Below are 114,033 nucleotides of genomic sequence, written 5' to 3'. Positions count from 1 at the left end.
CCGTAGCGCGGGTACTGCGCAGACAGCAATTTCATCGCAGCAATGACAGGAGCGTCCTTGACTGGCAGGCGCAGCGTGTAGCTCAGGCTGGAGCGGGCCAGGCCGATGAGCCCGCAGGCCCGCCGCTCTGACAGGCCCCGCTCGCAAGCGAGCTCGACCTGTTCGCGTCGGGCCTGCGGGCTCACCACTTTTTTGCGTTGATCTCCTTGAGGACCTCGATGTCCAGATCACGCTCGGCCAACAGCTTCTTGAGCCTGCCGTTCTCGATCTCCAGGGCCTTCAGTCGTTTGACATCGGCAGCTTCCATCTGACTGAAGTGCTTGCGCCAGGCATAGATGGTGGGTTCGCTGACCTTGTGCTTCTTGGCGGCCTCGGCCACGCTGGTCTTGTCTGCTTCGCGCAGCACGGTGACCATCTGCTCTTCGGTGAATCGGCTCTTTCTCATGGGCTCCTCGCGGGTTGGGAGCCATCTTCCTAGAAATTACTGGTCCGAAGAAACCGGGCAGGTCAGTGCAACGGCTGGCGAAACTCAAGAAGGCGCAGATTGCCAGCGAACCTAGGCGGCTGGCCGCTGGTTGCCGCAGATGCTGACCGAGCCTGTGCAGGCCAGTGAAGCGCTGGACGAACACGAGCTGGAAGATTATCAGGCCGCTTGGAACAGGGACAAATGCTGAAATGCTCCATTTCATTCCGCCTTCGGCCGAGATTTTTTCTGGCGTCTCCGGCGAAGCCGGACCGCGCTCTGGTGCTGCGCATCGAGCCACCAGGCCACAGGTGTCCTGGCGTCTCGACCCTGTCGGGCGCCGATCGCTGACGCCTCCGGCCGTCCCGGCCTCCGCGCTGCGCTTGCCTTCCTCGCGCCTGCAGGTGTGGTGGGGCTGGCTTGCTGTTCCCTTCATCCTTGCACACCGTTCTCGCCGTCAAGGTCTGCGCGCATTGCATGCGCTTGCGGCCTGTCGGCCGTCTTCGAACCTGTGACCGCTGCGCTGCGGCGTGCCGGTTCCGGTCTCGGGCAATCCCGCCCGATCACTGGAGTTGGTCATGCAGCACGATCTGTTTTCTTCCCTCGATTCCTTCCAGGCACTCTCGGTTGCCGCTTCCGCTTTGCTGGTGCGCGATGTCGCGGGCCAGTACCGTCCGGCCCAAGCCGACGAGGTGCTGCTGGCCGCTCAGCGCTTGCTGGCCGCCCAGGTGCGCGGCAGCGACTTGATGGACTCACCCGCTGTGGTGAAGGACTTCCTGCGTGCCCGGCTGGGCAACCTGCCGCATGAGGTGTTTGCGGTGGTGCATCTGGATGCACAGAACCGCGTGCTGGACTACGTCGAGATGTTCCGGGGCACGGTGACCTGTGCCCTGCGCTGGAGAAAGCGGGCGTGGTGGTGGTGTACGTGGACCTCTGGGCCGACGCCTCGCGTGACCCCGGTGTGCTGATTGCCGACGCCATTGGCCGCGCCCTGCAGCCGCACCTGGGCGTGATTGCCCGCACCGCCAAGAAGACCGGGCTGAACAAGGTGAGCCTGGCCGGTTGGCTGGACGTGGACACCAGCCGGATCGGCAAGCTGGACGGGCTGACGCTGGTGGACGCCTTGCGTGCCCTGCACGAAACCGCAGGCAAGCCGGTGGCGCTGGTGATTGACGAAGCCCAGCACGCGCTGACCAGCGAAGCGGGCGAGGCCGCCATGACGGCGCTGAAGTCGGCCCGCGACCAGTTGAACCGGCCCGGCGTGGTGAACCTGATGCTGGTGATGTCGGGCTCGGACCGCGACAAGCTGCTGCGCCTGGTGAACACCAACGGTTCGCCCTTCTATGGCTCGCAGATCAAGACCATGCCCGCGCTGGGGCAGGACTTCATCGCGCACATCGTGCAGCTGATCGAGGCGCAGCGCCCGGAGCTGGCCCCGGTGGACCAGGCCACGCTGCAGGCCGCGTTTGAAGGCTTTGGCAGCCGGCCGCAGTTCTTCATGGAAGCGCTGGGCCAAGTGCTCAGCCCGCTGGCGGCGCTGACGGGTCGCTTTGAGCCCGCCATGCTGCAGGCCGCCGCGCAGCGCCAGCAAGACGACGAGGGCCAGATGGAATCGGACTACCTGGGCCTGAAGCCGCTGGAGCAGGCGGTGCTGTGGCGCATGCTGGAGCAAGGCCCCCGCTTCCGGCCGTACGACGCCGAGGCGCTGCGCTTCTACCGCGAGAAAACCGGGCGCGACAAGGCGGTGACGCCGCAGCAGGCGCAGAACGCGCTGGAGTCGCTGCGCCAGCGCATGCCGGCGCTGGTGTGGAAATCGGCCCGGGGTGAATACGCGGTGGAAGACGCGGCAATGCACCGCTGGTACGAAACCCGGGCAGCGGCCGGCACCTGGCCACCGCTGAGCCGGCAAGGCAACCTGCTGCCAGACACCGAGTAGCCCAACGCCGCACCGCATTGCCCCCCAAACCGACGACACAAAAATCAGGGAGCCCGTCGTGAACGATGTCAGCAAACCGGAGCGCGCCACCCAACACCGGGTGGTGCAGCTGCTGTGCAAGGACCTGGGTTACCGCTACCTGGGTGACTGGACGGAGCGCGCCGGCAACGCCCCGATTGAGGAAGCCCTGCTCACCGCCTTCTGGCAGGCCAAGGGTTACACGCCAGAACACATGAGCCGGGCGCTGACCACGCTGCGCAGCGAGGCCGCCAACCCCACCCGCACGCTGTACGGCAACAACCAGGCGGTGTACAGCCTGCTGCGCTACGGCGTGCCGGTGAAAACCGGCGCGGGCGAGCAGGCCGAGACGGTGCACCTGGTGGACTGGGAGCACCCCGAAGCCAATGACTTTGCGGTGGCCGAAGAAGTGACGCTGAACGGCGGCCTGGAGCGCCGACCCGACGTCGTGCTGTACCTGAACGGGCTGGCCGTGGGCGTGCTAGAGCTGAAGAACAGCCGGGTGAGCATTGGCCACGGCATACGGCAGAACCTGTCGAACCAGTTGCCCGAGTTCAACGAGGGCTTCTTTGCCACGGTGCAGCTGGTGATGGCGGGCAACGACAGCGAGGGCCTGCAGTACGGCACCATTGCCACGCAAGAAAAGTACTTCCTGAAGTGGAAGGAAGACGAGGCCGACAACGCGGGCTACAAGCTCGACAAGTACCTGCGCAAGCTGTGCTGCAAGCCCCGGCTGCTGGAGATCGTGCACGACTTCGTGCTGTTCGACGCCGGCATCAAGAAGCTGCCACGGGTGCACCAGTACTTTGGCATCAAGGCGGCGCAGGCGCATGTGTTGCGCCGCCAGGGCGGCATCATCTGGCACACGCAGGGCGCGGGAAAAAGCATCTTGATGGTGCTGCTGGCGCGCTGGATTCTGGAGAACCTGCCGCAGGCGCGCGTGCTGATCGTGACCGACCGGGACGAGCTGGACCAGCAGATCGAGCGCGTGCTGGGCGACGCGGGTGAATCTGTGTACCGCACCGACAGCGGCAAGGACCTGATGCGCCAGCTGGCCCTGCCCTCGCCCCGGCTGATGTGTTCGCTGGTGCACAAGTTTGGCGGCCAGGCGCGCGGCAAGAGCGAGGCGGAGTTTGAGCAGTTCATCAAGGACGTGCAGGCCGCCCCCAGCGCCACCTACGGCGAGCTGTTTGTGTTTGTGGACGAATGCCACCGCACGCAGAGCGGCCGGTTGAACCGGGTGATGAAGGCGCTGATGCCCAACGCGGTGTTCATCGGCTTCACCGGCACCCCGTTGCTCAAGGAAGACAAGGCCACCAGCCAGGAGGTGTTTGGTGGCTACAACGAAAGAGGGTAGGACCGGAGCTCTTTCAGGTCGACACCTGTTTGACCGGACGATCTTTGAGACAGCTTGTCAATAAAAGCGAAGAGTGAGTCCTGCTTGAGAAACTGATAGGCGTATCGAGCATCCAGTGTTGCATCTGGAATTGCCTTGATCAATGCGACGTTGTATGCACCAGTGAGGCCTCGAAGAATCTGAAAAACCGGAGGGCCATATCGACCAATCATGATGTCGGTCGAATTGCAAAATCGACGAGCCAAGCATCTGGGAATAAATACTTCGAATCTGTCCGACTTGTAGTCTCGTATCTGGATCAACCGCACGTACCCTGGCCTTGGCGATCCAACAAAATGGCTTCTGTCTGGCTGAGAGCCACCCTCAAACCTGAAGAGATCTCCTATGGTCTTTAGCAGCCAATCTGAGGGAACAAGCCCCACATCAGTCTGAGAGCACTCCGCCTTCACAAAGTATTTCGCACTCGGCTCGTTCAGTTCCATGTGAACCCCATCCGTACCAGGTGCTCGTCCACTCGGGCCTGCAGTTCGTCGGCCAGTTTCGCCACGGCGGGCAAGGGTGCGTCGTAGCGGTCGGCCAGCTCTTTCACCCGTTGCGTCAGGCGCTGGGTGATGCGGTCCAGCTCACCATGCGCAGCAGCACCCATTGCGGCGAGCCATTTGTCATCCACCACCAGAGCCTGAATTTCCGTCTCGCTCAGGCGCGGATAGTGGTCGTGGGCCTGTCGGTCCACATGGGCTTCCAGGTCCTTAAGGGCCTTTTTGAGTTGCGACTCTTCGTCGCTCAGGTGTTGCCAGCGTCGGAGCACGGCAGCTTCGTCGGCCATCTCTGGATCGGTCTGAATCTGTTTGAGGTATGCGGCTACGCGCAGGTACTTGCGGATGGTGTTGCGCGAGAGGCCCGTGCGGCGGGCTATCTCCCGGATGGACAGCTGCTCTCGCAGGGCCCAGCGCCTGATGACACTCAGTGTTGCCACGTCTATCACTCCTGGTCTCCTGCTGCTCAGCAAAGCAGCAGGTTAGGGTTAGTACGTGGGTCAGGTTTGGATGGAAATCCCGGGGGTTAGTGGGTCACTTCTGCGTGGAAATCAACAGCCGGGCATCTGAAAACGCGGCCCTGCAGCTGCCTGTCGCCTTTGCTGCGGCCCAGGTAGCAGGCCATGCCCTGGCCGGGGGTGACCTCGGTGTTGTCAACGCGCAGGTTGACCAGTTCGTCGGAGCGGAATCCGCGCCAGAACCCCAGCAGCATCAGACTGCGGTTGCGCGTGTGGCGCAGCAAGGCCGGCTGGTCTCCGGAGCGCTGGGCGTTGCCGATGGCGGCATCGAGCCACTGATCGACCTGCTGGAGCACCGCCAGTTCCAGCGGGCGCGCGCGCTTTTCTGGTACGGCGTGAACGGAGCGAATGCCTTTGAGGACCTGGCGCACCAGGGCCGATTTGGTGGGATCGGGAAAGCCTTGATCGGTGTGCCACCGCGACAGCGCCGCCAGCCGCTGGCGTAGCGTGTTGATGGCAAGGGTGGCCGCATGGTCGGCCAGGTAGCGGGAGATGGCGTCGGCCGTCGAAGGCAGCAAACCTTTCCACTCGATTTCAAAATGGCGTATGGCCGAAGCGTAGCTTCGGCGCGTGTTGTCGCGCTCGGCGGCCTCGATGTATTCGGCAACACGGGTCATGTCATTGTCGTCAGGCGCCCGCCGGTCCACATGCAAGCGACAGCTGACAGGCGAGCGTTTCGAAAATTGGGTTGCGCCTGATGCTGCGGGGCGAGCTCAGGCAAACTGCAACTCGATCTTGCCGGCGCGGCGCCGCACCGGGCCGACCACGATCTTCACATCGTGACCCAGCCTGGCCACCAGTTCCAGCAACTTGGCTTCGCTGACACCGCGGAATTGGCCGCGCGTGATGCGCGAGACCTTGGATTGATCGATGCCCAGCAGCGTCGCCGCATCTTCTTGCGTCAGACGGCGCGCCTTGATCGCGCGGGCGATCTCGCCTGCGAGCTGGGACTTTCGCTGCATTTCCGCAGCGTCGGTATAACCCAGGTCGGCATAGACGTTCGTGCTGCCTTCTTCGATCGTGATGTCGTTGTGTCCATTCATTTGCGTGCTCCTTGCTGTGCTTGCCAAACCTCAAAATCCTGCTTCGCGGCCTTCAGGCGGTTGTTGATCAAGTCCATGTCTGGCTTGGGCGTGGCGATGCCGCTTTTGGACTTCTTCTGGAAACAGTGCAGGACATAAACCCACCCGGCGAACTTGACCGTGTAAACGGCCCGGAAGGTGTCGCCCTGGTGGCCCTCGACCACCTCCAGCACGCCGGCCGAGCCGAAACCCGTCATCGCCTTGGCATCCCGGTGCTTGCCTCCGGCTTGGGCCAGGTCGATGGCATGGCCAAAAACATCTTTGACATCCTCCGGCATGGCATCCAGATCGCGCTTGGCGGAGCTGACCCATTTGATGGGCTTGCGGGCTTGCTTCAACATCGCTTCAATTATGCCCGTTTGGGCATATCTTCGTCAACTCGCAGTCTTTGCCACCGAGGTGTGAGCCTGGTGTTGGCGCCGATTGAATTTTGACCAGGCGAGGATAGTCGGCCCGATGCAAGGCGCCTCCGCAACGACATCCATCGGCGCGCGCTTGCGCAGCCAGTTCATGGTCAATGCGCAGCAGCAACGTTGCGAACTTCGGGTCTTCAATGAGGGCATGGCACACTGGAGCGGTCTCTTCTTCTTGGTCGAAAAAGAGACTCTCCCACAGCGCTCCGTGTGATCACGGTCGCTGAGGGAGATCTTCTACGCAGCATCACGCTGCTCGATCAAATCAGCCGCCAACGACATCAAGATTCGTGGCCGTGCTCACGATGCCACCAGCCGGGATGCCGAACCGTATCAATCTGCACCAAAAGGACGGTGCTCGTGAAAAGGGAATCTTCTTAAGTTATTGATTTAAAACGGAATTACTTCGCCTACCGTATCAATTTGCACGAGAAATACGAATACCCCAGTATCGGCCGCACGATGCGCTTGATGGCCGGTGGTCCTGCTCGACGATGTTGGTCAGACACTTGTTCTGACGCGGATGGGGATGTTCGCTCTGGAGTCTTGGTTGACTCTCAGGATGGCCGCCGTGTTGGCGCCGCTCTTGTTGACAGTGATCTTCTCGGGTATGCCGTTTAATCCGAGGCCAGCTCCAGGAACCGACGAACAGCAGCGCAGTCTCTCGTGTCCCGCAGCAGAAAGTCGATGGTGTCACCGTCGCGGTCGACCGCTCGGTACTGATACTTCCACTGGTCCGCGACCTTGATGTAGGTCTCGTCCATCCGCCAGCTTGCGCTCACCGGGCGTTTGCGTCGTCGGGCTACTGCGGTCTGCACTGGCGGGATCTTCATTGCCCAGCGATGGACCGTCGCGTGGTCGACGCAAACGCCACGCTCGGCCATCATCTCTTCGATCTGCCACAGGCTCAGCGAATAAGCCGCACATAGCAACGGAAGCGTCTCAGTGCATGTGTTGGCCGCCGTTGACCGAGAAGTCGGCCCCGGTGGAATAGCCGCTCTCGTCGCCCGCGAGCCAGGCGATGATCGAGGCGATTTCACTCGGCTCGCCCAGGCGCTTGACCGGAATCGCGCCCACAATCTTGTCGAGCACTTCCTGCCGGATCGCCTTGACCATGTCGGTGCCGACGTAGCCCGGGCTCACGGTGTTCACCGTCACGCCCTTGGGCGCCAGCTCTTGCGCCAGCGCCATCGTGAAGCCGTGCATGCCGGCCTTGGCCGCCGAATAGTTGGTCTGGCCTGCCTGGCCCTTGGCGCCGTTGACCGAGCTGATGTTGATGATGCGGCCCCAGCCCTTCTCGACCATGTCGCCCACCACCTGTTTGGTGACGTTGAACATGCTGTTGAGGTTGGTCTCGATCACCGAGCTCCATTCCTCTGGCGCCATCTTGAGGAACATGCGATCGCGCGTGATGCCGCCGTTGTTGACCAGCACGTCGATGCTGCCGTGCTCCGCCTTGGCCTTGGTGAAGGCTTCGACGGTCGACTCCCAGTCGCCGACGTCTCCCACCGAGGCGTGGAATGAGTAACCCTCGGCTTCCTGCTCGGCCAGCCACTTGGCGTGGTCCCGCGTGGGACCGCAGCCGGCGATCACCGCGAAACCATCCTTGTGCAGGCGCAGGCAAATGGCTGTTCCGATGCCTCCCCTGCCCCCGGTGACGTATGCGACTTTTCTGCTCATGATTGTTCCTTGATGTGTACGAACCTGAACCGGCGCAGTTCACTTTAGCGACGTTTCTCATCACCCCGCTCAGGAAAACACTTAGGGCTACGCTGAACAAGTTGAGAGGTGGCGCGAGGTTTGCATGTATCGAGTCACCAGAGACACGAAGGTGAAGATGAAGCAACAGACCCTGGCGATGGCCGCCGATCAAGGCGATGGCTACGAGCAGTACCGCAAGCGCACCAAGCGGGACACATTCCTGGCGACGATGGAGCAGATCGTGCCGTGGCAGGAGCTGTGCTCGGTCATCGAGCCTCACTACCCCAAGGCCGGCAACGGGCGCCCACCGATCGGGCTGGAACGCATGCTGCGGATGTACTTCGTGCAGCACTGGTTCAACCTGGCTGATGAGGCCTGCGAGGAGGCTCTGCTCGACAGCACGGCGCTGCGCCGCTTTGTAGGCATTGATCTGGGGCGTGAACGTGTGCCTGACGGGACCACGCTGCTGAAGTTTCGCCGCCTGCTGGAGAAGCACAAGCTGGGCGAGGCCTTGTTTGCCAAGGTGGGGGAGGTGCTGCAGGCCCGAGGCATGAAGGTGGGCACCGGCACCATCGTGGATGCCACCATCATCGGCGCGCCCAGCTCGACCAAGAACGCCGACAAACAGCGCGACCCGGAGATGCACCAGACCCGCAAAGGCCAGCAGTGGTACTTCGGCATGAAGATGCACATCGGCGTGGACAGCCGCACTGGGCTGGCGCACAGCGCTGTGGTCACGGCAGCCAACGTGCATGACAAACATCCATTGCCCGAGCTGTTGCACGGGAACGAGCAGCGTGTATACGGCGACAGCGCCTACGCCAGTCAGAGGGCGTTGATCGAATCGAAGGCGCCACGGGCCAAGGACTTCACGAACCAGCGCGTGCGCAGGGGTGGCGAGATCGACGAGGCCGCGCGCTCGAAGAATCACAACAAGTCCAAGGTCCGCGCCCGGGTCGAACACGTCTTTGCCGTGGTCAAGCGGCTCTGGGGCTTTGCCAAGGTGCGCTACCGAGGCCTTGCCAAGAACGCCACACGTTCGTTCGTGGTGCTGGGTCTGGCCAACATCTACCTGGCGCGGCAGCGCCTCGCGGCATGAGTGCGCCCGTTGCGCACTCCAAGTGCGCAAGCACGGCCGGTATGGCCGGGGAACGCGGTCAAATCGCGAGGCTTCCCCGCGTCAGCGACCCATTGGGCAGCGGATCGCTCAAATCGGCTACTTGTTCAGCGTAGCCTTAGCCCGGGTAGCAACGAGGCGGGCTTTAATCTGAGGCTACGCTGAACAAGTTTCCATCGCGTCGATTGCCCGGTAGATTGTGGTGCCATGAAGCAACAGACACTCGCCATGGCCGCTGATGCACAGTCGGGCTTTGAACAACACCGCCAGCCCACTCGACGCGACGAGTTTCTCAAGACCATGGACGCCTTGGTGCCCTGACCAGCGCTGTGCGATGAACTCTCACCGCGTTACCCCAAGTTCGGTAATGGGCACCCGCCCATTGGACTGGAGCGCATGCTGTGCATCCACTTCATCCAGTATTGTTTCAACTTGGCAGACCTCGCCTGCGAGGAGGCCTTGTACGACAGCGCCAGCCTGCGCCGCTTCGTTGGCATTGACCTGGGCTGTGAGCCGGTGCCCGACGCCACGACGATGCTCAAGTTTCGCCGCCTGTGCAATGACAACAAGTTGGGCGAGGCGCTATTCGCCCGCGTCGGCAAGGAGCAGGTGGCGTCCCGCATGCACGAACCATCCGACAGTCACCGTGCCGGCGATCCAGAGCAGACCGAGTCCCAGTTGCTGTTGATCGTCGATTCGATAGGCGTTGCACAGGCGCACCGGCGAATCCTGGTACAGCGTTGCGATGACGATCGTCATCGGGACGACGCTGCCAAGAAAGAACGCCTGCACCATCAGGCCCGCGGCGCGCCACGACGGCCACAGCACGGCGCCAGCAAACAGCAGGGCGGCAACCTTGGCGCCTTCGACGCGCGGGTCGAGCAGCGCGAGGTCGAGCACACGGGGGATCATCAACACCGCGAGGATCAAGGCCGTTGCCGTCAGGCCCGAGATGCCCACCGCGTTCCAGGTGGACAGGCGCAGAGCCAGTGCAGGTGGCAGCGCCATGGTCATGAGTGCGCCGGCCAACATCAGCGCCGGGTACTGCACGAGCATGTGCAGGCTCATGCTCGACTCCAGGGTTTGCCGAAGCGGCGGCAGCATCGACACGGCCAGCAGCGCGACGCCGGCGGCAAACCGAATGACGACCGGCTTGCGTGCCGCGCTCATACCGCTCCCCTGTCGGCGAGGGCACGGGCGAAGGCCAACGCAGTATCGAGGTCCGAATAATCGAACACCCGAACCAGCCGGCCGGTCGGATCGACCACCAGCAGCGCGGCATTGTGTTCGAAGCCGCCGAGGCCGTCCGGAATCACCGTGACTTGATAGTGATCGAGCAGGCGAGGGCCCACCCCGGCCTTCGCGGAATCGACCACCCGGGCGAAGCGCCAGATGCGCGGATCTGCTTGCAGGCGCGTCGCGTACGCGGCGAGCACGCCCGGGTCGTCATGTTCGGGATCGAAGGTGATCGACAGCAGGCGCACCCTGGAAGAGCGGCTCGATGCGCGCTCGTGTGACGCGATGGCCGACTGCATCTGCTGGAAGGCGGTGCCCAACGCCGCGCACACCGTGACGCAGCGCGTGTACATGAAGTCGACGATCGTCACGGCGCCCTCGTCGGAGAGGAGCTGCGCCAGCGTCCTTGCCTCGACGCCTGGGCCTTCCATATCGACCGGCGGAGCCGGCAGCGGTCGCGCCGCGATCTCCATGCGGCGCGCGCCTTCGGCCGTCCAGGTTTTGAAATCGAGTGTCAACCATTGCGCTGCAGCATACGAAAGCAGCGCGAACACGACGCAGGCGAACGCGGTGCGCTTCATCGCGTCATCCGCATGCGCGTCAGCGGTGCGAACCTGATCTTTTTCAGGGCTTGCGGGCCCTTGGTGCCTCGGGGCAGAACGTCGGCCAGCGTGTGGCCGTCCAGCTCCCGCATGAAGCCCAGCAGCGCATCGTGGATGACGTGGGCCAACCCGCAGTGGCCGGTGAGCGTGCAGGTGCTGCCGGTGGCAAAGCATTCGACCAGCGCGAAATCGGGCTCCACGCTGCGCACCACGTCGCCCAGATTGATGTCCTCGGGGCACCCCGCGAGCCGCATGCCGCCGCCCTTGCCGCGCACGGTTTCGATCCAGCCGTTCAGCCCCAACTGGTGGGTGATCTTCACCAGATGCGCCCGCGAAATGCCATGAACCTCGGCAATCTCCGTGATGGTGCACAAGCGTTCCGGGCGCATCGCGACATACATCAGCAGGCGCAGCGAATAGTCGGTCATCGCGGTCAGGCGCATGGGACGTCTCGGCTCATGGCGTCTTGGTGGCGAACGCTTTCAATTCCTGGCCACCAGCGAACGGCGTCGTGCGGGGATTTGCCTTGCGCTCCTGTTCGAACAGTTCGGGCTTGACCGGCTCCGCCTTGTTGGACCAGCTGCCGCGGATGTGCGTTGCCAGCGCTGCGAGCTCCGCGTCACCCAGTTGATTGAAAGGCGGCATGGCGCCCTTGTAGACCGTGCCGGCGACTTCCATTTCCCCCGTGATTCCGTGCAGCAGGATGTTGACCACGGTGCGCGCATCGCCTGTCACCCATTCCGAACCGTCCAGTGGCGGAAAGACCCCGGGCAGTCCCTTGCCGGTGGCCTGATGGCAGGCCACGCAGTTTGCCGTGTAGAGCTGCTTGCCGTCGGGGCCGGCGCCGCCGGAGGAGGGTGAGGGGCCCGACAGCTCGGCCACCGAGCGGCGGTCTCCCAGCCCGGGCGTGCCGAACGGGTCCGACAGCAGGATGTAGCCGACGCCGAACAGCACCATGACGACGGCGACCGCCGCGACCGTCAACGGCATGGGGCGACGGACTTCGTCCGGTTCAGCGTTCTCGCGCTCCTGCGGCGGGCGATGAGGGTCAACGTCGTGTGACATGTGGAGGTCTCGCGTGCGGTCAGGATTTGGGAGCGGGAGCGGCCTTCGATTCACCCTCGGCGTCGCTGGCAGACGGGGGCAGCGGCGGCAAGATCGGGTAAGTGCGATTCAGCGCCTGCAGGTACTTCACCAGATCCAGCGCCTCGGGCCTGGGCACCACCACGCGGCCCTGCGGGGCGTAGCCGGGCGGCAAGCTCAATACCTCTTCACCGGCATCGGCCGCTTCCTTGACGTCGAACAGGAAAGGGTACGACGGCATGTTGGAGCCCGGCGCATAGGCGCGCGGCTGGTAGAGGTGGCCCAGGTGCCAGTCCTTGCTGGGTTGGCGCGCGCCGATATTCAGCAGGTCCGGGCCGGTTCGCATGCTGCCCAGCAGGTGGGGCTTGTCGTAGAAATAGTCGCCGGGCACCGATGCGCGGCCCCACCCGCGTTCGAAGTCAGGGCCAAAGCTGCGCGTGCGCGGCTGCTGGCTGTGGCAATAGACGCATCCATTGGCGATGTACACCTCCCGGCCGCGCAGTTCTGCCGTGGTGTAGGGCTTGAGCGCGGGAGGCTTCGGGATGTCGCGAACCTGCATGTACGGCAGCACGACCAGCGCGGCTGTTGCCACCCCCAGCGCCACCATGGCGCCCGCGGCGAGTTTGATTTCACTTTTCATGCGCGACCTCCTGTTGGCCTTGTTGCCAGAACAGGGCAGCACCCGCGCGCGAAGGGCCGAAGCGCAAGGCCATCGCAAGGAAGTGGCCGACGAACACGACGTGGCTGGCAAGCATCAACGTGCCTCCCACACTGCGCCATTTCAGGTAGGGCATTGTCAGCGTGACCGACTCGATGAACGGCCGTGCCGCGTCGAGCATGGCAACGCCCTGCAGCCAACCGCCGATGGTCAGGCCGACGAAATAGATGGTGATACCGATCACCGCCAGCCAGAACTGCAGGCTGATCAGCCGCGGATAGGGCCACTCCCAGTTGAGCACCCGCGGCATCATGAAGTAGATCGCGCCGAAGAGCACCATCGTGACGAAGGCGTAGGCGCCCAGGTGCGCGTGCGCCACCGTGAAGTGCGTGAAGTGCGTCACCTGGTTGACGCTGCGCAATGCCTCCAGCGACCCCTGCACCGAGGACAGCATGTACATGAGGCCGCCGAACATCATGAAGCGCAGCGTCGGCGAATAGCGCGCCAGATGCATGCGCCCCTGCATCGTGAGACCCATGTTGATGCTGAAGGCGATGACCGGGATGACCATCATCATGCTTTGCACGATGGACAGCGTCACTAGCCACCCCGGGACCGGACCGCCGACCAGATGATGTCCGCCCACCTGTCCGTAGAAGAAGGCCAGCGTCCAGAACCCGAGGATGGACACGTTGTAGGACCGCACGGGCCGCCCGATGATCTTGGGCAGGAAATAGTAGATGGCGCCCACGCTGACCGGCGTGAACCAGAGTCCCAGCACGTTGTGCCCATACCACCAGTTGGTCGTCGCCTGCTGCACACCCGTGTGCACGCCGGGCATCTTGCCCACCAGGTACAGCAGCGCGATCCATAGCAGCGCCGCCACCATGTACCAGACGCTCACATACAGGTGGTCCACCTTGCGGTTCACCAGCGTGAACAGCACCGGCAGGATGACGAGCGCGAAGCCGGCGAAGATGAAGATGCCGATCTGCCACGGAATCTCCAGGTACTCCATGCCATCGGTCCAACCCACCGCGATCGCGCCGATGCCGCCGGCGATGCCGGTGTTGATGAGGGCGCCGCCGAGCATGGCCCAGATGCCGCCGACCAGGCGCGTGCGCAGAAGCCGGGGCAGCAACCACAGGATCATGCCCAGGGCGGCGTTGGTGATCCACCCATAGAGCACGGCGTTCAGGTGCACGCTGCGCATGCGCCCGAAGGTCATCCATGCCTGGCTGACCAGCCAGTCGGGTTCGTGCAGCTTGATGGAAGACACCAGGCCCGCGACAGAGCCGACCAAAAGCCAGACGCACGCGAACGCGATGAACATGAACACCGGAAACGCGGTGGAGGTATCGGCGTCCACGCGGTCGCGGATTTCCTGGGGGTCGGCGTGGTGTGTTTCAGTGCCGGGCGGCGTGGCGGCTGCCTGCATCGAATCGCGCGCTGCGTCGTCGAGCGCCGGGTCGTCCACCTTGCCGATCTCGCCCCGCGCGAAGATGACGGATGCGTCCCTCGGGTTCTCGACCAGCAGTCCACTGCGCATGGACCAGATGAAAACGAACAGGCCGATGATCGAGAGGAGAAATGCGCCCAGCAGGCTCAGGATTGCGCTGTCCATCAGTGTCCTTTCACGCGCGCTCGGTCGCGCTACAACGGGAGAGCGGGCGGTCCCACGCCAGGCGGACAACCAGAAGCCCACCATCTTCGCCAGATGAAGATCCCGGTTGTGAACTTTTGCGCCGAATACCGCCGAAAGAATACCGTCGTCGCGTACCTTCGATTCGCCACCCGGACCTCAGTGCAAACCGCTGTCTGTCAAATGCCCGCATATCGTACTCGCCTGTCTTCTTTGGTCTTCTTTGTAAGTTGACTCTGCCGTGGTTCGAGCGCTGGCTGGCCCTCGGCGAGTCCGCGCAAGGCCATGGCGCGTCCCAGGACTTGATGTGAATCAATCCATGCGCGGGACAGGATGGCATTGCGGCACTTATAAGATATATTTAGACTGAATCTTACAGGAGCTTGCCATCGGCAAGTCCAGGAGCACGAATTGATGGCCACCGAGTTGTGTACCGAGGACGAGGTCTCGAATCTCGTCCAAGCCTTCTACGCGCGGGTGCGGCAGGACGAAGTGCTTGGCCCCATCTTCGACGCCCACGTAGACAACTGGGACCACCATCTGGCGAAGTTGGTGGACTTCTGGTCTTCCATTCTGCGGCGCACCGGACGCTTCACTGGCGCGCCCATGCCCAAGCATGCCGTGCTGCCCGAGCTGACCGCCGAATTGTTCGAGCGCTGGCTGCGTTTGTTTCGCGAGAACGCCGCTGCGCAGCCCAATCGAGCGCTGGCAGAGCACGCGTGCGTCATGGCCGAGCGCATCGCGCAAAGCCTGTGGATGGGCTACCAGATAAACCGCGATCCGGACGCCGTTCCTACGACGCTGTCGCATGGCTGAGTTGCTGCGGATCGACGAGCCGGGGCAGGCGAGGGCGCTTGCGCCGCAGTGGTCTGCCTTTCTCGAACTGGGTTTCCGGCCGCTGTACCTGGCCGGCTGCTTCTGGGCTGCTATATCGGTGGGGCTTTGGATTTTCGCGCCAGGCCTGCTGCGCGGACAACTCGCCGGCGTGATCTGGCATGCGCACGAAATGCTCTGGGGTTTCATCGCCACTATTGCGGTCGGCTTCCTGCTCACGGCGGGCAGCAACTGGACGGGGATGAATCCGCTCAAGGGCCGCGCTCTAGGTGCCTTGGGCCTGCTGTGGGTGCTGGCGCGCGTGGGCTATCTCGTTCCCGGGGCGGCCACCTTCTGGTTGGCCGCAAGTTGCGAGCTGCTGTTCTTTGCCTGGGCGGCCGCAGCGCTGGGCCGCGCCATCTACGGTGCACGCAACCAGCGCAACTACGGTGTGCCGTTGCTCTTGCTGGCGCTGGGTGTGGCCGATGCCTTGTTCCTGCTCGCCGCATGGCAGGGCGACTACGCGCTGCTGATGCAGCGCTTCAACGCGGGACTGCTGTGCATGGCAGTGGTTGCACTGCTGGTGGCACGGCGGGTGCTTCCGTTTTTCGCCATGCGAGCGGTGCCTGGGCTGGCGATTCCCATGCACACGCGCAGCGGCCATTGGCAGCTGGGCGCGGGCACCCTGGGCATCGTCTTCGGGCTGCTGGGTTGGATGTTGGCGATGGCCGCGTTCCTGGCCGCAGCCGGCGTGATTGCGCTGGTCCAGGTGCTGGCCTGGAAGCCGTGGGCGGTGCGGCGCGTGCCCTTGCTCTGGATCCTCTACCTCGGCTACGCCGCGCTTGGTGTGGGCCTGCTGGTGGCGGCAGCGCATGCGTCGGGCTGGGTGTTGCGCGCCGCATGGCCAGTCCATGTGATCGGCGTGGCAGGGTTCTCGGTGTTGATCATCGGGATGGTGACGCGCACGGCGCTGGGCCACTTGGGGCGACCGCTGCGCACCGACCGCCTCATCGTGTGGTGCTACGCCCTGGTGATCGCGGCGGCGGTATTGCGCCTGCTGGCATTGCTGCCGAGCGGTCTGGCGTTCGTCTCGCTGCACGCCTCAGCCGGTGTCTGGGTGTTGGCGTTCGGGCTGTATCTGTGGCGCTTCTTCCCGATGATGATTCGCCCGGGCATCGACCCGGCAACGACGCCGGTGCTCAAACCAGGGCAGATTCCCGTGCGGCCGCGCGCGCCCCAATGAACGGAGTCCATCCATGCGCCTGACCACGATGATCGACTGTGCGCTGCGCCTGTTGATGTACGTGTCACAGGGCAAAGGGGCCCGCATCCGGTTTGATCGGAGGTGGTCGGCATGAGCTACGGCTTGCTGTTGACACTGCACCTGCTCGCTGCCATCGCCTTTGTCTGCACGGTGTTCTTCGAGGTGGTGACGCTTGAAGGCGTGCGCAGCCACCTGCCGCGCGAGACGATGCGCGAGATCGAACGCGCCGTCGGCAACCGCGCCGCGGCCGTGATGCCATGGGTGCTGCTGACGCTCTACGCCGCCGGCATAGGGCTAGCTTGGCAACATCGCGCTGCGTTGATGCAACCGCTATCCAACAGTTTCGGGTTGATGCTCGCCCTCAAGATCGCACTGGCCTTGAGCGTGCTCGGGCATTTTGTGACGGCCATGGTGTGGCGGCGGCGCGGGGTGCTGGGCGGCCGACGTTCGCGCTGTCTGCACCTGAGCGTGTTCTGCCATGTGCTGGTCATCGTCCTGTTGGCGAAGGCCATGCTTTATTTGCAATGGTGAAGCATGGCGGCACCGGATTTTTATCTTCTGATCAAGACTGCCCACGTCGGGCTGGCGCTGCTCAGTGGAGGGCTGTTCGCCGGGCGAGGCATAGGCGTTCTGATGGGCGCTACCGCGCCCATGTCGCCTTCGGTGCGCCGCTTGAGCCAAGTGATCGACACCACCTTGCTGGTGGCGGCAATGTTGTTGCTGGCCGTACTTCAGGTCAATCCCTTCGCAACGGCCTGGCTGCTGGCCAAGCTCACGCTGTTGGTGGCCTACATCGTGTTCGGAACGCTGGCGCTCAGGCGGGCGACCACGAGGACCGGCAAAGCGGTGGCGTTCACGGCAGCCTTGTCATGCTTTGTGGTGATGGCTGTCATCGCCCGGACGCACAATCCCCTGGGCATTCTGCGCATGGTGGGCTTGTGAAAGAGGCCCGGTTTTTTCTCTTTCAGTCTCGCGCGGATGTAGTTACTCTGAGCTGACCCCTGTTGAAAGAAGCCGACATGCACACCTTTCATATCTACCGCTACGACCCGGACCTCGATGCCATGCCCCGCATGCAGACATTGGCGATCGAAGTCAACCCGGGTGACCGCATGTTGCTCGATGTGTTGATGCGCCTCAAGGCCATGGACCCGAGTCTGAGCTTTCGCCGTTCCTGCCGCGAAGGTATATGCGGCTCGGACGCCATGAACATCAACGGCAAGAACGGCCTGGCCTGCATCACCAACATGAACGCACTGCCGCGCCTGGTGGTGCTCAAACCGCTGCCCGGGCTGCCGGTGATACGCGATCTGATCGTGGACATGACCGCGTTTTTCAAGCAGTACCACTCGATCAAACCCTATCTCATCAACCCGGCGCCGGCCCCGGAGCGCGAGCGCTTGCAGTCGCCCGAACAGCGCGATGAACTCAACGGCCTGTACGAGTGCATCCTGTGTGCCTGCTGCACGTCGGCATGTCCGAGCTTCTGGTGGAATCCGGACAAATACGTCGGGCCGGCGGGCTTGCTGCAGGCCTATCGCTTTCTGGTGGACAGCCGCGACACGGCCACCGCCGAGCGACTCGACAACCTGAACGACCCCTATCGCCTGTTCCGATGCCGCTCCATTCTGAACTGCGTGGACGTGTGCCCCAAGGACTTGCTGCCCGCGGGGGCCATCAGCAAGATCAAGGAAATGATGGTTCGACGCAGCCTTTGACGTTTTCCACTGCACAGTTCAACCTCGCCTCGCGCACCCATCCGTGCCTCCTGTCTGTCACCCGTCCCAACCAGGAAATCCCCATGGCACTGCATCACCTCCAGTCGGGCGAGATCGCCAACCTGCAACATTTTGGCGGTGACGCGCTTAGCAGCCAATCCAGCGCTTTGTTCAAGACCGACCAGCTGGAGGTCATGTGCCTGGTATTGCCCCTGGGCAGCTCCTTGCCCGTGCACGCCGTGGCGGGCGAGATCACGGTGCAGTGTCTGCAGGGCGTCATCGAGTTCGGAACGCCCGGGCATTTGCAGAAGCTGCAGACGGGGCAACTGCTTTACCTGCGCGGTGGTGAACCACACAGCCTGCTCGCGCTGGAAGATGCCTGCGTGTTGGTCACCATCGTGCTGGGGGCATGATGGGCGTTCTCCACCTTGGGTGCTGCTTCATATCCCTTCATCAAGCATGGGACGCTTGTCTGTGACCGCAGCCCAGGTGTCGGCATCGGGCAGCGCGCGTTTGGTGCGTGAGATGGTCGGCCAAGAACGGGCGAGGCGGGCGTTGATGTCCAGGAAATCGCGCTGCATTGGCGGCGTGTCTTCTTCCGCGTAGATTGCGTCCACAGGGCATTCCGGCACGCAAACCGCGCAATCGATGCAGTCGTCCGGGTCGATCACCAACATGTTGGGGCCTTCGCGGAAGGCGTCGACCGGGCACACGTCGACGCAATCCGTGTACTTGCAACGAATGCAGGATTCTGTGACGACAAAGGTCATGGCGGTCTCTCCGTGTGGCGCTTGCCGACGCCGATGCTTACTTGGCCAGTGTCAGGGTGCCCTTCATGATGGCCGAGTGGCCCGGGAACGAGCAGAACCAGGCATAGCTCTCGCCAGCCTTGAGCTTGGCCACGTCAACGCTCACCGCATCGGATTCGCCACCGCCGATGACCTTGGTGTGCGCGATCACGCGGGTATCGCCCGCTTTGACATACGCTTTGTCCAGCCCCGCCGGGATGCCGTCGGTAGCCACGCCTTGAGCGTCGGCCGCCTTGGTCAGCACCCAGTTGTGTCCCATGGCGGCCTTGGGCAGCTTGCCCACGTGCTTGAGCTTGACCGTGAACTGCTTGCAATTGGCCGGCACCGCGACGCTGTTCTTGTTGAACTGCATCGCGTCGTTGCTTTCGATCTCGACGTCGCACGTCGCGGCCAACACGGGGCCAGCGAGCAGAGCGGCCAACAACATGGCCGTGGTGTTTCTCATGTTCATGGTTTTCTCCTTTGCGTTAAAAATTCGAATGGGTGGTGCAGCTCCGAAGTGCTTGCGCCAGAGCACGAGCCCTTAACCGCGGACATCACTCAGGCGTTGCCCTGGGTGCACCCGCGCGGGCGATTTGCCAAGCAAACCCAGCACCACCTGCATGGACATTGCGAGGGCGCCCACGATGAACACGATGTCACCGAAGGTGCGCACCCAGCGCAGGTTTTGCAGCAGCGGTTGCTGCATGAACTCCTCACTGCGCGCGTACCACAGGCCCACGTTGACGCTGGCATGGAATTGAATGATGCCGATAGGCAGCAGGCTGGTGAAGATCATCAGCACCAGGCCGGCGTTGAGACCCCAGAAGGCGGTTTTCATCAGCGGTTCGCTGAAAGCCAGTACCGGACGCAGGTAACGCAGCACGAGCAGCGTGAAGCCCAGCGCCAGAAAACCGTAGACCCCGAAGAGCGCGGCGTGAGCGTGCACCGGCGTGGTGTTGAGCCCCTGGATGTAGTACAGCGCGATCGGCGGGTTGATCATGAAGCCGAAGACGCCGGCGCCCAGCATGTTCCAGAACGCGACCGCGACAAAACACATCAGCGGCCACTTCAGGTTGTCCATCCAGGGTGCACGGGCCTTCAGGCGCCAGTTCTCCCATGCCTCGTGGCCCAGGACGATCAGCGGTACTACCTCGAGCGCGCTGAAGCTGGCACCGACCGCCATCACCGGGGTGGTGGTGCCGGCGAAGTACATGTGGTGGAACGTGCCGGGAATGCCGCCCAGCATGAACAGCGAGGCCGAGGCCAGGCTGGCTGCGGTGGCCATGCGCACCGACACCAGGCCAAGCGTGGAGAAGATGAAGGCCAGCGCTGTCGTGGCGAAGACCTCGAAGAAGCCTTCGACCCAGAGGTGCACCACCCACCAGCGCCAGTACTCCATCACCGAGAGGTGCGTGCGCTCGCCATAGAACAGGCCGGCACCGTAGAACAAGCCAATGGCGCCCACCGAGGCGGTCAGCAGCGCCAGCAGGTTCTTGTCGCCACCCGGCTTCAGCAGGGCCGGCACGACACCGCGCAACATCAGCACCAGCCACAGCAGGATGCCGACGAACTTGCCGATCTGCCACAAGCGCCCCAGGTCCACATACTCGTAGCCCTGGTGGCCGAGCCAGAAGCTCCACTCGGGCGGCATCACCTGCGCAATGGCCAGGTAGTTCCCGATGAAGGAACCCACCACGACCACGACCAGCGCCCAGAACAACACGTCCACGCCGACCTTCTGGAGCTTCGGATCCTTGCCGCCGTTGATCAGCGGCGCGAGGAACAGGCCCACGGCAAGGAAGCCGGTGGCGATCCAGAACAGCGCGGCCTGGATGTGCCAGGTGCGTGTCAGCGAGTACGGGAACCAGCGCGAAACGTCGATGCCGTAGAACTGCTGCCCCTCGACGGTGTAGTGCGCGGTGAAACCACCGATGAACACCTGGAACACGAACAGCGCCACCACCAGGAACAGGTACTTGCCAAGGCCGCGTTGTGATGGTGTGAGCGCGAACGTGGTCAATGGGTCGCGCACGGCAGGCTCGGGCAGTGGCTCGTCGTGGCGGCGCAGGAAGGCCCAGGCCCAGATCAGAAATCCCACGCCTGCCAGCAGCACGACGATGCTGGCGATGGACCAGACGATGTTCTCGGTGCTCGGCTGGTTGCCGATCAGGGGCTCGTGCGGCCAGTTGTTGGTGTAGGTGACCTTCTGGCCAGGCCGCTCTGTTGCGGCGGCCCAGGCGGTCCAGAAGAAGAACCGCGTCATCTGCTGGCGCCGCTCGGCGCTGGGCAGTGTGTTTTCTTTCATCGCGAAGTGCTCGCGGCTCTTCTGCAGCGCGGGCGCGTCGGAGAACAGCTGGTCGTAGTAGGCGGCGGTCTGGGCAATGGCCTGTGCTCGGCGCCCGGAGAGTTTCAGCACCTGTGCTGCATCGACACGGTTGGCGCGGTACTCGGCTTTGAGTTGCTCGCGCAGCGCCGCTTGCGACGGACCGTCGAGCGCGGCGTAAGCCTTTCCATGCGTTTGCTGCGCGGCCAGCTCCAACCAGGCCATCAATTCGCGGTGGAGCCAATCGGCTGTCCAGTCGGGCGCCTGGTAGGCGCCGTGACCCCAGATGGAGCCCAACTGCATCCCGCCGACCGACTGCCATGCGGTCTGGCCATCGAGGATGTCCTCCTTGCCGAACAACGGCGTGCCCTCATCCGTGACCACCTGCATGGGAATGGGCGGGGCCTGGCGGTAGATCTCGGAGCCGTAGTAGCCCAGCAGCGAGAAGGTGACGATCAACACGCCGATCAGCGTGAACCAGAGTTTTTTGTACGGACCCATAACTTCTCCTTGGTCAATGCACCTCTGCCGGCGCGAAGCGCTCGAACAGGATGTTGTTTTCGGTGTGGATGTGTGCCATCAGGTCCTGGCGGAAAGTCCTCAAGCCGGCGTAGAGCGCGCGCCACATGGTGCAGGCGGCGCGTGGTGGTGTGATGCCATCCGTCAGCTCTTCCAGCCGGCGCAAGGCAACACCGTGCTCGTCGTGTTCCATGCGCATCACGGTGATCGGTGCACCGGCTATCGCGCCATGGCCGCGCACGATCATGGGAAACAGCACGTCCTCTTCCTTGCGCATGTGGCTTTCGAGCTCCTGTGCCATCGCCGCGAGGTGGTCGGCCAGACCGTTCGGGCAGTCGGCGCGCTCGCCATGCACCTGCTCGACCTTGCGCGCCAGGCGGATCAGCTCGGGCAACTGCTCGCGGTGCACGGCGTGGTAGCGCGTCAGGATGTGGTCCACCAGCTCGGTGGGTGTGGCTCCGCCCCAGTCACGCTCTCCGCTGACAGCGGCGCGGCCTTCCAGCGTTTGCAGTTCGTCGACGATGGGCGCCGTGTCCACGCCCGCCGCCGCGGCGGCGGAACGCAGCGACTGGCTGCCGCCACAGCAAAAGTCGAGCTGGTAAGCATCAAACACGCGCGTCGCGCCTGCGATGCGCCGCGCGAGCTGGCCCAGGGATTGGTCGATGAATTCCATCATGTGCTCCTTTGGTGAAATCGGGATTGAGGACGGGGCGCCGCCAGCGAGGTCTGCGCGTGCCACAGGTACTTCCCGACTATGCGAATGGCATGCCAGGAAAAACTTGATATGAATCAATGGCTTGACAAATTGATGGTATTTACGACCTCGAAAAAAATGGTAGCGCGTACCATGCAAGGTACATATGACCACTTCCGCGATACACCTTCTCTTGCTGACTGACCTGGTGGCCGACCTGCCGGTGGCGGTGCGCCTGCAACGGCTCGTGGGTAGCCTGCGCGCATATTTCAGGTGTGGTGCGGTGGCGTTGCTCAAGCTGGAGGACGAGCACCTTCGCCCGCTCGCCGTGGACGGACTGGTCAATGACGCATTGGGGCGCCGTTTTGCCGTCAAGGACCATCCGAGACTTGGGGCCATCCTGCAGCGGCGCGGTGTCACTTGCTTCCACCACGACAGCGTGTTGCCCGATCCCTATGACGGTCTGATTGCCGGGCGCGTTGGAGAGCCGATGCCGGTGCACGATTGCATGGGTATGGCGCTGGACGTGGAGGGCGAGCGCTGGGGCGTGATCACGCTGGACGCATTGGAGATCGGGGCCTTCGATGCGCAGGCTCAGAGCGCTCTGGCTCAACTCGCCTGTGCGGTGGAGGCTGCGGTACGCGTTACCCGTCTCGAAGCGGAGATTCGCGGCTTGCGTTTGTCGGGAGGCACGTGGCCGGCGGGTGCACCGGTACAACGCGAGGACAGCGAAATTCTGAGCCAGAGCGGAGCCATCACACACCTGCTCCATGAACTGCAGGTGGTCGCCGATTCCGAACTTCCCGTGCTGCTGCTGGGTGAAACGGGCGTGGGTAAAGAGCTGTTTGCGCAGCGCTTGCACCGCCTTTCTCGGCAAGCGGGCAAGCCATTGGTGCATGTCAACTGCGCCGCATTGCCGGAGTCCCTGGCGGAGAGTGAACTGTTCGGCCATGCGCGAGGTGCGTTCTCTGGTGCGGTGAATGACCGCCCCGGTCGCTTCGAAGCGGCGGAGGGGGGCACGCTGTTTCTGGACGAAGTGGGTGAGTTGCCGCTGTCGATCCAGGCCAAGCTGCTTCGCACCCTGCAAAACGGGGAAATCCAGCGCCTGGGCGCGGACCAACCGCGGCGCGTGAATGTGCGCGTGATTGCCGCGACCAACCGCAGCTTGCGCGAGCACGTGCGTGACGGCTCGTTTCGCGCCGATCTGTACCACCGGTTGTCGGTCTACCCCATCCTGATTCCGCCTCTGCGCGAGCGCGGCAACGACGTGCTGTTGCTGGCCGGGCGGTTTCTGGAGCTCAACCGCGCGCGGCTTGGACTGCGCAGCCTGCGCCTGTCGGCTGAAGCGGAGGGTGCGCTGCGTCGCTACAGCTGGCCGGGCAACGTGCGCGAACTAGAGCACGTGGTCAGTCGCGCGGCGTTGAAAGCCGTGAGTCGGGGCGCGGACAGAAACGAAATCGTCTCGCTGAGCGCGGACATGCTGGACCTGGATGCCCTGGAGATGCCTGTCGGCACGGGAGCGGTTTCAGATCAAGACATCTGTGCAACGGTCTCCACTTCGCGCCTGCCTTCGATGCACGAGGTCGTCGAGGCCTGCCAGCGCCAGGCGATCCAGCAAGCACTCGCGTCGCATGAGGACAACTGGGCGGCAGCCGCGCGCCAGTTGGAACTGGATCCCAGCAATCTGCATAAACTGGCGCGTCGGCTGGGGCTCAAAGCGTGATGCCGCCTCGTTTCCAGGTTCATCTGGTGGTTGGAGAAGTGGTGCTGTCTGGCCAGCTCGGGAACAAGCCAATGCCCCTTTGTTGAATGGGAGACGCACCGAGCGAACCACTTCGTTCCTGCGCGCCCTCTATATTGACCAACTATGACCAGCACCCTCACCACGGCTTCGCCGGCCAGCCCCAAAACATCGATCGACAAGAACAAGATCCGCTTTCTGCTGCTCGAGGGCATTCACCCCTCGGCCGTTACCGTGCTAAAGGCGGCAGGCTACTCACAGATCGAGAACTTTCCTAGCGCGGTGCCAGACGACGAGCTTAAAGCCCGGATCGCGGATGCCCATTTCGTGGGCATCCGGTCGCGCACCCAGCTCACAGCCGAGGTGCTGGCCCATGCCAACCGGATGACGGCCGTGGGTTGCTTCTGCATTGGCACCAACCAGGTGGATCTGGCCGCGGCGCGTGAACGCGGTATTGCGGTGTTCAACGCGCCGTTCTCCAACACCCGATCCGTCGCAGAACTGGTGCTCGCCGAAGCCATTCTGTTGATGCGTGGCATTCCCGAAAAGAACGCCGCAGCCCATCGAGGAGGCTGGTTGAAATCGGCCAGCAACGCGTACGAAATCCGAGGCAAGACGTTGGGCATCGTGGGCTATGGAGCTATCGGCACCCAGTTGTCCGTGCTCGCCGAGGCCCTCGGGATGAAGGTGGTGTTCTTTGACATCGCCACCAAGCTTCCAATGGGCAATTCGCGGCCGCTGACCAGCCTGGCCGAGTTGTTGACCACCTCTGACGTGGTGAGTCTTCATGTGCCAGAAACAGCCGATACGCAATGGATGATCGACGCGCCACACATCGCGCTCATGAAGCCGAACGCGGTGTTGATCAACGCCTCGCGCGGCAGTGTGGTAAAGCTTGATGCGCTGGCCAGCGCGTTGCAGCGCAAGACTCTGATGGGTGCCGCCATTGACGTGTTCCCGCAGGAGCCGCACAGCAACCATGACAGCTTCGAGTCGCCCTTGCGCGGTCTGGACAACGTGATTCTCACGCCCCACATTGGCGGCTCTACGTTGGAAGCGCAGGAGAACATCGGCGTAGAGGTAGCGGAAAAACTCGTCAAGTACAGCGACAACGGCACCACCACCTCGGCGGTCAACTTTCCCGAGGTGGCCCTGCCAGCGCACCCGGGCAAGCACCGACTGCTCCACATCCATCGCAATGTGCCCGGCGTGCTCTCCAGCATCAACGGCATTTTTTCCGATCACCACATCAATATTGCCGCCCAATATCTTCAGACGCGCGAGGATGTGGGTTACGTGGTGATGGACATCGATGCAGCCCACTCGGAGCTGGCTTTGACCCAGCTGGCCGAGGTGCCCGGAACGCTGCGCAGTCGTGTCTTGTTCTGAGGCTCACAGGGTCAGGCTAGTAGTAGCAATCATTCGATTGCCCGCACACGGTACGCTTTGCGCGCAAGACGCCCCATCGCCGCAGGCATCGTCGCGTTTCGCAAAGTGCCGTTGAAGATCAACAAAATCTACGGATAAGTTCTAAGAATTCCGCTTTGTACGGAACAAGTTGGATCGCTCGACCAGATGGACCATTTGCGCTGCAGCATGAATCGTCAGATGGTGAGGAGTGGAGCCCGGCCGCGGAGAAATATAGGCTGCCATCGCGCGCGCCAGGTCGGGCGTCTGATCGGCTGCGCCGGCGAGAAGCGCGATGACCAAGTTTTCGAGCGCGATCACGCGAACCTGCAACTGCACCAGTTCAGCATTCGTCAGATCAACCTCTGTTTGCACCTCTCCGGACTTCGCACTCTTCGAGGCATGATCGCCATCGGCGCCCCCCTCATTCTCCCAGCGGGAAATCGCCTTTTGAAGCTGTTTCGAACGGTCTAACTTGTCGCGCTCTGGGCTGGCATCAGAAGCGCCGCACGCATTCAAGGTCCCGTCTGCGCCCGGCGTGTCGCCCGCGAGCCATGGCATCGTGTCGACGGCGGCGCCTGGGTCCTCTTCGCCCAGTACCGACTGATTGGCAGAGTCGTCTGATCCAGGCTGGTGCGGCGTTGACTTGTTTTGGATGCCCATCGAGTTTTCTGTCGGTAGATCGTCGCTTGCAAGACCGGGCTGAAGAATCAACTCGACTCCGCTATTTGGGAGAAATGGGGCGATGCATTTCGAGTCCGCCGCCCTTCACTGGAATCTTTGCCATCTTCAGCCTGATCTCCTCGATGGCGTGAGAGGGCTCAAGGCCTTTGGGACATACCTCGGAGCAGTTCATGATAGTGCGACAGCGGAACAGGCGGTAGGCATCGTTCAGATTGTCCAGGCGTTGCTGGGTCGCGCGGTCGCGGCTGTCGAAGATGAACCGGTAGGCCTGTATCAACCCCGCCGGCCCGACGAACTTGTCCGGGTTCCACCAGAACGAGGGGCACTGGCTGCTGCAGCAGCCGCACATGATGCACTCATAGGCGCCGTTCAGCTTGTCGCGCTCGGCCGGCGACTGGAGGCGTTCCTTCTCTGGCGGCGGCTCTGGATTGATGAGGTACGGCGAGATCGAGTGGTACTGCTTGAAGAAGTTGGTCATGTCGACCACGAGATCCCGAATTATCGGAAAACTCGGCAAAGGGCGCAGGACCACCGGCTCCTTCAGACTGCGCACAGGCGTGACGCAGGCCAGCCCGTTGCGACCGTTGATGTTCATGGCGTCGGAGCCGCAGACACCTTCCCGGCACGACTTCCTGAACGTCAGCGTGTTGTCCTGGCGTTTAAGCCGCAGGATCACGTCCAGAAGCATGCGATCTCCTTCGACCAGCTCTATCTCGTAGTCCTGCATGTACGGTCTGTCGTCGTGCTCGGGGTTGTAACGGAAGATCGAAAGTTTCATGTGCAACTCCAGTGGGCATTCATATGAGAGCGAGAGAGCATCAGCGCTGCGTTCGCAGAAGAATCCAGAAAACCCAGGCTGCCATGCCCAGGAGAGCAACGCCCACGACCCACAGCATGAATAGGCGCAGGCTTGCCGGCCGGGCGTAGTCGATAAGTACATCGCGCAAGCCGACCCACATGTGCGACAGCAACGCTGCGAAGAAGGAAAATATGGCGATGGTCATGCCGGGGTGGTCGACCCAGCCTCGCCACTCGGCATAAGAGTCGCGTGGATGAAGCAGCAAGGAGGCAAGCAGAAAAAGGATGAAAAGCAGCATGTATGGCGCGCTCACCCGTTGCACCCACCATGCCGCCAACCCTGTGGCCCGTAACTTCACAGCAGGACTCCTGCCGCGAGCAATGCGACCGCAACGCCGCCCAAATTCACAAACCATGCACTGCGTCGTGCTGCGCGCAGCGGCGAGCCCAGGTTGAAATCGGACAACAGATGCCGGACGCCTGCAAGCAGATGGTGCGACAGCGCCCACAGCAGGATCACGGCGACGCCCTTGACCGGCATGAGCTCGAACATGGCGCTCACGTCGGCGAAGGCTTGTTCGCTTCGCAGCGAACGATCCAGCAGGTAGACGCTAACCGGAACGCCTACGGCCAGGAGAATTCCGGTCACGCGATGGCCGATTGAGGTCCAAGCGCCGACGGGCATCTGAATCTGCATCGGGTTGAGGAATACTGGGCGTGAAGATCGGGGTATCTTCATCGGTATCCGATCCCCATCACGTAGTCGCGCAGAAGGGACTCTTCGTATTCCTCTTCCGCAAACAGTGCCCTGAGTGCGTCTCGCGCATTCACGACACCCAGCGGCTTGGAATGGTCGTCAACGACTGGTATGTGTACGAATCCGCGCTTCGCCATCATCGACAAGACATCAGGTAAGCGGTCGCTCGGACGGCAGTAGGTGACATCCCGAACCATCAGTTCAGCCGCCGCTCGCGTACAGCCGGTGCCGCGGCAATGCCCGATCTGCTGGACAATGTTTGTTTTCGTGATGATGCCAACCATAGCCCCATTGGGATCGCAGACGACGACAAGACTTATCTGCGTGTCCGAGAGAAGCTTGGCCACCTCCACGAGCAAGGTGTCGACCCCAACAGTCACCAGTCGCGAACGTGTTGTTGCATCTATGCCACTGACAAGCTTTGTATTCATTCTCTGATCACGTCCCTATCGATCCAAGTCACGTTCGAAGCGGCAGTCGCTTGCAGCGTTGCCAGTGCCCTCCAGCGATTCAGGCATCTTCAATCGTCAAATTGGATTGATGCGTCAGTGACCGCAACGTCTCAAGCGCAAACCGATGAAGATGACGGTCACCTAACTCGGCTCATGGTCAGCGCCGCGATCACTCTTCGCTCATTATCTTGGCTGGGTCAGCGCACGTATGTTCGCTAACGAACATGGTTGACCTTCTGGCCTGCATGCGCGGCGTTCACGTGCACCAAGTGCCAATGCGCTCCGTCACATCGCGCCATTGAGAGGAAGATGGTGTTTGGCACCACGGGGTTTCGAAATTTCCAGGAAGGGAAAGACATGGACACACAAGCAAAACACGACCATGCCGGCCACCCCAACGGCGCGTCAAAACCACTTCATCCTGCGACCGGGCTGAAAGATCCCGTGTGCGGGATGGCGGTCACCGAGCAGTCGCCACACCACCTGGAGCACGCGGGGCAGCCCTACTATTTCTGCAGCGCGAAGTGCCAAGCCCGGTTTGCGGCCGAACCGGCCCGGTTTGTTCACGCCGAGGTGGGGCGTCACGCAGCCCCAACGCCCGCGCCGCAGGGCAAGCCCGGCACGCTCTACACCTGTCCCATGCACCCGGAGATCCGGCAGGACCACCCGGGCAACTGTCCCAAATGCGGCATGTCGCTGGAGCCGGTCATGCCCGAACTGGACGCCGATGAGAACCCCGAGCTGGTGGACTTCCAGCGGCGGTTCTGGTGGACCTTGCCACTCACGGTGGTGGTCGCCGTGCTGGCGATGTTCGGCCACAACCTCGGCTGGTTCGACATGGCCACACAGAGCTGGATCGAGCTGGTGCTGACCGTGCCGATCGTGCTGTGGGCCGGCTGGCCATTCTTTGTGCGCGGCGCGCAGTCGATCGTGAACCGCAGCCCCAACATGTGGACGCTGATCAGCCTGGGCACCGGTTCGGCGTTTGTGTACAGCGTGGTGGCCACGGTGGCGCCGCAGGTGTTCCCGGATTCCTTCGTGTCGATGGGGCGGGTGTCGGTGTACTTCGAAGCGGCGGCGGTGATCATCTCGCTGACCCTGCTGGGTCAACTGCTGGAGCTCAAGGCGCGATCACAAACCTCGGCCGCCATCCGCTCGCTGCTGGGTCTGGCGCCCAAGACCGCGCGGCGCATCGCGGCCGACGGCCAGGAAGAAGACGTGCCGCTGGCCCATGTGCATGTGGGCGACCTGCTGCGTGTGCGCCCCGGCGAAAAGGTGCCGACCGACGGCACCGTGGTCGAGGGCAGCAGCGCACTCGACGAATCGATGCTCACGGGCGAGCCGCTGCCGGTGACCAAGCGGGTCGGTGACAAGCTGATCGGCGCCACGCTCAACACCAGCGGAGCATTGGTGATGCGCTCCGAACACGTGGGCTCGGACACCGTGCTCTCGCAGATCGTGCAGATGGTCGCCATGGCCCAGCGTTCGCGCGCGCCCATGCAGCGCATGGCCGACCAGGTGGCGGGCTACTTTGTCGTGGGTGTCGTGGTCGCGGCGCTGCTCACCTTCTTCGGTTGGGGTCTGTTCGGACCCGAGCCGAGCTGGGTCTATGCCCTCATCAACGCGGTGGCCGTGTTGATCATCGCGTGCCCCTGCGCGCTGGGCCTGGCGACGCCCATGTCCATCATGGTGGCGACCGGGCGCGGCGCCACCAACGGTGTCTTGTTTCGCGACGCCGCCGCCATCGAAAACCTGCGCAAGGTCGACACACTGATCGTCGACAAGACGGGCACGCTGACCGAAGGCCGCCCCACCTTCGAACGCGCCATCGGACACGGGAGCGTCCCCGAAGACGAGGTCTTGCGCCTCGCCGCCAGCCTGGACCAGGGCAGCGAACACCCGCTGGCCGCCGCCATCGTGGCCGCAGCAAAGCAACAGGGGCTCACACTCGACAAGCCCGAACAGTTCGACTCCGCGTCCGGCATCGGGGTCAAGGGTGTCGTGAGCGGCAAGCCGCTGGCCCTGGGCAACACAGCACTCATGCAACAACTGGGTGTGGACGTGGCGCCTCTGGCCGCCCAGGCCGAAGCGCTGCGCGCACAGGGCGCCAGCGTCATGTTTCTCGCAGTGGACAAGGCATTGGCCGGTCTGCTCGCCGTGTCCGACCCGGTCAAAGCCACCACGGCCGCTGCGCTCGCGTCGCTGCGCCAGGCCAACATCCGCGTGATCATGGCCACCGGCGATGGCCTGACCACCGCGCGCTCCGTGGGCCAACGCCTGGGCATTGACGAGGTTCACGGTGAAGTGAAGCCCGCCGACAAACTCAAACTCGTGGAGAAACTCCAGGCGGAGGGCCGCGTGGTCGCGATGGCCGGCGACGGCATCAACGACGCGCCGGCACTGGCCCGCGCCGATGTGGGCATTGCCATGGGCACGGGCACCGATGTGGCGATGAACAGCGCGCAACTCACGCTGGTCAAGGGCGATCTGCGTGGCATTGCAACGGCCCGCGGGCTCTCGGTGGCGACGGTGGCGAACATGAAGCAGAACCTGGCTTTCGCCTTCGTCTACAACGCCCTGGGCATTCCGCTGGCCGCGGGCTTGCTGTACCCGTTCACCGGCTGGCTGTTGTCGCCCATGATCGCTGCGTTGGCCATGAGTCTCAGCTCGGCCTCGGTGATCGGCAACGCGCTGCGGCTGCGGGGCGCAGTCATCCGGGAAGAGTGATTAGGACGCAGAAGTCCAAATGAAAAGACCTTCTCGTCAGAACTGACGAGAAGGTCTTGAAGGTCTGGCTCGCATGCAGCGAAGCCTTGACCGCAGGAGCGCAGGTGGCCAGCCTCAGTTGTGATGGCCTTTGTTCAGCAAGACATACAGACGCGCGACTTCGTTGCCCATCGTCGCGATGCTCTTCCCGTCGGCCGTCTGCATGACGGCACCCTTGCCGAGATGAATAGCACGTCCAAACTTGCTTTCCTTCGCCATCAGGCCGTCCTTGAAGACGTAGAGCTTTTGCCGCCCTGCAGCGAAATGACCTGCTTGGCCTCGGACTGCGCTGCGTCCATGGCGAATGCATGGGCCAGTCCGCCAGAGGAAATCATTCGATCTGAAAACCCATTTCTGATGCCTATGCCAGCAGACTAGAAGCGGGGTTTTTGGAAAGCCCACCTCGGCGCTGGTACCCGAGCACAACGGCAACGGACTGGTGACCCGTCATGGCCATCGTGTCCGCGATCGAGACGTTTTGGGCGGCGGCTTCGGTGACGAAGCCGGACCGCAAAGAATGCGCAGAAAACTCCCCCTCCACCCCCGCCAACAAACACCGCGCCCGAACGATGTCGCGCACGGCCGCGGCCGATAGCGGACCGCCCAGGTGGCCGCCTTTGAGCACGCGACGGAAGAGGGCGCCTTCGCGGATCCCGCTGATCAGCAACCAATCCTCCAGGGCGGCACCCGCGGCACCGAGCACGGGCTTGTGGTTCTCCGGCCGATCAACGCCGCTCTGGTTCGTTTTCGAGAACGCGAGCTCGTAAGAAAACTCCCCAGGCCCGCTCTTCTTCAAAAACTTCATGTCGGCCGCAGCCACCTCGGAGCGCCGGCGTCCACCGCTGGCCCAGGCGAAGAGGAGGAGGGCGCGATCGCGTTTGCCTCTCAGTGAGTCGTCGCAGGTGGCCAGTACCAGTTGAAGTGGGTCCTTGGTCAGCGCGTCTTTCTTCTTGGGCAGCTCGCCGCGTTTGGCGTAAGCCTTGCGCGTGCGCGAAAGTAGCTCGCGCACCTTGGGGTCCTGACACGGGTTTTTCACGTCACGCATCTGGTGCGCTTTGGAGAGCACCGCCAGTCGGTGCACCAGCGTGTTGTGCGCCATGGGTCCCGGCTTTCCCTTGTAGCCTGCCTCAACCAGCGCGGCGTCGATTTCGACAGGGAGTTCGTGCAGCAAGCCCTTGGGGGTGGTGCGCTGCGCGTGGTCGACGACGAACTGCAGCACACAGGCTGCGGGCAACGGCAGGCTGATCTGCGCGCCGTAACGGATCCCGTACCAGGCGGCCCAATATCGCAGTGCGCTGCGGTAGCTCAGCTGCGTGTTCAGCGACTCACCCTCGCGCAGCAGGTCGGCCACGGCCTGCGCGGTTACATCGCTCAGCTCGTGCGGCTGCAGCGCGGGGGTTTTCTGGAGGATGGGCAGGCGCATGTTCAGGGCAGGGTGACGAATGGAGATTTATCACACATACTATGTATGTTTTGATACGAAATAGATCAATGAGTCACGATAAGTATCCCTTATCGTGGGTAATTTACAGCACGGAGCAGGGCGATGCAAATGAAAAGTTCGAGAGTCACCCGCGGCGTCCAGCCTGACGAGGTTTGGGTCGCGGCCGACGCCGTGCTCGCTCAGGGCGAGCGGCCCACGATCGAGCGTGTGCGCGCGTATCTCGGCCGAGGTTCCCCGAACACCGTGGCGCCCATGCTCGATGCTTGGTACGGCTCGTTGGCCAGGCGACTGGACGGCGGCGACGATGGCGTCGGGGAGCAGGGCACCCTCCCAGCACCTGTGCTGCGGGCAGCCAAGGCGCTATGGGGCCGCGCCCAGCAGCATGCCCAGGAGCAGGCGGCGCAATCGTTACAGGTCGATCGACACGCGCTGGAAGGGCTGGTGGAGCGGCTCGCTGCCGAGCGAACGGCCCTGGATGAAGGACAGCAACGGTTGAACGAGCGCTCGGAGGCGCTGGGCGCAGCGCTTCAGGCCAAGGACCACCAGATCGCTGATCTGGTGCGTCAGGTTACCGACTTGCATACAGGGCTGACAGGCCGGGAACGTGAGCTCGAATCCTTGCGCATCCTACATGCCGAGGCAACGCAAGCGCTGCACGCGGAACGTGATCGTCTCAATGGGTTGACCGAGGACCACCGGCAGGAGCGAGGACGCCTGGAACAACGAGCTTCCGCACAAGAACGACGGCTGCTCGAGGACGTTGATCGTGCGCGACAAGAGGTCAAGCGCCTGACCCTCTTGCTCGCAGATAACAACAAGAAGGCGGCCAAGACGCAGGCTGACTCGCAGGAGCGAGTTCAATCTCTTCGTGTGCAGGTCAGCGTCTTGAGTGCTGAGAACGCCGGCCTGGCTCGCGATATTCTTTCTGCACGCGAGGACCTGCAAACAGCCCAGTCGCAACAGGAGCAGTTCCGAAAAAACACGACGGAGCTGTTGGTCGATCTCAAGACACGTCTTCCCAAGGAGGACGCCAACGCTGGGACACCCGGGAAGCGGTCCAAAACGAAGACCGTGCTCAAACGCTAGTAGCGCAACAGCACGATGCTTTCGCTCCAAGCTCCAAGCTCCAGGCCTTGGCTGCGCACCAACCATACGCTGTACAGCGTATTGAGTGCTTTGAGCACATGGTCGAAGACGCGTTGGAGGGGTGGATCGTTCACACAGTCGGTAAAATATCTTAGTTAAATCAAATACTTAGCTGCTTTTCTGCGGATTCTGCAGGAATCACGGCCGAGCCTCAACTACGTGAAATAGCCACAGGGCAGTGGCGAAACACCTGCGCGCAAGGAAACGGCAGAACACTCATTGGCTTTCAGCGCCGCGTGGCACCAACGGGCCGGTCGGGTCGACGGGCGATCCACCCTTCAGGGATGTCCTCGTCGCTGACCAGCTTGTTGAATTCACTGGCGGCCCTTTCACGGTCGGAAAAGCAAAACCGCCGCTCCCACCCCCAGTACGTGCAGCCCAAGAAAAGGGCACGGGTGAAGAGCAGATCCTGGAGCGCTGCGATGCTGCCATCTGGCAACCGGCGCACCTGCAGGTAGTTTCCAAGCTGCTGGATGGTTTCGCACTCGGGGTCCGGCGCTACCGCGGCGAATTGACTAGGTACCATAGTTTCTGGCTTTCAGCAAAAAGCACAACTTTGGGGAGCGCGCTGGATCATGTTCGGGGTGTCCGTGTGCAGGTGGCCTGCTGTGGCGTCTACGAGAGGTCTTTTTTCTTTCGCCCGAAGGCTGATCAGCATGCCTGCATGCTCACAGGTGGCTTTGCCGATCACCAGCGTGGTCAGACGTCGGCCGCGCGATAGGCAGCCTGGACAGCCGGGACCAGGGACGGATGCAGTGTGCCAAGCTTGGGTGTTTGACCATGGGGCGCGGCCGGCGGCACGGAGAACCATTCGGTGGTGTAGGACAGGTCGATGGCCTGCTTCAGATCGAACTTGGTGTCGTAGCTCAGGCCGGCCGCCTGATAGGCGGCTGGATTGCGCGCCTGCAGAATCGAAAATTCCCCACTGTGCAGCGTCGTTGTGCGTTGGCTGGTGCCATAGGCGACTTTGACGTGGAACTGCGGCGCGTCATCGTCAAAAACCTGCAGGATCAGGGCGGGCCTAGGCTTTGGGCGTGGATGAATGTCGTCAGGGAAGTGGCACCAGACGATCTCGCCGGCCGTGGGCTCTGCCCACCAGACCGGCGTCATGCGGTCGCGGTGTCGAACAGGCTTGAACGAACCGAGCGCTTGCCGTCCTGCGGTGCGCGCTTCTTGATCTGGCGCACCTGGGTGACAGTCAGCGGGCCGTCGTCGGCTTCGTACTGGGGCAGCATCTTGACGGCGAGTTCATGCAGTGCGCGATGGATCGCCTGGGTTTCGTCCACACCCAGTTGTTCGGCCAAGCGCTTGGCGGTATCGCGCGTAATGCCGGTGGCGCTATCGACGGCCCGGTAGCGAAAGGCGATCTGGTTGGCGGTGGGGCGTGCAGGCATGAGGACCTCCGTTAAATGGATATCTTCAAGATATCCATTATTCGCCTAAAAGTCAAGTTCGACGACCAGGATCATGCGATGGTCGGCGCTTGGCAGGTAGTTGAGACGTTGCGATCGATTGCGGTAGGCGTCTCCAGGCCATGCGGGGGCCGCGCTGGGCGACTCGGAACGCCTTATTTCAATTTTGTGAAAATCTGCGCCCGACTTAGATGCAAATCGCTTAAGTATCATTTTTGACCGTATCTCGGCAGGACCCCCAACCCGTCCATCGATGCGGTGCGCGAAGAGCTGGGCACCGGCTCCAAGAGCACCATCCATCGCTACCTGAAAGAGATCGAGGAAGAGGAAGGGCCTGCCACCGGCAGCCGGGTGGCCGTCAGCGAGGCGATCCAGGATCTAGTGGGGCGCTTGGCCGCCCGCGTCAACGAAGAAGCGGAAGAACGGGTCACCACGGCGCAGGCCAGGCACGCCGAGCAACTCAGCCAGCACCAGCAAGCCGCCGCGTCCCTGAAAGCCGAGGCCCAGTCCACCCGCCAGCAGTTGGAGCAAACCCAGCGGGCGCTGGCAGATGAAAAAACCGCTCACGGCAAAACCAGTGAAACGCTGCGCAGCAAGACTCTGGAATGCACGCAGCTCGCCCAGCAGGTGGTTGACCTGCAGGAGCGTGTCGCGGCCGAAGAACGCCATCGCCAATCCCTGGAAGAAAAGCACCAGCATGCGCGCCAGGCGCTGGAGCATTTCCGGCAATCCACCAAGGAGCAGCGCGACCAGGACCAGCGCAAGCAGGAGCAGCAGGTGCAGTTCCTGCAGGCTGAGTTGCGCAGCGTGAACGAGACCTTGGCAACCAAACAGCAAGAAGCCGTGCACGCCCTGCAGGAAAACGCACGCCTGCTGGGCGATTTGTCGCGCGCCCAGGGCGATCTGCACCAGGCCCAGGAAGAGTTGCGGGGCCTGCGGCCGCTCAAGGACGAACTGGGGTTTGCGCAGCGGCGCACCGAGGAGTTGGGCCGGCGCCTGGTGGAACAAGATGCTGCTGTCCTGCAGCTCAGCACCACGAACGAGAAATCGCAAGCCAAGCTCGATGAACTGCTCGCGGCGAATCAGCAGCTGGAACTGACGGTGGCGGCGGCCAGGTCATCCGTCACGGCGCAAGAGCACGTCGTCGCCAGCATGTTGGAGCGATTCAGTGCTACGGCTCCTGGTCCTGATTCGGCCGTGAAAAACCCGGACGAAGGGGCCAGTCGCTCAGCCAAGAGGGAATCAAAAAAACCAACCGGGACGGGGACTTAAGTCTGTTTCTGCGGGTTTATACATGAGTCCCTGTCGCCCTCCAACGCATCCCCGATGCCTTGGCGCGGTTGCCCAAAATGCATTGACGTTGCGGGCAGTCCTCAGGCTACGGTCGTTTCTGGATTTTCTCAAAAAGCGGCGGAAAGTCGACCAAGAATCAATGACTTAGCTTGCGCCTGTAGCTGCTGCATTTCTTTTTTTCTCAAAAAGCGGCGGAAATGCCCTGAGATCAGCCGCGAATTCAATTCGATATGGTCCTTACTGGATCCACTGCGGCCAGTGCTAGTTAGACTGACTCCGTTGCCGTGGACCAGCTACTCGATCGATCGACGGCAACTACCATCCTGGAGCCAAACGGAAGAACCACACGATGCCGAAGGTCAAGCCCGTCACCGCCATGAAGCAGCGCCTCCAGGAATCGCTCAGTGATCTTGCTGAGCAGGAAGAGGTGATCGAACTGGTTCGGCAGGCGATCGAAATGTACGACTTGAAGCCAATGGATGTGTTCTCAGAGGATGAACTCGGGGCGGCACTTGCGCCGGACCCGGTGGACGAGTCAATACCGTACTGCGACCGAGCCGGCAACACCTGGGCCGGCAAGGGGAGGCGGCCGACTTGGCTCGTCGAGGCGATCGAGGCCGGCGCCGCACTCGAAGACTTTAGGAATCCCGCGTACGGCGGCTGAGCCTGACGTCAGGCCCGGTCGAGGGAATTCTGTCGACGATTCCCTAAAAACCGAGATGACCCCATCTCTAGCGCGCAGCTCTACGGACCGCAAGACTACGTGCTGGTTAAACCCTGGAACCGGCTTTTCCTTTGGGCTACAGACGTGCGCAAGGCGGTAGCAGACCTCAACCTGGAGCCCGCTGGGTCAATCTCCGGGGCTTGAATCGCTGAGGGTCTGTTTGGTTGCACTGCCGGCCGCTTGGCTGGGAGCAGCCCGTAGAGCCAAAGCCGGGCAGCGACCGCATTCGCCAGAATGCGAACGTTGTCCAAGCATCGGCCGGCCGGCAAAGCATGTCCCTCAAGGGCTAGTCGCCGTACTCCTCTAAACCCCAAGGACCATCACGTTCGAGTTCGTACCCCACCTTTTCGATGAGGTCCTGAGGTACCTTGCCAGCGAACTCCTCGCCAAGTTCGGTGACCATATCGACATCGGGCCAGCTGAAGCCGGTCTCGGACTCGCTGTCGTAGAAGGCGAACTCGATCAGGGGCGTGTACTTGGCGCGTGCCCACTGCTTCATGCGCGTGGTCGTTTCATCCTCGTCGATGGTACGGTACGCGTGCGTGTCGATGAAGTCGCCCAAGCCTGGCTTTTTTATAGCCAGCATCAGCAGTTTGTGTGTTTCGTTCCAGAGCGCGGCTGACAGGTGCTTGTGAAGCATCGACCAGTTGTTGAAACCAAGGCTAGTTGCCACCTGATCCTGGTGGAACGAGAGCGATTTGCAGGCGGAATCGTCTTTTTTGGCCGCCCTGGCGTATCGCCGCAGAAGGTTGAGCAGGTCCTCCGACGACATCGCGTCGAAATACGAGAAAGTGATGGAAGGCATCATGTACTCCAGAAGGAGCGCTTGGAAGAGCACGGCCCGCAGTTCTCACGCGCTCGGTGGAGACACGTAGGGAGAGGAAAACCGAGATGCAGAAGCTTCGCCAGTGCGGGCCGGCTGGCTCTCTCATGGGAGCACCATCGAATTTTAACGCACGCGGCAAATCGCGGATCACCTGCTCGTGCCCCACCGCCAGCGCCCCCGCGCCATCGGCGGCCACCTGCATTACCGTGGCGATGTGCTGCTCCAGCAGTGCGCCACCTTCGGGTTGGTACTTGGTTCGCTTCGAACCCGATGTACTCCTAGGGTTACCCTATCCGGTTCAGTGCGATGTCGCTGGGCGTGACTGGCTCCACAGATCCAGCTCGCTGCGGCGCCAAGCCACTGCGCGCGCACCGAGGCGAACGGGGCAGGGGAACTGTTGTTGGGCGATGAGCCTGTAGATCGTCGATCGACCCAAGCCCGTCATCTGCATGACGGATGGCATGCGCAGAAACACGGTCTGAACCAGATCATGTGGGTTGGTCGGTGTAGCTGGTGTCAGTTGCACGGCATTCTCCCGGTGGAGGCATGAAGGCAACTGTAGGGCCCGGTGGGCCGCTTGGTCATGCTGGATTCGGCGTCAAATCTTGTGCACGGGGCGTTCATTGTCAGAGCAGCGCCTTAGCCAACGAGGCTTCGACGGTTTGGGCTCTGCGATGGGGCCTGCCGAAGTCTTAATGCAGCTCGCACGCAACACATCGTGCGAGATTCTCTGGACTACGTTCATAAGACCAAAAACTGGCACCAGACTGGCACCAGCCAAACCCAGAAAGCAAAAAAGTCAGCAGGCGCTAACCTGCTGACTCTCGTGTTTCTTGGCTCCCCGACCTGGACTCGAACCAGGGACCTGCGGATTAACAGTCCGTCGCTCTACCAACTGAGCTATCAGGGAACAGCCTCGAATTATAGCGTCGTTTTCAGGGGCTTTCTGATTCCACGCCCAGCACTTTGTGCAACCGGGTGCTGGTGGTGGTGTATTGCAGGAGCACAGGCCGGTCCGGGAACACGATGGGCATGGCGCCGAAAGCGGCGAGGGCGCATTCGTGAAAGCCGCAGAGGATGAGCTTTTTCTTGCCGGGGTAGGTGTTGATGTCGCCCACCGCGAAGATGCCGGGCATGCTGGTGGAGAACTTTTCGGTGTCCACCACGAGTTGCTTGCGTTCGATGTCCAGGCCCCAGTCGGCGATGGGGCCGAGTTTGGGCGAGAGACCGAGGAAGACGAGCAGGGCGTCCAGTGGCACAACGTGGGTGACGGCATCGGGGCCAGTCACCTTCAGGCCGCTCAGCTGGCCGGCTTCGTTGGTCTCAAAGCCTGTGGGCTGGCCCACGATGAACCGCATGTGGTTGCGCTCGCAGAGTTCGCGCATGCGGGCCACGCTGGCGGGAGCGGCCTGGAAACCATCGCGGCGGTGGAGCAGGACGACGCTTGCAGCGCGGTGCGGGCTGTCGGGCCGCGCGAATTCGATTGCCCAGTCCAGCGCGGAATCGCCGGCACCGGCGATGACGAGGTGCTTGCCGGCGAAGCGGGATGGCGTGTCGACATGGTGAAAAACCTGCTGTCCCTCGAAGGCTTCAAGCCCTTCCACCTTGAGCTTGCGTGCCTGAAAAGCACCCACGCCGGCCGCGATGAACAGGGTTTTGGTGACGAAATGCGTGCCGACGGAGGTGGCCACGAAGAAGCGGCCGTCTGCCCGCTTTTGTACCGTGGTGACTTCCTGGCTCAGGTGGAAGCTGGCGCCCATGGGCTTGATCTGTTCAAGCAGCCGGTCGGCGAGCTCCTGGCCGGTGCACACCGGAATGCCCGGGATGTCGTAAATGGGTTTGTCGGGATACAGCTCCACCGGCTGCCCGCCGGGCTGGGCGAGCGAGTCGATCACGTGGGCCTTGATCTCCAGCAGACCCAGCTCGAACACCTGAAAAAGGCCCACTGGCCCGGCGCCCACCACGACCGCATCGGTCTCGATGGCGCCTTCGTGCTCTGGCGAATCGGCCATGGCCTGGGACAAGGCGTTCAGCGAATGAGCTCGGAGAGTTTGTCTGCGCGGTCTTTCCAGTCGTCGGCGTCGGGCAGCGGGGCCTTGCGCTTGGTGATGCTTTTCCAGCCCGGCAGGCGCGCGAGTTCCGCGTTCAGCACGATCATGTGCTGCTGGTCCTTGGGCAGGTCTTCCTCGGCGTAGATGGCGCTCACCGGGCATTCGGGGATGCACACCGCGCAGTCGATGCATTCGTCCGGGTCGATGGTGAGGAAATTGGGGCCTTCGCGGAAGCAGTCGACGGGACACACGTCCACACAGTCGGTGTATTTGCAGCGGATGCAGGCTTCGGTGACAACGTGGGTCATGGTGGTGATCGGAATCGGGGAAGTCCCGGATTTTAGGGTTTCCGGCAGTATGAGGCCGGGGTATGCCCCTGGCCTTGATGCAAGTTAAGGTCTTGCGGCGTTTCAGAGCACCAGCAGGGCACCCGCCGTGCGGTGGCTGGCGGTGTCCACCAGCACCAGCGAACCCAGGGCGCGCGAGCGAGCGAAAGGCAGCGTGGCCAGGGGTTCCTGCAACGTGAGTTCGATGTGGCCGATGGCGTTGGGTTCGAGCTGGGTGGCGTCCTCCTCGGCCAGGGTGTGAATGTCGAGTCGGTGCACGATGCGCTTGATCTTGGCCTTGACCCAGCGGTGGCCGTGCAGCGCCCAGTACACCCGCCCGGGCACAAGGGTCTCGTCATCCAGCCAGGCCACCGTGGCGCGCAGTTCGCGGCTGCCGGTGATGGTGTCGTGCGCTTCGTCTTCGTCCTGGGCCAGCAGCCAGTCGCCCCGCGAGACATCCACCTCGCGGTCGAGCACGATGCCGGCGCTGTGGCCGGCCAGCACGGCCTGCGGCTGGCGCACGTGGTTGAGCACCTGGGCCACCACGGCAGTCTGGCCGTTTGGCATGATGCGCACTAGCTGACCCGGCTGCACGCCACCGGTGGCCACCCGGCCCCAGAACACGCGCCGGCCCTGGGAGGTGTCGGACGAGGAACTGAACTTTTCCACCCACTGCACCGCAAACGCAAAGGGCAACGTGGTGTCGGCCGCCGTGACGGGGAGGCCTTCCAGAATCTGCAGCAATGTGGGGCCGGTGTAGCCGCACCACTGCGGCTCTTCGCTGGCATCGACCACGTTCCAGCCTTTGAGGGCCGAGATGGGCACCACGGCGGTGACAGGAATACCCGCCTGTTTCGCGAACTGTCGCAGCGCCGCGCCAATGTGCGCGAAGGCGGCGGCGCTGTCGGCCACGGCGTCGAGCTTGTTCACTGCGAACACCACCGAAGGCACGCGCAGCAGTTTCAGCAGCAGGCTGTGGCGGCGGGTTTGCGGCAGCAGCTTCAGGTCGGGCGCGGCCCAATCCAGTTTGGTGGCATCGACCAGCACCACGGCGGCATCGGCGCTGGAGGCTGCCGTAACCATGTTTCGGGTGTACTGCTCGTGGCCCGGTGCATCACCAATGATGAACTTGCGCGCTTCGGTGCTGAAGTAGCGGTACGCCACGTCGATGGTGATGCCTTGCTCGCGTTCGGCCGAGAGGCCATCGGTGAGCAAGGCCAGGTCGGTCTGGCCCTGGCGCTGCACGCCGGCCAGGTGGTCCTGCAGCACGGCCTTGCTGTCGACCAGCAGACGCCCAATGAGCGTGCTCTTGCCGTCGTCCACGCTGCCGCAGGTGATGAGGCGCAGGGCAGAGCGGGTGTCTTTCACGAGGGCTTCGACAGGCTCGGCCCGAACGGAGGTGGTTGCAGCGGTGGTCATCAGAAGTACCCGTCTTTCTTGCGTTTTTCCATGGAGGCGTCGGACGTCTTGTCGTCCATGCGCGTAGCGCCACGTTCGCTCACTTCGGCGGCCAGCGTCTCGATCACGATGTCGTCTGCGGTAGCGGCCGTGCTCTCTACCGGGCAGGTGCAGGTGATGTCGCCCACGGTGCGAAAGCGCACGTCGCGCACCTGCACAGTTTCGCCGTCGCGCGGCGGTGTGAGTTCGGTCACCGGTACCAGCAGACCGCGGCGGTCCACCACCTCGCGCTGGTGCGTGTAGTAGATCGAGGGCAGGGCGATGTTTTCGCGGGCAATGTATTGCCACACGTCGAGCTCGGTCCAGTTGCTGATTGGGAACACGCGGAAATGTTCACCGGGCTGCAGGCGGGTGTTGAACAGCGTCCACAGTTCGGGGCGCTGTGCCTTGGGCTGCCACTGGCCGAAGCTGTCGCGGTGGCTGAAGATGCGTTCCTTGGCGCGCGCCTTCTCTTCGTCGCGCCGCGCGCCACCGATCAGGGCATCGAAGCGGAACTCGTCAATGGCTTCGAGCAAGGTCACCGACTGGTGCACGTTGCGGCTCTCGCCGGGGTGCGCCAGGCGCACGGTGCCGCGCGCCATGGAGTCTTCCACGCTGCGCACGATCAACTCGGCGCCCAGTTCCTTCGCGCGCAGGTCGCGAAAGTCGGTCACTTCAGGGAAGTTGTGGCCGGTGTCGATCATCAGCAGCGGATAGGGAATGCGACCCACGCCGAAGGCCTTCTCGGCGCACTTGAGCATGACGAGTGAGTCCTTGCCGCCAGAGAACAGCAGCGCAGGGCGCTCGAAGGCGGCCGCCACTTCGCGAAGGATGAAGATGGTTTCTTCTTCCAGAGCGTCCAGGTGTGCGTTGCTGAGGTGGTGCTGTTCGCTGATGGCGTGTTGCAGGGCGGTCTGGATCACGTCGGGTTCGGTGCGGGCGTTCATGAAGGGGTCCGTTCGAGAGAGGAGACAAGCGACGAGGCCACCGGCTGCACGTGCAGGCCGCATTCCTTGGCACTTTCCTGTTCCCACCACCAGCGGCCGGCGCGGAAATCTTCGCCGACGCTGATGGCGCGCGTGCAGGGCGCGCAGCCAATGCTGGGATAAAACTGGTCGTGCAGGGCGTTGTAGTCCAGCGCGTGCAGGCCGATGAAATGCCACACATCGCCCCAGGTCCACTCCACCAGCGGGCTGATCTTGATGCGCGCGGGCTCCTGAATCACTTCGCCCACTTCGGCGCGTGCGTTCGACTGCTCGCGCCGCAGACCGGTGATCCAGCCGTCGTGCCCCGCAAGCGCTCGCGCCAGGGGTTCCATCTTGCGGATGTCGCAGCAGGCCTTGCGCAGCTCGACGCTCTGGTACATGGCCTCTTCGCCGTTCTTGCGCACGAAGTGGATGACCGACTCTTGCCGAGGGCGGAACACCTGCACGCTGAGGCCATAGCGGCGCTCGATAAGGGGAATCAGCGCGAGCGTCTCGGCATGCAGCTTGCCGGTCTCCAGCACAAAGACGCTGGCGTCGATGTTGGCCAGGTGGAGCAGGTGGGTAACCACCATGTCTTCCGCGCCGAGGCTGGACGCCTGCGTGAGCCTGGGGTGGCTCGCAGCGGTCTCGCGCAGCAAGGCGATGGCGCGTGCGACCTTGGCAGCAAAGTCGGGCGAGGGTTTGTCGTAAAGGGATAAAGCGTTCATTTGAAAACCTTCGTGCTGCGCACTTCGGTGCGAACTTGCTTGGGGCGGCCCGGCACTGCGTTCATGGCGGCGGATCTGTGTGCTTCAGGCATCAGCGAAATGCGGAGCCGTGTGCACGGCATCACCCTGGTAGAAGGCCGGGTAGTGCGCCAGCAGGGCCTGGCCGTGCGCCAGATTCTGGTCGGCGCGCAGCACGGCCTGGCTGAAGCCGCTGCGCTGCATCTGCACAAGCTGATCGATCAGCACGTCGCCGGTGGCGCAAATCTGGCCGTTGAATCCCAGGCGGCGGCGCAGCAGAAACGCCTGGCTGAAGGCGCGGCCATCGCTGAACTTCGGGAAGCTCAGTTCGATGACCTCGATCCCGGTCAGGTCGAGCTCGCGAGGGTCGGCGTCGTTGGCGATGGCCAGACGCTGGCCTTGCGATTCGCGAGGTTCAAAAGCGCTGGCGCTGAAGACTTCAAGGTTCTGGTTCATGGCGGGTTCCTCAGGCCGGTGCGCGGGCGGTGCTCACGCGAACCGCGTTGGCAGCGGTCTTGAACGGCTCGGCACCGGCGCGCTTCAGCGTGGCCACGAACGTCTCGCCGCTCACGCGTTGCGTGCGGTAGGTGTCCAGCAGGGCTTCGATCACATCGGGCACCTCGCTGGCAGCGAACGACGGGCCGATCACCTTGCCCGGCGTGGCTTCGCCGGAGAGGCGGGAACCGTCAGAGCCACCCAGCGTGACCTGGTACCACTCCTGGCCGTCCTTGTCGACGCCGAGAATGCCGATATGGCCGCTGTGGTGGTGGCCACAGGAATTGATGCACCCGCTGATGTGCAGGTCGATCTCGCCCAGGTCGTGCAGTTCGTCCAGATCCGTGTATCGGCCCAGGATGGCCTGTGCCAGTGGCAGCGAGCGGGCATTCGCCAGGTCGCAGAAATCGCCGCCGGGGCAGGCGATCATGTCGGTGAGCAGTCCGATGTTGGGCTTGGCCAGACCGAGGCGGCGCGCCTCTCGCCAGAGCTCTGGGAGCGAGTCGCAGCGCACCCAGGGCAGCAGCAGGTTCTGTTCGTGCGTCACACGCGCTTCGCCCGAAGAGAAACGATCCGCCAGGTCGGCGGCGCGGTCGAGCTGGTCGGCTGTGGCGTCGCCTGGCGCCTGGCCAAAGCGCTTGAACGACAGCGTGACCGCACGCAAGTCAGGGTTCTGGTGTGGCTTCACGTTCTGCTGCAGCCAGCGGCCGAAATCCACGTCGTCCTCGGCCGCGGCCTTGAGGATGTGGGCGATCTTGGCGTCGGCGCTCTTGCGGTCGCAGCTCAAGGGCGGTGTCGTGAAAAACGCGCTCACCCGGTCGAGCTCTGCCTGCGTGATCGTGTGCGGCGCACCGTCTTTCTCGAGAATGTCGCGGTACTCGGCTTCCACCTGGTCGGTGAAGGCCTGGCCTTCGGCTTTCACGAGAATCTTGATGCGGGCCTTGTACATGTTGTCGCGGCGGCCAAAGCGGTTGTAGGCTCGCACCACCGCTTCAAGGTAGTTCAGGATCTGGTTCCACGGCAGGAACTCACGCAGCACGCTTCCGATGATGGGCGTGCGGCCCATGCCGCCACCCACGCGCACCTGAAAGCCCAGGTCGCCATCCACATTGCGCAAGAGCCGCAGGCCCACGTCGTGCCACGCGGTGGCGGCGCGGTCTTCGCGAGCACCGGTGATTGCCACCTTGAACTTGCGGGGCAGAAAAGCGAACTCCGGGTGCAGCGTGCTCCACTGCCGCATGATTTCGGCGAAGGGGCGTGGGTCGGCCACTTCGTCCGCGGCGATGCCGGCCAGCGCGTCGGTGGTGATGTTGCGGATGCAGTTGCCGCTGGTCTGAATGCCGTGCATGTTCACACTGGCCAGCAGGTCCATCACCTCGGCCGAGCGCGCGAGCGGAATCCAGTTGAATTGCACGTTCTGGCGCGTCGTGAAGTGCCCGGTGCGATCGGGAAGTGTCGGCACTTCGGAGAGGCCGGCGTCGGCCTGGGAGGTGTCGTGGTCTTCCTTGTGGTCGTAGTCGCGCGCGATCTTCGCGAGCACCCGAAGTTGTGGGCTGGAGATCTCGCCGTAGGGCACGGCCACGCGCAGCATGGGCGCGAAGCGCTGCACGTACCAGCCGTTCTGCAGGCGCAGCGGCTTGAACTCGTCTTCACCCAGGCTGCCTGCCTGCCAGCGGGTGAGCTGGTCGCGGAACTGGGCGGCACGCAGGTGCACGAACTGGCGGTCGAATTCGGAGTATTGGTACATCGTGGGTACGTCGTCTTCGTGGGCAACAGAAATCAGAAAGCGATCAGCTTGGTGCCGGCATAGGCCAGCAGCACCGACAGCACCGAGCGCACTAGCCGTTCGGGCGTGTGCTTCATGAGGCGTGTGCCGAGCCAGATGCCGGGCAGAGAACCGGCGAGCAGCTTGCCGAGCAAGGGCCAGTCCACTGAACCCAGACTGGCGTGGCCCAGGCCCGCCACCAGCGTGAGCGGCACGGCGTAAGCGATGTCGGCGGCCACGATGCGCGGCAACGGCAACAGCGGAAACAGCAACAACAGCACCGAGACGCCAATGGCGCCTGCACCCACCGAAGTGAGCGTCACCAGCGTGCCGATGACCGCGCCGAACAGCACGGGCAAGCTCCAGTGACGCGCCTGCGTGGCTTTGTGCAAATCGGCTTCGGGCAAGCTGCGCGGCGTCTGCTTGCCGCGAGCGGCCTTGTAGAGCATGGCGGCAGCGGTGAGCAACAGCGCCAGACCGAGCGTGCTGGTCATGAGCGATTGCACCATCGGGCTGGCCGGGCCCAGCTGGTGCAGCACAACCAGCGTCACCAGCGCCGCAGGGATGCTCCCGGCACAGAGCTGGCCCACCACGCGCCAGGGCACCAGCTTCTGCCTGGCGAGGCTGACCGTACCGCCCATCTTGGTGAAGGCGGCAAACAGAAGATCCGTGCCCACGGCCAGATAGGGTTTGACGCCAAAAAAGAAGATCAGGATGGGCGTCATGAGCGAACCGCCACCCACGCCCGTGAGACCCACAATGAGTCCCACAGCGAATCCGGCCAGGATGATGGCGATGTCAGGCATGGCGCGACTTTAGAGACGCAGACATATATCCCAAACGATTTTTTGCTCATGGGGATATAGCTGGGATGCATATGACATGAGGTCGACCTGCGGATTTCCCTTAGAGAATTTTCCGTTCATCCGTCGATAACGACCGCACATCGCGTTTGGCGTCGTACCATTCGCGCCATGCAGAAACAGCGAATTCTGGTCAGCGTGGTGGGGTTCTCCGACGTGGAGCGGCATGCGCTCAACACGATCTTCCGGCTGTCCCAGGAGCGCGAGGTGGCTTACGCGCCCTGGGCGCCCCTCATGCCGCCCGGCACGAAAGCGCCTTCTGGCATGGCCCAGGTGGCCTTGGTCGATGGCGAAAGTGCCGAGGCGGTGTTGGCGCACGCCAAGGAAATGCCGGCCGGCCAACGCCTGATCTGGGTCGGGCCCGACGCCCCCGACCACGCCTGGCGGGTGCTGGATCGGCCGATTGAATGGGCGGCGGTGCTGCACGACCTGGATGCCGTGTTCGCCGCCCGCCAGGCGGATTCCGGCCTGCTCGACCTGGATGTGACTTCGCCTTCACCGCTCGATCTGGCGCTCGATCTGGACATGGAGACTGGCGTGGAACCCGTGCGGCGCGCGCTGGTGGTGAGTGAAGACCCTGAAGAACGCACCTACCTGCGCACCCGGCTGGCGCTGGCGGGTGTTGTGCACGTCGATGAGGTGGTCAACACCGAGATGGCCATCGACCTTTTGAGCCGCCAGGCCTACCTCTGCGGCTTCTTCAATCTGGACGAACACCACATGGATGTGTGGTCGCTCATGCGCGTGTTCGTGCAGCGCAACCCGCAGGCGCTCGCGCTCGCCACCAGCGAACTGGCCGGGCCGCTGGCTGGCTGGTGGCGCCGGCGCCGTGTGCGGCGAGACGCGCACCGCGTGGGCGTTACAGCGCTGCTCGAGCGTCCGCTGCAGCCGCGCCAGATTTCGGAGTGGCTGGAATTGATCTGAGCGCTATGGCTGGCGGCGTGCCTGTCGCCAGGCGAACCGCGCCGGGTCCAGCGCGGCAAGCAGATCGCGCTCCGCCAGTACCGCTTCACCTTCGATTTGAGCCGCCAGCCAGCCCGCGCAGAGATGGGCCAGCGTGATGCCGCGCGAACCCAGCGCGCTCAGCAGGTAGAGGCCGGGGAGTCGCGGTGTTTCCTCCAGCGTGGCCCGCCCGCGGCGCGAACCGGCTTGCAACATGCGAAGCCGCAGTGCCTCGGCGTCCGGCACGGCCCCCACCATGGGCAGGCGGTCCAGCGACGCACAACGCACCTGGGCCCAGCCCAGTAGTTCGCCGCTGGCTTGCAGCCGGCGCAATTCTTCCGCGGCGGGCGGGCAGACGGCCTGCAGGCTTTTCGCGTTGGCTTCATGGGCCTCGGCCGTGAGGTGGATGCTGGAATCACCTCGCGTGTAGGTCGACCCCATCGCCCACAGGCGCGCCGGCCACGCCGGTGGCAGACCGCTGTCTTCGTAGAGCGGCACGAAAACGCCGCTGTCGCGCTGAGGCCTTTCCGCCAGTGGCGCGCCTTCCAGCGCCGCCAGGCTCATCTGACCCTTGACGGGCCGCAGCGGCAGGTGTTCGGCTTCCATAAGGCCGCTGGCCTGGGTAAGCAGGGCGTGGCTGCCATGGGCGGCGGCGACCACTGCCACCGGCGCTTCGGCCAGCAGCTCGCCCGCACTGCTCAGCGCGCGCCAGAGGCCCGAAGCCGTGCGTTCCAGCCGGGCCACACGGGCCTGCCAGCGCGGCGACACCCGCGAGGCGGCCTCCTCGAGCCATGCCTGCACCAATGCGCCGGGCCGCACCAGGGCGGCGGGCCAGCGGCCGTAGTCGTGGCCCAGGTTGTCGACCATGCAGGCTTGCCAGCCGCGCCCTTGCGGTACCAGACGCTGAAGTTCGGCCAGCGTGGCCTGCATGCCCAGCGCGGACAGGCGCGAAAGAGGCGTGGGTGTGCGGGTGACATGGGGGCTGAGCATGCCCACGGGGAGCGCAGAAGCCCCCAGAGCGGGCCCGTTCGCACCATCGAGCAAGGTGATGCGCCAGCCCTTGCGGGCCAACTGCGCGCACACGCCCGCACCGGCCAGGCCGGCGCCGATCACCAGGGCGTGGCGGTGCGGTCCGCCGGTCGCGCTCACTCGTCCTTGGGTGGCGGCACGTAGCCGGCGGCGGCGTCAGCGCCTTCGCCGAAGAAATGCTTCTCCATCTGGCGCGCCAGGTACTGGCGGGCGCGGGCGTCGGCCAGATTGAGCCGGTTTTCATTGAGCAGCATGGTCTGGTGCTTGAGCCAGGCAGCCCAGGCTTCCTTGCTCACATTCTCGAAAATGCGCTTGCCCAGTTCGCCGGGGTAGGGCGGAAAGTCGAGTCCTTCGGCTTCCTTGCCGAGCTTGATGCAGTTCACGGTGCGTGCCATGGCGTTCCTTGGAGATTGGTTAGATGGTCTGGTTATAACGAATGGAAGAAATTATTCGTTCCAGAACTGATGGTTCGCCGGCATGATCCCGGCTTTGCGGTGTTCTTGGTGTCTGGGCTGAAAGCCGAGCGCCACTGTAGCAAGGTTTGGGTGCCCCCGGCGACATGGCCTCGGCGGCACCGGGCGCGTGAGTTTCTACAATACCGGGCTACCGTTCCACAGGATCTGTTTTCATGAGTGCATTTCAAGAAGAGCGCGTGTTGAGCGTCCATCACTGGACCGACCGGCTGTTCAGCTTCACCACCACGCGCGACGCGTCGCTGCGTTTCTCCAATGGCCACTTCACCATGATCGGCCTGCGCGTGGACGGCAAACCGCTGCTTCGGGCCTACAGCATCGTCAGCCCGAACTACGCCGATCACCTTGAGTTCCTGAGCATCAAGGTGCAGGACGGCCCGCTGACCTCGCGCCTGCAGCACATCCAGGTGGGCGACACCATCATCGTGGGCCGCAAACCCACCGGCACGCTGCTGATCGACTACCTGCTGCCGGGCAAGCGCCTCTATTTGCTGGGCACCGGTACCGGGTTGGCGCCGTTTCTCAGCATCGTGCGCGACCCGGAAACCTACGAGCGCTTCGAGCAGGTGATCGTGGTGCATGGGGTGCGCCAGGTCAACGAACTCGCCTACCGCGAACTGCTGTCGAATGACCTCGTCAAGGACGAGATCCTGGGCGAACTGGTGCAGGGCAAGCTGCTCTATTACCCCACCGTCACGCGCGAGCCCTTCGTTCACCAGGGGCGCATTCCGCAACTGCTCGGCGAAGGCGTGATCGCCAAAGACCTGGGCCTGCCTGCGTTCAACGCCGCCGAAGACCGCGTCATGATTTGCGGCAGCCCTGAAATGTTGCGCGATTTGAAGGCACTTTGCGAGAAAACCGGACTCAAGGAAGGCAACACCACCACCCCGGGTGATTTCGTGATCGAACGCGCCTTCGTGAGTTGAGGATTCCATTTTGTTCGCCAGCCTGTCCACTGCTTCTCCGCGCTCGCCACTTTCGAGCCACCCCCGCCAGATCCTGGGCCTGATCGCCCTGGCCTGCGTGGCCATGCTGGCTTACGGCATGTACCTGCAGCACGTGGTGGGCCTGGAACCCTGTCCCATGTGCATCGTGCAGCGCTACGCGCTGGTGCTGGTGGCGCTGGTGGCGGGCATCTCTGCTCTGTTCAAGCGCCGCTTCTGGTTGTATGCCGGCGTGATCAAAATGGGTGTGCTGGCGGCATTCGGCGCTTTCGTGGCGGCGCGCCAGAGCTGGTTGCAGTGGAATCCGCCGGAAATCATGAGCTGCGGGCGAGACTTCTTCGGGATGATCGAATCCTTCCCGCTGCGCCGTGCCATTCCCATGATCTTCCGAGGCACCGGCGACTGTTCGGTGATCGACTGGACCTTCCTCGGCCTCTCGATCGCTAACTGGTCGTTTCTGTGTTTTATCGCCATTGCCGTGCTGGCCGTGGTGCTCTGGGTGAAGCGTCCCGCTAGCTGAGCTTCTTCACCAGCACCTGGCTCTTGCGATCCCAGTTGTATTTGCGCTTGCGCGCCTCGGGCAGCCAGTCGGCGTTGACCTGAACGAAACCCCGCTTGATGAACCAGTGCATGGTGCGCGTGGTGAGCACGAAGATGCTCTGCAGCCCCTGTGCCTTGGCGCGCGTCTCGATGCGCTTGAGCAGCCGCTCGCCGTCGCCCTGGCTCTGCGTGTCGGGTGACACCGTGAGCGCAGCCATCTCGCCGGTGCGCGCTTCCGGGTAGGGGTAGAGCGCTGCGCAGCCGAAGATGACGCCGTCGTGCTCGATGATGGTGTAGTTGCCCGCGTCGCGCTCGATCTCCGTGCGGTCGCGCTTGACCAGGGTGCCGTCCTTCTCGAACGGCTCGATCAGCGCCACGATGCCACTCACGTCGTCCATGGTGGCTTCGCGCACGCTCTCCAGTTTTTCGTCCACCACCATGGTGCCGATGCCATCGTGGGTGTAGATCTCCAGCAGCAGCGCGCCGTCGACCGCGAACGGCAGGATGTGGCTGCGATCCACTCCGCCTTCGCAGGCTCGGATGCAGTGCTGCAGGTAGAACGCGGTGTCGGTTGGCTGGGTGGGTGCGGGCAGGGCGGCCAGCATTCTTTTTGCATCGGCCAGGGGGAGCTCGGTGTCAATGTCGCTCTCCACGTCGGCCTCGTCCACGCGAATGCCGGGAACCTCGGTCAGGAACATCAGCTTGTCGGCCTGCAGCGCCACCGCCACCGAGGTGGCGACGTCTTCCATGGTGAGGTTGAAGGCCTCGCCGGTGGGCGAGAAGCCAAACGGCGAGAGCAGCACCATGGCACCCATGTCCAGCGTGCGCTGGATGCCCTCGGTGTCCACCTTGCGCACCAGGCCCGAGTGCTGAAAGTCCACGCCATCCATCAGGCCCACCGGGCGCGCGGTGATGAAGTTGCCCGAGATCACGCGCACCGTGGCACCGGCCATGGGGGTGTTGGGCAGGCCCTGGCTGAACGCCGCCTCGATCTCGTAGCGCAACTGGCCAGCAGCTTCCTGCGCGCAATCGAGCGCCACTTCGTCGGTGATGCGCATGCCGTGCGAATACTTCGCCTCGTGGCCTTTCAGTCGCAACTGTTCGTTCACCTGCGGGCGAAAGCCGTGAACCAGCACGATCTCCACCCCCATGCTCTGGATCAGCGCCAGGTCTTGCGCCAGCCCCTGCAGCTTGCCGGCCGCAATCGCTTCACCCGCGATGCCCACCACCAGCGTGTTGCCACGGTGTTTGTGGATGTAGGGCGCTACGGAGCGGAACCAGGGAACGAAGGTGAAGTTGAAGACGTTGGACATGGAGGCGGTGAGCAGGCAGGTGGTTGGCCGGGCGCGGATAATGGCGGGCTGCCCGATTTTGACCGAAGTTACGCTCTTGTCCCCCACACCGTTGCACATCGAATTTCCCGACTCCCTGCCTGTTTCGGCGCGTCGCCACGAGATCGAGGCGGCCATGCGAGAGCATCAGGTGGTCATCGTCTGCGGTGAAACCGGCTCGGGCAAGACCACGCAGATCCCGAAGATCGCGCTCTCCATGGGGCGCGGCAAATGCAATGCTGGCCCCGGTCAGCGGGGCCAGCTCATTGGCCACACGCAACCTCGACGCATCGCCGCCTCCAGCGTGGCCAAGCGCATCGCCGAAGAGTTGAAGACGCCGCTGGGCGAGGTGGTCGGCTACAAGGTGCGCTTCCAGGACCGCTTGAGCAAAGATGCTTCCGTCAAACTGATGACCGACGGCATCCTGCTCGCCGAGACCCAGAACGATCCCGACCTGCGCGCCTACGACACCATCATCATTGACGAGGCCCACGAGCGCAGCCTCAACATCGACTTCCTGCTGGGGTACCTGCGCCAGCTGCTGCCGCGCCGGCCCGACCTGAAAGTGGTGGTTACCTCGGCCACCATCGATGCCGACCGCTTCGCGCATTACTTTGCTTCAAAAACCGGGCCGGCCCCTGTGCTCATGGTGTCGGGTCGCACGTTCCCGGTGGAGGTGCGCTGGCGCCCGTTCGAGGAGAGCCGCGACTACGACCTGAACAGTGCCATCACCGACGCGGTGGACGAGCTCTGGCGCGGGCCGGCCGGTGGCGACATTCTGGTGTTCCTGCCGGGTGAGCGCGAGATTCGCGAGGCTGCCGATCACCTGCGCAAGCACCTGAGCCACAGCCCGACGCTGCGCAACGCCGAGGTGTTGCCTCTGTTTGCGCGCCTCTCGCAGGCTGAGCAGGACCGCATTTTTCAGGACCACAGCGGCCGGCGCATCGTGCTCTCGACCAACGTGGCCGAGACCTCCCTCACGGTACCCGGCATCCGCTTCGTGATCGACGCCGGCACAGCGCGGGTGAAGCGCTACAGCTTCCGCCAGAAGGTGGAGCAGCTGATGGTGGAACCCATCAGCCAGGCGGCGGCCAATCAACGCGCCGGTCGTTGCGGCCGCGTGGCCGATGGCATCTGCATTCGTCTCTACGACGAGGCAGGCTTCATCGGACGCCCGAAGTTCACCGACCCCGAGATCCTGCGCAGTTCGCTGGCCGGCGTGATTCTGCGCATGAAGGCGCTGCGCCTGGGTGCGGTGGAAGATTTCGCCTTCATCGAGGCGCCGCAGAAGCGCGCCATTGTCGATGGCTACCAGTTGCTCGCTGAGCTCGGTGCGGTGGACGAAGACAACGGGCTCACACCCATAGGCCAGACGCTCTCGCGCCTGCCGCTGGACCCGCGCGTGGGCCGCATGATTCTGGAAGCGCAACAACGCGGCGCGCTCGACGAGGTGCTGGTGATTGCCTCGGCCCTGAGCGTGCAGGACGTGCGCGACCGACCGCTCGACAAGCAGGCGCAGGCCGATCAGGCGCAGGCGAAGTTCGACGACGAGAAGAGCGAGTTCAGCGGCACGCTCAAGCTGTGGAAGTGGCTGGAGGACACCAAGGGTGGGCATGGCAAGGACCACAAGCTCAGCCACCGCCAGTACGAAAATGTGCTGCGAGAGAACTTCATCAATGTGCGTCGGGTGCGCGAATGGCGTGACATCCACACCCAGCTGCACACCGTGGTGGCTGAACACAAGTGGCAGATCAACACGCAGCCTGCGAGCTACGAGCAACTGCACCTGGCCATGCTGGCTGGCCTGCTGGGCAACGTGGGGCAAAAAAGCGAAGCGGAAGACTGGTATCTGGGTGCGCGCGGCATTCGCTTCTACCGCCACCCCGGCGCCAACCTGAGCAAGAAGCCGGGCCGCTGGATCGTCTGCGCCGAACTCGTGGAGACCGCGCGCCTGTTCGGTCGCGGCATCGCCGCCATTGAACCGCTCTGGCTGGAGCAGGTGGGCGGCCACCTCATCAAGAAACAGTTGCTCGACCCCCACTGGGAGAAGAAGGCCGCCCAGGTGACCGCGCTGGAGCGCGCCACGCTCTATGGTCTGGTGATCTACAGCAACCGCCGAACCGACTACGGCCGCGTGGACCCGGTCGGCGCCCGCGAGATATTCATCCGCGAGGCCCTGGTGGCGGGCGAGTGGGACACGAAGCTGCCGTTCCTGGCGGCCAACCAGAAGCTGGTGCGCCAGGTGGGCGAGCTGGAGCACAAGTCGCGCCGGCAGGACGTGCTGGTGGACGATGAACTCATCTACGCCTTCTACGACCAGCAAGTGCCCGCGCACATCTGCAATGGCGCCAGCATGGAGCGCTGGTACCGCGACGCGGTGCGCGAGAACCCGAAGCTGTTGCTGCTGACGCGTGAAGAGCTCATGCGCCACGAGGCCGCTGGCATCACCACGCAGACCTTCCCCAAGACGCTGCGCCTGGGCGGTGTGGACTGCGCCTGCGCGTACTTGCACGAACCCGGTGACCCGCGCGACGGGCTGTCGGTCACGCTGCCGATCTTCGCCCTGAACCAGGCCAGCGAAGACCGCTGCGACTGGCTGGTGCCCGGCATGCTCAAGGAAAAGGTGCTGGCGCTGCTCAAGACACTCCACCAGCGGCCTCGCTCGCGCCTTGTGCCGCTGCCGGCTACTGCAGAGCGTTTTGCGCTGGCCTTGAGCGAACCCACCGTGTTTGGTGCCGGCAACTTTGTCGACGCCGTGCTGAAACTGGTGCGCGAGGCCACGCAGATCGACATCCAGCGTGCAGACCTCAAGGCCGACATGCTGAGTGCGCACCACTTCATGCACCTGCGTGTGGTGGACGAGCACGGCCGACAGTTGGGGCAGGGCCGCAATCTGGGTGCGCTGAAAGCCGAACTGGGTGCGCAGGCGCGGGGGGCTTTCCAGGCGCTGGCGCAGTTGAAGCTGGGGTCTATTGCTGCCGGCGGGGATCGACCTTCCACACCTCCCGCCGAAAAAGGCACTCGCGCTCTCCCACAGGCCGAGGGAACAAAACCACCAACCGCGAAATCGGCCAGCGCCCAGGAGCGCCACACCGCCTGGGATTTCGGCGAACTCCCCGAACTGATGGAAATCCGTCAGGGCCAGCAGACCCTGATCGGTTTCCCCGCACTGATCGACGATGGGGATGCGGTGCGCATCGAAGTGTTCGACGAGCCCGAGGTGGCGAATGCGCGGCACCGCGAGGGCTTGCGCCGGTTGTTCGCGCTGCAGATTCGCGACGCATTGAAGTACCTGGAGAAGAACCTGCCTGGCCTGCAAGCCATGGGCGTGGCCTACATGCAGGTGGGCAAAGAGGCGGGGGCTGGTGGCACGCTGGAGGAACTGCGCGCGCAGATTCTTGAACTGTCCCTGGAACGTGCCTTTCTGATCGACCCGCTGCCGACCAACGAGACTGCTTTCAAGCGCCGGGTGGAGGAGGGGCGCGGGCGCCTTACGCTGATCGCCAACGAGATTGCGCGCAGCGCCGGCAACATACTGACCGAGTACGCGGCCGCGCAGCGAAAGCTGAAAGACGCCAGGCCCCCGGCCGACGTGGTGGCCGACATCGGACAGCAGCTGCAACGCCTGGTGCCAAAACGCTTCCTGCAGCAGACGCCCTATGCCCAGCTGCAGCACCTGCCGCGCTACCTGAAGGCGGTGCAGCTGCGCCTGGACAAACTGCGAGCAGATCCCGCACGGGACGCCACCCGGCTGGCCGAGCTGCGTCCGCAAGAGCAGCGTTTCTGGCGCCTCGTGGCCGAGCGCAAGGGCGTGCAGGACGCGCGTCAGCAGGAGCTGCGGTGGCTGCTGGAAGAGCTCAGGGTGAGCTTCTTTGCGCAGGAGCTGCGCACACCGCAGCCGGTGAGCCTGAAGCGGCTCGAGAAGGCCTGGACCCAGCTCATTGCCTGAGTCAAGCCGGGGGTTCAGCGGGCGGAGAGCACCACCTGGCCCTGCGTCACACCCAGGACGGTGCTGGTCTGCAGGCGGGCAAGCACGGCCTGCGCGTCTTCGCGCGTGGCAAAGCGGTTGATGCGCACTTCGTGGCGGCCATCCCGGCTCACCAGCTCGGCCGGATAACCGGCCGTCTGGAGGCGTTGGCGCAGCGCCACCGCATCGCCGAGGCTGGAGGTGGTTGCTGCCACGGCACGCCAGCGGCCGCCTTGCAGCAGGATGCCCTTGCCTGGCTGCATCTCCGCCTGGCCCACGAACTTCGTCAGTTGTTCCGGCGTGGCTTGCCCAGCGGGCTTTTCTGGTTGACCCGTGAACACCACCCAGAATGCACCCGGCTGGTCCAGCCCGATGCCGGGCCTGGCGTCGCGCTGCACCTCCACCTTGCCTTCAAACACGCACACCGCGTCGTGCGCGGCATCGGTCATGCTCCAGAAATCGGTACCGCGAATGCCCACGGTGGCCGTGGCCAGTTCCAGATTGAGCGCACGCCGGTTGCCCAGCGCCTTGCTCGTGTAGTCGGTGGCATAGCGGAACACGCCGGTGATCAGCTTGAAAGTGGTGTTCAGTTCCGCAGGCGCTGTGGCATTGGCGCGGGTTTCATCCAGCTCGCGGATCAGCAGATCCGTCTGCTCGCCGAGTTTGATCACACTCTGATCGCTCAAGCGCAGCAGCATGCGAGAGCCATCGGCGGTGATGGCCCTGTCGTTGCTGCGAAGCTCCACGCCGGGCGACGCAGCGCGGCGTTCGCCATTGCGCTCCACCCAAGCGGGCAGCTGGACCGCCTCCACCACGGTTTGTGAGGGCGCGGCACGCGCGCTGCCCACGGCAGACCAGACGAGTGCGCACACGAACAGCGCAGTGGTGGTTACATGCAGCATGCGCGTGGATCGGACAGCACGGGTGCGCGAGACCGTGGAAACCTTCAACATCGAAAACACCTTTCTCACTGGGCACACGGCCAATTGGTTGGATATAGGAAGTATTTACGCTTCCATGTGTCCACTGGATTCACACGCGCGCTGCAATGGCGGCTGGCGTGAAGCCTGACCGTGAACCAGTTCGCGCTCCAGCAGTTTTGCCCCCATGCCAGTGCCATGTCCTACCCGCAGGACGGGACATGAACCGTCTGGTTGACAGTCCGACGTCCCTGGGTTTCACTCATCGATCACATTGAGGAACCACCCATGGATCGACGTGAATTTGTGGAGAGTTGCGCAGTTGGAGCAGGGGCGCTGGCCGCCACGCTGAGCAACACGGCCTGGGCTGCAGATGCCAGGCCTCGCGCCTACGCCCGCGTGCAGTTGCTGGACGATCTGGGCAAACCCCTCAAAGCCTCGAATCTGAAACCTCAGATCAATTACGTCTTTCACTACCCGTTCGAGGCCACCCCGGTCTTTTTGCTGGATCTGGGAAAACCGGCTGTGCCCACCGCCCTGGTCACGCGGGACAAGCTGGCCTATCAGTGGCCGGGCGGCGTCGGCCCGAGGCGCAGCCTGGTCGCCTTTTCGGCCATCTGCGCGCACAAGCTGGTGTACCCCACGAAAGAATTGAGCTTCATCAGTTTCCGAAAAGGCGCGGCCGTGAACCCGCAGACGCCGAGCAAAGGCAGCGATTTGATCCACTGCTGCGCCGACCACAGCCAGTACGACCCGGCGCGCGGCGCTCAGGTGCTCAGTGGTCCGGCCGAACAACCGCTGTGCGCGGTGTTGATCGAGCACGACGGCAAGACCGATGGCCTCGCGGCTGTCGGCACGCTGGGGGGCGAATTGTTCGACGACTTCTTCAAGAAGTACGAGATGAAGCTGAGCCTGGAGGCGGGGCCGAACGCGAAGCAGGCGGTGGCCCGGACAGCGGTGGTGCGGGAGCTAGACCAGTTTTGCCGCAACCCAGTGCGGTGCTGAAAATCAGAGTCGAGACAAACGCTTCAGCGCTTCGCGCAGGGTATCTTCCTTCTTCGCAAAGCAGAACCGCACCACCCGCTGGTCGAACCCATTGCCATAGAAGGCCGACAGGGGAATGGCCGCCACGCCGATCTCGCGCGTGAGCCACTGGCAGAAGTCGCCTTCTGCGAGTTCACGCTCCGGCACCGCGAGTTGCGAGATGTCTACACACTGGAAATAGGTGCCTTCGCCCGGCAACAACTTGAAGCGCGTGGCGGCCAGGCCCTCGCGAAACAGGTCGCGCTTGCGCTGGTAGAAGGCGGGCAGTTCCAGATAAGGCGCCGGGTTGCCCATGAATGCCGCAAGGGCGTGTTGCATGGGCGTGTTCACGGTGAACACGTTGAACTGGTGCACCTTGCGGAACTCGGCCGTGAGCGGCGCGGGTGCCACCACGGTGCCCACCTTCCAGCCCGTGACGTGGTAGGTCTTGCCGAAGCTGCTGACAATGAACGCACGCTGGGCCAGCCCTGGAAAGCGAGCTGCGCTCTGGTGGGCCTGGCCGTCGAACACCATGTGCTCGTACACCTCGTCACTGATCAGGAGCACGCTGGTGGGCGCCAGCAATTCCTGCAGACGCAGCATGTCGGCTTCGCTCCACACCGTGCCGCTGGGGTTGTGCGGGCTGTTGATGACGAGGGCGCGCGTGCGTGGCGTGATAGCGGCGGCGATGCGGTCGAAATCGGGGCGGAAGGTGCCGGGGGTGAGCGGAACACGCACCGCCACACCGCCAGCGAGTTCAATGTTGGGCACGTAGCTGTCGTAACAAGGCTCCAGCACGATCACTTCGTCGCCCGGGTGCACCACCGCGAGGATGGCCGTGAGGATGGCCTGAGTGGCGCCGGCGGTAATGGTGATCTCCGCGTTGGCATCGCACTCCAGCCCGTACAGGGCTTTCATCTTCGCGGCCATGGCTTGGCGCAGCGCAGGTACGCCAGGCATGGGCGGGTACTGGTTGTGACCGGCCTGCATGGCCTGGGATACGGCGTCGACCAAGGCAGGATCGCAGTTGAAATCCGGAAAGCCCTGACCGAGGTTCACCGCGCCGTGCTCGGCGGCCAGTGCCGACATGACGGAGAAGATGGTGGTGCCCACGTTGGGCAGGCGCGAAACAACAGCAGGCGTTTGGGCGGGCATGCGGGCAGACATCATGTTCAGGTCAGAGCTCGTAGTCGTCGGGCGTGCCGCTCATGGCACGCAGGATCAGGTCGCGGGAGAGGCGATCGCTCAGGAGTTCGGCGAAGCGCAGCACGAAATGGCGCAGGTAGGTGCCGCGCTTGAACGCCACGCGAGCCAGGTTGTGGCCGAAAAGTTGTGCCGCCGGCCGGGAAACCAGGTCGGGCGTCTGGTTGTCGCCCTGCATGGCCATCTCGGCCACGATGCCCACACCCATGCCCAGCTTCACATAGGTCTTGATGACGTCCGAATCGATCGCTTCAAGCACGACGTTGGGCTGCAGATGCCGCAGAGCGAACGCCTGGTCGATGCGGGTGCGACCGGTGTAGCTGGGGTGGTAGGTGATCAGCGGCACCTGCACGAGGTCTTCAAGCGTGATGCGCTCACGCTCGAGCAGGGGATGGTCAAACGGGAACACCAGCACGTGCTGCCATTCGTAGCAGGGCAGGGTGACGAGTTCCGGGTAGTTGACCAGCGACTCCGTGGCCATGCCGATCTCGGCCACTTCCTCCATCAGCATGCGGGCCACTTGGTCGGGCGACCCCTGATGCAGGCTGATGGCGACCTTGGGGTAGGCCTGGCGCAGCGCGGCCACAGGCCCGGGCAATACGTAGCGCGCCTGGGTGTGCGTGGTGGCGATGGAAAGCGTGCCACTGTCCTGGGCCGAGTACTGTTCGCCGATGCGCTTGAGGTTGTTGACCTCGCGCAGGATGATGTCGATGCTCTTGAGTACTTGCTGCCCGGGCTCGGTGACGCGTTTGATGCGCTTGCCGTGGCGGGCAAAAATCTCGATGCCGAGTTCACCCTCGAGCTCGATGATGGCTTTGGAGACGCCTGGCTGAGAGGTGTGCAACGCCTTGGCCGCCTCGGTGAGGTTGAGGTTGCGGCGAACCGCTTCTTGCACGAAGCGGAACTGGTGCAGGTTCATGCGGTGGACTCCAGGGCGATCGTGGCCAGGAGCGCCGTCAGGCGCGGATCTTCGCCCGCCGTGGGCAATTGTTCAAAACGCACGCCTGGGTGGGTGCGCCCGAGTTCGGCCATGAGCTGTGGCAGATCTTCCCGAGCATGTTTTCCCATTCCGAAGAAAAGCGGCAGCACACGCACCTCGGTGGCCCCGGCCGCCACCACCTGGCGCGCGGCGGTGGCCATGTCGGGCTCGCAGAGCTCCAGATAGGCACATGAGACGGGTGACCCTGGCGAACTGATGGCGATCTGGCGCGCCACCGATTCAACTGGCTGGCGCCACAGGGGGTCGCGCGACCCATGGGCAAACACGATGACTCCGAGCACGGCGCGCTACCTCCGAAGCACCAGCCAGCCAAAGGCCGCAAGCGAGAACACCGAATAAATCAGCGCAGGTGACGCGGCTGCCAACCAGGGTTGCCACTGGTTGAGGTTCCCGATGTAGCCGAAGACGTTGTTGAGCAGGAAGAAACTGATGCCGATCATCACACCGCCGAACACGTAGCCGGTGATGCTGCCCGAACGGAAATGGAGGTAAGCGAATGGCAGCGCCAGCACCACCATCACCAGGCAACTGAGCGGATAGAACACCTTGCGCCAGAACTCGATCTCGTAACGTTGAGCGGTCTGGCCGTTGGCTTCCAGATGGCGGATGTAGCCGAACAGGTCGGCGGTGCGCATGCGCTCGGGTTTGAGCAACGCCACCGAGACCATCTCTGCATTGATGCCGCTGGGCCAGCGGAAGGTTTCCAGGTCGCGCCGCTGCACGCGCCCCGAGGCGAGTCCTGCGGTGTCAAACTCGCGGCGCTGAACCTTGCGCAAGGTCCAGGAATCGTCGACCTCGATCTGGCCGGTGGCCGCGTGCAAGGTGGACACCAGAAAGCCCTGGTTGTTGAACTCGAAGACGCGCACATTGCTCAACGCGCCCTGGGCCGACATCGAGCCCACGTTCACCGAGAAGTTGCTGTAAGGCTGGCGTTCCTTGAGCCACGCACCGGTGCTGCCCAGACTGATGTTCCCCTGGTAGCGCGCCTTGAGCAGTTGGGCTGTGCGGTCCGAGAGCGGAGCCAGATAGTCGCCAATGGCGAAGGTGAGCACGACGAACACCGCCCCCAGGCCAAGCAGCATACGCAGCGCGCGCCAAGGACCCAGCCCGCTGGTGCGAAGAATCGTGTACTCAGAACCCTGCGCCAGACGCGCCAGCACGAAAACGGCGCCAATCAACACGGCGATGGGCAACAGTTCGTAAACCCGGCTCGGCATCAGCAGCGTCACGTAGAGCAGGGCGTGCGGCACCTCGTACACCAGATCGGACTGCAGCACGGAGGGTTTGCCGAGCGCTGGCAATTCATCGACGAAATCGAAGAAGAAGAACAAAGAGAGGAAAGCCAGCAGCACAAAGGCCACTGCCGCGAAGACCTCGCCATAGATCAGGCGCCGTATGGTTCTCATGCAGCAGCTTCCGTGGCGCGGCGGCTGCGCCGCGCGCTGATCCAGCCGCGCACGCTGAGGTTGAAGTGGCGCTTGATCAGCCACAGCACTGTGATCGCGAACACCCCTCCATGCAGCATGAGCATGAAGCCCCCCAGGCTGAACAGCCCGCTGGCGACCCAGCTCTGCCCCAGGTTCAGCAAGTTGTAATAGAAGACGAAGGCGAAGAGCGTGAAGAACAGGTTGCCGCCGCGCCCCGCACGCGGGTTACCGGTGGTGGTGGCCAGTGCAATGAGCACGAAGTTCAGCGAAGTGAGGCCCATGCCTATGCGCCAGCCGAGCTCGCCCAGATTGGCAGCGCTGGGCTGCGTGATGAGCTCCCAGCTGTTGCGAGCCTTGAGCGCCTGCGTGCCGCGCTGCCCCACCACCGAAGTGCCAATCTGAGTGCCGTACTCTTCGAACTCGCTCACGCGCTGGCTGCTCTGATCCGGCGCTGTTTCCAGCCGCTGGCCGTTGCTCAGCATCAGGAATTGCTGGTCTTTCACCCATTCGATGCGGCCCGAGCGTGCCGAGGTCACCGTTTCACGCCCGTCGGTCTCCGTGCTGGAGATGAAGATGTTGCGGCCCTCGGTGCCATCGGCCGTGTCCTTGTCGATGAAGAACACCCGCCGTCCGCTCGAGGACTCCTGAAACTGCCCGGGCGCTACGCGTTCCAGATCGCCTCTGCGCTCAAAACGGTCACGCAGGTTGTCGGTCTGCTGGTTGGCCCAGGGCCAGACAAAAAATACGCCGAGTGAGATCACGAGCAGGATCGGCCACGAGAAACGCATGACGGGGCCGAGAAAGCCCCCGAGCGAACGCCCGCTGGAGAACCAGATGATCATCTCGCTGTCGCGGTACATGCGCGAGAGCGTGAAGACGATGGCAATGAAGAGGGCCAGTGTCAGGATGGTCGGCATGCGACCGATCACGGTGTAGCCCAGCACCAGCGCGATTTCCTGCGGGTTCACACTGCCACGCGAGGCCAGCCCCAGCGTGCGAATGAGCAGCATGGTCAGCACGATGGTGAACAGGACCACCAGGGTGGCCCCGAAGCTGCGCGCCAGCTCTTTGCGAATGGAAGAATGGAATAACATCGATCGAGAACAGGAAAGCACGATTATGGACTTTGAACTCAAATCCCTTTCACCCGCCCAGGCCACCCAGCTTGCCTGCGACGCCCTGCTGGTGCTGGTGCCCGATGCCCGACCGATGGGCGAAGCCGATGATCCGCTCAGCCAGCTCGTCGCGCAGGTCACGAAGGCCGGCGATCTCGAGGCCGGTGTGGCGAAGCTGCTGTCCTGCTACCGCCCCAGTGGCTTCAAGGCGGTCCGGGTCATGCTGGTCCGCGCAGGCGACGGCTCCGCCGTTTCCGTGCGCAAAGCCGTAGCCGCAGGGGTTACCGCGCTCAGGCAACCCGGCCTGCAGCGCCTGGGACTGGTGCTCAGCCTGCTCGATGCGACCGATGCAGCGGTGCGCGCGGCGGTGCAGGCCGCTGCCGATGCGACCTACTGCTTTACCACCACCAAACCTTCCGCCAAAGCGCGCGCTCTGCGCCACGTCGTGCTCGGTGTAAAACAGCCGGCGGCCGTGCGCCAGGGCTTCGAGACCGGCAAGGCGCTGGTGACCGGCGTGGAATTCGCCAAGGAATGGGCCAACCGGCCCGCCAACCACGCCACGCCCAACATGCTGGCCGACGCAGCGCGAAAGCTGGGCCGTCACCCTCGTATCAAGACTGAAGTGCTGGGTCCCAAGCAGGTCGAGGCCCTGGGAATGGGCTCGTTCCTCGCCGTTGCCAAGGGATCGGCCGAGCCGTTGCGGTTCATCGTCATGCAGTACAGCGGCGCGACCAAGACCAGCGCGCCCGTGGTGCTGGTGGGCAAGGGCATCACCTTCGACACGGGTGGCATCTCCATCAAGCCGGCGGCCGAAATGGATGAGATGAAGTTCGACATGGGCGGCGCAGCAAGCGTGCTGGGTACCTTTGCTGCGCTCGCCGAGCTTCAACCCGCCATCAACGTGGTCGGCCTGATCCCGAGCTGCGAGAACATGCCGGACGGCCAGGCTGTGAAGCCAGGCGATGTGGTGACCAGCATGAGCGGGCAAACCATCGAGATTCTGAATACCGACGCCGAAGGGCGCTTGATCCTGTGCGATGCGCTGACCTACGCCGCACGTTTCAAACCCCGCAGCGTGGTGGACATCGCCACCTTGACGGGCGCCTGCGTGATTGCCCTGGGTGGCGTGCGTTCCGGTCTGTTCTCCCCGCGCGAAGACCTGGCACAGGCCCTGCAGCAAGCCGGTGATTCGGCGCACGATCTTTGCTGGCGTATGCCCCTGGATGACGAATACGCCGAGGGCCTCAAGTCCAACTTTGCCGACATGGGCAACGTGGCTGGCCGAGCCGGTGGCGCCATCACAGCCGCCAAATTTCTGCAGAAGTTCGCCACCGATCTGCCCTGGGCCCACCTCGACATCGCCGGCACCGCCTGGAAGAGCGGTGCGGCAAAGGGCTCCACCGGGCGACCCGTGCCGCTGCTGCTGCAGTACCTTATCGATCAGGCGTCCCAGGACGCCGTCGTTCCCGTGAAATCCAGGAAAGCAGTTTCCACGCGCGCGCGCAAGGCTTGAATTCGATCTGCCGGCATTCCATGACCGAAGTGGCCTTTCATTTCAACGCACCAGACAAGCTCGGGTACGCCTGCCGCCTGCTTCGCAAGGCATACCAGCGTGGCGCTCGACTTCTGGTTGTGGCTGACGAATCTGACCGCCTCGCGCTGGATACCGCGCTCTGGACCATGGCACCCGGCGCGTTCATCCCCCATTCCAGCGCGTCAGACCCTGACCATGTCTGGTCTCGGTCGCCCATCCAGCTCGCTGGCAGTCTGCCCGTCCAGAGCGATGCAACGGTGCTCGTGAACCTGTGCAGCGAAGTGCCTTCAGGTTTCGACAACTACGCTCGCGTGATCGAGGTGGTGAGCGGCAGCGACCTCGATCGACAACAGGCGCGTGAGCGCTGGAAGTTCTACAAAGCGAACGGAATCGAGCCCCAGCGACACGATCTGCAGTTGGCGTCGCCCGAGTCGCGGAAACCGGGCTGAATGCCCCTTTTCATGCATTGCGCTAATGGAGGATTCAATGGCGTGATGGGCATTTGGGAAAACCCTCGGTCTGCCTTTGACCGTTGAATGGCCGCGAAATCCGTGCGATTTTTGGAGTATCTTTATGGATGTGGAGAAAAAAAAGTTCCCTCCGCATTCCAACACTTACCCTTTCTGAGGAAAACCATGCAACTGAACATCAAACTGGCCGTCATTGCGGCGGCTGTCGCTCTTGCCGCTTGCGGCAAAAAAGAAGAGGCTGCTGCTCCGGCTGCTGCACCTGCGGCGGCTCCCGCAGTTGCTGCTCAGGTCATCAAGATCGGTCACGTGGGCCCCACGAGTGGCGCCATTGCCCACCTCGGCAAGGACAACGAAAACGGCGCCAAGATGGCGATCGAGGAACTCAACGCCGCTGGCCTGACCATTGCTGGCGCTCCTGTGACCTTCGAACTGCTGGCTGAAGACGACGCTGCAGATCCGAAGCAAGGCACCGCCGCAGCGACGAAGCTGGTGGACGCCAAGGTTGCTGGTGTGATCGGTCACCTGAATTCCGGCACCACCATTCCGGCTTCGCAGATCTACAACGACGCTGGCATTCCCCAGATCTCCCCCTCCGCCACCAACCCCAAGTACACCCGCCAGGGCTACGCCGGCGTGTTCCGCATGGTGGCCGACGACGTGCACCTCGGCGGCACCCTCGGCAAGTACGCCGTGGAAACCCTCAAGGCCAAGACCGTTGCCGTCATTGATGACCGCACCGCTTACGGCCAGGGCGTTGCTGACGAGTTCGAAAAGGGCGTTGCTGCCGCTGGCGGTACCGTGGTGGGCCGCGAGTTCACGAACGACAAGGCAACCGACTTCAACGCCATCCTGACCACCCTGAAGGCCAAGAAGCCTGACGTGGTGTTCTTCGGCGGCATGGACGCCGTGGCCGGCCCGATGCTGAAGCAGATGAAGCAGCTGGGCATCAACGCCAAGTTCATGGGTGGCGACGGCATCTGCTCCAGCGAACTGCCAAAGCTGGCTGCTGACGGCATGGGTGAAGAGACCGTGTTCTGCGCAGAAGCCGGTGGTGTGGAAGGCGAGCAGAAGGCTGGCATGGACAAGTTCCGCGCCGACTTCAAGGCCAAGTTCGGTGCCGACGTGCAGGTGTACGCTCCTTACGTCTATGACGCAGTGAAGGTCATGGCCAACGCCATGGTGACCGCCGGTTCGGCCGACCCCAAGGTCTACCTGCCTGCCCTCAAGTCCACCAACTACAAGGGTGTGACCGGCAACATCGCCTTCGACGAAAAGGGCGACATCAAGAACGGCGCCCTGACGCTCATGACCTACAAGGGCGGTCAGCGCACGACCCTCGCCGTGATTCGCTGATCGAACACTGGCCTCCCGAGACCCTCAGGGTCTCGAACCTGAAAAGCCACCGCTTGCGGTGGCTTTTTTTCGTCCCGTCTTTCTCCAGCACTCCCAATCAAGCGGAAAAATGAGATCTGGCTGCAGAACGCTGCGTCTCTGTCCTACTTGTATCAGCCTGCCAATCTGGTATCAAGCGTGAGGAATTGTGTCGGCGAATTAGGGTAAATATGGAGGGTGTAATTGGGGGGGTGGTGTGCGGTCAAAAAATTCAGCCCGCGAAGTCACATCTGGTTACGTATGTTAATCTCTAGAGGCGTCAGTCATCCCCGTCGAGGCGATAGTCCGTCAGCACGTCGCTTTCGACCGCTTGGCCTTCTGGGTGTGGTCTTGTCATACCCGCGAGTGACACTAATACCCGAACTCATGTTTTTTCTGCCGCACGAGCGGTCAGCTGAAACGGCGGTAAACAAACTTCATCGAGAAATCCCTTGAGAAATTTTATGAATACCCCGAAGGCTTTGATGAAAGCATCGCGCTCTTACCAGTCACGGGTTTCTCTTTCGCTGCTTTTTCTTGCCGTATTGAGTGCATGTGGTGGCGGCAGTGAGGCGACGGCCCAGGCACCGGCGCCGTCCGCGCAAGCTCCGGCTCCGGCTCCACCACCGATCCCGGCGCCAGCACCGGCTCCTGCGCCAGCCCCAGCGCCATCACCGAAGCCTCCAGCACCAGCTCCAGCTCCGGCTCCGGCTCCGGCTCCGGCTCCGGCTCCGGCTCCGGCTCCGGCTCCGGCTCCGGCTCCGGCTCCAGCCCCATCGCTGAGTAGTCCTCGTACTGCTGCGCGCTTGTTCTTCTCAGGGCACAGCCTCACAGACAATCCACTCCCAGAGTATGTGGCCTCCATTGCGCAAAGCCTCAACACATCGGCCTGGTGGAATCAGCAGAACATTCCGGGAGCGCCCATCCGCTATCGGACCCGAGGCGCCGATATGAACAGCGCCTCGTTCACGGGCTACAGCTTGGGAAAGAACCGGTCCGGTTCAAGCATGAATGTGGTGAACGAGCTTCGGCAGCCGCAGACCATTAGTGGCCAACGCTATGACACCTTGATCCTCACCGAACGTCACGACGTTGTGGACACGATCATGTCGGAGAACACCGTGAGGTACGCGCGACATTTTCACGATCGATTGATCGAAGGCAACCCAGATGGCAATACCTATCTCTATCACTCTTGGCTGGGGTTGCCCAACAAGAATTCCCCCAGCAATTGGGTAGCCTATGAGCGTACGGTTGCGCCAGCATGGCAATGTGTTGCCACACGTATTAATCAATCGCTTCAGTTGGCGGGTCGCAACGATCGGGTGGTGTACCTCCCGGCTGGGCTTGCTTTGGCCAGTCTTGTTGAGCAGGCCACGCAGGGCGCAGGCGTGGCAGGCATCACGGGCTCAAGTGTGCGCGAAACGGTTGACCGCATTTTTTCTGACGATGTACACCTCACGTCCCTTGGTGTGTATTACATAGCGCTGGTGAACTATGCGTCGGTCTATCGCCGTTCTCCAGTGGGCGCTTGGGCGCCTGCCGGCGTGAGCTCCACGCAGGCCCAATCGTTGCAGGCCGTTGCATGGCAAGCGGTAGCCAACCACTTCAATACTTTCAACGCCCCTGACCTCGCGCAGTGTCGTTCGCTGATGCGAGACACGATTTGCGCTGCGTCCGCCAACATGCTCAATCGGTCTGCTCAGGTCGGCGTCTGTACGGGCATGTTTTCCGACACGACGACGCAGCGAAACCCGTTCCAGTTCGACGCATCAACCGACAGCAGCTATTGGTTCCCCGCACCTTGATTCTCCGGCTCTCGATTTGAGAGCGAGCAAGGGATTGGAACTATCCGCATGGGCGCCTCGGGGGGTAAAACAGTTTGTTTCTACCCCTAACAATTGGTGGCAAGAGCGTGGTCAATGTGGCGATACTTCCCACCTACGAAGCACTGGCTTCGCCCGTTTGTCGAGTTTGGGCAGTCTCCAGTGCCGGCCCTATTCACACTCATTACCAAGCTTCGCGTCTTAGCCCGGACGAACGATGTAATTGTGACGGGCATTTGCAACCGGACAGACTTTCTTCAGCCGTTTCTGAGTAAACATCCATGAACACCGCATCGACACTGGTGACGCAATCGCGCTCTCGTCTGCCGCACTATTCACTCTCGCTGTTGTTCCTGATGGTGCTGAGCGCCTGTGGAGGTGGCGGTAGCGGTGCCGTCGCTACGGATTCGAATTCGCAGGCTGCGGCCCCGGCGCCAGCGCCTATCCCGGCACCAAAGCCGCCAGCTCCAGCTCCGACACCAAAGCCTCCGGCACCAGCTCCGGCACCAACACCAACACCAGCACCGGCTCCGGCTCCGGCTCCGGCACCAGCACCAGCACCAGCACCAGCACCAGCACCGGCTCCGGCACCAGCACCAGCACCGGTTCCTACAGCGCGGACAGATGCCGCAAGGCTGCTGACCCAGGCTACTTTTGGTCCGACCACTGCCCAGATAGATCGCGTGGCCAGTATTGGGGCTGCTGCCTGGGTCGCGGAGCAGTTCAACACCGCGTCCATGGACACCCATTGGGACTACGCCATAGTTCGCCGGGGTATTCCTGGATGCACGGTCTGCGACGCGGCATATGTGAATGGCGTCATGGAAAGCTTCTGGTTGCAGGCGGTGCGCGGCCCGGACCAGTTGCGGCAAAGGACAACGCTGGCTCTGAGTGAATTGTTCGTGATCTCCGAAGTGAACAGCACCATTTCCGAGATACCGCATGCTCACGCCAGCTATCTGGACATGCTTTCCCGGAACGCGTTTGGGAATTTCCGCACGCTTTTGCAAGATGTCGCAACGCACCCCGCGATGGCGAGCTACCTTTCCCACCTGCGCAACGAGAAGGAAGACCCCACTACGGGACGATTGCCAGATGAGAACTTTGCACGAGAGGTCATGCAGCTGTTCAGTATTGGCTTGTGGGAGCTCAATCAGGACGGCACTCGCCGTCGAGATTCCAGCGGCGCCTTCATTCCAACCTACAACAATCAGGACGTCATGGGACTGGCGAAGGTGTTCACCGGCTGGAGCTGGAACGGCCCCGATCGTAGCCTGGGGCGATGGATGGGATGGGTCAGCTCAGGGCCTGCAGAACTCAACTGGCGACAACAGCTGCAGAACTACCCGGAATACCATTCGACCAGCGAGAAGAGGTTCCTCGGGGTCACCATTCCCGCTGGCACATCTGGTGAGGCCAGCCTGCAAATCGCGATTGACAGGTTGTTCAATCATCCCAATACCGCGCCCTTCATCAGCAGACAGTTGATCCAGCGTCTGGTCACCAGCAACCCCAGTCCAGCGTACGTATCCCGTGTGGTGGCCGCATTCAACAACAACGGCAGCGGTGTGCGTGGCGATATGCGCGCCATATTGCGTGCCATCCTGCTTGATGTCGAGGCCAGAGACTCGAGCTACGCCAATCAGGCCAATTGGGGCAAGCTCCGCGAGCCCATGGTGCGTTTTGCTACCTGGATGCGCGCCTTCAATGCCCGCTCTGCGCACGGCGCATACAGGATCTGGAATCTGGAGGACAACGTTTCCAGCCTGGGCCAGAATCCCTTGAGGGCACCGAGCGTTTTCAATTGGTTCCGGCCCGACTACGCGCCTCCTGGGCCGATTCTCAGCAGCGGCCTCGTGGCACCTGAGTTCCAGATTACTCACGAGACCACGACAACTGGATATGCCAACTTCGTTATCACAACTGTGGAGCGCGGCCACAGTTCTGGTGCGAATGCAATTGTGGCCAACTATGCTCCGGAAATCTCACTAGCGAACAACCCTGCCCAACTGCTTGAGCACTTGAACCTGCTGCTGACCGCAGGACGGATGACGCCGTCCACGCGGCAACTTATCACGGACGCTGTCACCTCCGTGCCCGCATCGAACGCGGCCGGACGGGTGCACACTGCTGTGGCGCTCACCATGCTATCTCCAGAATTTATCGTGCAGAAGTGAAAGGCCTTCAATGACCTACATCCATCGATCTCTTGCCCGCCGTGAATTCTTGCGGCGCACGGCCCAGTTGTCCGCTCTGGCCGGTACGCCGTTCGCGATGAATATGCTGGCTGCAGGTGCGGCCAGTGCCCAGACCGCCGGAGACCACAAGGCATTGGTCTGTATTTTTCTTGCAGGCGGCAATGACCAGTCCAACACGGTCGTTCCTTCCAGCGGCGCCGGTTACAACAGCTACCAGCAGGGGCGTCCATCGCTGGCACTTGCAGCTTCAAGCCTTTTGAACGTCGCGCCCACCGGTTACACCGGGCAGCCCGTTGGGCTGCATCCTTCCTTGTCGGGGCTGCACACGCTTTTCAACCAGCAACGCGTGGCCCTGGTTGCCAATGTGGGGACGCTGGCGGCACCCATGACACGTGCTCAGTGGAACTCCGGGCGGCCGACGGTGGCAACACCGGCGCAGTTGTTCTCGCACTCCGACCAGCAAGCTGCCTGGCAGACAGGATTGCCGGATCGGCCCTCACAAACCGGTTGGCAAGGGCGAATGGGTGACCTGCTGGCCAACGCCTACAACCCGGGCAGCGGCATTTCCATCGCCATGTCGGTGGCCGGGAACAACATCATGCAATCGGGCAGCAGCACGATTCAGTATCAGTTGACCACCGATGGGGCAGTTCGAATATCTGCGCAGAACGCGCTCTACGGTTCTGCTGCAGGGGCCACCGCGCTGCGCAGGCTGATGTCCGAGTCTCGCAATCAATTGCTCGAAGGTGAACTTAACAAGATCTCGGCTCGAGCCATGAGCACGGAATCGCTTGTCAGCAGTGCTGTTTCCGGGGTGACTGTGCCGACCACCTTCCCGCAAACCGGATTGGGACGGCAGTTGCAAATGGTGGCTCGCATGATCGCTGCCCGAAATGGTCTTGGTCAGCGCAGGCAAATGTTCTTCGTTCAGCAGGGCGGCTACGATTTCCACGACAACCTGCTGGCGGACCAAGGAACCAAACTGCGTGAACTCGGCGATGCAATGGCAGCTTTTTACCAGGCAACAGCGGCGCTGGGTGTGGCCAATCAGGTGACCACATTCACCGCTTCTGATTTCGGACGCGGACTGCAACACAACGGCAGAGGTTCTGACCATGGCTGGGGAGCGCACCATTTCGTGATGGGTGGTGCAGTACAGGGCAACCGTGTCTACGGGCAGTTTCCCACTGTGGCACTCAATGGCCCGGAAGACGCAGGGCAGGGCAGGCTGATTCCCACCACTTCGGTAGATGAGTACGCAGGCACTCTGGCGCGGTGGTTTGGCGTGTCGCTGAGCAATTTGCCGCTGGTGTTGCCCAACATCGGACGGTTCGCGTCTCGCGATCTGGGCTTCATGGGGCCCTTGGCCTAGAAAGCCTCGTCCCCGGATCAGTAGGCGTTTCGTCCCGACAACGCGCCAAGCGTGCGCAGAATGATGGTCAGGTCCAGCCAGAGTGACCAGTTGTTGATGTATTAAATGTCGGACTCGATGCGCTCCTGCATGCGGCCGATCTCTTTGGTTTCGCCCCGGAGTCCGCGCACCTGAGCCAGGCCTGTGATGCCGGGCTTGATGTTGTGTCGGGCGAAATAGGAGTCGATGCTCTTCGAATACTCTTCGTCGTGCTGCACCGCGTGGGGCCTCGGGCCTACCAATGACATCTCACCTTTGAGAACGTTGAAGATCTGAGGCAGCTCGTCCAGGCTGGTTCGCCGCAGGAAGGCGCCCACCCGGGTCACGCGAGGATCGTTGCGGGTCGCTTGCTGCACCACGCCCGCTTCGGGCTGGTGCACGAACATGCTGCGAAACTTCCAGATGTGGAAGATCTTGCCACTCCAACCCTTGCGCGCCTGCCGGAAGAACACGGGGCCCCGGCTGTCCAGCTTGATGGCAACGGCGATGATCAGCAGCAGCGGCGAGATCATCAGAAGTATCAGCAGCGCAAGCACGAAATCTTCTACCGCCTTCATCAAGAGACGGGTTCCGGTCAGTGGAGTCTCGGAGAGCGTCAGCACAGGCAGGCCTGCAATCTCGCGCACACTGTGGTTGACCAGCAGCAGCGAGAAAATGTCGGGTATCCAGTGGACCGCCACATGGCGATCCAGCAACTGCAGGTACATGCCCTCGATCAGTTCGGACTCTCCCAGGGGGATGGCGAAGTAGACCGTGCGAACATCGTGGCGGTCGATGATGGCCAGCATCTCATCCATGGGGCCGATGATGTTCGGCTCATGGAGCTTGTCGAAATCCGAAGCGGCATAGAGGGGCGCGCTCATCTCGCTTGAAAGACCTTGCCCCGCGGAAGACAGTTCCAGGCAGCCAATCACTTTCTGGTTAAGCCACGGATTGCCCGACACCTTGTTCTGGAGGTAGCGCGCCAGCTTGCCCGTGCCAACGATCAGCACGTTCTCGGCGGGTATGACACGGCGCATGAGGCGGGTTTGCACCTCGCGACCGACGTAGTGATGCAGCGCTTGCAGCAGATAGCCCACCACATAGAGCTGACCAAGCAAGAGGCGAGAGAAGCCCTCGGTTTGCTTGGTAACGAAGCCAATTACAAGAAGCAGGCCACAGGCCAGGGACCAAGCCTTGAAGAGCGTCAGGGACTTGCGCGCAAAACTGCCGTTGCTGCGATAGACGCCAAACTGGTCGTAGGCAAACATCATGCCCATTCCCAGCAGCAACAGCAGGATCGAATACTCGGCTGTCAGATCGCCGATTTGCTGGTGAATGAGCAGCAAAGCAAGCCCGATGACCAGCACGAGATCCAGCAAGGTCTGCACCGCCGTTGAAATGCTTCCACGGCGCTTGAGGATGGAACGTACGGGTCGTTTGGAGGGGACCATGGCGTCGCAGTATAGGTGTGCAATGGCCTTTAAAACCCGACAAACTCCATCGAAGTCAGCCTCACTTCCTTCGATGTTCCCAAGATGTGCGGATGTTCACGATGGTGGCCGCTGTGAGCTGGCGGCGCTGCCTTTCTATGGCCGTTGCGCAACGCCGGTTTTGGGATAGGTCGTGACCACTTCCCAGACCACTTCCTGCATCACGCGAGCAGTTGCTTCGTCGGGCGAGTCAGCGTCCGTACCGTCGGCTCGCTTGAGTCGGAAAGGCAGGCCCACCGGGTTGCGCTGGTACAGAACCGCGTAGTGCGTCAGCGCCACAATGTAGTTCCCCAGGTCGTTGAGGTGGATGTTGTCCTGGGTGCCATCGGGATTGCGGACAAAAAGCTCGCTTCGTGAACTCAGGCCCGGCAGGCCGGGCGCTTGCTCGAGGCGGCGCACGAACCGCGCCATCACCTGTCCCGCAGGGATGACATACACCGGCCCACCCGTGTCGCCGTGGGCCAGCCCCTTGGCCAGCAACTCACCTTCCCAGTATCGGCCAAGGTCCTTGTCCACGCGTTGCAGCCAGCCCTCGGCGTCGTCGAGCTGGTGCCAGGTCTCATAGAGGTAGACGCGCGTGTCTGGCCGGTGAGTTCTCGCCTCGCGAGCCCACAGTCTGAGGTATTTTGGCGAGTCGAAGTACTTGATGGCTTCTCGTATTTCCACCATTTCGGTGAGCACCACCGCATCGAATCGGCCGCTGCGCACCGCTTCGTGCGCGTCCTGATAGCGGGGGTGGGCATTCTCCTGTTCGAAGCCGTTGATGGGAACATCCGGCTCCCAATGCGATTGAAGGGTGGCACCCCAGCCCAGTTGCGATCGGTGATCGTGTCCGTTGCCGGCCAATTGCTCCAGCATGACCGGCATGTTGCGGTTCACCAGGCTGTGCCCCAGATGGAAGACGCGGAGCGGTCTTTCGGGAGGGGACAGTGGTGTGGAATACAGCTGGTTGAGCGACTCTTCCGGCAGGGACTTCTGAAACCCGCAAGCACTCAAGGCCAGCAGAAGAAGGAGTTTCGCGGTGCGCAGAGGATGCATCATCGGGCGACTTCCGGAATCAGGTGACGACGGCGTGGATTTTCTATGCTGTTGCGGGTGGCGGCAACAACGAGAAATTTGTTGTGCGCAAATTCAGATGCCGACTGAGATGGTTCGCCAGGGTGGAGACGTTGGGCATCTCCAGAACATCGCCATGCCTGCCGGGAACGCGCTCAATGACGATGTTGGACGCCAGTGCGCCCCAACCGTATGCGGGTTCTGTGGAGGCGTCGCCAGTCGCCTGGAAAAACGCCACAGGCATCGCACTCGCCCTGGCTTTGTAGTCCCGGATGGCCCGGACGTAGACCAGATTGCGCTGTCCGCCTGGCAGGGCGCGCGCCGCCTTCTGCTGTCGCATCTGTTGGTAAAGATGCCCCAGGTGCTTCCAGCCGTCTCGCTGCAGCATGCGCGAGCGGCGAACGATGCCCGCTCGCAGGTGTTGCAAGCCTCGGCCTGGCATCGCACAGTCGAGCATGACCAGCAGCCCGACTTCCTGACCCATCGCGATCAACCTCTGTGCCACTTCATAGGCGAGGACTCCGCCAATTGAATAACCGCCAATGAAGTAGGGGCCATGGGGCTGCTGAGCCTGGATGAGCTCCACGTAGGCGCCCGCCAGCATCTCGATGGAAAACGGGGGCGGCGGGCGGTCGGCCGGCCAATCCGTCAGGTCGATCTCGGCCTGAGAAAACAGACCGTACACCGACATGTCGACGGTGAGCTCGCGCGCCAGTTCCTGGTACATCTGTGCGCCCGCGAGCAGGAACAGACCAGGTCCCCGTGGGCCACGTCTCAGCTTCGCCACGCGATGGTCTGTTTCTGGCGTGGGGTTCTCGAGTTGACGGGCCATCCCAGACACAGTGGGATCCTCAAACAGCATGTTGAGCCTGAAAGGCCGCTGGAACTCCGTCTCCATGCGCCTGATCATTTGCACTGCCAGCATGGAGTGGCCGCCTAGATCGAAGAAGCTGTCCTCAACACCGAAGTTTTCATGGAGCAGCAGGTCTTGCCAGATGTTGGCGATGCGACGTTCGGCTTCGTTGCGAGGTTTCTGACGATCGCCCACTGGTGCTGCGCTGAGCATCGGTGGCGGCAACGAAAGGCGGTCGATCTTTCCGTTGGGCAAGGTCGGAAGTGCAGGCACCTGCACAAAGTAGGCCGGAACCATGTGCTCGGGCAGCCATTGCCGTGCGCGGGTTCGAAGGGATTCGATGTCGATCGATGCTTCCGAAGAGACGATGTAGGAGACCAGTCGCTGATCACCGGGACGGTCCTCGCGCACCATGGCGACGCAGCGTTGCACGCCTTCCTGGCTGCTCAGGAACGACTCGATTTCACCGAGTTCAATGCGGAATCCGCGCAGTTTCACCTGGTCGTCGAACCGGCCGCCGTGCTCGAGCGATCCATCGTGTCGCCAGCGTCCGCGGTCGCCTGTGCGGTAGAAACGCTGCATGCCGTCATCATCAGGTGAGCGGCGTGTGGGGAAACTCTCCAAGGTCAGTTCGGGTCGCTGCCAGTAGCCGTCTGCGAGGCCCGCGCCACCGATCCAGATTTCACCCCACGCGCCCGGGGGCTGAAGCTGTCCGTCTTCACCCAGCACCCGGATCTCGGTGTTGTCGACCGCCTTTCCGAGCGACACCGCTGCATCGGGTCGAACCCTCCAGCAACTCGACCACACCGTCGTCTCGGTAGGGCCATACATGTTCCAGACCTCTTCGCATCGCTGCAACAGCGCATCGGCCAGCACAGTGGGCAAGGGTTCACCTCCGACCAGCGCGCGCATGCCGGGTGTTCCGGACCAGCCGGCTTCGAGCAGCAGTTGCCAGCGCGAGGGCGTGGCCTGCATCACGGTGATCCCGTGGGCATCGATCAGGCTGCGCAAGGCGGTGCCGTCCGCCGCTTCGTCATCAGACGCTAGCACGATGGTGGCGCCCACGCTCAGCGGCAGCAGCAGCTCCAGAACGGAAATGTCGAAGCCCAGGGTCGTGACGGCAAGCAGGCGATCGGCGCTTTGCAGGCCGGGTTCTGTGGCCATGCTGCGCAGGAAATTGACCACCGCAGGTTGCGGAACGACCACGCCCTTGGGGCGCCCGGTCGATCCGGAGGTGTAGATGAGGTAGGCCGAAGCCGGTCCGCCAGCGCCGGGCGGGAGGGTAGGGGGCGGGACGGGCCAGCCCGTATCCATCAACAGGCAGGGTGTTTGCAGAGCACGCTGCGCGCTCAATGTGTGGGATGTGCCGATGATCAAAGCGAGTTCGGCATCGGCGATCTGAAAAGCGGTCCGCTCTTGCGGGTAGGCCGGATCCAGCGGAACGTACGTCGCCCCGCTTCGGATGGTTGCCAGCAATGCAATGACCAACTCCATAGATCTGGGAAGGCAAAGGCCGATGCGACAACCCGACGTGAAGCCGTTGGCCCGCAACTGCCCCGCCAGCTTTCCCGAAGCCCGGTCCAGTTCTTCGTAGGAGAGCCGGCGACCTTTGAAAACCAGGGCGGTGGCCTCAGGCCGGGCCCGGAGGCCTTGTTCCAGAAATTCGCCCAGATCCATTTCGCCAGCGGGCCGCTTCCGGCCGGTGCCCCACGACAGCAACTGCTGCCGCTGAGCCTCATCCAGCATCGTCCACTGAGAGATCGGTGTGCTGGCCTGTTCAACGGCCGCCTGCAGCAGCGTCATCAATTGACGACCCATGTGCCGAATCGATTCCGCTTCAAACAGGTCTTGCGCGTACTCCAGCACGATGGAGCGGTCGAACAGCGGGTCAACGATCATGGTGAGGTCGACCTGCGCCGCGCTTCGGTCCACGTCGATGCGCGACCAGCTCAGTCCGCTGCCGAAATCCACCGCACGCACAGGCGCGTTCAGCAGATTGAACATCACGTTGAAAAGCGGCGGTTGGGAGGGTTCGCGCTTCTGGTCCAGTGCACGAACCAGCAACTCGAACGGCATGTCCTGGTGCTCGTAGGCCTCCAGCGCTGCTTCCTTGACGCGCTGCAATACGCGGGTGAAATCGGGATCGCCTTCCAGCGATGTGCGGACCACCAGCGTGTTGACCAGTGAACCGATCAGGTTTTCGGAGCCCGCGTGGTGCCGGTTGGCAATCGGCATCCCGATCGCCAGGTCTGTCTGGCCGGTGTGCTTCAGGAGAAACACTTTGAAAATCGCCAGCATGGCCATGGCCAGTGTGGCCCCTTGGGAGGCGGCCCACGATGCCAAGCCTTCCGTGACGCCGGGAGGCAGCGGCAGACGAACCGTGGCTCCGCGAAAGCTCGGCTGGCGCGGCCGTGAACGATCGGGTGCAAGCGCCACCGGGCGAAGACCGATGAGACGGTTGCTCCAGTACGTGGTTTCGCGTGCCTTGCTCTCGTTTTCGAACCACTGGCGATGCCAGTGGGCGTAGCTGGAAAAGCTTGGAGTCGGCCCGGGCAGCATGGGTTCCGCTTGGGAAAGTGCCAGCCTGTAGCCCGTGCTCAGGTCTTTTCCGAGCACCGCGAAAGACCATTGATCCGCCACGATGTGGTGCAGCACGACCAGCAAGACGTGATCGTCCGGCGCAATCTGGATCAACCAGACGCGCATGAGAGGCCATTGATCCAGTTCAAAGGGTTGCTGGCTTAGCTCCTGCAGCAGTTTTGAAAGCTGGGCTTCAAAGTCCGCTGCACTGGCCGGCGCAGCCCTTCGGGTCAGACTGAAATCCCAGTTCTCGACGACCTCTGGTGCCGGCCCGAGATCGGTGTTGTTGAACCGCGTGCGGAGGATCTCATGGTGCCTCACCAGGGCCTTGAACGCCCGTTCGAGCGCTTCGGCATCGATCGCGCCCCGAAGCCGAACCGCCAGGGGCACGTTGTAGGCGCTGCTGGCAGGAGCCAACGCCTGCATGAACCACATGCGTTCCTGCGAGTGGGACAGCGTGGTTGATGCATCGGAGGCGCTGGCCTCAAGAGCAGGCGCTGCGCTCGCGACAATGGCCTCGTGCCGTTCCTGCACTGCGGCCAGTTTTGCGGCCAGCGTTCTGGCCATGCCGCGCAGGCTGGGGTCGGCAAACAGCGCCGAGATCGGCATATCCACGCCCCACATCGCCCGCACTCGGGACAACAACTGTGTGCCGGTCAGCGAGTCGCCGCCCAGGTGCAGGAAGTGAGCATCGGCGGGCACATGTGAAAGATTCAGCACGTCGGCCCACAGCGAGGTCAATTCCCTCATGACGATGTCAACCTGCTCGTTGGCCGCATGCGTTGAACTGGTCGTGGCCTTCATCTGGCTCGAAGCGAGCTCTCCGGCGAGAAACATCCTTCGGGTCTCGAGCCGCTGCAGCTTGCCGCTGGATGTTCGAGGCAACACGCCGCCGCGCAGCAGCACGACGTTCAGGAGATCGATCTCATGTTCTTCCGCGACGGCGCGGCGCAGATCTGCCTGCAGTTGCTCGAGCTCGCTGGAGGCCAGCTGCTTGCGGCACTCGACGAGCAAGAGCACCTGTTCCCTGCCAGCATGCTCGACGGCGCAGGCCACGGCACCCTTGGGTCTCACCTCGCTGGATACCGTCAGCGCCGTGTCTTCCACGTCCTGTGGATGGATGTTGCGTCCGTGGACGATGATCAAGTCGCTTTGTCGACCGGTGACGAACAGTTCGCCGTCTTTGAGGAATCCGAGGTCACCCGTTCTTAGATATTTCTGATCCGCACCGGGCTCATCGATGGTGCCTGCGAACTTTTCAAGTGTGGCTTCAGGCTGGTTCCAGTAGCCGTTCCCCACGCTGAGGCCTGACACCCAGATCTCCCCCACCTCGTCGGGCGCACAGGAGGAAGCCGTGATCGGATCAACGATGCGAACCTCAAAACCGGGCATGACTGCGCCACTGCCCACCAGCTCCAGGGCACCATCTGCGGCCACTGGCATTTCCTGCACCCGACGCTGCTCTTCCATCAATCTGCGGTCCACCGACAGCAGCCGTGGTGCCTCTCTTGAGTTGCCCAGTGAGACCGCCAGCACGGCCTCGGCCAGGCCGTAAGACGGCGCAAAGGCCTCAGGCCGAAAACCAAACTGCGAGAACGTCTGCGCAAAGCGCCTGAGCGTGCGCGGGCGAATGGGCTCGGCGCCGCAGGTGGCAAATCTCCATTGGTCGAGACGAAAGTCCCAATCGGGGTAGCGCTTCAGTGCATTCACGCAGGCTTCGTAGGCGAAATCCGGTGCGCCGCTGTGGGTGATCCCGTGCCGTGCAATCGCTTCCAGCCATTTGAGCGGCCAGATTAAAAACTGTTGGGTGGACATCAGGAAAGATGTCGAACCTGCGTAGACGGGGCCCAAAAGACCATGCACGAGCCCGTAGTCATGAAACCACGGTAACCAGGTCAGTGTTCGTGAAGTCGCAGGGTCCCAGTCCTCGGCATGCACCAGCGCTTCGCACTGCGCCATCAGGTTCTCGTGGGTAATCCGCACGCCGCGCGGTCGACCTGTCGATCCCGACGTGTACTGGAGGTAGGCCAAGTCCCCCGGATGGAGGGGCTCGAGGGTTTCAGTGAGGGGGTCGAACGAAGGGGACGATTCGCGCTCATTGCCAAGATCGTCCAGCGCAGACCACTTCACTTGAGGCACGTGAGTGCGGGCCTCTTCGAGGTGCTCAGTTCGCGTAAAAGCCACGGCGACCTGGGCGTCCTCACACATCGACTGTAACCGGCGCCAGCTAGTCTTTGAGCGGCGAAGGTCAGGGGCCGGTGCGGGCACTGCCACCACACCCGCGAACATGCATCCCCAGAAAAGCAGCACGGCATCCAGGGTGTTGTCGAAAGCCAGTAGAACCCGATCTCCTTTGTGAACTTTGTTCAGCAGGCGCGAGGCGATGACCTGTGCGGCTGCGACAAGCTCGGAATGGGTGAGAGTTTCTGCAGAGACCAGATCCGCCTGAAGCAGAACAATGGCGGGTCTCTCTTTGAATTGCTCAGACCGTTGGCGGACGAAACTTACAAGCGTGGACAAGGGTAACTCGGGGAATGACAGGCTTGTAAAACCGGCCTGGGTTGGATGTCCAGTCGCGCTAGCTCACGGAAAGGCGTACGGCAGCATCAAATCAGTCGGGCGTTCGGCTTTGCTCGGCTATGGGGCCACGGCGTCGTTGAATCGGGTTGCAAGAACGCCTTTGTAGCGTCGCGCGTCTTGCGGCTCCAGCGTTCCGTTATACATCAGCAGCCACTCGCGAAAAGTGAACCTTTTTCGGTTGGAAACCACGTCATACACGTTGTCCATTTCGCGCAGCGTCACGCTCTGCTGCTTGACCCAGTAGAAGTCGGTGGTCCCATAGTCTGCAAAGCAGAAATGATCGCGAAGGTTGGCATGTCATCTTGATGCCCAATACTGATGGGTCCGCAATGTGGTATCTGCATGAAGACTTTAAGAATCCTGGGCCGACCTAATGATTCTGTGGTGCTGACGAGATCCAATTGCTTCTCGGCGAGCACCTTCGAGCAACCGCTGTGACTGAGGACCTTCATGGCGCTGTCGCTCCGATCTGGCGAAAGGCTGGACTTGCAACTGTGTTCATCTGTAGGGACTGAGCGGTACGAAAGTGCGGAATCTGGAGGTCAACCGCAGAATCATCGCATCGAAATGCGGTCGCTATTCCTCCTCAGGACACCAAAGCGGCCTTCGACGCGTTTTTTGGGTATTCGGTCACAACCAGACTGAGAATCTGCCCCTCCAGCAGGAATTGCTGGCCCGTGGCGTTGCAACGTCTGCTGTCGTCGCGATGTTCCCTCAAGCACAAAGCCTCGAAGGACGATCCGTCGGCATTCAGTCGAACCTCAACATCCTGAAAATCCAGCATCCGCAACGTGTCGGGGTACTGCCATTTGAAGAACGCTTCTTTGGCACTGAACAACCGGGTTACCCGGCTTTTTGTGGTCAGCACGTCTTCATGGGTAATCTGCTGCAGTTCCTCAGGCAAACAAATCGATGGCCAGAGATCGGGCTCCACTCTCTGGTCCGATTCGATGTCGATGCCGATTGAATCCCAGTGTCGATTCGTGGCCACCACGGCCACGCAAAAGCCCGCTGAATGAGATATGGAGCCGACGAGTCCTTCCGGCCATGTGGGTGACCGGTCCTCGCGGGCAGGAATCGCGCACTCGCACCAGCCCAGCTGACGCATTGCGGCGCGTGCTGCGGCACGTCCTGCAGCAAACTCTCGCTGGCGCCGAGGAATCGCTTTGGCCACCGCCATTCGCTCGCCGGGCCAGAGACACTCGGGGTGTCCTTCTACTCCTGTGCAGATCACGGCCAGCTCTGGCCCCAGCTGTGCCTGTACCGTGGCCTGAAGCCTCTGGTGCGCAGCGGTGCTGGCGGCCAGCATGGTCAGCTGCTGCCCTGTCCAGCCCGCATGGCCCGTCGCCGCGACATCGCATCGGTGCGCATCTGCGCGCGTTCAGCAGCCTCCGCCGCCACCGTGGCCGTGTCCTGCGGACGGTCGTCGAGGTGCTGCGCCAAGGCGGAAAGGGTCGGGAACCGGAAGATGTCGGTGATGCTCAGGCGCGTGGAGCCCAGGGCCTGTTTGATCTCGCGGTGGGCCTGCACGGCCAGCAGCGAATGGCCGCCGAGCGCAAAGAAGTTGTCCTTGGCGCCCACCTGCGGCACGCCCAGCACTCGCGCCCAGACCTCGGCGATGGTTCGCTCCACATCGTTCTCCGGCGCCACGAACACTTCGGTGCGTTCGCGCAGCGTGTTTTGCGAGGGAGCGGGCAGGGCCTTGCGATCGACCTTGCGGTTGGGCGTGAGCGGGAATTCATCGACGGTCACGAAGTGCGCGGGCACCATGTGTTCGGGCAGGCGCTTGGCGGCCCAGTCGCGCAAACGGTCTGTGGCGAAGCCGGAATCGGTGCGCAGGTAGGCCACCAGGCGAACATCGCCGGGCTGGTCCTCGCGGGCCACCACCACCGCCTGACGCACGCCTTCAGCGGACTCCAGCACGGCTTCGATTTCACCCAGTTCAATGCGGTAGCCGCGGATCTTGACCTGGAAGTCAGCGCGCCCGAGGAAGTCGATGCGGCCGTCCGGTCGCCAGCGCGCCAGATCGCCAGTGCGGTACATGCGGGCGCCGGCGGGCGCAGCGCACTCCGGGCGCACGAAGGGGTCGGCGGGGAAGCGTTCGGCGGTGAGATCCTCGCGCTGCCAGTAGCCGCGAGTCACGCCGTCGCCACCGATGTAGAGCTCCCCAGGCACGCCCACCGGCACCGGCTGGCGGTTTTCGTCGAGCACGTACATCTGCGTGTTGGCAATGGGGCGCCCGATGTTGACCACCGCTTCGCTGGTGCTGGCGGTTTCGGTGGACGACCAGATGGTGGTCTCGGTGGGGCCATACATGTTTTCGATGACCGCCCTGGTGACCTGGCCCAGCTCGGCCACGAGCGTGCCGGGCAATGCCTCGCCACCGATCATGAGCAGCTCCACCTGCCCCAACGCGGACCGGGCCTCGTCGTTCATGGCGATCATGCGGGCCATGCTGGGGGTGCACTGGAGGTGGGTCACGCCGTGGCGCAGGATCTGCGCGGCGATGGAGAAGTCGTCCTCGGCCACCGTGGTGGGTTGGTTGGTGCGGCGAAGCACTTCAGCCAGCGGCACCAGGCTCTCGAGCACTTGCTGCGTGGGAATACCGTAGTCGATCAGGCAGGCCACCTCGCCCACCCCGATGCGCTTGAGCTCTTCCACGCGGGCCAGACAATCGTCCACGGTGCCGAACAGCCCTGAATCTTCAAAGTAGCGCAGAAAGGCGAAGTCGAGGATGGCGTCCATCTCCTCGTCGTTGAGGGAGCGCAGGTCGAGGTCGAACGGGTTGTTCACGCCGACGGGTTTCTTGAAGGCAGGGAAAGCCCAGGCGTACTGCTTGATGAGGCCTGCGGCACTTCGCAGGTAGTCTTTCATGGGTTCGCGTGCCACGCTGCGGGCCTGCTCGCGGTCGCTGGCAATGAAGGTGTGCAGCATCAGTGTGACGGTGAAGTTGGCCGGGTCGTGGCCGGCGTCCCGCAGTGCTTGGTGGTAGATCTTGATCTTGCCGCCGACCTCGTCCACCGTCTGCCCCAGCAGGTGGGTCAGCACATTGGCGCCGATGGCTCCCGCTTCTTTCCAGGTTTCCGGGTTGCCTGCGGTGGTGACCCAGATCGGGAGTTCCTTCGATACAGGGCGTGGCTGCGTGATCACATCGAAGGGTTTGCCATCGGCTGTGGGGAATGGCACCGCCTCGCCACGCCAGAGTTTGCGCAATTGGTCGATGGTTTCGAACATTGCCTTCTTGTTGTGCGGCGGGGTGTTCTGTGGGCGCAGCACGAAGTCGTCGGGCTGCCAGCCAGAGGCAATGGCCAGTGCTGCGCGGCCGTTGGTGAGGTTGTCGATCACCGCCCATTCTTCGGCGATGCGCGCCGGGTGGTGAAGCGGCCCCACGCAGCTGCCCGCGCGCACGCCGATGTTCTGCGTCACGGCGGCCACGGCCGCGCCGGTGACCGAGGGATTGGGGTAAGGGCCACCGAAGGCGTGGAAGTGACGCTCTGGTGTCCACACCGCGCAGAAGCCGTTGCGATCGGCGAACTTGGCGCCTTCGAGCAGCAACTCGTATTTCTTCGGACCCGCTCCGTCGTCGTTGCCCCAGTAGTACAGGCTGAAGTCCATCTTCTGCGCCGACACCGGCGCACGCCCGCTGGAGACGAGCGCGCGGTTCTCGTCGTTGCTGAGCACCAGCTTGAAGCCGCGCGCCAGGGTGTAGAAGAGTTCCAGCACCGAGATGTCGAACGACAGGCTGGTCACCGCCAGCCACACGCCGGGCGGGTCGTGGCGGATGCGGTCGTCCATGCCACGGAAGAAATTGGCCACGTTGCGGTGTTCCACCATCACGCCCTTGGGCCGACCGGTGGAGCCCGAGGTGTAGATCATGTAGGCGATGTCGGACGGCTGCACGCCGCTGTCCGGATTGCTGTCGGGCTGGGTGGCAATCTGCGCATCCTGATCGATCACCAGCACCTGTGCCTTGTGCGCAGGCAGGCTGGCCACCAGCGCTGAAGCGGCCACGATCACCGGTGCGCCGCTGTCTTCGATGTACAGCGCCACGCGGTCGGCCGGGTAGGCCGGGTCCAGCGGCACGTAGGCACCGCCGGCCTTCTGGATGGCGAGTGCGCCGATCAGAAGCTCCAGCGAGCGCGGGGTGTACAGGCCGACCAGCGTGCCGGGCTTGACACCCATGCCGATCAGGCGGTGAGCCACGCGGTTGGCGCGCGCGTTGAGTTCTGCGTAGCTCAGGGCGGTGCCTTCAAACACCACGGCAGTGGCTTGCGGCGTGCGTTTCACCTGCGCTTCAAAGAATTGATGCACACAGGTGGTGCGCTCGTAATCGCAACGCGTGGCGTTCCAGCCGTAAAGCACCTGCTCGCGCTCGGCGCTGGACATGATGGGCAGCATGCCCAGCGTCGTGTGCTGAGCCGAGGCTTCGCCGAGCGCGTCCAGCACCCATTGCAGGCGTTGTGCGAGGTGGTTGGCAGCGTCGTCAGGCAGGCGGTTGGCGTCGTGCCACAGGGTGAGGTTGCCTTCAGGCGTGCATTCGACCGTGACGACGCTGCCTTCGATCGCGCCGCCCTCGAGCGAGAGCCCGACCTGCGGCACCGAGAGCCCCTTGATGGCTGGGTCGCGGACCACGAGGTCCAGCGCGAACGCGGGCTGTCGGCGCGCCTGAGCCAGCACGACCGAGCAATGTGCGACGAATTCCGGGAAAGCGGTGTCCCCAGCAGCGGCCAGGCGCAAAGGCACCCAGCTGGACAGGTAGCCCGGCGCTTTGGGGGCGGCAGGGTCGCGGTAGGCAAGGTCGAAGGCGGTCTTGCCGCTCACGCGGGCCACCCAGGCGGCCACCGCCGCCAGCAAACGGTCGCCCGATAGCGATGCGGGCACTTTCAGGCCCGTCTGGCGCCAGTGGGTCGCACCCTGGGCGGCGAGCGCCGAGGGCAGGTCGATGGCTTCGGGTGACTGCAGGCAACGGCGCCAGGTGGCTTCGCCAGCCACAACCTGGGCCATCGCATCTGTGAGAGCGTGCGCCGTGACCGGGTCCAGCAAAGGCAAACGGGTGCCAGTGCGGGTCACCGTGGAGGGGCACACAGGCTGACCCTGCAGATCGCGCAGGCCGGTCAGGCGCACCGGCACAGAGGCGGTGCCCACCACAAGGCCCGCTGGCGTGGCTTCGACCACTTCACCAGGCGCGGCGGCGCCAGCCGAAGGTTCGGCCACGCCACCGGTCACCAGCAGCACCCGGCCATCAACCTCCACCTTCGGGCAGGTCAGTGGGTTCCAGTACGTGCTGTGATCCAGCGCGCACACCAGTGCCACCAGCGTCGCGGCGGGCTGAGCAAAGTCGAGCCGCGCGGCGGCGGCGGGGCGGTCCAGGCGGGCGTGGTAACTGCGCTGGCTCAGGTCCTGCGGGGTGCGCTTCAAGCCAGAGCCGCGCAGGTCGACGAGCAGCTCTGCAAAACTCTCCATGGCGGCTTCATAGCAGCGTGTGTTGAGGGTGAGCGCTGTTTCGTTGGGCGCCATGTCAAACAGTTTCTGCTTGACGATGTCGCCTTCGTCGATGCCGCCTTCGATCAGGTGCCAGGTCACGCCGTGCTGGCGTTCCTGCTCCAGGATGGCCCACACCGGCGCGTTGAGGCCGGCGTGTCGGGGCAGGGGGCCATCGTGGAAGTTGATGGCGCCGTGCCGCGCCTGGTCCAGCACGGCCTGCGGGATCACGGAAAGGTTGGCGATGCTGAACAGCCAGTCGAATTCGAGTCCTGCAAGGCGCTGGGCCAGGTCCTCGCCCGGCATCTCCACCCGAAGCCCCAGGTGCACAGCCCAGCTCCGGATGTCGGCATTGCGCGTGATCACCGCACCGATCCGGTCACCTCCCTGCAACAGGCGCTCGGCGCATTGGATCAGCAGGGACTCGTTGCCCATCACCACACAGGAGAAGTTGCTCATGGATCGCTCCAAAGACTTAACAAAAAAATCAGGTCGACTCGGTGGGCCGACCGCCCACGAGCCTGCGCTGCCACAGACTGCGAAATGCGTGAGAAACCAGGTCTCTCAGCAAACTGTCGGGGCCGGCACCGCGTCCACGGCCCAGCTGCCGTGTGCGCTGGACCAGCGACCCCATGACAAACGCCAGTGTGGCCAGGGCGGCGTAAACGACGCCGTGGTTCTTGGTGAAGTACCACAGGCGCGAGTCGAACCAGTAACCCGGTCTGCGTTTCCAGGTCTTCATACCGGTGGAGACTGAGCCGATGTGCATGATCCGGCTCTCCTTGACATACCGGACGACCCAGCCAGCGCGGCGAGCGCGCAGGCAGAGATCGGTTTCCTCGAAGTAAAGGAAATACCGCTCGTCGAACAAGCCAATCTCGTCCAGCGCCTTGCGCCGAATCATCAGACTGGCGCCGGCAAGCCAGTCGACGTCCATCGACTGCGCAGGCTCCGGAATCGCCACGATGTACCGGCGCAGCAGCCGGGAAATCGGCCCCGTGACGGCGGCGGATTCGAACTCGCTAAAGATGGTGGGGAAGCGGAAAGCAGTGTTGTGAAACACGCCGTCCTGGCCAAAGGTGTAGCCACCTGCAAAGCCGACTTGAGGATTTGCGATCATGGCGTCGAGCAGAATGCGCAACGCGCCGGGCTCAAGAAACGCGTCGGAGTTGAGCAGGTAGACGAAGTCGGGTGCCGAGCCATCGGGAAGGCCCAGCCGGATCCCGATGTTGTTGCCGGCACCGAAACCACCGTTGTGGCCCGAGGCAACCACGCGAACCCGATCCCAGCCACGTGCGGCCACGGTGTCGCGGATCTTCTCAAACGACCCGTCGCCGGAGTGGTTGTCCACGACGGTAATGGCACCTGCAATGTCCGCCGTTTCCCGCACCGCCACATCCAGCGCCTTCAAGGTCATGTCGGCGGTGCGGTAGTTCAGCAGCACGGTAAGGACAGTGGGTCCGTTCTTCATGTCTTGAGACCCGTTTCAGCTTCGTTGATGCAGTTCTTGATGTGGCTGGCGAGCACGCGAACGTTGGGTTCCAGCACCATGGAGTCGTGGTTGCCGGGCACTTCAACCACGCGCAGTGCAGGCATGTAGCGCGTCCAGTCGTTGTCGTCGTAAACGTATTCGCGGGCTTCGCTCACCCAGCGTCCCCCAGTGACCCTCCAGTGGCGGTCCAGCGGAGGTCGGAACAGCACAGCCGGACCTTCCCATGACCGAAGCGGATACGCTGGCAAAGCGGCACGGAATGCGGTCTCGATTTCGGCGTTGTGCAACTGATGGGCGCTGGCAGTGGGAGCCGCACTGCCGCGGCGGCGCTGCAGTTCCCAGGCAATCCGGCGCTGCACCCATTGCTTGAGGAAGCGCAGACCACCCTGGCGCAGGTCGGCCAGTTTGATGAGCAGTTTGTCGGGCCGCGTCAGGGCAGGGCGCATCGGCAGCGGCGTGTCCAGCAGCACCAGCAGCGACACTTTTTCACCCGCCGCTTCGAGCTGGCGCGCGATCTCGTAAGCGGTGATGCCGCCGCCCGAGAAGCCACCCAGCAGATAGGGGCCGTGGGGTTGAACCTGGCGCATCTCGGCGATGCAGTCGGTGGCCGCTTCCACCAGGGTGTCGTGTGGCTTCTGGTCGCCATACAGACCACGCGCCTGCAGGCCATAAAACGGACGCCCCACACCAATGAGTCGGGCCAGGTGGCGCAAGTTGAGCACGTTGCCGAACATGCCAGCCACCAGGAAGAACGGCGTGCGTTCGCCACCTTCACCATCGTGCATGGCGACCAGGTGTGTAAAGCGCCGCTTGGGTGCGGAGCTTGTCGGCGGCGCGCCAGAGGCAGCAGCTTCCCCGGTGTCCGTGTCGCCGATGCGCTCACGAATCATGGCTGCGCACAGCGCGATGGTGGGCGCCTCGAAAAGCACAGAAATGGGGAACTCGACGCGGTAGGCCTTCTTCACCATGGCGAACAGCCGCACCGCAATCAGCGAGTGGCCGCCCAGATCAAAGAAGCTGTCCTCCACACCCACCTGGTTCACACCCAGCAGTTCCTCCCAGAAGCCCACCAGGGTGCGCTCCACGTCGTTGCGTGGCTCCACATAGTCGCTGTCGAGGTCGGGACGCTGGAATTTCTGACCCGAGCCCGCGTCGTTCGCCATTGCCTGGCCGGCCTGACGGATCAGCGCGTCCAGGTTGATGGACGACACCACCACCTGAGGCAGACCGGTGGCCAGTGCGCGGCCAAAGGCATCGGCACCTTCTGCCGGCAGGATGCCCTGCGAAATGTTGTGCTGCAGCTGCTCTTCGGCGGGCGACAGCCGGGCTTGTGCGTCGGCATGGCCCGCGTCGGCGAACACCAGTTCGCGCGCGTCAAGCCGGCTGGTGGAGGCTGCAAATCCGCCTTCCTGCAAGCGTTTGATGGAGAAACCCAGCACCTCTACACACACTTCGCCCTGCGCGTCGCACAAGCTCACGTCGAACACCGCAAACGGCGCGTCGGCCCGGTTGTCCTGCGCGTTGCGCACCCAGCTCCAGACCTGGGCTGGCAGCGCGCGGTGCACACGCACTTCGCGGTACGACACCGGCACCCACAGGTGGTCGGGGGCATAGCCCGCAATCAGGCGCATGGCCCAGCCGGTGGCCAGATCCAGCAGCGCAGGGTGGAGCAGGTAGCCATCGGCAAGGTCGGCATGGAACTCGGCCGGCAGTTGCAGGCGAGCGATGCCTTCGCTATCGCCATAGGCCACCGACTGCAGCACGCGCCAGCGCGGCCCGAAATTCAGATGCTGTTCTTGCGGCGAGCGCAGGCCGGCTGCGTCCGATTCGTGGTGCTGGGGGCAGCGAGCCGTCACGCCTTCGATATCTACTGTCTGCGCGGCAGGCAACTCGCCTGGCACCAGCGTGGCCTGGGCATTGAGCTGAAAACCCTGGCGTCCCTCGAACATCACGTCGCTGCGCACTTCGAGTGCGTAGCCTTCGTCGCTGCGTGCGAGCGTCACGCGCACCGCGCGGGCCTGCTCGTCGTGCACTTCCAGCGGGCGGAAGAAGTACAGGTCCTGGATGGCGAACGGCCCGCTCTCGCCATTGCCGCGCAGGGCCTGGGCCGCCAGTTCCAGGTAGCCGGTGCCGGGCAGGAGCGCCTGACCAGAAGCGGTGCGGTGGCCGTCCAGAATCCAGCGCTCTCGGGTGCGCCATTCGGCGGTGAACAGGCGGTGGCCAGCGGCGTCGAAGGTGGTTTCATCCAACAGCGGGCTGCCTGCAGGATGTCGTGGCGCAGGTGCTGCCTCACCCAGCCGGCTGGCGAGTGCACTGGCGGCCATGCCCACTTCGTTCCAGATGCCCCAGTCGATCGTCTGCACCCGGGTGCGGCCACCCGCGCGGCTGTGCGCGTAGGCGTTGAGGTATTCGTTGGCGGCTACATAGTCCACCTGGCCCGCCGGGGCGGTGACGGTGCTGGTAGAGGAGAACAGCACCATCTGGTCGATGCTGCCATCGGGAAAAAGCTCGTGCAGGATCTGCACGCCATGCACCTTGGGCGCAAACACTTCCTCCACAGCGCCAGATGTCTTGGTCAGCAAGGGGCCGTCGTCAACCACGCCGGCTGCGTGCACCACCAGGTGAATGCGCCCGAAGCGCTGGCGAGCCTGCTCCGCGGCGGCCTGCATGTCTTTGACGTTGCACACGTCGGCGGCGACCACCAGCACTTCAGCGCCCAGGCTCTGGAGCCTTCTCACCGCCAGTATCCGCTGCACCTGCGTGGCCGGGGTGCTGGCACTGCGCAAGGCGACGTCCCAGGTGTCAGAGGCGGGCAACGACTGTCTGGCCAGCAGCACCAGGCGAGCACCTTTTTCGCGCGCAAGGCGTTCGGCCACGGTGAGTCCGATGCCGCCCAGGCCGCCCGTGATGAAGCACACCGCAGCGTCTGGCAACTGGGCCAGGGGCTGGGCTTCGGGCAGGGCCAGCGGCGCGTAGCCCAGTTCGAATCTTTTGTCGCCGCGAAGCGCTGCCACTCGATTGCCCGCTGTGGAGAAAAGCTCCTCCAGCACGCGCTCGGTCAGGGCATTCAGCAGTTCAGGCTGGGGCTTGGCGCGCCAGCCTTTATCCAGCACAGGCAGGCTCACGTCGAGCACGCTGCAGGTGAGGCCTGGCAACTCACGCGGGGCCACACGGGCCGGGCCCATGAGGGTGGCTTTTTCGGGGTAGGGCAGGGCCTCGCCGCGGACGCGTGCCGCACCAGTGCTCAGCACCGTGAGGTGCAGCGGCTTGGGAAGGTTCTCTTCGGCCAGTGCCTGTGCCATGAACAGCAGGCTGAAGAAGCCCTGCTCGATGTTGCGGTGGAAGAAGCTGCTGCCTGGGCGGAAGCGCTCTTCTCGGGTAACCAGCCAGGCGTGCACGATCTGCTGGGGTGGGTGGCCAGTGGCCATGAGATCGCGCACCAGCTCGTCGTATCCCTCGCGGCCCCGCTCTGGCGCCAGCAGGTATTCATGCTCGCTCACCCGGGCAAACACGTCGCCCGCACGCACCAGCGTGACACGGTGACCGGCTGCGCGCAGGCGCTGCGCCAACGATTCCGTCAGGCCAGCCTCGTCCATGAACACCAGCCAGCTCTGCGGCGTCGTGCTGGCAAGGTCCTGCTCCACGTCAAAGTCCACATCGGCCTGGCGTGGGCGCCAGCGTGGCTGGAAGCCCCATTGACCCACATCGTCCTGGCGCACCAGGTGCACGGGTTCGGCCGCAGCATGTCGGGCTTCGCCGGGTTCGATGAAATACGGTTTGCGCTGGAAGGCGTAGGTGGGCAACGGCACGCGATGTCGCCGCGCCTCGCCCCAGATGGGCTCCCAGTCGACCTTCACGCCGGTGGCCCACAGGCGGCCCAGCGTGCCCAGGAACCACACGTCGTCGGCAATGGCGTGTTCGGCGTGGCGCAGCGAATTGATGACCTGGCCTGAAGGCACGCCGTTGGCCTGCGCCAGCGAACCCAGGGCTTTGCCGGGGCCAACTTCGAGGTACACGCGGCCGCTCACCTTCATCAGCGCGGCCATGCAATCGGCGAATTGCACGGTGTTGCGCAGGTGAGCCACCCAGTACAACGGGTCGGTGGCCTGCGCGGCGCTCAGGGTGTTGCCGTCCTTGTTGGAGAAGATGGGCAGCGAGGGCGCGCTGAGGCGAATGCTGCGCAGGTAAGCCTCGAAGCGCGCCAGGATGGGTGCGAGCATGCGCGAGTGCGCGGCGATATCGATCGGAACGCGCTGCGGCTCCACCTCGCGGGCGCGCAGCTCGGCTTCCAGTGCATCCAGTGCGTGTTGCGGACCAGAAACCACGCACAGCTCGGGCGCGTTCACGCTCGCCATGTCGAGCTCGCTGCCCAGCAGGGCGCGCACTTCAGCCGCTGGCAGCGGCACGCTGAGCATGCCGCCCACCGGCACCGTGTCGAACAACTGCCCGCGCAGCAGCACCAGGCCAATGCAGTCTTCAAAAGACATCACGCCGGCCAGACAGGCCGCCGTGTTCTCGCCCATGCTGTGGCCCACCAGCGCCGCCGGTTTCACACCCCAGGACATCCAGAGTTGCGCCAGCGCGTATTCCACGATCATGATCAGCGGCAACTGCACGGACGGACGCTTGAGCTTTTCGACCGCTTGCGCGTGCTGTTCGGGTTCGGGCAACCAGAGCGCCCGGATGTCGTAGTCCAGCTGGCGCTGCAGCACCTCAAGGCCGCGGTCCATCCAGTCCTGGAACACGGGCTCGGTGGCATACAGCTCGCGCGCCATGCCAGCGTATTGAGCGCCGCCGCCCGGAAACATGAAGACCACCTCGGGGTCGTCGCCCAGGTGGCTGTGGCTGAAGACCCGACGGGTGTCCGTACTTTCCAGCAGGGTGGCGGCTTCCTCAAGGGTTTCGGCCACCAGCACGCGCCGGTGTTCAAAGGCGCGACGGCCCTGCTTGAGTGTGTAAGCCACATCGGCCAGGGGCAGCTCGGGGTGGGCGCGCAGATGAGCCGCCAGGGCCTTGGCGTTGGCATCGACCGCTGCACGCGAGCGCCCAGATACCACCAGGAGCTGGAAGGGCCAGTCCGACGGCTCGCTGGGCGCTGTTTCGGGCGCCTCTTCCACCACGGCATGTGCGTTGGTGCCCCCCACGCCGAGGGAATTCACGCCCGCGCGGCGCGGGCCCTTGTGAGAAACCCACGGACTCAGCGTGTGATTGACCTGGAATGGGCCGCCTTCGAAATCGATCGACGGATTGGGCCGCTCGTAGCCCAGGCTCGGTGGCAGCTCTCGGTGCTTGAGGGCCAGCGCCACCTTGATGAGGCTGGCAGCACCCGCAGCGGTGTCGAGGTGACCGATGTTCGTCTTGACCGAGCCGATGCGGCAGAAGCCCGTTTCAGACGTGGTTTCCTGAAAGGCCTGCGTCAGCGCCGCCACTTCGATCGGGTCGCCCAGGTAGGTGCCGGTGCCATGGCATTCCACGTAGTCGATGGTGTCTGCGCTTACGCCTGCCACAGCCTGCGCTTCGGCAATCGCCTTGGCCTGGCCATCCACGCTGGGCGCCAGGTAGCCCGCTTTCGCGGCACCGTCGTTGTTGACGGCCGTGCCCTTGATGACGGCCCAGATGTGGTCGCCGTCGCGCAGCGCATCGGCCAGCCGACGCAGCACCACCACGCCCGCGCCCGATCCGAACACCGTGCCTTGGGCGCGATGGTCGAAGGCATGGCAATGGCCATCGGGCGACAGGATCTCGCCCTCCTGAAAGATGTAGCCGCGCGCATGGGGCAGTTCGATGGTCACGCCTCCGGCCAGAGCCATGTCGCACTCGCCACCCAGCAAGGCCTGGCAGGCGTAGTGCACCGCCACCAGAGAGGTGGAGCAGGCGGTCTGAATGTTGACGCTGGGGCCCTTGAGGTCAAAGATGTGGCTGACCCGGGTAGAGAGGAAGTCCTTGTCGTTGCCGGTGTGGCGCAACAGGAACATGCCGGTGTTGGCCACCAGATCCGGGTTCGAGCAGATGTTGAAGTAGAAGTAGCTGCCCATGCCGCAGCCGGCATAGACGGCTATGGAGCCGGGAAAGTTTTCGGGGGGATGGCCGGCATTTTCAAGCGCCTCCCAGGCCACTTCCAGAAACTGGCGGTGCTGCGGGTCCATGATGGCCGCTTCCTTCGGGCTGAAGCCGAAGAAGTCCGCGTCGAACTGCTCGAATCCGTCGAGCACAGCTGCGGCGGGCACGTAGTTGCGGTGCCGCATGCGCTCCGGGCTCTCGCCGGCGGCGAGCAGCTCGGTTTCTGTCAGTCGGCGGATGGATTCGATGCCCTGGCGCAGGTTGGACCAGTAGGCTGTCGGATTGGCCGCACCCGGCAGGTGCGCTGACATGCCGACGATGGCAATGTCGTTCGATGCTTCTGATCGCGTGTTCAAACTGTGCTCTCAGGTACGTTGCCCGGTGTATACCCCCCATGGGTCAGTAATTATGACTCGACAGTTTGTTACAACAGTGTGTGCTCGATCACGCTTTTGGGGTATCAGAGGCCGTCGAAAACGAGCTGTCACCGAACTGACTGTTCCCTGACTGGCTGTTCCTGAAATTGATGTCGCCAAGAACGCCGTACTGGCTCCGGTCGTTCAGCACTTCGTCCACCAGATGCACATCGATCAGCCGGGCTTCAGCAGCAAATCCGTAAACGAGGGCCGTGTCGCAAAGGATATTGATGCTGCGGGGAATGCCATGTGCGGCTCTCGCAATCTTCGACGTGGCCAACGGCGTGAACAACTGGCGCTCCCGGCCAGCCACCTTGAGCCGGTGGTCGATGTAGTCCCCGACCTCCACCGAGTTCAGGGGGGAAATGTAGAAATCGGCCGCCACCCGCTGGGCGAACTGCTGCAGCTCCGGACGCTGAAGGAGCGTGCGCAACTGAGGCTGCCCGACGAGCACCACCTGCAACAGCTGATCCTTGTCCGCGTTGATGTTGGAGAGCATGCGCAGCGACTCCATCGCCGCCGGATTGACGTTCTGAGCCTCGTCGACGATGAGCACCACTCTGCGCTGCTGGCTGTACTCGTTGATCAGAAAACGCTGAAAAGCGTCGTAACGCGCCACCGGCGACATGCTGTCGTAGGGCTGGCCGAAAGCCAGCATGATCCACTCCGTGAGATCGGCCAGGTCGGGATGCGTATTGGTCACCAGACCTACCTTGACATCGCTCCCAAGGTTGTTCAGTAGACGACGGATCAGCGTGGTCTTGCCACAACCGATCTCTCCACATATGACGGTGAAACCCGCCCGGTTATGGATTGCATACTCCAGCATGGTGTAGGCCAGCGAGTGACGCTTGCCCATGTAGAGGAAGTCGGGGTCGGGCTGGATGGAGAAAGGTTTCTCGCGCAGACCGTAAAACGATTCGTACACGCTCTAGCGCTCCACTCATCTTTTTTTGGTTGCCAAATGGCAGTTCCAACGGTGGCACCGGTGGACATGAACCTGAGTTGAGTCTACCTGAAGCATCCCGGCAGACGACTCGGCCAGCAGTTTGATTCCTCCCCATCTGAGTTGGTTGCACAACCAGGTCGGTGGCGTGAAATTGTTCCCTATGGCTGGAGTCTTGGCTGCGGAACAATATGGGCATGAATATGCTGTCTGCACTGGCACGGCATCAGCTCGCCCGTCCATGTCCACTTGGGCAAGTTCAAAAACTCAGATTCTCTATTCTCCTGCGGAGGGCGCCTCGTTGAAAATTGCATATTTGATGAACACGTATCCTATTACCAGCACGACTTTTATCCGTCGTGAAATAGAGAGTCTTGAGAGTTTGAATCTGGAGGTGAAGCGTTATGCGGTGCGCAACTGGGATGATCAACTGGTCGATCCTCTTGACATCGCGGAACAGAAGCGAACGCATTATCTTCTGACCAAAAACATAAGTGGGCTGTTGGCGGCATTTTTTCTGGTGTTGGTCAGTCATCCAGCCGGATTTCTTCGTGCACTTCGGATGTGGCTGCAGGTTTGCAAGAATGCGGGCGGAATCAGCGTCAAGCACATCGCTTACTTTTTGCAGGCCACCTATTTCTACCGTGCAACCCAGCTTGAAGGTATAGCGCACGTACACAGCCACTTTTCTACCAATGCAACCACGGTTGCGATGCTGGCGCATGCGATGGGCGGAAGCAGCTACAGCTTCACAGCGCATGGTCCAGACGAGTTTGTTGATCCTTCGTTGCTCAGTATCGCGCTCAAAATAAAGCATGCCAAGTTTGTAGTAGCAATCTCAAACTATTGCAGGGTTCAACTGATACGCTTCAGCAGCTATGAATATTTTGGCAAGATAAAAATCATTCACTGTGGACTGAAACTGGAAGATTTTTCGCCAGACTATTATTTTGACGAAGCAAACGAGAACCTCGTGTGCGTTGGACGCCTATGCCCACAGAAGGGGCAGCTGCTCATACCTGAAGCAATTGCAATCCTGAAGGATGAATTTCCAAACCTGAAGGTGCATTTTGTAGGCGACGGGGAGTCAAGAGCCGCGCTGCAGGCCGCCATTGAAAAATACGGCGTGTCACGCCATGTCGAAATGCATGGCTGGAAATCCAATGCCGATGTCAGGCTGATGATCGGAAAAAGCCGCGCTTTTCTACTGCCCAGTTTCGCTGAAGGCCTGCCCGTGGTTATCATGGAGGCCTTTGCACTGGGACGACCCGTCATATCCACATTCATTGCCGGAATTCCCGAACTGGTGGACAACACCTGCGGCTGGATCATCCCCGCTGGCTCCGTTGACGATATCGCAATTGCCATGCGGGGTGCTTTGAAAGCTTCGCCGCAACAGCTGGCAGATTTCGGAAGAGAAGGGCGAACTCGAGTTGAGTTTGAGCACAACCTGAAAAAAATTGCAGTTCAGTTACACGATCAATTTTCAGAAGTTGCCGAGGCGGTGTAAGGAGCGGCGCACCACTTTTTCAGACGCGGAACGCGAGGAATAGCCCATGTCGAATGACGAGTTTGCAAAAAGTTGCCTGTCGTTGCCCGATGACGCGCCGATGCTCGTGAGGAAAGCGCTGGGATTGCCCCACGGCGCGCCGCTTCGAATCGCATACGTTTGTGGGCCCGGCGACGCGGTGGGAACTTTTGAGCATTGGATGCGTGGCATGCACGATCCGCGCACCCCGGTGATTGCCTATTCAGCAATGTTTTATTCATTGGTGGAATCACTTGATGCGCGTGCGTTGCTGCTGGTCGAACAAGATCGTCAGCCCAACGCCACAGACCCTCGATTCAGTTTTGTTCACACTGCACATCCGCGCGGACGTCGTGGACTGGACTACCGCCGCGATCAAGCCGCCTTTACCCGCTCCGTCCTGCAAGCCTTGTCGGCTTGGCCGGCCGATGTCATCGTCGTTGGGACCGACGCTCCTGCCTCCCTGGTTGCGCGCCTTCCCCGCGAGTCTCGGATCGTTCTGACTGCTCACAACGTCTTTTGGCCCATGGGTGCCGTGCATGGTGTGCCTTCAGTCGTGTCTTCCATCGTTCCGGCGCGAGATCTTCTGGACGGCGCTTGCCAGGTTTTCCCCGCCAATGATGTGGAGGCCCTGACCGAGATCCTGAGATCTCTGGCCGGAGATCGCGCAGCGTTGCGCGCGCATTCCGAGGCAGCGCTGGCACACCGCCCGCAGTTTCTTGACCGCTCTCGGTCGTGGGGATCTCAGCTGTACAAGGCGATCCTGGCCTGACTGCTTCTGACTCAGTTGGCGCATTGCGCTCATCGGCGCGGTGCAATCGATCAGCCGATCTTCTGCAATTGAACCTGCTCGCCTGTGGATTGCGAAGCACTTGAGTCTGGCGACTACGTCACGAACCGCGATCATTTTTCTCAGAAGTGGCAGTCGGTACGTACCAAATGGCGTGTCTGCGTGAATGATCATGCCCTGTGGCTTTACCTCCAACCGTGTTCTTGAATCCCTTGATGATTGATACCTGCACCATCTGTGGTCTGCGCGTTTCCCGCGGCAGCCTGCAGACCCATCTTGCTGAAATCAAGCGTCGCGCTCAGCACGGGGAGGGCGCCTGGCTACTGACCCTCAACACCGAAATGCTTGCTCGTAGCGTGCGCGAGCCAGACTACATGCGCTTGATGAGCACCGCTGACGTCATCACTGCCGATGGCATGCCCTTGGTCTGGGCCTCTCACTTCAAGGCCGATGGAGGCCCTATTGATGGCCGGACGACTGGTGTCGATCTGGTTCACGCCCTTCTTCAATCAGACGATGTGCCCGCCTTTGCCATCATTGGAGGCAAGGCGCCGTGGGTGACGGTACAAGCGTATGGGCCACGGGCCGTACAGGCCTGCAAGTATGTGTTTGAAGACAAGGTGGATCTGTCCGAGGCCCAGCTCTCTACCTTCTGCATGGAACTGGCGCAGCGCGAAGTCAAGGTCGTGTTCATCGCACTCGGGGTGCCCAAGCAGGATCACCTGGCATCCGCGTTGCGAAAGCGACTCCCCAACCTGGTGCTCACTGGTATTGGCGGCAGCTTTGAAATTCTGAGTCCTGGGGGTGGACGCGCACCCGCCTGGATGCAGAGGGCAGGTCTGGAGTGGTTTTACCGATTCGGCAAAGAGCCGGCGAGGCTTTGGAGAAGGTACCTGGTCAGCTACCCCGTAGGGGTCTGGCACTTGTTCAAGGATTGCCTGGTCTCTCGGGCATGATTCTCGCGAGGTTCTCTCCGGCCGCATCGGCGCACACGTGGCTTCGTCTGGCTGATCTTTCTCCCAACGTTGATTTCATGTCTCTCCATCATTGCAGAGTGCTCACCATTGCCTGTATGGCCAACCGGACCGGATGTCTGGCTGGAGAGGGCGCATGAGCACGTCAATAGCCGTCGTCGTCATTGGCCGAAACGAGGGCGAAAGATTGAAGCGGTGCCTGGCCAGCGTGCAGGCACAGGTCGCGCGCATTGTGTATGTAGACAGCGGATCAAGCGATGACAGTGTGGCTCATGCCCGCAGCCTTGGCATTGAAGTCGTTGAGTTGGACACAAGCGTCCCATTCACTGCCGCGCGCGGTCGAAATGCGGGGTTCATGGCGCTGCATTCATCTGGCCAGATGCCCGACTTTGTTCAATTCATCGATGGCGACTGCCTGCTGGCACCGAACTGGATCTCGGCGGCACTGGCACATGTGAGCGACCGACCGGAACTCGGTATCGTGACTGGATGGCGGTCCGAGATCGACCGCAACCGCAGCGTGTACAACGCGATGTGTGATTTCGAATGGCATCGCCCCGCAGGTCCAATCGAAGCTTGCGGCGGAGACATGATGGTGCGCGCCCCGGCCTTCCATGCTCTCAAAGGTTTCAACCCGCAAGTCATTGCCGCCGAGGATGATGAATTCTGCGCGCGCTTGCGCAAGTCGGGACTGCGAATCGAGCGGCTGCCGCTCTCCATGACCCGGCACGATGCCGCCATGACGCGGTTTTCTGAATGGTGGCGGCGATCGGTGCGCAGCGGGCATGGTTTCGGCCAGGTCGGCGATCTGCACCCCGATCATTTTCGGCCTGAGCGGCGACGCGTATGGCTCTACGGCTTGATTCTGCCGCTGGTGTTTCTGACTGGGCTCACACTGACGCTGTTGGGCAAAGTCCTGGCCGGGACTGTGTTGATGGTCGCAGTGCTGGCGGGCTACAAGCTTTCCTGGCTGCGCACTGTACAAGGCCTCGTTCGCTCCGGCCTGCCACTTCGCGAGGCGATGCACCACGGGCTCTATCTCTCATTGTCGAAGTTCCCGAACCTGATCGGGATGCTGACCTATCTGGCACGTCGCTGGCAGCGACGCGACATGAACATCATCGAATACAAGTGATCTCCAAGGACGAACTCGACATGACCGCAAGCACTCAGACCCGCGTGGGCATCATCGGGGCCGGATACATCGCCGCCTGGCACGCAGATGCGATACGCGCCACACCTGGCGCCAGACTGGTCGCGGTGTGCGACCAGTCACGCGGCGCGGCCGAGGATCTGGCTCAGGCCTATGGCCTGCAGGCTTACGGGTCGGTTGACCAGATGATCGCTGCGAATGTCTGCGATGCAGTGCACATACTGACACCGCCTTCGTCCCATCGAGATCTTGCGATTCAGTGCCTGCGCTCGGGGCTGCATGTGCTGGTGGAAAAGCCTGTCGCCACGTCCGCCGGCGAGGCTGAAGAAATGCGCAAGGCCGCTGAAGATACCGGCAAGGTGCTGGCGGCGGGGCATAACTTTCTTGGCCTCCCGTCTTACGAGAGGCTCAAGTCCCTGATGCAGGCTGGTGATCTGGGCCGCGTCTCATCCGTGCAGATCAACTGGTGCCTCCCGCTGGCTCCTCTGCGCTCTGGCCCCTTCGGCTTGTGGTTGTTGCGCGAACCCAAGAATCTTCTGCTGGAGCTTGGCCCGCATCTTTACGCTTTTGCCATCGACTTGCTGGGCGCACCCGAGATCCTGCATCTGGAGCTTGGCCAGCCTATAGCACTTGAGGGAGGCGGAACGCGGCATCAGAGCTGGCGGGTGTTGGCGCGAGTCGGGGATGTAGACCTGAGCTTCAACATCGCGCTGGTTGAGGTGATGGATGACCGCACGGTCACCGTGCGTGGGTCTTCAGCTATTGCGCGTCTGAACTTTGCTGCCGATACGCTGGTGGTCAGCCAGGACAACACCGCCGACCTGGTGTTGAACCCTTTCGTGCGCGAGATGTCTGCAGCGGGGCAGCATCTGCGTGAGGGATTGGTCAATGCTGCGCGGCAATTGACTTCATTGAATCAGAAGTCGCCGTATGGGCTGAGTTTCCGAACTGCCGTGGGCGCCTTTTACGCGGCAACGAATGGAAGGATGCCGCTGGATACCCGGTTCGATTTCACCTGTGCCACTGCTGTGATGCATGCGATAGATTCCACGCTCGCCCGCATGGACACGTCTCTCGCGCAGCCGGCAAAGCCCATTGGCAAGCCACGGCCTACTGTTGTGGTGATCGGCGGCACAGGCTTCATCGGGCGCAACCTCACACGATTGCTGGTGGCCAGGGGCCATGACGTGCGCGTCCTCAGTCGTGGTCGCACAGGACCCTTCGATGACATCGCCGACCATGTGGAAACGGTGCCGGTGTCCTTGCGCGATCTGGAAGGCCTGACCACGGCGATGCAGGGAATCGATGTGGTCTTCAACCTGGCCAAGTCTGTGGACAAGACATGGGAGGCGGCGCTTGAGAACGATGTGGGAACAACCTTGCGCGTGGCCGAGGCAGCGCTGGCAGCGGGCGTCAAACGGTTGATTTACACCGGCACCATCGCGTCTTACGACATGTCCGATCCGCGTCAGGTCATCAGCGAAAACACCGGCTTCGGCAGTGACATGGGCAACCGAAACTTGTATGCCCGATCAAAGGCGGAGTGCGAGGCGCAACTGATGGAGATGCACCGCACGCGCGGGCTGCCCGTGGTCATTGCGCGGCCCGGTATTGTGGTGGGCCACGGCGGGCCACTCCAACATTGGGGCATCGGACGCTGGCACGGGGCGGGTGCCGTGCGAATCTGGGGCCATGGGGGCAACGTCTTGCCCTTTGTTCTGGCCGATGACGTTTCGGAGGGACTTCTGCTCATGATGGGCAACCCCGATGCAGTGGGCCGGTCCTTCAACCTGGTGGGTGACCCCATGATGTCGGCGCGGGATTACTTCGGCGCGATTCACCAAGCGTTGGGGGCGCGCATCACGGTGACATCGGGCTCGCTGCATGCGATGTGGCTGGCTGACGGAATGAAGTACATCCTCAAGCGCCATGTTCTGAGGCGCAAGGGCGCAGTGCGTCCCTCACTGGCGGACTGGAAAAGCCGCGCTCATTTCGCGCGCTTTGACAATAGCCTGTCGAAGAGCCTGCTGGGCTGGGTGCCAGAAGCCGATCGAAAAGCCTTTGTGACGCGCGCGATCGTGCAGGCCAATCTCTTCGGGTTTTAGTACTGCTGGTCAGCGACCGCGCGTCCATTGCTCGGAAGGTCGCCGCATCCGGACGGCGAAAGCCACGGCTGCATAAACGAAGAAGCCCCATGGTTCCCGAAGTGCCATGCCCAGCAAATTACCCATCCCAAGGGCTGGCTTTCCCTCGTTGCGCAGAAGTTCAGGCCACTTGAGCGCGATTTCCTTCACGCCCTGGTCCTGGCGGCGTCTTACTTTCACCAGGTGATTGAAGCCTTCTACCATTGGCCATTCGTAAGTGGCCGGCACTCCCTTGCGTTCATGGGGCGCAAAAAGCAGGCGCACATACGTGTCGTCGGAAATGATGTTGGGGAATCGGCCCCATCGTGCACGGCCTGCATCGTTCACGGCGAACGCCCCGAACCCAGGGGCCTCGCTTCGTGCAAACGGAAGCATTTGCCAGAACCGCGAGTACGCGCGCGTCACCACGGAACGGGCTTGCGATATTCGGGCGCTGCCGCTGGCGTATCGAGGGGCTGATGTGGCGCTCAGTTCTGCTACCAGCTGACGCACAAGACCCGGGCTCACCAATACATCTGCATCGAGATACAGCCGCATTTCGCCTGTGGCCAGATCGTCGCCAACATTCAACGCATTGAGCTTGCCGGGTTGCGCCAGATCGATGACCTGATATGCCCAACCGATGGCAGTGGCTGCGGTCTCGAATGCGCGCGCCACGCCTACGGTGTTGTCCTTACATGCATTTGCGATGATCAACACCTGCACGCTTGCGTCGGTGGGCTCTGAAGCCATGAGTGCCCGCAGGCAGTCCGCAAGATAGCCCTCTTCGTTGTTGGCTGGAACGATGATGGTGAGCCCAGCCCGCTCTCGGCGAAGGGCATCTGGCGAAGGAGATGCAAGAAGGGTCGTCTGCGTCATGAAGCGCTCAATAAAATGGGAGTGGCCCGTAACACTTGATGTCAATGCGGTGTGGATCTTTAGGCTTGCCGAGCAGGTCGATGAAGCAAGGCGCGTTCATGTTCGTCCTTTCACCCTTGTACGCGCACTCCATCCAATCACCATCAAAGAGCCCATTTCAAGCAACCAGTTCAAAGGCAACCCTCCAAGGGTCCAACCCAGCATTTCATCAATGTGGTGAAAGGAGGCAGCCCTGATACCAACAAACACGGTCAAGCCTGTTGCGCCTGTGCAAGCCCACAAGGTCGGTACGGGCGCATTCCAAGCGAGTACCGCCAGTGCAGCTAATGATGTCAAAGCCAGCACCGCAGACGCAGCGATGAATGCCTCCTGGTACTGGCGACGATTGCGATACCACCCGTATTCATGGGCAAGCATGCGAGCCAGCTCGGTTGCTGCGGACTGGAGGTCAAGCTGCTTGTTGATGCCCAGCAAGATCACCCCGACCGTCAGCAATCGCCATATCAGTCTTTCGTGGTCACTCGACACCAGCCGTCTCTGACGCTCGAGACGCAGAACCTTGTGGCATGCCACAGCAACAACAATGTAGAGCGCCACCGTCACCCAGCCACCGATGGTTGGATCGCCCATGCCTGGTGCCCAGCTGCCGATCCATCCCTTCGTTTGCAGACTCATCCCTTATCTTGTTTTGAGCTCATTTGCATGATTACCAGTGCCCGGCGCCCACACCCCTTGCCATTTTCAGTTGAGCGTTCACGTACACGACAAAATCAAAGCCTAACCCCAAGAAAAGTGTCGCAAGCTGTCTTGGCTGCAGGAGTTTTCGCGGATGACCGGCAATGAAACTAACGCGTTTGATCAAATAGTATATGGGTATCCAACCGTATGGCCATTGTGGCAAGCGGGATTCAATCACCGTGGGAAGCCATTGGTCATTTTTAGCAGCATCAGCCAACACAGCGCGCCGCTGAGCTGATGGAATCTCGCTGAGAAAACCATATATTGCGGAATTGATGGCTGAGCCAATAATGATTCTCGTCTGATGGCGTATCAAGGACAATATGGATCTTTCCGAAGCAAAAATGTGAAAAACATCATCACCATCGATTCGAGAAAGATCCTCATCAATTGTCAAAACATCTGTCAGTATCATTGCCCTTATGAAGCCATCCTCCACAGGTAGGCCAATAGGAACATGAAAACACCTGGCTTTAACCGCCGGCATGACGTAAAGCTGGCCGCAGATGGCCTTCTTCCAGTCACTCAGCGTGCCGCTGCCCATCGCAATGACTCTGTCTTTCAACCCCAGATCCGAGGGGCGATAAACAATATCCTTGATCGGCTTCGAATTGACAACATAGAGTTCTGGTCTGGAGATCGATTGGCGAACCAAGCGCAAAAAGCTGTCAGAAGCAGGCAGTTCTATATCCGCATCGGCAAACATCAAAACGTCGGCATCAGACCGGCTTAGCTCGTGCACGAACCTGTTCCAGGTTCGTGACTTTCCCCCTTCAGCTAGTTCGATTACCTCGATGCGGATGTTGAGGCTCCGGGCATTGTGCGGTTCAGCGAAGGTGCGTGCGAGGTCCACGGTGTCATCCGAACAGCCGTTGGCCAACACCAGCACACGCACATCCAGCCCGGTGGCTTCCTGTCGCGCCATGCCAGTGAGTGTCTTGAGTATGTTGCGCGCCTCGTTGTGCGCGAATACGCCGACCTCTAAACGTATCATTGGGCCTCCAGTCTAAGAGCGGGAATGCTTGAAGCTCGGGCGACACCAAGGCGTCGGCGAGAGCAAGTTACTTACGATGCCTGAATTCATGCGCCGAGCGCGGGTAACACATGGACGGACTGTGGATCTGTTCACACCTGCGCCCGCCCGCTTGGATTAACATCAATGTTGTAGCAACAAATTGTGACATGCCCCTGGCACTGACGAAAGCAGCAGAGCGAGAGCGTTCGTGCTGCCGCTGATGCGTCGTCAGATTGCGGGTCTTCCAGCAGTTTGCGGCGGCGGCGAGTATTCGCACCACATCCACTTTGGGAACTTGAACATGAAATCCGCTTTGCAGTCCTTCCTGTTCTTCTGGCTTTCTCTCGTTGGTGCAGCAGCCTGGGCTCAGGCCGCGGCACCTTATCAGCTGCGACACGGCGATGCGCTGACCATCGCCGTCTGGAAAGAAGAGGCACTGCGCATGGAGGTGCGAGTGTTGCCCGATGGCAGCATCACTTTCCCGCTAGCCGGTCGGGTGGAGGTGGCCGGGCTGACCACTCAGCAAGTGGAAGAGCGCATTGCCGGAAAAATCAAACAGTACATTCCAGCCGCAGTGGTGACCGTGTCTGTGACCGGCATCGACGGAAGCCGGGTTTACGTGTTGGGCAAAGTGGCAGAGCCGGGATTGGTGGCACTCATGTCTCCGTCGACGACTGTCTTGCAGGTGCTCAGCCAAGTGGGGGGTGTGGACAGGTTTGCCGATGCCAATGCGATTCGGGTTTTGCGGCAGACGAGCAGCGGGCCCACCGTGTTGCCAGTTCGCTATAACGATTTGATGCGTGGCGCCTCGCTGGAGACCAACGTGGTGCTCCTCCCCGGTGACACCATTCTGGTGCCATGAAAGTGAAAAGCGCCAATACGCTCCTCTGCGCCGGGGCACTCATGTGTGCCAGTTCCACTGGTGCACTAGCGCAGCATTCGGTACGCATCCTGACGGAGGTGGAGCGGATCGAAAATCCTGGACTGCTTAGCGTCAATCTTGGCGGCGCCACGGTGCTGCGTGCGGCCGCTGAATACTCCTATGTGTCGAGTAGCGACCGCATCAGATCCAGGTTCTCCGCGGGAGCGGTGCTTGAACGGTCGAGCAATACCCTGTTGCTGGCGAGCCGCAATTACCCGAGTCTGGGCTATACATGGGCATACAACTGGCCCACCGCGAATCTCGAACTGCGAGCCAATCTGGCTGAGGCTGCCACTCGCAACACGCAGTTTGAGGAACTTGGGCTTGTAACAGTCGACGCCCGCGAGCGAACGGTGGTGACAGGTGCGCAATGGAACAAGGATCTGACGGAGCGCACTCAGCTGAGGCTGGATGTGGCGAACAACCGTGTCAGCTACGACTCGGCTGTGCTGGCGGGCTACCGCGAGCTGGAAATGACCAGCAGGCTATCGTGGGCGCAAAGCGAGCGCACCACTTATTACTTCGAACCGGGCTACGCCCGCCTGACGCCTTTGGGCGCAGGGGCAGAATCGAACCTGACTCGCTGGGCCGTCGGCACGCGAGGGGAACTGTCACCCAATTGGGCACTCGGTGCCTTTGCCGGGCAAGCGCGAGCCAGCGGTGCTGCGTCCATTCGGACTGCTCTGGGCGGTCTGCAGCTGACCTACACCGGTAGCCAGTTGACCTCGGGGATCGAGTGGTCCAGGGACTTGCAACCGGTTGGCACGGCGGCGAGCTACGTCAGAACGGAAGCACTGGGGCTAGTGATGGGTTATCAACTCACGCAGAGCGCCCGCATATCCGCGAGCACCACACGCAGCCGGTCAGGAGGCGTCGCGGGTGGTGTTGGACACCTCACTCGCCTGACTCTAGAAAACGAACTGAGTGAAAGGTGGTCGTCGACGCTGGGCGTTGAAGACCGAAAGTTCAGGGGCGTGACGGGTACCACGGGCAGGGGATGGGCAATCCGCGCAGGGCTGATTTATTTGTATTCTGAGCTTTGAAGGCGATTTCGATGTTTGGTGACTACGAGCTCAGTCTGCATGACTATCTGTCCATCCTGCGGCGACGTGCGCTGGTGATGATTTTGGCGTTTGGGCTGGTTCTGACGGCATCCGTGGTGTTTGCTTTTGTCTTGCCAAGGGTGTACGAATCCACCGCGACCATTCTGGTCGAAGGCCCGCAAGTTCAAGTGCCAATAGCGGACGGCGCTTCCCGACCGCGGCCGGAGGACCGTGTGAACCTTATCCGCCAGAGGCTCATGACGAGAGAGAACCTGGTGCGTGTCGCCGAGAAGCACCAGTTGTTCTCAAAGGACGGCGAGGGTGGCCTTTCCGACACCGATGTCACTGAGGCCATGCGCAGAAGCATCGTGCTGAACGTGATGGGAGGCGGAGATGCATGGACAAATAGGCCGGCGGCAGTTTCATTCAACCTTTCTTTTCAACACGGAGATCCAGAAAAGGCGCAGGCCGTGACCCAGGAACTGGCGGATCTGTTTCTCTCCAACAACCGGCGCGATCGAGTGGATCAGGCCACACGCACTACCGAGTTTCTGACGGCAGAGGCTGAGAGGGTGCGTAAAGAACTGGAGCCGCTGGAGGCTCAGATTGCCGTGTTCAAGTCGCAGCAGGCGGGCGCGCTGCCAGAAAATTCGGCGGTGACGCTGGGTGGGCTGCAAAGCCTGGAGGCCGATCTGCGCAACGTCGAGCGTGACCACCGGCTGGCGCAGAGCGAATTGCGCTCGCTGCAAGTAGATCTGGCCGCAGCCAGAAGAGGTGTGATGGCCCCGGGCACGGTAGCAGAACTCGGGCAGAGCCCGACCGAACAGGAACTGGAGCGGGCGCGTGCCCAGCTGGCGACATTGCGGGCCACTTATTCGGATACGCATCCGGATATCCTGTCGCAGAATCTTCGGATTCAGCGTCTTGAGCAGGCTGTCAACAACGAGCCGCGTGTTCAGACGCCATCAAGAACCGCAGCGAAAGAGCAGGCGGAACTCGCTGCTTCCCGACTGGAAGCACAGGTAGAGGCGGCGAGATCTCGGGTGGATTTGCTGGCAAGTCAGCAGTCGAGTTTGCGGGCGAGCATCGGCCAGCAGCGCGCTCAGGCTTTCAGAGCGCCTCAAGTGGAACGGCAAATGGCGGGGCTGCAGCGCGACTACGATGCCGCCAAAGCCAAGTACGAGGAATTGCGGACACAGTTGTTGTCAGCCCAGGTGGTTGAGAACCTCGAGGGCGGCCTGCAAGCAGAGCGGTTCACATTGCTGGAGCCGCCCCTATTGCCGGAGTACCCGGTCAAGCCCAGTCGCAAAAAGATCGTGGCTGCTGGGTTTATTGCTGCGATTGGTGCCGCGCTGGCGATGGCCTTGTTGCTGGAAACGCTGCTGTCCCGTGTGTGGGGTGCCAGTGCCCTTGCAGCCGCCGTGAATCAGCGCCCATTGGCCGTGATTCCCTACATATCAATTAGCTCCGAAGCACAAGCCGTAGATAGGTGGCGCCAGCGCGCGGTGCCCTTGGCGCTGCTGGGAGGTGTAGTGGTGCTGATGATTGTCCATTTTTGGGTGATACCGCTCCAGAATGCGCTGATTTTTGTTTCTTCCCGCTTGAACTGAGGAACGGTCGCTCCATGGAACGCATTAAAGAGGCCGTCGAGAAGGCCAAGTCACAGCGCGTGGGACTGCAACCGCCGCTGCATGTGGCTGCTGTTCGCACCGCGGCCAAACCTGCAAGCGAAGTAGTCCAGGAATCGCTGCCGGGGACGGACGCAGATGTCCACTATCGACAAACCCCTGTGGTAGAGCTGGACCCCGCGCATCTGGAGAGCCAGCGTATCGTGGCACACCAGAAATCGCACCCCGTTTCCTGGGCATTCGATTTGCTTAGAACGCAGGTTCTTCAGAAGATGGACGAGAACGGCTGGCGGACTCTGGCAGTCACGTCGCCCACGATGGAGTCTGGCAAGACGGTGGTTGCCATCAATCTGGCGATTGGCATAGCGCAGCAGACCAACCGAACTTCGTTGCTGGTCGACTTCGATCTGCGCCGTCCCCGGGTGGCCAGCTCGCTCGGCTTGAACGGAAGAATTTCCCTGAATGAAGTACTGACCGGAAACGCTCGTGTCGAACAGGCCATGGTGAACCCGGGCATACCGCGGTTTGTGGTTTTGCCCACCCTGCAGTCAATGCCCAATTCCGCCGAGCTGCTTGGCTCGAGCAGGGTAGCGGCGCTCATGGGTGAATTGCGCGAACATTACTCAGACCGTATCGTGGTGGTGGATTTGCCGCCGGTGCTCGCTGTGGACGATGTTCTGGCCATTCTTCCGCGCATTGACTGCGTACTGATGGTGGTGGGCAATGGGACATCAACCCGGAAGGAAATCGACGAGGCCATGAGTCGCCTCTCGAAGTTCCAGCTCGTGGGTGTAGTCCTCAATAAAGACGATGCTCCAAGTCGCAACGCCTACTATTGATTCGGTGCCGAATTCGCAGACCCCTTCCCATAACCGCGCAATCTGAACCAGAGAAGCCAGAAATCCGTGCCAGAGCATATACGCGCGCTTATCGTCGTGCTTGTGGTGAGCAGTCTGGTGTGGTTGTCGGTACGTCCGGCGATAGTGCAGATTGTTTCCCCGCAGACTTTTGCACGCTGGCGCGTGCTTTGGTATGTCACCACGTTTGCATGGTTTCTGGCACACAGTTTCTGGATCTACGTCGGCATCATGATCATGGTGCTGCTGGTGGCAGGCAGACGAGAAGCACACGTGTTTGGTTTGTATCTGCTATTGCTTCTGGCTGCGCCGCCTGCTGCGGCCCCAATACCAGGACTGGGCATCCTCGATCACTTCTTCGAGCTCAACCACTATCGATTGCTCGCACTTGCCCTGCTGCTTCCCTGTGCGTGGCGCCTGGCATTGCGTGGCTCGACCATCCGGTACTTTCAGTCACCAGTCGATTGGCTGGTCTTGGCCTATTTGCTGGTAAATGCAGTACTCGCCTTTCGCGGTGGTAACTTCACCGCTGATACTCGGGCAGCCCTCATGCTCTGGATTGATCTCTTCCTTCCTTACTACGTGGCAAGTCGAAGTATTCAGAACACTGATGGACTCCGCCATGCGCTAGCTGGACTTGTGCTGGGCGGTCTGGTGCTATCGGTGCTTGCTGCTGTTGAAGTCCTGCGCAGTTGGAGACTCTACGATGCCGCAACTATGGCATTGGGGCTGAACCCATTTTCCTACTACAAGATGAGGGGGGGGTTTGTTCGACCAAGCGCGACGATTGGCGAGTCTATAACCTTGGGGTATGTGATCGTTGTGGCATCAGGGGCATATCTTTACCTGCAAAGATGCATCGTAGAACGCAGGAATCGACGATTGGGTTGGTTGCTGTTGTCATTAGGGGTGCTCGCGTCTTTGGCTAGAGCTCCTTGGGTGGGTGCTTTACTTCTGTTGTTTGTCTTCGTAATTGTCGGCCCCCACCCCATAAAACGCATGGTGCAAGGTGGGGTCATCTCGATTTGCATATTTTTCGCCTTGTCACTCGTCCCAATGGGGCAGCAGTTTATCAGCCTGCTCCCATTTGTTGGCGATGAGGAACAAGGTAATGTCGACTATCGTGCGAGCCTATTGACGGTTGCCATTCCGGTGGTTGAACGAAATCTCCTGTTCGGGTCATCAGATTTTCTGAATGCCCCAGAGCTTCAGGTGATGCGACAGGGTGAAGGAATCATTGACGTAGTCAACAGTTATCTAGGGGTGGCGCTATATGCTGGGCTTGTTGGTCTTTTCCTATTTGCGGGCATGTTTATCTCAGCACTTGTGTCGATACGGCGAGGCAAGCGTTGGGCCCTTGAGAACAATGACACCGACGGTCTTGTTCTGGGGCGAGCCATGTTTGCCACGGTTGTCGCCGTAATATTCATCATTTTTACCATGAGCAGCATTCTTGCAGTGCCCATCATCTACTTCTGCATCATTGGTATTTCATGTGCCTATTTTCTGATGCAGCGCAGCCACCACAGAGAGAAGCAAAAGAGCCAGTCGGTTTGACATCTGGCAGCTGCCAGCAGCTTGGCGACGTGCTCGGCTTTCGAGTCATTCGTTTCCGTGTGTGAGCTGGCCCGAGGCAGGCTGATCACTGATCCACACGCAGTCGCTTCATCCCTCGGCGCAATACTGCACCGAGAAACGGAGCCACTTCAGCTCTATCCCATGCCCATGAACATGAACATGAACATGAACATGAACATGAACAAATCATATGTCTAATTCGTGTATCTCCTCACACCTGCACGAAAGTGCTTGGATTAACATCAATATCAACGGAATAAATTTTGTCAACGCTGCGACGGATTAACTAGGAATCGTTGAGCATGCCCCATCTGCGGGCCCCAACTTTCCGTGTGTGAATAGTACAATGCCTTTCAAGCTCACATTTATGGCTAGCTGCAGCCACGTTTTTTCTATCATTACTTGCAGAGTTTTCGGTGCGCTCTTTGGATTTGTGGTGATACGCAAAATCAATAACCAAGCGCGGCGTGCAAGGAGTAGAGAGTGAAGAAATTTGCCCATAGAGATGAAACAATGGTGCCCAGTTTGGGGAGCAGAGCGAGAGTTGGCACTATTTGGCTTATCGGAGGATTCGGGCTTGGCCAAATATTGCGGCTAAGCTCCAACATCGCATTGGCTGCTATTCTATTCGAAGAAGCGTTTGCCCTCATGGCGATCGTTAGTGCTGTTATGGCGGGATTGGCAATGTTCTCCGACATTGGATTGCGGATCAATGTCGTACAGCATGCCCGAGGCGATGAGCCCAATTTCCTGAATACTGCATGGACTTTGCAGGTGATACGCGGCTTCCTCCTGTTCCTGATTGCCGTGATGCTGAGTTGGCCACTCTCACAAATGTACGGCGCCAATGATCCAAAAGCATACGAACTCCTTTTTTTGATTCCTATCGTGGCCTCGACGTGCCTAATTGATGGATTCCAGTCGGCGAAAATACTTTCGGCTACCCGGCATCTGAAGATTAAAGAAGTTGCAAAAATCGAGTTTATCGTTAGCCCAGTTCATATGGCGGTGATGCTTTTTTTGGCATGGTATATGAAATCAGCATATGCACTGGCTATCGCGTCAGTAATCTCAGCTAGCTTACATACTGCATTGAGCTATCTAATGCTTGACGGGCCCAAGTCTAAGCTACGTTTGGAACGGGGTACTGTGAAGGAGATCCTCTCATTTGGCAAATGGATCTTTATTAGCACAATATTCACATTTCTAGCCTTGCAGATGGATCGACTGGTATTGGCTGGAATGTTCAGCTTGGTTGAGGTCGGGGTGTATTCCATTGCAGCCAGTCTCGCCGTGATTGTTCCAACTTTGGCAGGCAGTTTGCAGACAAACGTATTATTTCCCTGGTACTCACGCAAGCTCTCCGAGGGAATGCCTATGTCGACAGCATTTTCCCGTACTAGGCTAGCGATGATGACTCTATCAAGCTTTCTCTGCACGTTGCTATTCGCGGGGGCTGCTAGTTTTTTTGATCTTGCCTACGACAAACGCTACTCTATGGGCGGTGTGCTCCTGCCAATACTTGCGTGCGGCGCTTGGTTCAGTTGCTTGGAGGCGATGTACGGAGCGACTTTTTTTGCTACAGGAAGGCCGAAGTGGGTGGCTACGGCCAATGCAAGTAAGGTCGCCTCGTTTGCGCTTTTGCTGGTATTGTTGTCACACTTCAAATTTAACATTGTTGTCGCGGCTATGTTTCTATCAGCAAGTGAGTTCTTGCGATGGCTCGTCTGCCATGGTTTGGGGCGACGTCTAGGTTTGCACAATACTTGGTCGGAGGTAGGGATGTTGTTTTTCTTCTTGTCGGTTTCCATGATAGGCTGGTGGTTGGCTGAACGTGCACCCTTTGTCTCAGACCTTGGTGCATTCTGGCGCTTGGCCGTGCTGGGTATAGTGATTACCTTACTATTTGCCCCTCTTTTTCATCGATATGTTCTTCCTTTAGTCAAGCAGAGATAACCTCCAGAATGACTAACAAAAGCAGTTGTGAACAAGATCAGGGGTCGCATACACTTGGGTCTCTTTGGCTGGCTCGACTTGTATGCCGTTTAAAGGCTCCCGTCGCAAGTCGCTTCAATGGCGCCGTGTCATATCAGGTGCGCTGGACGCACCAAGATCGAGTATGGAAATTTTGTGGGCACGCAACGTCTGCCCGTTACCTAGGGAAGGTCTGCAAAACCTCACGCCCTTGAACTGGCCAGCGGCGTGAACTGAGGAGAAGATAGGGGCATGAACCAAATCACGCTGGGGCTGGACCCCCTCCACAAGAAGACGCGCAAGGAAGTGTTTCTTGAAGAGATGAACAAGGTCGTGCCGTGGCAGGTCTTGGTCGCGCTCATCCAGCCGCACGCCCGTGGAGCACACCAGGCGCTCGGTGGGCGCCCGCCGTTTGCAGTGGAGACCATGCTCCGCATCCACTGCCTGAAGCTGTGGTGGAACCTGAGCGATCCGGCGATGGAAGAAGAGCTGCACGAGCGCCCCTTGTACCGCCGCTTCGTTGGCCTGGACGGCGCAGCGCGCCTGCCTGATGAGAGCACCATCCTGCGCTTTCGCCACCTGCTGGAGAAACACCAGCTCGCCCCTCAGGTGCTGGCCACCATCAATGCCGGGCTGGCCCATCAAGGCATGTTGCTCAAGACCGGCACCGTTGTGGACGCCGCCATTATTGCCGCGCCCAGCTCGACCAAGAACAGCAGCGGCGAGCGCGACCCCGAGATGCACCAGACCAAGAAGGGCAACCAGTGGCACTTCGGCATGAAGGCGCACATCGGCGTAGATGCCGACTCGGGCCTGGTGCACACGGTCATCGGCACGGCAGCCAACGTCAACGACGTGACGCAAGCCAGCGCGCTGGTGCACGGAGAAGAGAGCGATGTGTTTGCTGACGCGGGCTACCAGGGCGTGAGCAAGCGAGAAGTGACGCAAGACATTGATGCGAACTGGCATGTAGCCATGCGCCCGAGCAAACGCAAGGCCCTGGACAGGAGCACGCCGATGGGCGCGGTCATGGACAAGCTCGAACATGTGAAGACCAGCATCCGCGCCAAGGTGGAGCACCCGTTCCGTGTCATCAAGCGCCAGTTCGGGCATGTGAAGGTGCGCTACCGCGGCTTGGCCAAATACACGGCGCAGTTGCACACGCTGTTTGCGCTCTCCAATCTGTGGATGGTTCGCCAAACGCTTTTGAGAGAGGCCCGGGGATGAATGCGCCCGCAGCGGCCCAAGGGGTCGGTAGATGGTCGCAAATCGACCTTCGAATGGCCGAAATCGCACTGCGGTTGCCGCCATCTGAAACATCGCGCATCAGCACTCGCCGCTGCGGGTGTTGTGAAGACCTTCCCTAGGCTTTTATTCTCTGTGTTGGATTCGCCGCATCTTTTTGAAAATTAGAACAGCCTCAATTGATCTGATCTACCTTCGCAACCTGAAAGCGATATTTGGCGAGTCCATGATATGAGTAAGACCTTCAAATCAAAAGTATTCTTGGCTAACCAGGAGATCCATGAGGAATGGGAGCGATACTATCTAAATCCTCGTCTTGAAAGTTTTTATGAGGGGGCATTCGCGCATATCGTAGCAACTATCGGCGCAAAAAAGGGCGATGCAATCCTTGACGCTGGGTGTGGCTACTGTTTTCACGCAGCCAGGTTTGTTCGACACGGGCTTGAAGTAACAGGAGTAGATTTTTCGCCTGCAGCTCTTTCAGCGGCAAAAGCGAATCTTGGAAAGCTAGGACTTTCTATGAAACTTCAAGAGGGGAATCTACTAGCCCTTCCGTTTGAGGATGAGGCTTTTCCTTTCGTTAGCTGCTGGGGTGTTCTCATGCACATTCCAGAGGTAGAGGCAGCACTTGGGGAGTTGGTTCGAGTCCTCAAGCCGAATGGCCGGATCTCCATAATGGAAAATAGCGATAATTCGCTGCACGTAAGGTTCTGGGAACCTCTATTAATTGGCATTAAGAAACTCACGGGTAGGCGAACTCCCCGTCGTGACATTCGATCGCAGGGCCTCGAAGAATGGCGGGAGGAGGGGCTATTAATCCGAAAAACGAATATAGATTGGCTTGTGTCTTTCATGGAGGGTAAGGGTATGCGATTAGTCGACCACGCTACTGGTCAATTTTCTGAAATTTACACGACAGTTCCTAGCAGTTTGGCCAAAAACGTTGTGTATTCATTTAATAATTGGTGGTTCAAGCGGCGCGGTTCACCAAGATTAGCATTGGGTCAAATTCTTGTTTTCGAAAAAAACACGGGGTTGGGATCGTCTGCAGTATGACCTGCCCGGTTTCTTCGGACCAGTAATTTCTAGGAAGATGGCTCCCAACCCGCGAGGAGCCCATGAGAAAGAGCCGATTCACCGAAGAGCAGATGGTCACCGTGCTGCGCGAAGCAGACAAGACCAGCGTGGCCGAGGCCGCCAAGAAGCACAAGGTCAGCGAACCCACCATCTATGCCTGGCGCAAGCACTTCAGTCAGATGGAAGCTGCCGATGTCAAACGACTGAAGGCCCTGGAGATCGAGAACGGCAGGCTCAAGAAGCTGTTGGCCGAGCGTGATCTGGACA

98 protein-coding genes, 1 tRNA gene and 4 pseudogenes (1 of these 103 running past the window's edge) are annotated in these 114,033 nt (G+C 62.0%); 43 read left to right on the top strand and 60 right to left on the bottom strand.

Annotated elements, in window-relative coordinates:
• Positions 1–445 (bottom strand): annotated as a pseudogene (locus CAP37_RS22165) (transposase); the annotation flags it as partial.
• 596 nt (positions 446–1,041) lie between these two features.
• On the opposite strand from CAP37_RS22165, the gene CAP37_RS08850 reads away from it, so the two are divergent.
• The 3 genes from CAP37_RS08850 to CAP37_RS08840 are packed head-to-tail and all read left to right on the top strand — an operon-like array spanning position 1,042 to position 3,774.
• Positions 1,042–1,431: a JAB domain-containing protein gene (locus CAP37_RS08850; protein ID WP_086123832.1), complete on the top strand. Its 390-nt coding sequence runs from the start codon at positions 1,042–1,044 to the stop codon at positions 1,429–1,431.
• A complete protein-coding gene (locus CAP37_RS08845; RefSeq protein ID WP_218776839.1) occupies positions 1,374–2,399 on the top strand; it encodes an ATP-binding protein in 1,026 nt (341 codons plus the stop codon). Before CAP37_RS08850 ends, CAP37_RS08845 begins: the two co-directional genes overlap by 58 nt.
• 58 nt (positions 2,400–2,457) lie before the next feature.
• Positions 2,458–3,774 carry an HsdR family type I site-specific deoxyribonuclease gene (locus CAP37_RS08840; RefSeq protein ID WP_086123831.1) on the top strand — a complete coding sequence of 439 codons (1,317 nt, stop codon included), beginning with the start codon at positions 2,458–2,460 and terminating at the stop codon, positions 3,772–3,774.
• A gap of 865 nt (positions 3,775–4,639) precedes the next feature.
• On the opposite strand, the pseudogene CAP37_RS21515 reads toward CAP37_RS08840, so the two are convergent.
• The 4 genes and pseudogenes from CAP37_RS21515 to CAP37_RS08815 all read right to left on the bottom strand — a co-directional run.
• A pseudogene (locus tag CAP37_RS21515) lies at positions 4,640–4,759 on the bottom strand (winged helix-turn-helix transcriptional regulator); the annotation flags it as partial.
• A gap of 77 nt (positions 4,760–4,836) precedes the next feature.
• Positions 4,837–5,445, bottom strand: coding sequence for a hypothetical protein (locus CAP37_RS08825; RefSeq protein ID WP_256926917.1), 609 nt, complete (start codon positions 5,443–5,445; stop codon positions 4,837–4,839).
• Positions 5,446–5,541: 96 nt separating this feature from the next.
• A complete protein-coding gene (locus CAP37_RS08820; RefSeq protein ID WP_086123829.1) occupies positions 5,542–5,871 on the bottom strand; it encodes a helix-turn-helix domain-containing protein in 330 nt (109 codons plus the stop codon).
• Positions 5,868–6,251, bottom strand: coding sequence for a type II toxin-antitoxin system RelE/ParE family toxin (locus CAP37_RS08815; RefSeq protein WP_086123828.1), 384 nt, complete (start codon positions 6,249–6,251; stop codon positions 5,868–5,870). Before CAP37_RS08815 ends, CAP37_RS08820 begins: the two co-directional genes overlap by 4 nt.
• Before the next feature lie 115 nt (positions 6,252–6,366).
• Between CAP37_RS08815 and CAP37_RS21695 the strand changes: the two genes are divergently transcribed.
• On the top strand, positions 6,367–6,537 hold the full coding sequence (locus tag CAP37_RS21695; protein WP_179190170.1) for a hypothetical protein: 171 nt from the start codon (positions 6,367–6,369) through the stop codon (positions 6,535–6,537).
• A gap of 202 nt (positions 6,538–6,739) precedes the next feature.
• Here the strand turns inward: CAP37_RS21695 and CAP37_RS21965 are convergent.
• Positions 6,740–7,243 (bottom strand): annotated as a pseudogene (locus CAP37_RS21965) (IS6 family transposase); the annotation flags it as partial.
• 22 nt (positions 7,244–7,265) lie between these two features.
• Positions 7,266–8,003, bottom strand: coding sequence for an acetoacetyl-CoA reductase (gene phbB, locus CAP37_RS08805; protein WP_086123826.1), 738 nt, complete (start codon positions 8,001–8,003; stop codon positions 7,266–7,268).
• Positions 8,004–8,160: 157 nt separating this feature from the next.
• Between phbB and CAP37_RS08800 the strand changes: the two genes are divergently transcribed.
• Together CAP37_RS08800 and CAP37_RS08795 are read left to right on the top strand one after the other, a co-directional pair.
• Positions 8,161–9,123, top strand: a complete 963-nt coding sequence (locus tag CAP37_RS08800; RefSeq protein WP_086124896.1) for an IS5 family transposase — start codon at positions 8,161–8,163, stop codon at positions 9,121–9,123.
• 225 nt (positions 9,124–9,348) lie between these two features.
• Positions 9,349–9,744, top strand: a pseudogene (locus CAP37_RS08795) (transposase); the annotation flags it as partial.
• On the opposite strand, the gene CAP37_RS21510 reads toward CAP37_RS08795, so the two are convergent.
• The 6 genes from CAP37_RS21510 to CAP37_RS08770 are packed head-to-tail and all read right to left on the bottom strand — an operon-like array spanning position 9,724 to position 14,344.
• Positions 9,724–10,311: a cytochrome c oxidase assembly protein gene (locus tag CAP37_RS21510; RefSeq protein WP_143435913.1), complete on the bottom strand. Its 588-nt coding sequence runs from the start codon at positions 10,309–10,311 to the stop codon at positions 9,724–9,726. The pseudogene CAP37_RS08795 and the gene CAP37_RS21510 sit on opposite strands and share 21 nt — an antisense overlap.
• Complete coding sequence (locus CAP37_RS08790; RefSeq protein WP_086123825.1) at positions 10,308–10,958, bottom strand: SCO family protein; 651 nt, start codon at positions 10,956–10,958, stop codon at positions 10,308–10,310. Before CAP37_RS08790 ends, CAP37_RS21510 begins: the two co-directional genes overlap by 4 nt.
• Positions 10,955–11,422, bottom strand: a complete 468-nt coding sequence (locus tag CAP37_RS08785; RefSeq protein ID WP_086123824.1) for an Rrf2 family transcriptional regulator — start codon at positions 11,420–11,422, stop codon at positions 10,955–10,957. Before CAP37_RS08785 ends, CAP37_RS08790 begins: the two co-directional genes overlap by 4 nt.
• Before the next feature lie 13 nt (positions 11,423–11,435).
• Entirely contained in the window at positions 11,436–12,044 is a 609-nt protein-coding gene (locus tag CAP37_RS08780; protein WP_086123823.1) for a cytochrome c, read from the bottom strand.
• A 19-nt stretch (positions 12,045–12,063) separates the two neighbouring features.
• The gene (locus CAP37_RS08775; protein WP_086123822.1) at positions 12,064–12,702 is read right to left on the bottom strand and encodes a cbb3-type cytochrome c oxidase subunit II; all 639 of its coding nucleotides are present in this window, start codon (positions 12,700–12,702) and stop codon (positions 12,064–12,066) included.
• On the bottom strand, positions 12,692–14,344 hold the full coding sequence (locus tag CAP37_RS08770) for a cbb3-type cytochrome c oxidase subunit I (RefSeq protein WP_086123821.1): 1,653 nt from the start codon (positions 14,342–14,344) through the stop codon (positions 12,692–12,694). Before CAP37_RS08770 ends, CAP37_RS08775 begins: the two co-directional genes overlap by 11 nt.
• Before the next feature lie 429 nt (positions 14,345–14,773).
• On the opposite strand from CAP37_RS08770, the gene CAP37_RS08765 reads away from it, so the two are divergent.
• The 6 genes from CAP37_RS08765 (at position 14,774) to CAP37_RS08740 (ending at position 18,570) form a co-directional block, all read left to right on the top strand.
• On the top strand, positions 14,774–15,178 hold the full coding sequence (locus tag CAP37_RS08765; protein ID WP_086123820.1) for a group III truncated hemoglobin: 405 nt from the start codon (positions 14,774–14,776) through the stop codon (positions 15,176–15,178).
• Positions 15,171–16,418, top strand: a complete 1,248-nt coding sequence (locus tag CAP37_RS08760) for an NnrS family protein (protein ID WP_086123819.1) — start codon at positions 15,171–15,173, stop codon at positions 16,416–16,418. The genes CAP37_RS08765 and CAP37_RS08760 overlap by 8 nt, the downstream gene beginning before the upstream one ends.
• 111 nt (positions 16,419–16,529) lie before the next feature.
• Positions 16,530–16,970: a CopD family copper resistance protein gene (locus CAP37_RS08755; protein ID WP_086123818.1), complete on the top strand. Its 441-nt coding sequence runs from the start codon at positions 16,530–16,532 to the stop codon at positions 16,968–16,970.
• Positions 16,971–16,973: 3 nt separating this feature from the next.
• Positions 16,974–17,381: a SirB2 family protein gene (locus CAP37_RS08750; RefSeq protein ID WP_086123817.1), complete on the top strand. Its 408-nt coding sequence runs from the start codon at positions 16,974–16,976 to the stop codon at positions 17,379–17,381.
• A 77-nt stretch (positions 17,382–17,458) separates the two neighbouring features.
• Positions 17,459–18,157: a succinate dehydrogenase iron-sulfur subunit gene (locus CAP37_RS08745; protein ID WP_086123816.1), complete on the top strand. Its 699-nt coding sequence runs from the start codon at positions 17,459–17,461 to the stop codon at positions 18,155–18,157.
• 83 nt (positions 18,158–18,240) lie between these two features.
• Positions 18,241–18,570: a hypothetical protein gene (locus CAP37_RS08740; RefSeq protein ID WP_086124895.1), complete on the top strand. Its 330-nt coding sequence runs from the start codon at positions 18,241–18,243 to the stop codon at positions 18,568–18,570.
• Positions 18,571–18,597: 27 nt separating this feature from the next.
• On the opposite strand, the gene fdxA (CAP37_RS08735) is transcribed toward CAP37_RS08740, so the two are convergent.
• The 4 genes from fdxA (CAP37_RS08735) to ytfE all read right to left on the bottom strand — a co-directional run bounded on the left by fdxA (CAP37_RS08735) (position 18,598) and on the right by ytfE (position 22,463).
• Positions 18,598–18,927, bottom strand: a complete 330-nt coding sequence (gene fdxA, locus CAP37_RS08735) for a ferredoxin FdxA (RefSeq protein WP_086123815.1) — start codon at positions 18,925–18,927, stop codon at positions 18,598–18,600.
• 37 nt (positions 18,928–18,964) lie between these two features.
• The gene (azu, locus tag CAP37_RS08730) at positions 18,965–19,417 is read right to left on the bottom strand and encodes an azurin (protein WP_086123814.1); all 453 of its coding nucleotides are present in this window, start codon (positions 19,415–19,417) and stop codon (positions 18,965–18,967) included.
• 72 nt (positions 19,418–19,489) lie between these two features.
• A complete protein-coding gene (locus CAP37_RS08725) occupies positions 19,490–21,772 on the bottom strand; it encodes a nitric-oxide reductase large subunit (RefSeq protein ID WP_086123813.1) in 2,283 nt (760 codons plus the stop codon).
• Between the two features lie 13 nt (positions 21,773–21,785).
• Entirely contained in the window at positions 21,786–22,463 is a 678-nt protein-coding gene (gene ytfE / locus CAP37_RS08720; RefSeq protein WP_086123812.1) for an iron-sulfur cluster repair protein YtfE, read from the bottom strand.
• 187 nt (positions 22,464–22,650) lie between these two features.
• Here ytfE and norR point away from each other — a divergent pair, with 187 nt between their 5' ends.
• Together norR and serA are read left to right on the top strand one after the other, a co-directional pair.
• Entirely contained in the window at positions 22,651–24,207 is a 1,557-nt protein-coding gene (gene norR, locus CAP37_RS08715; protein ID WP_086123811.1) for a nitric oxide reductase transcriptional regulator NorR, read from the top strand.
• Positions 24,208–24,351: 144 nt separating this feature from the next.
• Complete coding sequence (gene serA, locus CAP37_RS08710) at positions 24,352–25,614, top strand: phosphoglycerate dehydrogenase (RefSeq protein WP_086123810.1); 1,263 nt, start codon at positions 24,352–24,354, stop codon at positions 25,612–25,614.
• 141 nt (positions 25,615–25,755) lie between these two features.
• Here the strand turns inward: serA and CAP37_RS08705 are convergent, their stop codons facing one another.
• The 5 genes from CAP37_RS08705 to CAP37_RS08685 all read right to left on the bottom strand — a co-directional run bounded on the left by CAP37_RS08705 (position 25,756) and on the right by CAP37_RS08685 (position 28,302).
• On the bottom strand, positions 25,756–26,295 hold the full coding sequence (locus CAP37_RS08705; RefSeq protein WP_218776838.1) for a hypothetical protein: 540 nt from the start codon (positions 26,293–26,295) through the stop codon (positions 25,756–25,758).
• Positions 26,296–26,356: 61 nt separating this feature from the next.
• Positions 26,357–27,094, bottom strand: a complete 738-nt coding sequence (locus CAP37_RS08700) for a succinate dehydrogenase iron-sulfur subunit (RefSeq protein WP_086123809.1) — start codon at positions 27,092–27,094, stop codon at positions 26,357–26,359.
• 40 nt (positions 27,095–27,134) lie between these two features.
• Positions 27,135–27,530 carry a succinate dehydrogenase, hydrophobic membrane anchor protein gene (gene sdhD / locus CAP37_RS08695; protein WP_143435912.1) on the bottom strand — a complete coding sequence of 132 codons (396 nt, stop codon included), beginning with the start codon at positions 27,528–27,530 and terminating at the stop codon, positions 27,135–27,137.
• Positions 27,470–27,853: a succinate dehydrogenase, cytochrome b556 subunit gene (gene sdhC / locus CAP37_RS08690; RefSeq protein WP_086123807.1), complete on the bottom strand. Its 384-nt coding sequence runs from the start codon at positions 27,851–27,853 to the stop codon at positions 27,470–27,472. The genes sdhD and sdhC overlap by 61 nt, the downstream gene beginning before the upstream one ends.
• Positions 27,850–28,302, bottom strand: coding sequence for a CBS domain-containing protein (locus CAP37_RS08685; RefSeq protein WP_086123806.1), 453 nt, complete (start codon positions 28,300–28,302; stop codon positions 27,850–27,852). Before CAP37_RS08685 ends, sdhC begins: the two co-directional genes overlap by 4 nt.
• A 378-nt stretch (positions 28,303–28,680) precedes the next feature.
• Between CAP37_RS08685 and CAP37_RS08680 the strand changes: the two genes are divergently transcribed.
• Positions 28,681–31,050, top strand: a complete 2,370-nt coding sequence (locus CAP37_RS08680; RefSeq protein WP_086124893.1) for a heavy metal translocating P-type ATPase — start codon at positions 28,681–28,683, stop codon at positions 31,048–31,050.
• 114 nt (positions 31,051–31,164) lie between these two features.
• On the opposite strand, the gene CAP37_RS21960 is transcribed toward CAP37_RS08680, so the two are convergent.
• Together CAP37_RS21960 and CAP37_RS08670 are read right to left on the bottom strand one after the other, a co-directional pair.
• Positions 31,165–31,308 (bottom strand): CopK family periplasmic copper-binding protein, encoded by a 144-nt coding sequence (locus CAP37_RS21960; protein WP_256926916.1) that lies wholly within the window; start codon positions 31,306–31,308, stop codon positions 31,165–31,167.
• 142 nt (positions 31,309–31,450) lie between these two features.
• Positions 31,451–32,512, bottom strand: coding sequence for a tyrosine-type recombinase/integrase (locus CAP37_RS08670; protein WP_086123805.1), 1,062 nt, complete (start codon positions 32,510–32,512; stop codon positions 31,451–31,453).
• Positions 32,513–32,635: 123 nt separating this feature from the next.
• Between CAP37_RS08670 and CAP37_RS08665 the strand changes: the two genes are divergently transcribed.
• On the top strand, positions 32,636–33,619 hold the full coding sequence (locus CAP37_RS08665) for a DNA-binding protein (protein WP_086123804.1): 984 nt from the start codon (positions 32,636–32,638) through the stop codon (positions 33,617–33,619).
• Between the two features lie 759 nt (positions 33,620–34,378).
• Here the strand turns inward: CAP37_RS08665 and CAP37_RS08655 are convergent.
• Both CAP37_RS08655 and CAP37_RS08650 read right to left on the bottom strand, forming a co-directional pair.
• Complete coding sequence (locus CAP37_RS08655; protein ID WP_086123802.1) at positions 34,379–34,789, bottom strand: hypothetical protein; 411 nt, start codon at positions 34,787–34,789, stop codon at positions 34,379–34,381.
• Positions 34,786–35,073, bottom strand: coding sequence for a hypothetical protein (locus CAP37_RS08650; RefSeq protein ID WP_086123801.1), 288 nt, complete (start codon positions 35,071–35,073; stop codon positions 34,786–34,788). The genes CAP37_RS08655 and CAP37_RS08650 overlap by 4 nt, the downstream gene beginning before the upstream one ends.
• Positions 35,074–35,349: 276 nt before the next feature.
• On the opposite strand from CAP37_RS08650, the gene CAP37_RS08645 reads away from it, so the two are divergent.
• Both CAP37_RS08645 and CAP37_RS08640 read left to right on the top strand, forming a co-directional pair.
• Complete coding sequence (locus CAP37_RS08645; RefSeq protein WP_373271065.1) at positions 35,350–36,363, top strand: DNA-binding protein; 1,014 nt, start codon at positions 35,350–35,352, stop codon at positions 36,361–36,363.
• 370 nt (positions 36,364–36,733) lie between these two features.
• Positions 36,734–37,048, top strand: a complete 315-nt coding sequence (locus CAP37_RS08640; RefSeq protein WP_086123799.1) for an H-NS family nucleoid-associated regulatory protein — start codon at positions 36,734–36,736, stop codon at positions 37,046–37,048.
• A gap of 346 nt (positions 37,049–37,394) precedes the next feature.
• Here CAP37_RS08640 and CAP37_RS08635 read toward each other — a convergent pair whose 3' ends face one another.
• The 11 genes from CAP37_RS08635 to CAP37_RS08585 form a co-directional block, all read right to left on the bottom strand.
• Positions 37,395–37,913: a hypothetical protein gene (locus CAP37_RS08635; RefSeq protein ID WP_086123798.1), complete on the bottom strand. Its 519-nt coding sequence runs from the start codon at positions 37,911–37,913 to the stop codon at positions 37,395–37,397.
• Positions 37,914–38,232: 319 nt separating this feature from the next.
• The gene (locus CAP37_RS08630) at positions 38,233–38,397 is read right to left on the bottom strand and encodes an AlpA family transcriptional regulator (protein ID WP_256926995.1); all 165 of its coding nucleotides are present in this window, start codon (positions 38,395–38,397) and stop codon (positions 38,233–38,235) included.
• Positions 38,398–38,768: 371 nt separating this feature from the next.
• Positions 38,769–38,844, bottom strand: a tRNA-Asn gene (locus CAP37_RS08625).
• Between the two features lie 25 nt (positions 38,845–38,869).
• Positions 38,870–39,946, bottom strand: coding sequence for an NAD(P)/FAD-dependent oxidoreductase (locus CAP37_RS08620; protein WP_086123796.1), 1,077 nt, complete (start codon positions 39,944–39,946; stop codon positions 38,870–38,872).
• 17 nt (positions 39,947–39,963) lie between these two features.
• Positions 39,964–40,293 carry a ferredoxin FdxA gene (fdxA, locus tag CAP37_RS08615; protein WP_086123795.1) on the bottom strand — a complete coding sequence of 110 codons (330 nt, stop codon included), beginning with the start codon at positions 40,291–40,293 and terminating at the stop codon, positions 39,964–39,966.
• Positions 40,294–40,395: 102 nt separating this feature from the next.
• Positions 40,396–41,730 carry a sulfate adenylyltransferase subunit 1 gene (locus tag CAP37_RS08610; RefSeq protein ID WP_086123794.1) on the bottom strand — a complete coding sequence of 445 codons (1,335 nt, stop codon included), beginning with the start codon at positions 41,728–41,730 and terminating at the stop codon, positions 40,396–40,398.
• Positions 41,730–42,695 (bottom strand): sulfate adenylyltransferase subunit CysD, encoded by a 966-nt coding sequence (gene cysD, locus CAP37_RS08605; RefSeq protein ID WP_086123793.1) that lies wholly within the window; start codon positions 42,693–42,695, stop codon positions 41,730–41,732. The genes CAP37_RS08610 and cysD overlap by 1 nt, the downstream gene beginning before the upstream one ends.
• Positions 42,692–43,441 (bottom strand): phosphoadenylyl-sulfate reductase, encoded by a 750-nt coding sequence (locus CAP37_RS08600; protein ID WP_086123792.1) that lies wholly within the window; start codon positions 43,439–43,441, stop codon positions 42,692–42,694. Before CAP37_RS08600 ends, cysD begins: the two co-directional genes overlap by 4 nt.
• An 84-nt stretch (positions 43,442–43,525) precedes the next feature.
• On the bottom strand, positions 43,526–43,915 hold the full coding sequence (locus CAP37_RS08595; protein ID WP_086123791.1) for a DUF934 domain-containing protein: 390 nt from the start codon (positions 43,913–43,915) through the stop codon (positions 43,526–43,528).
• 10 nt (positions 43,916–43,925) lie between these two features.
• Positions 43,926–45,701: a nitrite/sulfite reductase gene (locus CAP37_RS08590; protein WP_086123790.1), complete on the bottom strand. Its 1,776-nt coding sequence runs from the start codon at positions 45,699–45,701 to the stop codon at positions 43,926–43,928.
• A gap of 32 nt (positions 45,702–45,733) precedes the next feature.
• The gene (locus CAP37_RS08585) at positions 45,734–46,525 is read right to left on the bottom strand and encodes a sulfite exporter TauE/SafE family protein (RefSeq protein ID WP_086123789.1); all 792 of its coding nucleotides are present in this window, start codon (positions 46,523–46,525) and stop codon (positions 45,734–45,736) included.
• A gap of 168 nt (positions 46,526–46,693) precedes the next feature.
• Here CAP37_RS08585 and CAP37_RS08580 point away from each other — a divergent pair, with 168 nt between their 5' ends.
• Positions 46,694–47,506, top strand: coding sequence for a hypothetical protein (locus CAP37_RS08580; protein ID WP_086123788.1), 813 nt, complete (start codon positions 46,694–46,696; stop codon positions 47,504–47,506).
• A 3-nt stretch (positions 47,507–47,509) separates the two neighbouring features.
• On the opposite strand, the gene mnmC is transcribed toward CAP37_RS08580, so the two are convergent.
• Positions 47,510–48,673 carry an FAD-dependent 5-carboxymethylaminomethyl-2-thiouridine(34) oxidoreductase MnmC gene (gene mnmC / locus CAP37_RS08575; RefSeq protein ID WP_086123787.1) on the bottom strand — a complete coding sequence of 388 codons (1,164 nt, stop codon included), beginning with the start codon at positions 48,671–48,673 and terminating at the stop codon, positions 47,510–47,512.
• A complete protein-coding gene (locus CAP37_RS08570; RefSeq protein ID WP_086123786.1) occupies positions 48,670–48,948 on the bottom strand; it encodes an oxidative damage protection protein in 279 nt (92 codons plus the stop codon). The genes mnmC and CAP37_RS08570 overlap by 4 nt, the downstream gene beginning before the upstream one ends.
• A gap of 233 nt (positions 48,949–49,181) precedes the next feature.
• On the opposite strand from CAP37_RS08570, the gene CAP37_RS08565 reads away from it, so the two are divergent.
• On the top strand, positions 49,182–49,952 hold the full coding sequence (locus tag CAP37_RS08565; protein WP_086123785.1) for a ferredoxin--NADP reductase: 771 nt from the start codon (positions 49,182–49,184) through the stop codon (positions 49,950–49,952).
• Positions 49,953–49,962: 10 nt separating this feature from the next.
• Positions 49,963–50,490 carry a disulfide bond formation protein B gene (locus tag CAP37_RS08560; RefSeq protein WP_256926915.1) on the top strand — a complete coding sequence of 176 codons (528 nt, stop codon included), beginning with the start codon at positions 49,963–49,965 and terminating at the stop codon, positions 50,488–50,490.
• Here the strand turns inward: CAP37_RS08560 and argA are convergent.
• Positions 50,483–51,823, bottom strand: coding sequence for an amino-acid N-acetyltransferase (gene argA / locus CAP37_RS08555; RefSeq protein ID WP_086123784.1), 1,341 nt, complete (start codon positions 51,821–51,823; stop codon positions 50,483–50,485). The two genes, CAP37_RS08560 and argA, sit on opposite strands and share 8 nt — an antisense overlap.
• A 40-nt stretch (positions 51,824–51,863) precedes the next feature.
• Between argA and hrpA the strand changes: the two genes are divergently transcribed.
• Entirely contained in the window at positions 51,864–55,790 is a 3,927-nt protein-coding gene (gene hrpA, locus CAP37_RS08550; RefSeq protein WP_086124891.1) for an ATP-dependent RNA helicase HrpA, read from the top strand.
• 14 nt (positions 55,791–55,804) lie between these two features.
• Here hrpA and CAP37_RS08545 read toward each other — a convergent pair whose 3' ends face one another.
• On the bottom strand, positions 55,805–56,761 hold the full coding sequence (locus CAP37_RS08545; RefSeq protein WP_086123783.1) for a FecR domain-containing protein: 957 nt from the start codon (positions 56,759–56,761) through the stop codon (positions 55,805–55,807).
• Between the two features lie 255 nt (positions 56,762–57,016).
• Here CAP37_RS08545 and CAP37_RS08540 point away from each other — a divergent pair, with 255 nt between their 5' ends.
• Positions 57,017–57,733, top strand: a complete 717-nt coding sequence (locus CAP37_RS08540) for a twin-arginine translocation signal domain-containing protein (RefSeq protein ID WP_086123782.1) — start codon at positions 57,017–57,019, stop codon at positions 57,731–57,733.
• Positions 57,734–57,736: 3 nt separating this feature from the next.
• On the opposite strand, the gene CAP37_RS08535 is transcribed toward CAP37_RS08540, so the two are convergent.
• The 5 genes from CAP37_RS08535 to lptF are packed head-to-tail and all read right to left on the bottom strand — an operon-like array spanning position 57,737 to position 62,475.
• The gene (locus CAP37_RS08535) at positions 57,737–58,918 is read right to left on the bottom strand and encodes a pyridoxal phosphate-dependent aminotransferase (protein WP_086124890.1); all 1,182 of its coding nucleotides are present in this window, start codon (positions 58,916–58,918) and stop codon (positions 57,737–57,739) included.
• 10 nt (positions 58,919–58,928) lie between these two features.
• Positions 58,929–59,873: a CysB family HTH-type transcriptional regulator gene (locus CAP37_RS08530; RefSeq protein WP_086123781.1), complete on the bottom strand. Its 945-nt coding sequence runs from the start codon at positions 59,871–59,873 to the stop codon at positions 58,929–58,931.
• A complete protein-coding gene (locus CAP37_RS08525; protein ID WP_086123780.1) occupies positions 59,870–60,235 on the bottom strand; it encodes a sirohydrochlorin chelatase in 366 nt (121 codons plus the stop codon). The genes CAP37_RS08530 and CAP37_RS08525 overlap by 4 nt, the downstream gene beginning before the upstream one ends.
• Positions 60,236–60,241: 6 nt before the next feature.
• Complete coding sequence (gene lptG / locus CAP37_RS08520) at positions 60,242–61,360, bottom strand: LPS export ABC transporter permease LptG (protein ID WP_086123779.1); 1,119 nt, start codon at positions 61,358–61,360, stop codon at positions 60,242–60,244.
• Complete coding sequence (gene lptF, locus CAP37_RS08515) at positions 61,357–62,475, bottom strand: LPS export ABC transporter permease LptF (RefSeq protein ID WP_086123778.1); 1,119 nt, start codon at positions 62,473–62,475, stop codon at positions 61,357–61,359. The genes lptG and lptF overlap by 4 nt, the downstream gene beginning before the upstream one ends.
• A 25-nt stretch (positions 62,476–62,500) precedes the next feature.
• Between lptF and CAP37_RS08510 the strand changes: the two genes are divergently transcribed.
• The 3 genes from CAP37_RS08510 to CAP37_RS08500 all read left to right on the top strand — a co-directional run bounded on the left by CAP37_RS08510 (position 62,501) and on the right by CAP37_RS08500 (position 65,853).
• Positions 62,501–64,009: a leucyl aminopeptidase gene (locus tag CAP37_RS08510; protein WP_086123777.1), complete on the top strand. Its 1,509-nt coding sequence runs from the start codon at positions 62,501–62,503 to the stop codon at positions 64,007–64,009.
• On the top strand, positions 64,006–64,479 hold the full coding sequence (locus tag CAP37_RS08505; RefSeq protein ID WP_256926914.1) for a DNA polymerase III subunit chi: 474 nt from the start codon (positions 64,006–64,008) through the stop codon (positions 64,477–64,479). Before CAP37_RS08510 ends, CAP37_RS08505 begins: the two co-directional genes overlap by 4 nt.
• Positions 64,480–64,665: 186 nt before the next feature.
• Complete coding sequence (locus tag CAP37_RS08500; RefSeq protein WP_086123775.1) at positions 64,666–65,853, top strand: branched-chain amino acid ABC transporter substrate-binding protein; 1,188 nt, start codon at positions 64,666–64,668, stop codon at positions 65,851–65,853.
• Between the two features lie 480 nt (positions 65,854–66,333).
• Here the strand turns inward: CAP37_RS08500 and CAP37_RS21955 are convergent, their stop codons facing one another.
• The gene (locus tag CAP37_RS21955; RefSeq protein ID WP_143435909.1) at positions 66,334–66,648 is read right to left on the bottom strand and encodes a hypothetical protein; all 315 of its coding nucleotides are present in this window, start codon (positions 66,646–66,648) and stop codon (positions 66,334–66,336) included.
• A gap of 173 nt (positions 66,649–66,821) precedes the next feature.
• Here CAP37_RS21955 and CAP37_RS08490 point away from each other — a divergent pair, with 173 nt between their 5' ends.
• Positions 66,822–67,679, top strand: coding sequence for a hypothetical protein (locus CAP37_RS08490; RefSeq protein WP_086123774.1), 858 nt, complete (start codon positions 66,822–66,824; stop codon positions 67,677–67,679).
• Positions 67,680–68,138: 459 nt separating this feature from the next.
• On the opposite strand, the gene CAP37_RS21950 is transcribed toward CAP37_RS08490, so the two are convergent.
• Entirely contained in the window at positions 68,139–68,300 is a 162-nt protein-coding gene (locus CAP37_RS21950) for a hypothetical protein (protein WP_256927010.1), read from the bottom strand.
• A 32-nt stretch (positions 68,301–68,332) separates the two neighbouring features.
• Here CAP37_RS21950 and CAP37_RS08480 point away from each other — a divergent pair, with 32 nt between their 5' ends.
• Both CAP37_RS08480 and CAP37_RS08475 read left to right on the top strand, forming a co-directional pair.
• A complete protein-coding gene (locus CAP37_RS08480; RefSeq protein WP_086124889.1) occupies positions 68,333–69,874 on the top strand; it encodes a DUF1800 family protein in 1,542 nt (513 codons plus the stop codon).
• A 10-nt stretch (positions 69,875–69,884) separates the two neighbouring features.
• Positions 69,885–71,267, top strand: a complete 1,383-nt coding sequence (locus CAP37_RS08475; RefSeq protein WP_086123773.1) for a DUF1501 domain-containing protein — start codon at positions 69,885–69,887, stop codon at positions 71,265–71,267.
• A 101-nt stretch (positions 71,268–71,368) separates the two neighbouring features.
• Here the strand turns inward: CAP37_RS08475 and CAP37_RS08470 are convergent, their stop codons facing one another.
• From CAP37_RS08470 to CAP37_RS08435, 9 genes are all read right to left on the bottom strand, one after another.
• The gene (locus CAP37_RS08470) at positions 71,369–72,667 is read right to left on the bottom strand and encodes an undecaprenyl-phosphate glucose phosphotransferase (protein ID WP_218776835.1); all 1,299 of its coding nucleotides are present in this window, start codon (positions 72,665–72,667) and stop codon (positions 71,369–71,371) included.
• 207 nt (positions 72,668–72,874) lie between these two features.
• Positions 72,875–73,819 carry a hypothetical protein gene (locus CAP37_RS08465; protein ID WP_218776834.1) on the bottom strand — a complete coding sequence of 315 codons (945 nt, stop codon included), beginning with the start codon at positions 73,817–73,819 and terminating at the stop codon, positions 72,875–72,877.
• A gap of 40 nt (positions 73,820–73,859) precedes the next feature.
• Entirely contained in the window at positions 73,860–79,787 is a 5,928-nt protein-coding gene (locus CAP37_RS08460) for a non-ribosomal peptide synthetase (protein ID WP_086123772.1), read from the bottom strand.
• Positions 79,788–79,904: 117 nt separating this feature from the next.
• Positions 79,905–80,069 carry a hypothetical protein gene (locus CAP37_RS21690; RefSeq protein ID WP_179190166.1) on the bottom strand — a complete coding sequence of 55 codons (165 nt, stop codon included), beginning with the start codon at positions 80,067–80,069 and terminating at the stop codon, positions 79,905–79,907.
• Positions 80,070–80,433: 364 nt separating this feature from the next.
• Positions 80,434–81,156, bottom strand: coding sequence for a 4'-phosphopantetheinyl transferase (locus CAP37_RS08455; RefSeq protein ID WP_086123771.1), 723 nt, complete (start codon positions 81,154–81,156; stop codon positions 80,434–80,436).
• A 2-nt stretch (positions 81,157–81,158) separates the two neighbouring features.
• Positions 81,159–85,787, bottom strand: coding sequence for a MupA/Atu3671 family FMN-dependent luciferase-like monooxygenase (locus CAP37_RS08450; RefSeq protein WP_086123770.1), 4,629 nt, complete (start codon positions 85,785–85,787; stop codon positions 81,159–81,161).
• Between the two features lie 28 nt (positions 85,788–85,815).
• Positions 85,816–86,799: a glycosyltransferase family 2 protein gene (locus CAP37_RS08445; RefSeq protein WP_218776833.1), complete on the bottom strand. Its 984-nt coding sequence runs from the start codon at positions 86,797–86,799 to the stop codon at positions 85,816–85,818.
• Positions 86,796–93,236: a type I polyketide synthase gene (locus CAP37_RS08440; protein ID WP_218776832.1), complete on the bottom strand. Its 6,441-nt coding sequence runs from the start codon at positions 93,234–93,236 to the stop codon at positions 86,796–86,798. The genes CAP37_RS08445 and CAP37_RS08440 overlap by 4 nt, the downstream gene beginning before the upstream one ends.
• A gap of 88 nt (positions 93,237–93,324) precedes the next feature.
• The gene (locus CAP37_RS08435) at positions 93,325–94,224 is read right to left on the bottom strand and encodes an ExeA family protein (RefSeq protein ID WP_086123769.1); all 900 of its coding nucleotides are present in this window, start codon (positions 94,222–94,224) and stop codon (positions 93,325–93,327) included.
• A gap of 166 nt (positions 94,225–94,390) precedes the next feature.
• Between CAP37_RS08435 and CAP37_RS08430 the strand changes: the two genes are divergently transcribed.
• From CAP37_RS08430 to CAP37_RS08410, 5 genes are all read left to right on the top strand, one after another.
• Positions 94,391–95,752, top strand: coding sequence for a glycosyltransferase family 4 protein (locus CAP37_RS08430; protein ID WP_218776831.1), 1,362 nt, complete (start codon positions 94,391–94,393; stop codon positions 95,750–95,752).
• A gap of 46 nt (positions 95,753–95,798) precedes the next feature.
• Positions 95,799–96,542: a hypothetical protein gene (locus CAP37_RS08425; protein ID WP_086123768.1), complete on the top strand. Its 744-nt coding sequence runs from the start codon at positions 95,799–95,801 to the stop codon at positions 96,540–96,542.
• Between the two features lie 233 nt (positions 96,543–96,775).
• Positions 96,776–97,516 carry a WecB/TagA/CpsF family glycosyltransferase gene (locus CAP37_RS08420; protein ID WP_086123767.1) on the top strand — a complete coding sequence of 247 codons (741 nt, stop codon included), beginning with the start codon at positions 96,776–96,778 and terminating at the stop codon, positions 97,514–97,516.
• Between the two features lie 154 nt (positions 97,517–97,670).
• A complete protein-coding gene (locus tag CAP37_RS08415) occupies positions 97,671–98,669 on the top strand; it encodes a glycosyltransferase family 2 protein (protein ID WP_086123766.1) in 999 nt (332 codons plus the stop codon).
• Positions 98,666–100,792: an NAD-dependent epimerase/dehydratase family protein gene (locus CAP37_RS08410; protein WP_218776830.1), complete on the top strand. Its 2,127-nt coding sequence runs from the start codon at positions 98,666–98,668 to the stop codon at positions 100,790–100,792. Before CAP37_RS08415 ends, CAP37_RS08410 begins: the two co-directional genes overlap by 4 nt.
• A 9-nt stretch (positions 100,793–100,801) precedes the next feature.
• Here CAP37_RS08410 and CAP37_RS08405 read toward each other — a convergent pair whose 3' ends face one another.
• From CAP37_RS08405 to CAP37_RS08395, 3 genes are all read right to left on the bottom strand, one after another.
• Positions 100,802–101,689, bottom strand: a complete 888-nt coding sequence (locus CAP37_RS08405) for a glycosyltransferase family 2 protein (RefSeq protein ID WP_086123765.1) — start codon at positions 101,687–101,689, stop codon at positions 100,802–100,804.
• Positions 101,690–101,785: 96 nt separating this feature from the next.
• Positions 101,786–102,364 (bottom strand): hypothetical protein, encoded by a 579-nt coding sequence (locus CAP37_RS08400; RefSeq protein ID WP_086123764.1) that lies wholly within the window; start codon positions 102,362–102,364, stop codon positions 101,786–101,788.
• Between the two features lie 31 nt (positions 102,365–102,395).
• Positions 102,396–103,421, bottom strand: coding sequence for a glycosyltransferase family 2 protein (locus CAP37_RS08395; protein ID WP_086123763.1), 1,026 nt, complete (start codon positions 103,419–103,421; stop codon positions 102,396–102,398).
• 322 nt (positions 103,422–103,743) lie between these two features.
• Here CAP37_RS08395 and CAP37_RS08390 point away from each other — a divergent pair, with 322 nt between their 5' ends.
• The 9 genes from CAP37_RS08390 to CAP37_RS08350 form a co-directional block, all read left to right on the top strand.
• Positions 103,744–104,304: a polysaccharide biosynthesis/export family protein gene (locus CAP37_RS08390; RefSeq protein ID WP_179190165.1), complete on the top strand. Its 561-nt coding sequence runs from the start codon at positions 103,744–103,746 to the stop codon at positions 104,302–104,304.
• On the top strand, positions 104,301–105,407 hold the full coding sequence (locus CAP37_RS08385) for a hypothetical protein (protein ID WP_143435907.1): 1,107 nt from the start codon (positions 104,301–104,303) through the stop codon (positions 105,405–105,407). Before CAP37_RS08390 ends, CAP37_RS08385 begins: the two co-directional genes overlap by 4 nt.
• Positions 105,408–105,418: 11 nt before the next feature.
• Entirely contained in the window at positions 105,419–107,017 is a 1,599-nt protein-coding gene (locus tag CAP37_RS08380; RefSeq protein ID WP_086123760.1) for a Wzz/FepE/Etk N-terminal domain-containing protein, read from the top strand.
• A 14-nt stretch (positions 107,018–107,031) separates the two neighbouring features.
• Complete coding sequence (locus CAP37_RS08375; RefSeq protein ID WP_086123759.1) at positions 107,032–107,874, top strand: CpsD/CapB family tyrosine-protein kinase; 843 nt, start codon at positions 107,032–107,034, stop codon at positions 107,872–107,874.
• A 105-nt stretch (positions 107,875–107,979) separates the two neighbouring features.
• Positions 107,980–109,449 carry an O-antigen ligase gene (locus CAP37_RS08370; RefSeq protein WP_143435906.1) on the top strand — a complete coding sequence of 490 codons (1,470 nt, stop codon included), beginning with the start codon at positions 107,980–107,982 and terminating at the stop codon, positions 109,447–109,449.
• A gap of 504 nt (positions 109,450–109,953) precedes the next feature.
• On the top strand, positions 109,954–111,426 hold the full coding sequence (locus CAP37_RS08365; protein ID WP_143435905.1) for an oligosaccharide flippase family protein: 1,473 nt from the start codon (positions 109,954–109,956) through the stop codon (positions 111,424–111,426).
• Positions 111,427–111,696: 270 nt separating this feature from the next.
• A complete protein-coding gene (locus CAP37_RS08360) occupies positions 111,697–112,671 on the top strand; it encodes an IS5 family transposase (RefSeq protein WP_086123756.1) in 975 nt (324 codons plus the stop codon).
• 249 nt (positions 112,672–112,920) lie between these two features.
• Complete coding sequence (locus CAP37_RS08355) at positions 112,921–113,745, top strand: class I SAM-dependent methyltransferase (RefSeq protein ID WP_086123755.1); 825 nt, start codon at positions 112,921–112,923, stop codon at positions 113,743–113,745.
• A 62-nt stretch (positions 113,746–113,807) separates the two neighbouring features.
• Positions 113,808–114,033 (top strand): IS3 family transposase gene (locus CAP37_RS08350; RefSeq protein WP_373271063.1) (it continues 883 nt past the right edge of the window). Within the gene, positions 113,808–114,033 belong to an annotated coding region that runs on past the window's edge; the region does not span the whole gene.

Source organism: Hydrogenophaga sp. IBVHS1 (assembly GCF_002127265.1).
In the GTDB taxonomy this organism is placed as follows: domain Bacteria; phylum Pseudomonadota; class Gammaproteobacteria; order Burkholderiales; family Burkholderiaceae_C; genus Hydrogenophaga.
Note: the sequence above shows the minus strand (reverse complement) of the source record. Positions and strands in the feature narration are given on the sequence as shown.

What these genes read in the sequence shown, in the direction of transcription:
- CAP37_RS08385 (WP_143435907.1), top strand. Translation starts at nt 104,301, where the DNA reads ATGAAAGTGAAAAGCGCCAATACGCTCCTCTGCGCCGGGGCACTCATG.
- CAP37_RS08780 (WP_086123823.1), bottom strand. Translation starts at nt 12,044, where the DNA reads ATGTCACACGACGTTGACCCTCATCGCCCGCCGCAGGAGCGCGAGAAC.
- sdhC (WP_086123807.1), bottom strand. Translation starts at nt 27,853, where the DNA reads ATGAAGATACCCCGATCTTCACGCCCAGTATTCCTCAACCCGATGCAG.
- CAP37_RS08800 (WP_086124896.1), top strand. Translation starts at nt 8,161, where the DNA reads ATGAAGCAACAGACCCTGGCGATGGCCGCCGATCAAGGCGATGGCTAC.
- CAP37_RS08475 (WP_086123773.1), top strand. Translation starts at nt 69,885, where the DNA reads ATGACCTACATCCATCGATCTCTTGCCCGCCGTGAATTCTTGCGGCGC.
- lptF (WP_086123778.1), bottom strand. Translation starts at nt 62,475, where the DNA reads ATGTTATTCCATTCTTCCATTCGCAAAGAGCTGGCGCGCAGCTTCGGG.
- CAP37_RS08390 (WP_179190165.1), top strand. Translation starts at nt 103,744, where the DNA reads ATGAAATCCGCTTTGCAGTCCTTCCTGTTCTTCTGGCTTTCTCTCGTT.
- lptG (WP_086123779.1), bottom strand. Translation starts at nt 61,360, where the DNA reads ATGAGAACCATACGGCGCCTGATCTATGGCGAGGTCTTCGCGGCAGTG.
- CAP37_RS08595 (WP_086123791.1), bottom strand. Translation starts at nt 43,915, where the DNA reads ATGAACCAGAACCTTGAAGTCTTCAGCGCCAGCGCTTTTGAACCTCGC.
- CAP37_RS21510 (WP_143435913.1), bottom strand. Translation starts at nt 10,311, where the DNA reads ATGAGCGCGGCACGCAAGCCGGTCGTCATTCGGTTTGCCGCCGGCGTC.
- CAP37_RS08770 (WP_086123821.1), bottom strand. Translation starts at nt 14,344, where the DNA reads ATGGACAGCGCAATCCTGAGCCTGCTGGGCGCATTTCTCCTCTCGATC.
- CAP37_RS08535 (WP_086124890.1), bottom strand. Translation starts at nt 58,918, where the DNA reads ATGTCTGCCCGCATGCCCGCCCAAACGCCTGCTGTTGTTTCGCGCCTG.
- CAP37_RS08630 (WP_256926995.1), bottom strand. Translation starts at nt 38,397, where the DNA reads ATGCCATCCGTCATGCAGATGACGGGCTTGGGTCGATCGACGATCTAC.
- CAP37_RS08760 (WP_086123819.1), top strand. Translation starts at nt 15,171, where the DNA reads ATGGCTGAGTTGCTGCGGATCGACGAGCCGGGGCAGGCGAGGGCGCTT.
- CAP37_RS08590 (WP_086123790.1), bottom strand. Translation starts at nt 45,701, where the DNA reads ATGTACCAATACTCCGAATTCGACCGCCAGTTCGTGCACCTGCGTGCC.
- CAP37_RS08600 (WP_086123792.1), bottom strand. Translation starts at nt 43,441, where the DNA reads ATGAACGCTTTATCCCTTTACGACAAACCCTCGCCCGACTTTGCTGCC.
- CAP37_RS08650 (WP_086123801.1), bottom strand. Translation starts at nt 35,073, where the DNA reads ATGCCTGCACGCCCCACCGCCAACCAGATCGCCTTTCGCTACCGGGCC.
- CAP37_RS08815 (WP_086123828.1), bottom strand. Translation starts at nt 6,251, where the DNA reads ATGTTGAAGCAAGCCCGCAAGCCCATCAAATGGGTCAGCTCCGCCAAG.
- CAP37_RS08640 (WP_086123799.1), top strand. Translation starts at nt 36,734, where the DNA reads ATGCCGAAGGTCAAGCCCGTCACCGCCATGAAGCAGCGCCTCCAGGAA.
- fdxA (WP_086123795.1), bottom strand. Translation starts at nt 40,293, where the DNA reads ATGACCCACGTTGTCACCGAAGCCTGCATCCGCTGCAAATACACCGAC.
- CAP37_RS08400 (WP_086123764.1), bottom strand. Translation starts at nt 102,364, where the DNA reads ATGAGTCTGCAAACGAAGGGATGGATCGGCAGCTGGGCACCAGGCATG.
- CAP37_RS08665 (WP_086123804.1), top strand. Translation starts at nt 32,636, where the DNA reads ATGCAAATGAAAAGTTCGAGAGTCACCCGCGGCGTCCAGCCTGACGAG.
- CAP37_RS08425 (WP_086123768.1), top strand. Translation starts at nt 95,799, where the DNA reads ATGTCGAATGACGAGTTTGCAAAAAGTTGCCTGTCGTTGCCCGATGAC.
- CAP37_RS08610 (WP_086123794.1), bottom strand. Translation starts at nt 41,730, where the DNA reads ATGACCACCGCTGCAACCACCTCCGTTCGGGCCGAGCCTGTCGAAGCC.
- CAP37_RS08750 (WP_086123817.1), top strand. Translation starts at nt 16,974, where the DNA reads ATGGCGGCACCGGATTTTTATCTTCTGATCAAGACTGCCCACGTCGGG.
- CAP37_RS21960 (WP_256926916.1), bottom strand. Translation starts at nt 31,308, where the DNA reads ATGGCGAAGGAAAGCAAGTTTGGACGTGCTATTCATCTCGGCAAGGGT.
- CAP37_RS08380 (WP_086123760.1), top strand. Translation starts at nt 105,419, where the DNA reads ATGTTTGGTGACTACGAGCTCAGTCTGCATGACTATCTGTCCATCCTG.
- CAP37_RS08445 (WP_218776833.1), bottom strand. Translation starts at nt 86,799, where the DNA reads ATGAAGAACGGACCCACTGTCCTTACCGTGCTGCTGAACTACCGCACC.
- CAP37_RS08620 (WP_086123796.1), bottom strand. Translation starts at nt 39,946, where the DNA reads ATGGCCGATTCGCCAGAGCACGAAGGCGCCATCGAGACCGATGCGGTC.
- CAP37_RS21955 (WP_143435909.1), bottom strand. Translation starts at nt 66,648, where the DNA reads ATGGGGCTGGAGCCGGAGCCGGAGCCGGAGCCGGAGCCGGAGCCGGAG.
- norR (WP_086123811.1), top strand. Translation starts at nt 22,651, where the DNA reads ATGACCACTTCCGCGATACACCTTCTCTTGCTGACTGACCTGGTGGCC.
- CAP37_RS08700 (WP_086123809.1), bottom strand. Translation starts at nt 27,094, where the DNA reads ATGAAACTTTCGATCTTCCGTTACAACCCCGAGCACGACGACAGACCG.
- phbB (WP_086123826.1), bottom strand. Translation starts at nt 8,003, where the DNA reads ATGAGCAGAAAAGTCGCATACGTCACCGGGGGCAGGGGAGGCATCGGA.
- CAP37_RS08755 (WP_086123818.1), top strand. Translation starts at nt 16,530, where the DNA reads ATGAGCTACGGCTTGCTGTTGACACTGCACCTGCTCGCTGCCATCGCC.
- CAP37_RS08775 (WP_086123822.1), bottom strand. Translation starts at nt 12,702, where the DNA reads ATGAAAAGTGAAATCAAACTCGCCGCGGGCGCCATGGTGGCGCTGGGG.
- CAP37_RS08360 (WP_086123756.1), top strand. Translation starts at nt 111,697, where the DNA reads ATGAACCAAATCACGCTGGGGCTGGACCCCCTCCACAAGAAGACGCGC.
- CAP37_RS08740 (WP_086124895.1), top strand. Translation starts at nt 18,241, where the DNA reads ATGGCACTGCATCACCTCCAGTCGGGCGAGATCGCCAACCTGCAACAT.
- CAP37_RS08820 (WP_086123829.1), bottom strand. Translation starts at nt 5,871, where the DNA reads ATGAATGGACACAACGACATCACGATCGAAGAAGGCAGCACGAACGTC.
- CAP37_RS08850 (WP_086123832.1), top strand. Translation starts at nt 1,042, where the DNA reads ATGCAGCACGATCTGTTTTCTTCCCTCGATTCCTTCCAGGCACTCTCG.
- argA (WP_086123784.1), bottom strand. Translation starts at nt 51,823, where the DNA reads ATGTCCAACGTCTTCAACTTCACCTTCGTTCCCTGGTTCCGCTCCGTA.
- hrpA (WP_086124891.1), top strand. Translation starts at nt 51,864, where the DNA reads ATGGCGGGCTGCCCGATTTTGACCGAAGTTACGCTCTTGTCCCCCACA.
- CAP37_RS08395 (WP_086123763.1), bottom strand. Translation starts at nt 103,421, where the DNA reads ATGATACGTTTAGAGGTCGGCGTATTCGCGCACAACGAGGCGCGCAAC.
- CAP37_RS08545 (WP_086123783.1), bottom strand. Translation starts at nt 56,761, where the DNA reads ATGTTGAAGGTTTCCACGGTCTCGCGCACCCGTGCTGTCCGATCCACG.
- CAP37_RS08415 (WP_086123766.1), top strand. Translation starts at nt 97,671, where the DNA reads ATGAGCACGTCAATAGCCGTCGTCGTCATTGGCCGAAACGAGGGCGAA.
- CAP37_RS08450 (WP_086123770.1), bottom strand. Translation starts at nt 85,787, where the DNA reads ATGAGCAACTTCTCCTGTGTGGTGATGGGCAACGAGTCCCTGCTGATC.
- serA (WP_086123810.1), top strand. Translation starts at nt 24,352, where the DNA reads ATGACCAGCACCCTCACCACGGCTTCGCCGGCCAGCCCCAAAACATCG.
- CAP37_RS08565 (WP_086123785.1), top strand. Translation starts at nt 49,182, where the DNA reads ATGAGTGCATTTCAAGAAGAGCGCGTGTTGAGCGTCCATCACTGGACC.
- CAP37_RS08725 (WP_086123813.1), bottom strand. Translation starts at nt 21,772, where the DNA reads ATGGGTCCGTACAAAAAACTCTGGTTCACGCTGATCGGCGTGTTGATC.
- CAP37_RS08655 (WP_086123802.1), bottom strand. Translation starts at nt 34,789, where the DNA reads ATGACGCCGGTCTGGTGGGCAGAGCCCACGGCCGGCGAGATCGTCTGG.
- CAP37_RS08500 (WP_086123775.1), top strand. Translation starts at nt 64,666, where the DNA reads ATGCAACTGAACATCAAACTGGCCGTCATTGCGGCGGCTGTCGCTCTT.
- CAP37_RS08785 (WP_086123824.1), bottom strand. Translation starts at nt 11,422, where the DNA reads ATGCGCCTGACCGCGATGACCGACTATTCGCTGCGCCTGCTGATGTAT.
- CAP37_RS08530 (WP_086123781.1), bottom strand. Translation starts at nt 59,873, where the DNA reads ATGAACCTGCACCAGTTCCGCTTCGTGCAAGAAGCGGTTCGCCGCAAC.
- CAP37_RS08705 (WP_218776838.1), bottom strand. Translation starts at nt 26,295, where the DNA reads ATGGGCATCCAAAACAAGTCAACGCCGCACCAGCCTGGATCAGACGAC.
- ytfE (WP_086123812.1), bottom strand. Translation starts at nt 22,463, where the DNA reads ATGGAATTCATCGACCAATCCCTGGGCCAGCTCGCGCGGCGCATCGCA.
- CAP37_RS08670 (WP_086123805.1), bottom strand. Translation starts at nt 32,512, where the DNA reads ATGCGCCTGCCCATCCTCCAGAAAACCCCCGCGCTGCAGCCGCACGAG.
- CAP37_RS08375 (WP_086123759.1), top strand. Translation starts at nt 107,032, where the DNA reads ATGGAACGCATTAAAGAGGCCGTCGAGAAGGCCAAGTCACAGCGCGTG.
- CAP37_RS08825 (WP_256926917.1), bottom strand. Translation starts at nt 5,445, where the DNA reads ATGACCCGTGTTGCCGAATACATCGAGGCCGCCGAGCGCGACAACACG.
- CAP37_RS08745 (WP_086123816.1), top strand. Translation starts at nt 17,459, where the DNA reads ATGCACACCTTTCATATCTACCGCTACGACCCGGACCTCGATGCCATG.
- CAP37_RS08540 (WP_086123782.1), top strand. Translation starts at nt 57,017, where the DNA reads ATGGATCGACGTGAATTTGTGGAGAGTTGCGCAGTTGGAGCAGGGGCG.
- CAP37_RS21695 (WP_179190170.1), top strand. Translation starts at nt 6,367, where the DNA reads ATGCAAGGCGCCTCCGCAACGACATCCATCGGCGCGCGCTTGCGCAGC.
- CAP37_RS08420 (WP_086123767.1), top strand. Translation starts at nt 96,776, where the DNA reads ATGATTGATACCTGCACCATCTGTGGTCTGCGCGTTTCCCGCGGCAGC.
- azu (WP_086123814.1), bottom strand. Translation starts at nt 19,417, where the DNA reads ATGAACATGAGAAACACCACGGCCATGTTGTTGGCCGCTCTGCTCGCT.
- CAP37_RS08680 (WP_086124893.1), top strand. Translation starts at nt 28,681, where the DNA reads ATGGACACACAAGCAAAACACGACCATGCCGGCCACCCCAACGGCGCG.
- CAP37_RS08510 (WP_086123777.1), top strand. Translation starts at nt 62,501, where the DNA reads ATGGACTTTGAACTCAAATCCCTTTCACCCGCCCAGGCCACCCAGCTT.
- CAP37_RS08355 (WP_086123755.1), top strand. Translation starts at nt 112,921, where the DNA reads ATGAGTAAGACCTTCAAATCAAAAGTATTCTTGGCTAACCAGGAGATC.
- CAP37_RS08685 (WP_086123806.1), bottom strand. Translation starts at nt 28,302, where the DNA reads ATGAATACAAAGCTTGTCAGTGGCATAGATGCAACAACACGTTCGCGA.
- CAP37_RS08465 (WP_218776834.1), bottom strand. Translation starts at nt 73,819, where the DNA reads ATGATGCATCCTCTGCGCACCGCGAAACTCCTTCTTCTGCTGGCCTTG.
- sdhD (WP_143435912.1), bottom strand. Translation starts at nt 27,530, where the DNA reads ATGGTTTGTGAATTTGGGCGGCGTTGCGGTCGCATTGCTCGCGGCAGG.
- fdxA (WP_086123815.1), bottom strand. Translation starts at nt 18,927, where the DNA reads ATGACCTTTGTCGTCACAGAATCCTGCATTCGTTGCAAGTACACGGAT.
- CAP37_RS08490 (WP_086123774.1), top strand. Translation starts at nt 66,822, where the DNA reads ATGAACAGCGCCTCGTTCACGGGCTACAGCTTGGGAAAGAACCGGTCC.
- CAP37_RS08455 (WP_086123771.1), bottom strand. Translation starts at nt 81,156, where the DNA reads ATGCTGGCCGCCAGCACCGCTGCGCACCAGAGGCTTCAGGCCACGGTA.
- CAP37_RS08790 (WP_086123825.1), bottom strand. Translation starts at nt 10,958, where the DNA reads ATGAAGCGCACCGCGTTCGCCTGCGTCGTGTTCGCGCTGCTTTCGTAT.
- CAP37_RS08580 (WP_086123788.1), top strand. Translation starts at nt 46,694, where the DNA reads ATGCAGAAACAGCGAATTCTGGTCAGCGTGGTGGGGTTCTCCGACGTG.
- CAP37_RS08635 (WP_086123798.1), bottom strand. Translation starts at nt 37,913, where the DNA reads ATGCCTTCCATCACTTTCTCGTATTTCGACGCGATGTCGTCGGAGGAC.
- CAP37_RS08405 (WP_086123765.1), bottom strand. Translation starts at nt 101,689, where the DNA reads ATGACGCAGACGACCCTTCTTGCATCTCCTTCGCCAGATGCCCTTCGC.
- CAP37_RS08585 (WP_086123789.1), bottom strand. Translation starts at nt 46,525, where the DNA reads ATGCCTGACATCGCCATCATCCTGGCCGGATTCGCTGTGGGACTCATT.
- cysD (WP_086123793.1), bottom strand. Translation starts at nt 42,695, where the DNA reads ATGAACGCCCGCACCGAACCCGACGTGATCCAGACCGCCCTGCAACAC.
- CAP37_RS08570 (WP_086123786.1), bottom strand. Translation starts at nt 48,948, where the DNA reads ATGGCACGCACCGTGAACTGCATCAAGCTCGGCAAGGAAGCCGAAGGA.